Annotated in this window: 84 protein-coding genes, 3 tRNA genes and 1 pseudogene (1 of these 88 running past the window's edge); 58 read left to right on the top strand and 30 right to left on the bottom strand. The window is 32.8% G+C overall.

Annotated elements, in window-relative coordinates; all coding sequences use genetic code 11:
• Nucleotides 1-277: 277 nt before the first annotated feature.
• From cysK to dnaA, 10 genes are all read right to left on the bottom strand, one after another.
• Nucleotides 278-1,207: a cysteine synthase A gene (gene cysK / locus BN4220_RS03835; RefSeq protein ID WP_066713857.1), complete on the bottom strand. Its 930-nt coding sequence runs from the start codon at nt 1,205-1,207 to the stop codon at nt 278-280.
• Nucleotides 1,208-1,714: 507 nt separating this feature from the next.
• Nucleotides 1,715-2,152, bottom strand: a complete 438-nt coding sequence (locus BN4220_RS03830) for an RrF2 family transcriptional regulator (RefSeq protein WP_066713854.1) — start codon at nt 2,150-2,152, stop codon at nt 1,715-1,717.
• Nucleotides 2,153-2,228: 76 nt separating this feature from the next.
• Nucleotides 2,229-2,780, bottom strand: coding sequence for a Fe-S-containing hydro-lyase (locus BN4220_RS03825; RefSeq protein ID WP_066713850.1), 552 nt, complete (start codon nt 2,778-2,780; stop codon nt 2,229-2,231).
• Nucleotides 2,781-2,840: 60 nt separating this feature from the next.
• Complete coding sequence (locus BN4220_RS03820; protein WP_066713847.1) at nt 2,841-3,683, bottom strand: fumarate hydratase; 843 nt, start codon at nt 3,681-3,683, stop codon at nt 2,841-2,843.
• 118 nt (nt 3,684-3,801) lie between these two features.
• Nucleotides 3,802-6,447 carry a DNA gyrase subunit A gene (gene gyrA / locus BN4220_RS03815; RefSeq protein WP_066713843.1) on the bottom strand — a complete coding sequence of 882 codons (2,646 nt, stop codon included), beginning with the start codon at nt 6,445-6,447 and terminating at the stop codon, nt 3,802-3,804.
• 147 nt (nt 6,448-6,594) lie between these two features.
• Nucleotides 6,595-8,505 (bottom strand): DNA topoisomerase (ATP-hydrolyzing) subunit B, encoded by a 1,911-nt coding sequence (gene gyrB / locus BN4220_RS03810; RefSeq protein WP_066713839.1) that lies wholly within the window; start codon nt 8,503-8,505, stop codon nt 6,595-6,597.
• 2 nt (nt 8,506-8,507) lie between these two features.
• Nucleotides 8,508-9,620 carry a DNA replication/repair protein RecF gene (recF, locus tag BN4220_RS03805; RefSeq protein WP_066713835.1) on the bottom strand — a complete coding sequence of 371 codons (1,113 nt, stop codon included), beginning with the start codon at nt 9,618-9,620 and terminating at the stop codon, nt 8,508-8,510.
• A 162-nt stretch (nt 9,621-9,782) separates the two neighbouring features.
• Nucleotides 9,783-9,995, bottom strand: a complete 213-nt coding sequence (locus BN4220_RS03800; RefSeq protein ID WP_066713833.1) for an RNA-binding S4 domain-containing protein — start codon at nt 9,993-9,995, stop codon at nt 9,783-9,785.
• 16 nt (nt 9,996-10,011) lie between these two features.
• Complete coding sequence (dnaN, locus tag BN4220_RS03795) at nt 10,012-11,124, bottom strand: DNA polymerase III subunit beta (RefSeq protein WP_066713830.1); 1,113 nt, start codon at nt 11,122-11,124, stop codon at nt 10,012-10,014.
• Between the two features lie 313 nt (nt 11,125-11,437).
• Nucleotides 11,438-12,793 (bottom strand): chromosomal replication initiator protein DnaA, encoded by a 1,356-nt coding sequence (gene dnaA / locus BN4220_RS03790; RefSeq protein ID WP_066713826.1) that lies wholly within the window; start codon nt 12,791-12,793, stop codon nt 11,438-11,440.
• Between the two features lie 628 nt (nt 12,794-13,421).
• Between dnaA and rpmH the strand changes: the two genes are divergently transcribed.
• The 19 genes and pseudogenes from rpmH to BN4220_RS03700 all read left to right on the top strand — a co-directional run bounded on the left by rpmH (nt 13,422) and on the right by BN4220_RS03700 (nt 29,898).
• Nucleotides 13,422-13,556 (top strand): 50S ribosomal protein L34, encoded by a 135-nt coding sequence (rpmH, locus tag BN4220_RS03785; protein WP_066713821.1) that lies wholly within the window; start codon nt 13,422-13,424, stop codon nt 13,554-13,556.
• A 171-nt stretch (nt 13,557-13,727) separates the two neighbouring features.
• The gene (gene rnpA, locus BN4220_RS03780; protein WP_066713818.1) at nt 13,728-14,078 is read left to right on the top strand and encodes a ribonuclease P protein component; all 351 of its coding nucleotides are present in this window, start codon (nt 13,728-13,730) and stop codon (nt 14,076-14,078) included.
• Entirely contained in the window at nt 14,075-14,287 is a 213-nt protein-coding gene (gene yidD / locus BN4220_RS03775) for a membrane protein insertion efficiency factor YidD (RefSeq protein ID WP_066713814.1), read from the top strand. Before rnpA ends, yidD begins: the two co-directional genes overlap by 4 nt.
• Before the next feature lie 54 nt (nt 14,288-14,341).
• Complete coding sequence (locus BN4220_RS03770) at nt 14,342-15,589, top strand: YidC/Oxa1 family membrane protein insertase (RefSeq protein ID WP_066713811.1); 1,248 nt, start codon at nt 14,342-14,344, stop codon at nt 15,587-15,589.
• A 2-nt stretch (nt 15,590-15,591) separates the two neighbouring features.
• Nucleotides 15,592-16,485 carry an RNA-binding cell elongation regulator Jag/EloR gene (jag, locus tag BN4220_RS03765; RefSeq protein ID WP_066713809.1) on the top strand — a complete coding sequence of 298 codons (894 nt, stop codon included), beginning with the start codon at nt 15,592-15,594 and terminating at the stop codon, nt 16,483-16,485.
• A 285-nt stretch (nt 16,486-16,770) separates the two neighbouring features.
• Nucleotides 16,771-18,147, top strand: coding sequence for a tRNA uridine-5-carboxymethylaminomethyl(34) synthesis GTPase MnmE (gene mnmE, locus BN4220_RS03760; RefSeq protein WP_066714031.1), 1,377 nt, complete (start codon nt 16,771-16,773; stop codon nt 18,145-18,147).
• A 33-nt stretch (nt 18,148-18,180) separates the two neighbouring features.
• Complete coding sequence (gene mnmG, locus BN4220_RS03755) at nt 18,181-20,061, top strand: tRNA uridine-5-carboxymethylaminomethyl(34) synthesis enzyme MnmG (RefSeq protein ID WP_066713806.1); 1,881 nt, start codon at nt 18,181-18,183, stop codon at nt 20,059-20,061.
• Nucleotides 20,062-20,129: 68 nt separating this feature from the next.
• Nucleotides 20,130-20,858 (top strand): 16S rRNA (guanine(527)-N(7))-methyltransferase RsmG, encoded by a 729-nt coding sequence (rsmG, locus tag BN4220_RS03750; protein WP_066713803.1) that lies wholly within the window; start codon nt 20,130-20,132, stop codon nt 20,856-20,858.
• A 208-nt stretch (nt 20,859-21,066) separates the two neighbouring features.
• Nucleotides 21,067-21,555 (top strand): GNAT family N-acetyltransferase, encoded by a 489-nt coding sequence (locus BN4220_RS03745; protein ID WP_066713801.1) that lies wholly within the window; start codon nt 21,067-21,069, stop codon nt 21,553-21,555.
• 86 nt (nt 21,556-21,641) lie between these two features.
• Complete coding sequence (locus BN4220_RS03740; RefSeq protein WP_066713798.1) at nt 21,642-22,769, top strand: sensor histidine kinase; 1,128 nt, start codon at nt 21,642-21,644, stop codon at nt 22,767-22,769.
• Entirely contained in the window at nt 22,766-23,410 is a 645-nt protein-coding gene (locus tag BN4220_RS03735) for a response regulator (RefSeq protein WP_066713795.1), read from the top strand. The genes BN4220_RS03740 and BN4220_RS03735 overlap by 4 nt, the downstream gene beginning before the upstream one ends.
• Before the next feature lie 726 nt (nt 23,411-24,136).
• A pseudogene (locus tag BN4220_RS03730) lies at nt 24,137-24,901 on the top strand (AAA family ATPase); the annotation flags it as partial.
• 208 nt (nt 24,902-25,109) lie between these two features.
• On the top strand, nt 25,110-26,000 hold the full coding sequence (locus BN4220_RS03725) for a ParB/RepB/Spo0J family partition protein (RefSeq protein ID WP_066713790.1): 891 nt from the start codon (nt 25,110-25,112) through the stop codon (nt 25,998-26,000).
• 34 nt (nt 26,001-26,034) lie between these two features.
• Nucleotides 26,035-26,547 (top strand): DUF4446 family protein, encoded by a 513-nt coding sequence (locus BN4220_RS03720; RefSeq protein WP_066713787.1) that lies wholly within the window; start codon nt 26,035-26,037, stop codon nt 26,545-26,547.
• 266 nt (nt 26,548-26,813) lie between these two features.
• Nucleotides 26,814-27,872, top strand: coding sequence for an HD-GYP domain-containing protein (locus BN4220_RS03715; RefSeq protein ID WP_066713784.1), 1,059 nt, complete (start codon nt 26,814-26,816; stop codon nt 27,870-27,872).
• Nucleotides 27,873-28,038: 166 nt separating this feature from the next.
• Nucleotides 28,039-28,914: a DUF3881 family protein gene (locus BN4220_RS03710; protein ID WP_066713781.1), complete on the top strand. Its 876-nt coding sequence runs from the start codon at nt 28,039-28,041 to the stop codon at nt 28,912-28,914.
• Nucleotides 28,915-29,045: 131 nt separating this feature from the next.
• A tRNA-Arg gene (locus BN4220_RS03705) sits at nt 29,046-29,119 on the top strand.
• 424 nt (nt 29,120-29,543) lie between these two features.
• A complete protein-coding gene (locus BN4220_RS20210) occupies nt 29,544-29,702 on the top strand; it encodes a hypothetical protein (protein WP_197467884.1) in 159 nt (52 codons plus the stop codon).
• Nucleotides 29,671-29,898, top strand: a complete 228-nt coding sequence (locus BN4220_RS03700; protein WP_148401682.1) for a hypothetical protein — start codon at nt 29,671-29,673, stop codon at nt 29,896-29,898. The genes BN4220_RS20210 and BN4220_RS03700 overlap by 32 nt, the downstream gene beginning before the upstream one ends.
• Before the next feature lie 352 nt (nt 29,899-30,250).
• Here BN4220_RS03700 and BN4220_RS03695 read toward each other — a convergent pair whose 3' ends face one another.
• Nucleotides 30,251-31,792 carry a D-alanyl-D-alanine carboxypeptidase family protein gene (locus BN4220_RS03695; RefSeq protein ID WP_066713775.1) on the bottom strand — a complete coding sequence of 514 codons (1,542 nt, stop codon included), beginning with the start codon at nt 31,790-31,792 and terminating at the stop codon, nt 30,251-30,253.
• Nucleotides 31,793-32,087: 295 nt separating this feature from the next.
• Complete coding sequence (gene araD, locus BN4220_RS03690; RefSeq protein ID WP_066713772.1) at nt 32,088-32,786, bottom strand: L-ribulose-5-phosphate 4-epimerase; 699 nt, start codon at nt 32,784-32,786, stop codon at nt 32,088-32,090.
• 439 nt (nt 32,787-33,225) lie between these two features.
• Between araD and BN4220_RS03685 the strand changes: the two genes are divergently transcribed.
• From BN4220_RS03685 to BN4220_RS03670, 4 genes are all read left to right on the top strand, one after another.
• Nucleotides 33,226-34,230 carry an ABC transporter substrate-binding protein gene (locus BN4220_RS03685; protein WP_066713769.1) on the top strand — a complete coding sequence of 335 codons (1,005 nt, stop codon included), beginning with the start codon at nt 33,226-33,228 and terminating at the stop codon, nt 34,228-34,230.
• Nucleotides 34,231-34,330: 100 nt separating this feature from the next.
• The gene (locus tag BN4220_RS03680; RefSeq protein WP_066713767.1) at nt 34,331-35,263 is read left to right on the top strand and encodes an ABC transporter permease; all 933 of its coding nucleotides are present in this window, start codon (nt 34,331-34,333) and stop codon (nt 35,261-35,263) included.
• Between the two features lie 93 nt (nt 35,264-35,356).
• On the top strand, nt 35,357-36,151 hold the full coding sequence (locus tag BN4220_RS03675) for an ABC transporter ATP-binding protein (RefSeq protein WP_066713764.1): 795 nt from the start codon (nt 35,357-35,359) through the stop codon (nt 36,149-36,151).
• Nucleotides 36,152-36,427: 276 nt separating this feature from the next.
• Nucleotides 36,428-37,174: a phosphotransferase gene (locus BN4220_RS03670; RefSeq protein WP_066713762.1), complete on the top strand. Its 747-nt coding sequence runs from the start codon at nt 36,428-36,430 to the stop codon at nt 37,172-37,174.
• Nucleotides 37,175-37,361: 187 nt separating this feature from the next.
• Here BN4220_RS03670 and adhE read toward each other — a convergent pair whose 3' ends face one another.
• Together adhE and BN4220_RS03660 are read right to left on the bottom strand one after the other, a co-directional pair.
• Complete coding sequence (adhE, locus tag BN4220_RS03665; RefSeq protein ID WP_066713757.1) at nt 37,362-39,980, bottom strand: bifunctional acetaldehyde-CoA/alcohol dehydrogenase; 2,619 nt, start codon at nt 39,978-39,980, stop codon at nt 37,362-37,364.
• 347 nt (nt 39,981-40,327) lie between these two features.
• Complete coding sequence (locus BN4220_RS03660) at nt 40,328-40,951, bottom strand: SOS response-associated peptidase (RefSeq protein WP_066713754.1); 624 nt, start codon at nt 40,949-40,951, stop codon at nt 40,328-40,330.
• 431 nt (nt 40,952-41,382) lie between these two features.
• Here BN4220_RS03660 and BN4220_RS03655 point away from each other — a divergent pair, with 431 nt between their 5' ends.
• Complete coding sequence (locus tag BN4220_RS03655; RefSeq protein ID WP_066713752.1) at nt 41,383-41,649, top strand: hypothetical protein; 267 nt, start codon at nt 41,383-41,385, stop codon at nt 41,647-41,649.
• Between the two features lie 3 nt (nt 41,650-41,652).
• Nucleotides 41,653-42,909, top strand: a complete 1,257-nt coding sequence (locus tag BN4220_RS03650; protein WP_066713750.1) for a Y-family DNA polymerase — start codon at nt 41,653-41,655, stop codon at nt 42,907-42,909.
• Between the two features lie 136 nt (nt 42,910-43,045).
• On the opposite strand, the gene yqeC is transcribed toward BN4220_RS03650, so the two are convergent.
• On the bottom strand, nt 43,046-43,774 hold the full coding sequence (gene yqeC / locus BN4220_RS03645) for a selenium cofactor biosynthesis protein YqeC (protein WP_066713747.1): 729 nt from the start codon (nt 43,772-43,774) through the stop codon (nt 43,046-43,048).
• Between the two features lie 17 nt (nt 43,775-43,791).
• Nucleotides 43,792-44,028 carry a DUF3343 domain-containing protein gene (locus BN4220_RS03640; RefSeq protein WP_066713745.1) on the bottom strand — a complete coding sequence of 79 codons (237 nt, stop codon included), beginning with the start codon at nt 44,026-44,028 and terminating at the stop codon, nt 43,792-43,794.
• Nucleotides 44,029-44,329: 301 nt separating this feature from the next.
• Here BN4220_RS03640 and BN4220_RS03635 point away from each other — a divergent pair, with 301 nt between their 5' ends.
• Nucleotides 44,330-45,520, top strand: coding sequence for an IS256 family transposase (locus BN4220_RS03635; RefSeq protein WP_066713149.1), 1,191 nt, complete (start codon nt 44,330-44,332; stop codon nt 45,518-45,520).
• 308 nt (nt 45,521-45,828) lie between these two features.
• Here BN4220_RS03635 and BN4220_RS03630 read toward each other — a convergent pair whose 3' ends face one another.
• The 4 genes from BN4220_RS03630 to selD all read right to left on the bottom strand — a co-directional run bounded on the left by BN4220_RS03630 (nt 45,829) and on the right by selD (nt 49,873).
• Nucleotides 45,829-46,968, bottom strand: a complete 1,140-nt coding sequence (locus tag BN4220_RS03630; protein WP_066713740.1) for an aminotransferase class V-fold PLP-dependent enzyme — start codon at nt 46,966-46,968, stop codon at nt 45,829-45,831.
• 52 nt (nt 46,969-47,020) lie between these two features.
• Entirely contained in the window at nt 47,021-47,827 is an 807-nt protein-coding gene (yqeB, locus tag BN4220_RS03625) for a selenium-dependent molybdenum cofactor biosynthesis protein YqeB (protein WP_066713737.1), read from the bottom strand.
• A gap of 154 nt (nt 47,828-47,981) precedes the next feature.
• Entirely contained in the window at nt 47,982-48,599 is a 618-nt protein-coding gene (yedF, locus tag BN4220_RS03620) for a sulfurtransferase-like selenium metabolism protein YedF (RefSeq protein ID WP_066713734.1), read from the bottom strand.
• 251 nt (nt 48,600-48,850) lie between these two features.
• On the bottom strand, nt 48,851-49,873 hold the full coding sequence (gene selD, locus BN4220_RS03615) for a selenide, water dikinase SelD (protein ID WP_066713725.1): 1,023 nt from the start codon (nt 49,871-49,873) through the stop codon (nt 48,851-48,853).
• Between the two features lie 349 nt (nt 49,874-50,222).
• Between selD and BN4220_RS03610 the strand changes: the two genes are divergently transcribed.
• The 10 genes from BN4220_RS03610 to BN4220_RS03565 all read left to right on the top strand — a co-directional run bounded on the left by BN4220_RS03610 (nt 50,223) and on the right by BN4220_RS03565 (nt 60,056).
• Complete coding sequence (locus BN4220_RS03610; protein ID WP_066713722.1) at nt 50,223-50,534, top strand: hypothetical protein; 312 nt, start codon at nt 50,223-50,225, stop codon at nt 50,532-50,534.
• A 4-nt stretch (nt 50,535-50,538) separates the two neighbouring features.
• Entirely contained in the window at nt 50,539-51,573 is a 1,035-nt protein-coding gene (locus BN4220_RS03605; protein ID WP_066713719.1) for a V0D/AC39 family V-type ATPase subunit, read from the top strand.
• Nucleotides 51,574-51,594: 21 nt separating this feature from the next.
• Nucleotides 51,595-53,490 (top strand): V-type ATP synthase subunit I, encoded by a 1,896-nt coding sequence (locus BN4220_RS03600; protein ID WP_066713716.1) that lies wholly within the window; start codon nt 51,595-51,597, stop codon nt 53,488-53,490.
• Between the two features lie 50 nt (nt 53,491-53,540).
• Nucleotides 53,541-53,981 (top strand): ATP synthase subunit C, encoded by a 441-nt coding sequence (locus tag BN4220_RS03595; protein ID WP_066713713.1) that lies wholly within the window; start codon nt 53,541-53,543, stop codon nt 53,979-53,981.
• Between the two features lie 26 nt (nt 53,982-54,007).
• Nucleotides 54,008-54,316: a V-type ATP synthase subunit F gene (locus BN4220_RS03590; RefSeq protein ID WP_066713709.1), complete on the top strand. Its 309-nt coding sequence runs from the start codon at nt 54,008-54,010 to the stop codon at nt 54,314-54,316.
• A 15-nt stretch (nt 54,317-54,331) separates the two neighbouring features.
• Complete coding sequence (locus tag BN4220_RS03585; protein ID WP_066713706.1) at nt 54,332-54,901, top strand: V-type ATP synthase subunit E; 570 nt, start codon at nt 54,332-54,334, stop codon at nt 54,899-54,901.
• Nucleotides 54,902-54,935: 34 nt separating this feature from the next.
• Nucleotides 54,936-56,702, top strand: a complete 1,767-nt coding sequence (locus BN4220_RS03580; protein ID WP_066713698.1) for a V-type ATP synthase subunit A — start codon at nt 54,936-54,938, stop codon at nt 56,700-56,702.
• An 11-nt stretch (nt 56,703-56,713) separates the two neighbouring features.
• Nucleotides 56,714-58,129: a V-type ATP synthase subunit B gene (locus BN4220_RS03575; RefSeq protein ID WP_066713695.1), complete on the top strand. Its 1,416-nt coding sequence runs from the start codon at nt 56,714-56,716 to the stop codon at nt 58,127-58,129.
• Nucleotides 58,130-58,140: 11 nt separating this feature from the next.
• A complete protein-coding gene (locus BN4220_RS03570; RefSeq protein WP_066713692.1) occupies nt 58,141-58,776 on the top strand; it encodes a V-type ATP synthase subunit D in 636 nt (211 codons plus the stop codon).
• A 389-nt stretch (nt 58,777-59,165) separates the two neighbouring features.
• On the top strand, nt 59,166-60,056 hold the full coding sequence (locus tag BN4220_RS03565) for a selenium metabolism-associated LysR family transcriptional regulator (protein ID WP_066713689.1): 891 nt from the start codon (nt 59,166-59,168) through the stop codon (nt 60,054-60,056).
• A 212-nt stretch (nt 60,057-60,268) separates the two neighbouring features.
• Here BN4220_RS03565 and BN4220_RS03560 read toward each other — a convergent pair.
• Nucleotides 60,269-60,341 (bottom strand) — tRNA-Lys (locus BN4220_RS03560).
• Nucleotides 60,342-60,482: 141 nt separating this feature from the next.
• Nucleotides 60,483-61,559 (bottom strand): LacI family DNA-binding transcriptional regulator, encoded by a 1,077-nt coding sequence (locus BN4220_RS03555; protein ID WP_066713685.1) that lies wholly within the window; start codon nt 61,557-61,559, stop codon nt 60,483-60,485.
• 345 nt (nt 61,560-61,904) lie between these two features.
• On the opposite strand from BN4220_RS03555, the gene BN4220_RS03550 reads away from it, so the two are divergent.
• The 5 genes from BN4220_RS03550 (at nt 61,905) to BN4220_RS03530 (ending at nt 68,524) form a co-directional block, all read left to right on the top strand.
• The gene (locus BN4220_RS03550) at nt 61,905-63,425 is read left to right on the top strand and encodes a sugar ABC transporter ATP-binding protein (RefSeq protein WP_066713683.1); all 1,521 of its coding nucleotides are present in this window, start codon (nt 61,905-61,907) and stop codon (nt 63,423-63,425) included.
• Nucleotides 63,426-63,438: 13 nt separating this feature from the next.
• Nucleotides 63,439-64,542, top strand: coding sequence for an ABC transporter permease (locus tag BN4220_RS03545; protein WP_242867732.1), 1,104 nt, complete (start codon nt 63,439-63,441; stop codon nt 64,540-64,542).
• Between the two features lie 45 nt (nt 64,543-64,587).
• Nucleotides 64,588-65,616 carry an ABC transporter substrate-binding protein gene (locus BN4220_RS03540; RefSeq protein ID WP_066713680.1) on the top strand — a complete coding sequence of 343 codons (1,029 nt, stop codon included), beginning with the start codon at nt 64,588-64,590 and terminating at the stop codon, nt 65,614-65,616.
• Between the two features lie 213 nt (nt 65,617-65,829).
• Nucleotides 65,830-66,903, top strand: coding sequence for a mannonate dehydratase (gene uxuA / locus BN4220_RS03535; RefSeq protein WP_066713677.1), 1,074 nt, complete (start codon nt 65,830-65,832; stop codon nt 66,901-66,903).
• A 10-nt stretch (nt 66,904-66,913) separates the two neighbouring features.
• Nucleotides 66,914-68,524 (top strand): mannitol dehydrogenase family protein, encoded by a 1,611-nt coding sequence (locus BN4220_RS03530; RefSeq protein WP_066713674.1) that lies wholly within the window; start codon nt 66,914-66,916, stop codon nt 68,522-68,524.
• A gap of 349 nt (nt 68,525-68,873) precedes the next feature.
• Here BN4220_RS03530 and BN4220_RS03525 read toward each other — a convergent pair.
• Nucleotides 68,874-68,946: transfer RNA gene (locus tag BN4220_RS03525), tRNA-Lys, on the bottom strand.
• Nucleotides 68,947-69,181: 235 nt separating this feature from the next.
• Between BN4220_RS03525 and BN4220_RS03520 the strand changes: the two genes are divergently transcribed.
• Nucleotides 69,182-70,522, top strand: a complete 1,341-nt coding sequence (locus BN4220_RS03520; protein ID WP_066713672.1) for an AI-2E family transporter — start codon at nt 69,182-69,184, stop codon at nt 70,520-70,522.
• A 227-nt stretch (nt 70,523-70,749) separates the two neighbouring features.
• Here the strand turns inward: BN4220_RS03520 and trxA are convergent, their stop codons facing one another.
• The 4 genes from trxA to BN4220_RS03505 all read right to left on the bottom strand — a co-directional run bounded on the left by trxA (nt 70,750) and on the right by BN4220_RS03505 (nt 72,614).
• Nucleotides 70,750-71,109, bottom strand: a complete 360-nt coding sequence (trxA, locus tag BN4220_RS03515) for a thioredoxin (RefSeq protein WP_278280710.1) — start codon at nt 71,107-71,109, stop codon at nt 70,750-70,752.
• A 7-nt stretch (nt 71,110-71,116) separates the two neighbouring features.
• Nucleotides 71,117-71,251 carry a hypothetical protein gene (locus BN4220_RS20610; RefSeq protein ID WP_278280709.1) on the bottom strand — a complete coding sequence of 45 codons (135 nt, stop codon included), beginning with the start codon at nt 71,249-71,251 and terminating at the stop codon, nt 71,117-71,119.
• A gap of 86 nt (nt 71,252-71,337) precedes the next feature.
• Complete coding sequence (gene trmB, locus BN4220_RS03510; protein ID WP_066713667.1) at nt 71,338-71,973, bottom strand: tRNA (guanosine(46)-N7)-methyltransferase TrmB; 636 nt, start codon at nt 71,971-71,973, stop codon at nt 71,338-71,340.
• 32 nt (nt 71,974-72,005) lie between these two features.
• Nucleotides 72,006-72,614 carry a transglutaminase-like domain-containing protein gene (locus BN4220_RS03505; RefSeq protein ID WP_066713665.1) on the bottom strand — a complete coding sequence of 203 codons (609 nt, stop codon included), beginning with the start codon at nt 72,612-72,614 and terminating at the stop codon, nt 72,006-72,008.
• Between the two features lie 273 nt (nt 72,615-72,887).
• Between BN4220_RS03505 and BN4220_RS03500 the strand changes: the two genes are divergently transcribed.
• The 7 genes from BN4220_RS03500 to rsmI all read left to right on the top strand — a co-directional run bounded on the left by BN4220_RS03500 (nt 72,888) and on the right by rsmI (nt 79,451).
• A complete protein-coding gene (locus BN4220_RS03500; RefSeq protein ID WP_066713663.1) occupies nt 72,888-74,303 on the top strand; it encodes an aminotransferase class I/II-fold pyridoxal phosphate-dependent enzyme in 1,416 nt (471 codons plus the stop codon).
• Between the two features lie 39 nt (nt 74,304-74,342).
• Nucleotides 74,343-74,948, top strand: coding sequence for a guanylate kinase (locus BN4220_RS03495; protein ID WP_066713662.1), 606 nt, complete (start codon nt 74,343-74,345; stop codon nt 74,946-74,948).
• 216 nt (nt 74,949-75,164) lie between these two features.
• Nucleotides 75,165-75,605, top strand: a complete 441-nt coding sequence (locus tag BN4220_RS03490; RefSeq protein WP_066713660.1) for a YaaR family protein — start codon at nt 75,165-75,167, stop codon at nt 75,603-75,605.
• A 29-nt stretch (nt 75,606-75,634) separates the two neighbouring features.
• Complete coding sequence (holB, locus tag BN4220_RS03485; protein ID WP_066713657.1) at nt 75,635-76,621, top strand: DNA polymerase III subunit delta'; 987 nt, start codon at nt 75,635-75,637, stop codon at nt 76,619-76,621.
• A gap of 32 nt (nt 76,622-76,653) precedes the next feature.
• Entirely contained in the window at nt 76,654-77,556 is a 903-nt protein-coding gene (locus BN4220_RS03480) for a PSP1 domain-containing protein (RefSeq protein WP_066713654.1), read from the top strand.
• A 107-nt stretch (nt 77,557-77,663) separates the two neighbouring features.
• Complete coding sequence (locus BN4220_RS03475; protein ID WP_066713651.1) at nt 77,664-78,404, top strand: tRNA1(Val) (adenine(37)-N6)-methyltransferase; 741 nt, start codon at nt 77,664-77,666, stop codon at nt 78,402-78,404.
• Between the two features lie 201 nt (nt 78,405-78,605).
• Nucleotides 78,606-79,451, top strand: coding sequence for a 16S rRNA (cytidine(1402)-2'-O)-methyltransferase (gene rsmI, locus BN4220_RS03470; protein ID WP_066713648.1), 846 nt, complete (start codon nt 78,606-78,608; stop codon nt 79,449-79,451).
• Nucleotides 79,452-79,690: 239 nt separating this feature from the next.
• Here rsmI and BN4220_RS03465 read toward each other — a convergent pair whose 3' ends face one another.
• Nucleotides 79,691-79,948 (bottom strand): AbrB/MazE/SpoVT family DNA-binding domain-containing protein, encoded by a 258-nt coding sequence (locus BN4220_RS03465; RefSeq protein ID WP_066713646.1) that lies wholly within the window; start codon nt 79,946-79,948, stop codon nt 79,691-79,693.
• A 336-nt stretch (nt 79,949-80,284) separates the two neighbouring features.
• On the opposite strand from BN4220_RS03465, the gene BN4220_RS03460 reads away from it, so the two are divergent.
• From BN4220_RS03460 to ygiD, 3 genes are all read left to right on the top strand, one after another.
• Nucleotides 80,285-80,866, top strand: a complete 582-nt coding sequence (locus BN4220_RS03460) for a nucleoside recognition domain-containing protein (protein WP_066713644.1) — start codon at nt 80,285-80,287, stop codon at nt 80,864-80,866.
• A gap of 123 nt (nt 80,867-80,989) precedes the next feature.
• Nucleotides 80,990-81,517 (top strand): spore maturation protein, encoded by a 528-nt coding sequence (locus BN4220_RS03455; protein WP_066713642.1) that lies wholly within the window; start codon nt 80,990-80,992, stop codon nt 81,515-81,517.
• Between the two features lie 237 nt (nt 81,518-81,754).
• Nucleotides 81,755-82,525 carry a 4,5-DOPA-extradiol-dioxygenase gene (gene ygiD / locus BN4220_RS03450; protein WP_066713640.1) on the top strand — a complete coding sequence of 257 codons (771 nt, stop codon included), beginning with the start codon at nt 81,755-81,757 and terminating at the stop codon, nt 82,523-82,525.
• Between the two features lie 128 nt (nt 82,526-82,653).
• Here ygiD and BN4220_RS03445 read toward each other — a convergent pair whose 3' ends face one another.
• Nucleotides 82,654-83,484, bottom strand: coding sequence for an AraC family transcriptional regulator (locus BN4220_RS03445; RefSeq protein ID WP_066713638.1), 831 nt, complete (start codon nt 83,482-83,484; stop codon nt 82,654-82,656).
• Nucleotides 83,485-83,750: 266 nt separating this feature from the next.
• Between BN4220_RS03445 and BN4220_RS03440 the strand changes: the two genes are divergently transcribed.
• A complete protein-coding gene (locus tag BN4220_RS03440; RefSeq protein ID WP_066712939.1) occupies nt 83,751-85,079 on the top strand; it encodes an IS1380 family transposase in 1,329 nt (442 codons plus the stop codon).
• Between the two features lie 386 nt (nt 85,080-85,465).
• Nucleotides 85,466-88,288: an LPXTG cell wall anchor domain-containing protein gene (locus tag BN4220_RS03435; protein ID WP_066713636.1), complete on the top strand. Its 2,823-nt coding sequence runs from the start codon at nt 85,466-85,468 to the stop codon at nt 88,286-88,288.
• A 147-nt stretch (nt 88,289-88,435) separates the two neighbouring features.
• On the opposite strand, the gene BN4220_RS03430 is transcribed toward BN4220_RS03435, so the two are convergent.
• The gene (locus BN4220_RS03430) at nt 88,436-89,503 is read right to left on the bottom strand and encodes a DUF6709 family protein (RefSeq protein WP_066713633.1); all 1,068 of its coding nucleotides are present in this window, start codon (nt 89,501-89,503) and stop codon (nt 88,436-88,438) included.
• 247 nt (nt 89,504-89,750) lie between these two features.
• On the opposite strand from BN4220_RS03430, the gene pfkB reads away from it, so the two are divergent.
• The 4 genes from pfkB to rsmA all read left to right on the top strand — a co-directional run.
• The gene (pfkB, locus tag BN4220_RS03425; protein ID WP_066713625.1) at nt 89,751-90,659 is read left to right on the top strand and encodes a 1-phosphofructokinase; all 909 of its coding nucleotides are present in this window, start codon (nt 89,751-89,753) and stop codon (nt 90,657-90,659) included.
• Nucleotides 90,660-90,696: 37 nt separating this feature from the next.
• Nucleotides 90,697-92,325: a phosphoenolpyruvate--protein phosphotransferase gene (gene ptsP / locus BN4220_RS03420; protein ID WP_066713623.1), complete on the top strand. Its 1,629-nt coding sequence runs from the start codon at nt 90,697-90,699 to the stop codon at nt 92,323-92,325.
• A 140-nt stretch (nt 92,326-92,465) separates the two neighbouring features.
• On the top strand, nt 92,466-93,251 hold the full coding sequence (locus tag BN4220_RS03415; RefSeq protein WP_066713619.1) for a TatD family hydrolase: 786 nt from the start codon (nt 92,466-92,468) through the stop codon (nt 93,249-93,251).
• A gap of 58 nt (nt 93,252-93,309) precedes the next feature.
• Nucleotides 93,310-93,974 carry the 5' portion of a 16S rRNA (adenine(1518)-N(6)/adenine(1519)-N(6))-dimethyltransferase RsmA gene (rsmA, locus tag BN4220_RS03410; RefSeq protein ID WP_066713617.1) on the top strand. The gene runs 208 nt beyond the window's last position, so the window shows 665 of its 873 coding nt (coding positions 1-665); it begins with the start codon at nt 93,310-93,312; the stop codon falls past the right edge of the window.

Genomic DNA, 93,974 nt, shown 5'->3' with positions numbered 1-93,974 from the left:
TCGCTTGACGTAACTTGTCAGCGCATTAACTAGTATAGCAAAGAGAAAAATGTTTGTCAACTGTTTTTTTAAACTTTTTGACAAAAATATCTCTTTTTATTTAATTGCTTTAAAAATTGCAAAAATAAAGGGTATTTCATTATATAAGTATATCCATTTATCCAATGAAAGCTTAGGTACTGATATTAAAATCACAAAATAATAAGGATTATTGCAAAACACATGCAATAATCCTTATTATAACCATACTTGTTAAAATAATGTATGATATATTTAATTATTCTGAAAATAATGGAGTAGATAAATATCTCTCACCTGTATCTGGTAATAATACTACAATGTTCTTACCTTCATTTTCTGGTCTCTTTGCGACTTCTGTTGCTGCCCACAATGCTGCACCTGAGGAAATTCCCACAAGTAGTCCCTCTGTTCTTGCAATTAATTTACCAGTAGCGAATGCATCTTCATTCTCTACAGTAATTACTTCATCATATATTTTTGTATTTAATGTATTTGGAATAAATCCAGCTCCGATACCTTGAATCTTATGAGGACCAGGAGTTCCTTTTGATAATACTGGAGAACCAGTAGGCTCTACAGCAATGATCTTAATATCTGGATTTTTTGACTTTAAGTATTCACCTACACCTGAGATTGTTCCACCTGTACCAATTCCTGATACAAAAATATCTACTTTACCATCTGTATCTTCCCATATTTCAGGTCCAGTTGTGTCTTTGTGTACTTGTGGATTGGCTGGATTATCAAATTGACTTGGAATATAAGAGTTTGGTATTTCGCTTGCTAACTCTTTCGCTTTTTCAATTGCACCTTTCATACCCTTTACACCTTCGGTAAGAACAAGTTCAGCTCCATATGCCTTTAATAGATTTCTTCTTTCAATACTCATAGTTTCTGGCATTGTTAAAATGATTCTATATCCTCTAGCTGCTGCCACAGAAGAAAGTCCAATACCTGTATTTCCACTGGTTGGTTCAATAATTACAGAACCTTCTTTTAAAAGTCCCTTGCTTTCTGCATCATCTACCATTGCTTTAGCAATTCTGTCTTTAACACTACCTGCTGGGTTAAAATATTCAAGTTTTGCTATTAATTTAGCTTTTACATCTTGGTTTGCTTCATAATTACTTAATTCAAGTAAAGGTGTCTTTCCGATCAAATCTGTTAAACTTTTTGCTATACTCATTTTCTTACCTCCAGAATAATATGATATATTTTGAACTATAATTAGTTTCTATAATAATTAGCCTTTAAACTTATAGTCTTTAAACAATTGAATTTTTAAAATCTATACTTAATGCTAGTTTCATTCAATCATTATACCGTGTTTAAGGAATAAATCCCACAAATTCTTGTTTATTTATAGTTAATACGTATTTTAGATATTATATTCATCATTGTGTATTATAATATCATTTCCTTTGTTATTTTTTAATTATATACAATTAATAAAATGGTTTTAATTTTTTATTATGTAATTGAGTTGCTAAAGAAATATACTTTTCTTTTGTTTTAGAAAATTATCCTCCTTTTAACTTCATTCATATCAACTTAGTATGAATTAAATTATATTTCATTAAGTTTTCTTTGTCAATACTATTTTGAATAATTTTTCCATTTTTTAATTTTATTTCTTAACAAAGTAAAAAAAATAGTTACTGCATTTTATTTATGCAATAACTATTTTTTCACTTTAGATAACATAATCATTTTCAGCAAGCATCTTTTGTCGTTCTACCAAATCCTCAAGTGTTATATTATCTACTACCTCATTAACTGCATCATTTATTCTAGTATAAACAAATGCTGTTGCACAACAACCATAACGACTGCAGTCACTAATTTCCTCTTCTACACAAGAAACAGGTGCTAGACTTCCTTCAATTAATCTAAGAATCATACCAACTGTATATTCCTTAGGATCCTTTGCAAGACGATAGCCACCTTGTGCACCACGAGAACTTTTAACAAATCCAGCTCTGCTAAGTTGAGTTATAATTTGTTCTAGATACTTATCGGAAATTTCTTGCCTTGCAGCAATACTCTTTATTGTAATAAACTCGCCTGTATTATTAATTGCTAAATCAAGCATAAGGCGAAGTGCATAACGCCCTTTTGTTGAAATTTTCATAAATTCCCCGCCTTTCAAACTATATAGTACTATAATTATCACAATTAGAAAAGAAAGTCAATATAATCCTATCAGATTAATATGATTTGTAATTTTCTATTGCAGTATCATATAAATTATTGCCTTTACTATCAATTACAACAATTGCGGGAAAGTCCTCTACTTGTAATTCTCTAATAGCTTCTGTACCAAGATCATCATAAGCAATTACTTTAGACTTGAGAATGCATTTTGATAGTAATGCTCCTGCACCACCAACTGCTGCAAAATATACTGAATTATTTTTAACCATTGAAGAAATAACTTCTTTACTTCTTCTTCCTTTTCCAATCATCCCTTTCAGGCCCATATCAAGTAATGTTGGAGTATACTTATCCATTCTACTACTTGTAGTTGGACCTGCTGACCCAATGACTTGATTTTCTCTAGCAGGAGTTGGGCCTAAATAATAAATAATCGCATTATTTATATCAAATGGAATTTCTTTATTTTCTAATACAGCCTCATACATTCTTTTATGAGCAGCATCTCTAGCAGAATAAATCGTACCAGTAATATAAACATAATCTCCAGATTCAAGATTTCTTACTTTTTCATCGGTTAATGGTGTTGTAATGTATTTTTCCACAAGAATTATCCTTTCTGTTATCCTTTATCCACAAATTTAGAAATCAATCAACAAATATTGTTAAATGATTCTTGTGATATGTCTGTTTACATGACAACATATATTTATTCCAACAGGTAGCCCAGCGATATGGGTTGGATAGGTTTCAATATTTACGCCCAAGGCAGTAATTCTTCCACCCAATCCTCCAGGACCAATTCCTAATTTATTAATCTCCTCTAAAAGTTCCTGTTCTAATTGCCTAATATGAGGTAGTTCCGATGGTACATTTAAATCTCTTGTTAATGCCTTCTTTGCAAGAATTGCGCATTTTTCAAAGCTTCCACCGATCCCTACACCAACAACAATTGGAGGACAAGCATTTGGTCCTGCAAGTCCGACCGTCTCTAATACCGCTTTTTTAACTCCTAACAAACCATCGGAAGGCTTTAACATGATTACTCTACTCATATTCTCACTACCAAAGCCTTTAGGAGCTACAGTAATTTCAATGGAATCGCCTTTTACAATTTCGTAATGAATAATGCCAGGTGTGTTGTCTTTTGTATTTTCACGTAATAAAGGATCTGAAACAACTGATTTTCTTAAATACCCTTCTTGATATCCTCTTCTAATTCCTTCATTGATTGCATCTTCTAAAAGCAGCCCCTGGATATGTACATCTTGGCCCAGCTTTACAAATACAATTGCCATACCCGTATCTTGACAGATTGGAATCCGATCTTCTTTTGCAATAACTAAATTTTTTTCTAATTGCTCTAATATTTGTTTACCAAGGGAAGATTCTTCTTGTTGCTTTGCATTTAAAATTTGTTTTTCAACATCTTCTGCCAAAACAAGATTTGCTTTAATACACATATCCTTGATATTTTCAATAATCTCATCGGTATGAATTACTCGCATCTAATATTCCCTCTACTTTCTTTTTTAGAAATTGAATAAATTTATCCTAAAATAAATCGATACCAGATATAAAATTTGAAATTAACAAAAACTATATCTGGTATCATTTTAAATTCTATTACTCTTCTGAGTCTTCTTTATCTTCCATTGCACGATCAATTAATTTAGATAAATCATCTGATTGTACATTTTTATCTTCTTGTACTTCTAATTCTTCTTGAGATTCTTCCTCAGAATCATCTTCAATTATTTCAGGAATATTCTCTTCTTCTAATTCCTGTTCTAATTTTTTAATAATAGCATCTTCAGAAGACTCATTAATACTATCTTTTACCTTTGCAAAACTAGCAACACGTATATCATTTTCGGTATCCATATCAATTAATTTTACACCTGAAGTAATTCTTCCAAGTTTGCTAATTCCATCCACTGCTAAACGAATAACAATACCTTCGTTTGTAATCATAATGATTTCATCGCCATCATCAACAGCTTTTGCACCAATTACATTACCGGTTCTCTCAGTGATTTTATAGCATTTTACACCTTTTCCACCACGTCTTTGAGTTGTAAATTCATCTAGATCTGTAAGTTTACCAAGGCCATTTTCAGAAACGGTTAGAAGATAATCTCCTTGTGTATGAACTTGCATTGCAACAACTTCATCGCCATCACTTAATGTCATACCGATTACACCCATTGAAGTTCTTCCCGTAGATCGAACATCTTTTTCATGGAATCTAATACACATACCATGCATTGTAACAAGTATAATATCTTTTTGACTATTCGTAGTTTTTACCTCAATGAGTTCATCGTCTTCTCTTAGATTAATTGCCTGAAGTCCTGTTTTACGAATATTCTGATATTCTTTTATTTTTGTTTTCTTTACAATACCAGACTTTGTTGCCATAAATAAATAACGATTATCTTTGTACTCTTTTAATGCAATAATAGCAGTTATTCTTTCTTCTGGCATCAATTGAAGCAAGTTAACGATTGCCGTACCTCTTGCTGTTCTTGAGGATTCTGGTATTTCGTATGCTTTCAAACGATATGCACGTCCTTTATTTGTAAAGAACATGATATAGTGATGGGTTGTTGTCATAAACAAGTCTTCGATATAATCTTCATCTATGGTTTGCATTCCCTTAATACCTTTTCCACCACGATGCTGACTCTTGAAGTTATCAATTGTCATTCTCTTGATATAACCAAGTCTTGTCATTGCAATTACTGTATTTTCATCAGGAATTAGATCTTCCATGGAAATATCATATTCATCAAAACCAATTGCTGTTCTTCTATCATCACCATACTTATCACGAATTACAGTGATTTCTTGTTTGATGACACCAAGCAATAATTTTTCATCAGAAAGTATTGCATTGAATTCTGCAATTTTTTTCTGCAATTCTGCAAATTCACCCTCTAATTTTTCTCTTTCTAAACCTGTTAATGCACGCAATCTCATATCAATAATTGCTTGTGCTTGTACATCATCAAGTTTAAATCTCTCAATTAAGCCTTCTTTTGCAATGGCTCCATTTTTTGAAGAACGAATAATATGAATTACTTCGTCAATATTATCAAGTGCTATTAAAAGACCTTGTAATATATGAGCTCTTTCCTGTGCCTTGTTTAAGTCATAAATTGTTCTTCTTGTAACAACCTCTTCTTGATGTTTTAGATAATATCCTAACATTTCAGGAAGTGACAATACTTTTGGTTGCTTATCTACTAAGGCAAGCATAATTACGCCAAAGGTATCTTGAAGTTGCGTATGTTTATATAATTGATTCAATATTACATTTGCATTTACATCACGTCTTAGCTCAATACAAATTCTCATACCTTGACGATCAGACTCATCTCTTAACTCTGTAATGCCATCAATTTTTTTATCTCTTACTAAGTCCGCAATTTTTTCTATAAGCCTAGCTTTATTTACCATGTATGGTAATTCAGTTACGACAATTCGGTTCTTACCATTTTGCATTGGCTCAATATCTGTAACTGCACGGACTCTTATTTTACCTCTACCAGTACGGTATGCTTCATCAATTCCTCTTGTACCTAGGATGATACCACCAGTTGGGAAGTCCGGTCCTTTAACTATTTCAAGTAATTCTTCAATGCTTGTTTCTTGACCTAAAACTTTATTATCAATAATTTTTATTACGGCATTAATAATCTCTCTCATGTTATGAGGAGGTATATTGGTTGCCATACCAACTGCAATTCCGGAAGTACCATTCACTAATAGATTTGGGAATCTTGAAGGTAATACTACTGGTTCTTTTTCAGTTTCATCAAAGTTTGGAGAGAAATCAACTGTATCTTTATTGATGTCAGATAGCATCTCCATGGATATTTTACTAAGTCTTGCTTCGGTATAACGCATAGCAGCAGCGCCATCACCATCCACAGAACCAAAATTTCCATGTCCATCCACTAATGGATATCTGGTAGACCATTCCTGTGCAAGATTAACTAAAGCGCCATAAATAGAGCTATCACCATGAGGGTGAAATTTACCCATTGCATCACCGACGATACGTGCGCATTTACGGTGAGGTTTATCTGGTCCATTATTAAGCTCTATCATTGCATATAAGATTCTTCTCTGTACCGGTTTTAATCCATCTCTTACATCAGGGAGTGCTCTGGCTGCAATAACTGACATGGCATAATCGATATAGGATGTTTCCATTGTCTTTTTAAGGTCGACATCATGCACCTTGTCAAAGATATTCTCGTCCATTTTATTTCCTCCGTTGTTTTATCGTTTTAAGTAAAACTAAAATATTTTATATTTTTCTAAACATCTGAGTTCTTTATATTTTTATTTTACCTTTTTCTAAAATGTTTTAGTTTTACCCAAGCGAAACATTTCGTTATAAGGTTATCACTAGATGTCTAGGTTCTTAACATATTTTGCATTTGCTTCAATAAATTCACGTCTAGGTTCAACGTTATCACCCATTAGTGTTGTAAATGTCATGTCAACTTCAGACGAAGTTTCTTCATCAATCGTTACTCTTAAAAGAACTCTATGTTCTGGATCCATAGTTGTATCCCATAACTGTTCTGCATCCATCTCTCCAAGACCTTTGTAACGTTGGATTTTATTATTTTGATCTCTTCCAACTTCTTCTAAAATCTTGTTAAGTTCTTCATCACTGTATGCATACCAAGTTTGCTTGTTCTTCTCTAACTTGTAAAGTGGTGGCTGTGCAAGGTATACATAGCCTTGACGAATCAATTCAGGCATGAATCTGTATAAAAATGTTAAAAGCAAAGTACTAATATGAGCACCATCAACATCGGCATCCGTCATAATAATAATTTTATGATAACGCAATTTAGAAATATCAAAGTCATCTGAAATTCCTGTTCCAAATGCAGTAATCATTGCTTTTATTTCATTGTTGACTAAAATTTTATCAAGTCTTGATTTCTCAACATTTAAAATTTTTCCACGTAAAGGTAGAATTGCCTGAGTTGCTCTTGATCTAGCAGTTTTTGCAGATCCACCCGCAGAATCCCCCTCAACGATATAGATTTCACAATTTTTTGGGTCTTTATCTGAACAATCCGCCAATTTTCCTGGTAAACTCATTCCTTCAAGGGCAGTTTTTCTTCTAGTAAGATCCCTAGCTTTTCTCGCTGCATCTCTAGCACGTTGTGCTAAAATGGATTTTTCTAAAATTGTTTTCGCAACTGCTGGATTTTGTTCAAGAAAATAGGTTAATTGCTCACTAACGATTCCATCAACTGCACCTCTAGCCTCACTATTTCCCAATTTTTGCTTGGTCTGTCCTTCAAACTGAGGCTCAGGTAATTTAATACTAATGATTGCAGTAAGTCCTTCTCTAATATCTTCACCAGAAAGATTTGGCTCATTATCTTTTAACAATTTCATTTTTCTTGCATAATCATTAAAAGTTTTTGTAAGTGCATTTTTAAAACCTGTATAATGAGTACCACCTTCAGGTGTTGTAATATTATTTACAAAACTATAGCAATTTTCGCTATAAGAGTCATTGTGTTGCATAGCTACTTCAACATAAACTTTATCCTTTGTACCTTCACAGTAAATAATATCTTGATAAAGTTTTTCTTTGTGCTTGTTTAAGTACTCAACATATTCCTTAATACCACCTTCGTAGTGGAAATCTTTTACAACCTCTTCTTCTTCTCGCTTATCTCTAAGAATAATTTTTAAGCCCTTTGTAAGAAAAGCCATTTCTCTTAAACGTTGCTTTAAAATATCATACTCGTAAATTGTTTCTTCAAAAATTGTGCTATCAGGTAAAAAAGTTACCGTAGTTCCAGTTCTATCAGAAGTACCAATAACCTCCAGTGGAGTTATAACTTTTCCCTTTTCATATCTTTGTTTGTACATTTTTCCATCAACTTCAACAACTACCTCAAGCCATTCGGATAATGCATTAACAACAGATGCACCTACACCATGCAAACCTCCAGAAACCTTGTAACCTCCACCGCCAAATTTTCCGCCTGCATGCAAAATTGTAAAAACAACTTCAACCGTAGAAATACCTTTCTTTTTATTGATTTCTACTGGAATACCACGACCATTATCAATTACGGTAATGGAATTATCTGGATTGATAGATATGTCGATTGTATCGCAATATCCTGCCAACGCTTCATCTACTGCATTGTCAACAATTTCATAAACCAAGTGGTGCAATCCCCTACTTGATGTGCTACCAATGTACATACCAGGTCTTTTTCTAACTGCTTCCAATCCTTCCAGTATCTGTATTTGATCAGCTCCGTAATCTTTGCTCATATCTATCCTCCTGCTTTCTTACCGCAAATATCTATTTGCTCCTTCACTGTACCATTTGTTACTTGAAATACTTTTTCTGTTTGAATTCTGCTGTTTACAAATTCCTCCATTCCAGTACAAGTAACTATAGTTTGTATATTATCTATACTGCTAAGCAATTCTGTTTGTCTGTTTCTATCAAGCTCAGATAACACATCATCCAACAGTAAAATAGGATTATCGTTAATGGTATTTTTTACCATTTCTATTTCTGCAAGTTTTAAGGACAATGCTGAAGTCCTTTGCTGTCCTTGTGAACCGAACTTTCTAATATCCACATCATTTATTTTAAAACTCAAGTCATCTCTATGTGGTCCATAGTTTGTAACTTTAAGTGCAATATCTCGTTGAAGAGATGTCTGAAGTTTATTACTAAAGTCATCAAAAGATACATTTGGTTCATAAGATACAGTTAGTGTTTCTTTTCCAGAACTTAACTTTTTATGTATCTCAACGACTATTTCATTTAACTTTTTTATAAATAATTCTCGTGTTTCAATTAATTTCTTTCCAAAAGTAATTAATTGTTCATCCCACACATAGATTGTATCCAATAAATTTTGTTTAAAAACAAGCTGCTTTAACAAATTATTCCTTTGGTTTAAAACCTTGTTGTAATTTATCAAATTATGCAAGTAAATTTTATCCAGTTGGCACAACTCCATATCAATAAACCTTCTTCTCTCACTTGGGCCACTCTTTATTATTGATAAATCCTCTGGAGAAAAGGATACCACATTGACAATTCCAAACAAATCCGCAGATTTTTTTATTGGTAAACCGTCAATTGCTACCCCTTTTGGTTTATTTTTTTTCAAATGCATGTCAATACGATGATCAATACCATCTCTTGATAAGATCATTCTTATATGGGATTCGTCTTTGTCAAGTTTAATAATCTCTCTATCTTTGCTACCTTTATGTGATTTTGTCGTCGAAGCTAAATAAATTGCCTCTAAAATATTTGTTTTTCCTTGCGCATTATCACCATAAAAAATATTAGTATTTTCAGATAATTCGATAGATAAATCATTATAGTTTCTAAAATTATTCAATTCAAGAGATTTAACAAACATCCCTACACCAACTATTCTAATTTATTTTAAATTTATAGGTCAAAACTTTGCACAAATTAAAAATTTGTACAACAAAAAGAAGTATACAAATCTGGATAATTTTTAAATTTGTACCTTAGTTATCCACAATCTTTAGTTTTGATTAATACAATACCACAAAAATTAGGAATTGACAATTTCAATTTTGTCATTGTTATATTCTACTATATCACCGGCATGTAATTTTTTGCCTCTTTGATATTCAACTTGGCCATTCACTTTTACTAATCCATCGAGTATAACTTCTTTACTTTCTACACCTGAATCCACAAAACCTGCAGCTTTTAAAGCTTGTCCAAGTTTAATAAATTCTTCTCGTAATACAATTCTTTCCATCGAACCATCCTTTTGCCTAATGAGCGGCAGCGTTAAAATTTACTGGTAAAATTAAATAAATATAGGTCTCATCCTTGTCCTTAATGTAACATGGTGCTTTTGGATTTATTAAATAAATTGTTATTTCCTCATCATCAATAACTCTTAAAGCATCGATTAAAAATTTTGGATTAAAACCAATTAAAATATCTTTTCCTTCTTTGGTGATATCAATTTCTTCATCCATGGATCCAATCGTAGAATTGATTTTTAATTCCATGGTTCCATCATTGATACCAACAATGATAGGTTTTTTCTCTGTTTCTTTTATCAAAAGTGTTGCACGATCGATACAACTTAAAAATTCTTTTTTATTAATTGTTACTTTTGTTTCATAATCTGCTGAAAGCATCTGGTTAATTTTGAAATATTCACCTTCGATTAAGCGAGATAATACCAATGTATCATCAAATTCAAATAAAATGTGCTTTTCAGTAAAGTAAATAGATACCTCATCTGATATCTCACCTGATAAAATTTTACTTACTTCGATTAAAGTTTTTCCTGGAACAATAACCTTAGTTGGTTCAAATGCTTCTTTTAACTCAATTTTACGAATTGATATTCTATGACCATCCAAGGAAACGACTTTCATTTCATTTTCATTAATTTCAAAAAGTTCACCAGTCATAATCTTATTACTTTCATTATCCGAAATAGAAAAGACTGTCTGACGTATCACTTCTTTCAATGAAAATTGAGAAATTGTTAAAGCAGATCTTTTTTCAATCTTAGGTAAAACAGGAAATTCATCTGCTGATTTTCCAGATATCGTAAACTTAGATTTTTCACATGTTATTGTAGCCATATAATTACTATCTGTATCAATAGTTACTTCGTTATCAGGGAGCTTTCTAATTATCTCAGAAAAAACCTTAGCGTTTATTGCTATTGTTCCTGAACTTAAAATTTCACCTTTAACAATTGTTTCAATACCAAGTTCCATATCATTACCAATTAGTTTAATAGTTGATTCACTTACATTAATCACCATACATTCTAAGATTGGCATTGTTGATTTGGCAGGAATTGCCTTTAAAACAATATTAACACTATTCAACAAATCGGACTTTTGACATTTGATTTTCATATTGTGTATAACTCCCTTCGAGAAATTTGCATATATAAATAATAAATATTTATGTTAGTAATAGTAATAGGGGTTGTGAATTTGTGCATAAGTGTCTCAAACCTATATACACAATTGGTTTATAGAATTTATAAGTATGTGAATAGTTATCAAGATGTTAAAGTATACATTTTATGGTAAATGGGGTGAAAATAAGTTATCAAAAGCCTATTAACATACAAACCACAAAGTGTACACTTTTCATTGTTGATAAAACTACATGAGTTTCTTCTATATATAATATATAGGCAAACGAAAATAAACCACAATAAAACTATTGCGGGTTTATCTTCTTAATTAGTACATCCATCGTATTTTGAAATGTAACATCCTTTTTTAAATCCTTTTCTATTTTATTACAACCATGTAATACAGTAGAATGATCTCGTTTTCCCATCATTTTTCCGATATCCGTAAATGATAGTGATGTTAGCTTACGGCATAAGTACATAGATACTTGTCTAGGGTAAGCAATATTACGGCTTCTATTATCGGAGTAGATTTCCTGAGGGGTTGTCCCAAAGTGTTCGGCAACAACATCAACGATTAAATCAAGGGTTACAGTCTTTTTGTTATCTGGAGATATTAAGTCTTTTAAGGCTTCTTCCGCTAAAATAACATCTACCTCTTTTTTCTTTAGACGAGATAATGCAACTATTTTAGTTAAAGCGCCCTCTAATTCACGTATATTGGATTTTATATTAGAAGCAATGTATTTCATAACTTCGTCATCGATAGTTAAGCCATCCAACTCTTCTTTTTTCTTTAAAATAGCCATTCTTGTCTCATAATCTGGAGATTGAATATCAACGGTTAATCCCCATTCGAAACGTGATCTTAATCGCTCTTCTAATGTTAGAATATCTTTTGGTGGTTTATCTGATGAAATAATGATCTGTTTTTTAGATTCGTGCAAAGTATTAAAGGTATGGAAGAATTCTTCTTGAGTTCTTTCCTTACCTATAATAAATTGAATATCATCTATTAGTAAAACGTCAATATTTCTATATTTCTCACGAAACTCGGTTGGTGTGGAATCCGCATTACGGATGGATTCGATTAATTCATTCGTAAATTTCTCACTTGTAACATATAAAACCTTTGAATTAGGATTTTGATCTAAAATATAATGTGCAATGGAGTGCATTAAGTGAGTTTTTCCAAGTCCAACGCCTCCATAAATAAACAGCGGATTGTAAATTTCAGCTGGTGATTCCGCTACTGCTAACGAAGCTGCATGAGCTAAGTTGTTATTCGCACCAACAACGAAAGTGTCAAATGTATATCTTGGATTTAAATAAGAAAGACTTTCATTTTTCACTTTTGTAGTTGATGATGTGGATTTTTCCTCACTTTTTGTTTGACTGAGTAAGATAAAATCAATTTCAAAATCTTTATTAACAACTTCAGCAATTGCTGTTTTTAAAAATAAGGAGTATTTGTTTTTAATAAAATCCAAACTATTCGCTCCGATTTTGGAATCATCCACAGATAACTTAATTACATTATCTTTAACATCATAAACCTGTAAAGGTAGTAACCACGTTTTGAATGAAACTTCAGTTACATTATATTCAATTTTAAGATATTCTAGTATTTCACTCCATTTTTCTTGAATTAAGCCCTTCATAAAAAAACCGTGCCTTTCTAAATATGTGTATGAATATTTCATATGGAATTCATATTGATAAAACTTTTGAAAGCTTTGCTTTAATGTTATCCAATAAAAATATTACTACGGGGTAATTGAATGTGGAAGAAAAATTGCGCAAAGTGAATATCTTAACTACCACTATAAAAATCCATACACATATAATATATAACATAACTGTTAATATTTCAATGACTAATATCATTTCATGAACATAACTTTTGCATTTTTGGCGAAGTTATACACATTTTCAACTAGAATATACACATCATGTTAATAATAATGTTAATATTATCAACGTAGACAAATTGCTTTAAAAGGCGTATAATTTTATCAACAGTATTAATAATTAACACAAATGAACAAAGTTATCCACAATTCATCCACTTTTTGTGGATAAGTGGGGATTATTTACCCACATATGTGCATAAACTAAGAAAAAATGTGAAATATATGAGGATAAGTAAAAAGTTATTCTTATAAAAATTAAAAAAGTAAATAATTACTTGACGAGAGTTTGCTTTCCTACTATAATAGTAATGCTATTTAAAATAGAGGAAATAGGCTTACCATATATATTGGTTACAATCAAAGGAGGTGTAGTTCAATGAAAATGACATATCAACCTAAAAAAAGATCTAGAGCAAAAGTTCATGGTTTCAGATCTAGAATGAGTACTGCTAACGGAAGAAAAGTATTAGCAGCTAGAAGAGCAAAAGGTAGACATAAATTATCAGCATAGGTCGCATTCAATGTGACCTTTTCTTGAAGAATGGACAGTATAAAGTTTTATTTAAGTACAAGATACTTTTTCCTATTATATATAAGTAATAATTGGATCGAAATAAAACAACTGTCTAATATTCTTCTATAACAATAAGTTTGATAATTTATATAATTAGGAGTTTTATCATTGATAAAATCATTAAAAAACAGTAATGAGTATGGCGTTGTTTACAGAAAAGGTAAGTCTTACGCGAATAAGTATTTGATAATGTATGTTATGAAAAACGATTTAATGGAAAATCGTTATGGAATTTCTGTAAGTAAAAAGGTAGGGAATAGTGTAGTTAGACACCGTATTACTAGGCTTATTAGAGAAAGTTATCGTTTGAATGATTCTATGTTTAATAGTGGTTTAGACATAGTTGTAATTGCAAGAGCTAGTGCTAAGGGAAAAGGATATGAAGAAATAAATAGTGCCGTATTACACTTAGCAAAATTGCATCGAATTATAGTAGAAAAGATGATAATATCAGAATGAAACGGTTATTAATTAGTTTAGTTAAATTTTATCGAAAGTATTTGTCTCCTTTAAAGAGAACACCTACTTGTAATTTTACGCCAACTTGCTCTCAATATGCGCTTGAGGCTTTGGAAAAGTATGGCGCTATTAAAGGAACATATCTAGCCATAAGAAGAATATTAAAGTGTCATCCATTTCATAAGGGAGGATTTGATCCCGTTCCATAGGATGGCTTTTTTATAGTACCTACAATTCTAGGTGGCATTAAGGAGGAAAATCAGTTGGATTTACTGTTTTTAACACAGCAGACAGGATTTTTAGGTCCATTTGCATGGGTAATGGGGAAAATTTTAAATGCAATCTATGAATTTCTATCATTATTTCAGGTAGAAAATATTGCATTGTGTATTATTTTATTTACTTTTGTTACAAAGATGTTAATGTTGCCTCTTACAATCAAACAACAAAAGGGAGCAAAGTTATCAGCGAAAATGAATCCTGAATTAACAAAAATTCAGGCAAAATATAAAGGGAAAAAAGACCAAGAGTCCATGAGAAGACAGCAATTAGAAATGCAAGAGGTTTATGAGAAGTACGGGACAAGCCCTATGGCTGGTTGCTTACCACTTTTAATTTCTCTTCCAATTTTATTTGCGTTATATCGTGTAATCTATAAGATACCAGCATATGTTAATGATGTTTATAGCATGTACGAAGGAGTTGCTTTAGCAGTTCAAAGTTTACCATCTTATGAAACTGTTTTTAAAGGCTTTATAGAGGCACATCCAGTAGCTAATGTTATTGCTAATAGTGATTTTACTACAAAACAATTAATCGATATATTTGGTAATTTTAATACAGGAAACTGGAACGCATTCATGAACTTTGACGGGTTTAAAACGATTGTTAGTTCCGTTCAAGGAAATATTGATGATATTATTCATGTGAATAAATTCCTTGGTAATTTAAACATTTTAGATGCACCAGGATATACATTTCCAGGTATCTTAATACCTATTTTGTCCGCGTTATCTCAATGGTTAGTTACTAAATTAAGTACTGCAAGTACACCTACAAATAAGGGAAATGATATAGACAATCCAGCAGCTCAGAGTTTAAAAACAATGAATACGGTGATGCCAATTGTATCAGGTATTTTTTGTACTTTCCTACCAATTGGTGTAGGTATTTACTGGGTAGCAGGTAGCGTATTCCAAATAGGTCAACAATTTTTCATCAATAAATATATGGATAATATGGATCTTGATGAAATGATTGAAAAGAATGTTGCAAAGTCTGCAAAGAAAAAAGAAAAGATGGGAATTGCTACAGGAAATACAATGGCAGGAGTAGCTAAGACATCTACGAAAACTTTAGATATTAAATCTACGAATACTTCCTCAACGAATAGTACGATAAGTAAAGAAGCTTCCAAATATAAAAAGAGTGAGGTATCCTACAGTTCTAGCAGTATTGCCGCTAATGCTAATATCCTTAAGAAAAGGAATAGTGATAAGGGGGACAAATAATAATGGAAGATTGGAAAGAGTTTACTGGTAAAACAGTAGATGATGCATTAACAGAAGCCATAATTCAATTAGGAACTTCGATTGATAATGTGGAATATGAAGTTGTTGAAAAAGAATCAAAAGGCTTACTTGGAATGTTTAGTAGACCAGCGAAAATACGTATTAAGATTAAGTACAGTGTTGAGTTAGCTGCTAAAACATTCTTAGATAAAGTTTTTAAAGCAATGAATATTGACGCTAGAGCAGAAGTAACTTATGAGAAGGAAGAGGATAATGTTACGATTAATGTTGTTGGAAATGATATGGGTGTTCTAATTGGTAAAAGAGGACAAACATTAGATTCCCTTCAATATTTAACCAGTCTTGTTATTAATAAAAATAGTGAGGGATACTTAAAGGTCAAATTAGATACAGAGAATTATAGAGAAAGAAGAAAAGAGACCTTAGAGAATTTAGCGAAGAACATAGCTATGAAGGTTAAGAAAACTCATAAGACTGTATCATTAGAGCCAATGAATCCTTATGAAAGAAGAATTATTCATTCTGCATTACAGAATGATAAATATGTGGAAACACATAGCGAAGGGGAAGAACCTTACAGAAAGGTAGTTATTACACTTAAAAAGGGAGTTTTTAACCCAAAAACGAATAACTCCAGAGCTTATAACTCAAAAGAGTATAGTTCAAATAAACCTAACAACTCAAGTAAATTAGGTAATAACTATAATAAAAAATACAACAAAAATGAGTTTCATAAAAAGTACGGTGGCAATAGTAAAGATTATAGTGATGACTATAAAAAAGACTATGCTGCATATTTAGAATCAAAAGCTGCAGCGAAAGCGAATGCAGAAGCAGTTACTTTCGTCGATAAAGATACTAAAGCTGAGGATTAACTAAATAGAGGGAAGGGCTGTTATGTGAGTCAGGAAGGACTTATGCAACAGCCCTATCTTAAATTAAAGGTAACGATTCAGGACTACGTCCTTCTTAGTCACAAGATGCACACAAATCACAAAATGCATGTGATTTTGCGCAAGCTATTCTCGGGATTTTCCATAGAATACGTGCAAAACACCTCGCGGGAAACTACCTACTGAATAGTTACAATTAAAAATACAATGTTAATAGGTTTTATATAACTTTAAACAGGTCATCAATTTGAAAGGCAAGGTTTTATGATGAAATCGGATACTATTGCTGCGATTGCAACTGGAATGAGTAATGCTGGAATTAGCATAGTTCGTATTAGTGGTGATCAAGCATTTACAATTATAGATAAGATTTATAAATCAAAAGGTGGAAATAAAAAACTATCTTCTATGGACACACATACAGTACACTATGGATATATCGTTGATAACGAAGATATTATTGATGAAGTCATGGTAGTTCTTATGAAAGCTCCAAAAAGTTATACAAAAGAAGATTGTATTGAAATAGATTGTCATGGTGGAATTACAGTAACGAAACGAGTACTTGAAACTGTAATAAAATATGGTGCAAGACCAGCAGAACCTGGAGAGTTTACAAAACGAGCATTTTTAAATGGACGTATTGATTTATCTCAAGCGGAAGCAGTTATAGATATTATACATGCTAAAAATACTATGGCTTTGGAAAACTCAATCAACCAATTAAAAGGAAATGTTTTAAATCGTATAAAAGTAATTAGAGATAATATATTACATGATGTTGCTTTTATAGAGGCAGCCCTTGATGATCCTGAACATATGAGTTTGGATGGTTTTAGTGAGACATTAGAGGAGCATGTAAGAAGCAATTGTAAAGAGATTGAGCAATTATTAAAGTCAGCGGATAATGGTAGATTAATAAAAGAAGGAATTAAAACAGTAATCTTAGGAAAACCAAATGCGGGTAAATCCTCATTAATGAATTTATTAGTTGGTGAGGAAAAAGCAATTGTTACTGATATTGCTGGAACAACAAGGGATGTTTTAGAAGAAACGATATCACTGGATGGAATTTGTTTAAATGTATTTGATACGGCTGGAATACGAGATACAAAAGATGTTGTTGAAAAAATCGGTGTTGAAAAAGCAATGAACATAGGTAAGAATGCCGATTTAATCATCTATGTGGTAGATGCATCCATTGAATTAGATGAGAATGATGAAGAAATTATAGATTTTATTAAAGATAGGAAAGCAATTGTTCTGTTGAATAAAAGTGACTTATCTTCTAAGGTATCAGAATCAGAAATTGAACAAAAAACGGGAAAGAAAGTAATCCGTGTTTCTGCAAAAGAAGAGACTGGCTTTGATCTTATGAAAAATGAAATTCAAGAGATGTTTTTTAATGGAAAACTACAGTTTAATGATGAGGTTTATATAACCAATGTTAGACAAAAAGCAGCATTACAAGATGCTCTTGATAGCTTAAATCAAGTATTACAAAGTATAGAAGCAAATATGCCAGAAGACTTTTATTCTATTGACCTTATGAACAGCTATGAGGTACTAGGAAGTATCATTGGTGAGTCAGTAGATGAGGATTTAATTAATACAATATTCAAAGAATTTTGTATGGGGAAATAATGAATTGCAGTTATTAGAAAAGAGGATTAGAGGATGGCTTATATATATGATAGCTATGATGTTGCAGTAGTTGGAGCTGGTCATGCTGGATGTGAGGCAGCTTTAGCATGCGCAAGACTTGGATTAAAGACAATTATGTTTACGGTAAGCATGGATAGTATTGCATTAATGCCATGTAATCCGAATATAGGAGGTACTTCAAAAGGCCATCTAGTGCGAGAAATTGACGCATTAGGTGGAGAAATGGGGAAGAATATTGATAAGACATATATTCAATCTAAAATGTTGAATCAATCGAAAGGTCCTGCAGTACACTCACTTAGAGCCCAGGCAGATAAGCAAGATTACAGTACAGCAATGCGTAAAGTAGTTGAAAATACTGAAAACCTAACACTAAAACAAGCAGAAATAACTGAGATATTAACAGAGAATAATAAGGTTACAGGTGTTAAGATGTACTCTGGTGGTATTCACCCTTGTAAAGCAGTAATTCTTTGTACCGGTGTTTATCTAAACGCAAGATGTATTTATGGTGAAGTTAGCAATTATACTGGACCAAACGGTTTACCATCAGCAAACCACTTAACACAATCTCTTATTGATTTGGGAATTGAAATGTATCGCTTTAAGACAGGTACCCCTGCAAGAATTGATAAAAGAAGTATTGATTTTTCAAAAATGGAAGAGCAATTTGGTGATGAGAAAGTAGTTCCATTTTCATTTACAAATCGTCCAGAAGATATTATGAAAGATCAAGTTTCTTGCTGGTTAACTTATACCAATGAAGAAACACATAAAATCATAATGGAGAATATTGATCGTTCACCACTATATTCAGGAAGTATTAAGGGAACAGGACCTAGATACTGCCCTTCAATTGAAGATAAAGTAGTAAAATTTGCAGATAAAAATAGGCATCAGGTATTTATTGAACCAGAAGGAAATTATACAAATGAGATGTATATTTCAGGTATGTCTAGTAGTTTACCTGAAGATGTTCAAATTAGAATGTATCGTTCAGTTCCAGGCCTTGAGAATGCGAATATTGTTAGAAATGCATATGCAATTGAATACGATTGCATCAATCCAATGCAATTAAAACCAAGCTTAGAGTTTAAAAATATTGAGGGCTTATTTAGTGGCGGTCAGTTTAATGGAAGTTCTGGTTATGAAGAGGCAGCAGCTCAAGGTTTAATTGCTGGTATTAATGCAGCAATGAAGCTTCTTGATAGAGAACCAGTAATTTTAGATCGTTCCCAGGCTTATATTGGAGTATTAATTGATGATCTTGTAACAAAGGAAACACATGAACCATATCGTATGATGACTTCAAGAGCAGAATACCGCTTAATATTAAGACAGGATAATGCTGATTTAAGATTAACTAAGATTGGTTATGAAGTTGGTCTGATTGATGAAGAGAGATATCAAAAGTATTTGATGAAGCAAGAAATGATCAATAAAGAAATGGAACGTTTAGAAAATACACCAATCGGAGCAGCAAAAGAGGTTCAAGAGATTCTAGAAAGCCTTGGAACAACAACATTAAAGACAGGTACTACATTAGCAGAGCTTGTAAGAAGACCTGAGCTTACGTATGAGATGATAGCTCCACTTGATAAGGAAAGAGTTGAAATTCCGGATGATGTCATCGAACAGGTGAATATAAATATTAAGTATGATGGATATATAAAGAGACAGATGCATCAGGTAGATCAATTTAGAAAACTTGAAGGTAAGAGAATTCCAGAAGATTTAAATTATCAAGATGTTCCTTCTCTACGAATTGAAGCAAGACAAAAATTATCACAAATTCGTCCTTTATCCGTTGGACAGGCATCAAGAATTTCTGGAGTATCACCTGCTGATATTTCTGTATTACTTGTGTATTTAGAACAGTTAAGAAGAAAATAAATTAGTTTCTTAGTAAAGTATTAGATATAATAAATTTTAACGAGAAGCTATTTAAGAAAGAGGAATATATGAGAAATAACGAAATATTTCTTAAGGGATTAGAAGAATTGAATATTCATTTATCTGAATATCAGTTAGAACAGTTTGAGAAGTATTATGAACTATTAATTGAATGGAACTCCTTCATGAATTTAACAGCAATTACAGATTATGAAGAGGTTTTAGTAAAACATTTTTTAGATAGTTTAGTAATATCTAAGGTTTGGAATCCTGAAGATAAAAAGAGAGTTTTAGATATGGGAACTGGAGCTGGATTCCCTGGAATCCCTCTAAAGATTGCTTACCCAAATTTAGAAATTGTATTGATGGATTCTTTAAATAAAAGAATTAAATTTTTAAATGAAGTTATTACTACACTTGATTTAAAAGATATAAAAGCAATTCATGGAAGAGCAGAAGAGTTAGGAAGAAATAAAGAGTATCGAGAAACATTTGATCTCTGTGTTTCAAGAGCAGTGGCAAGATTAGTATCCTTAAGCGAGTTCTGTATACCATTTGTAAAGAAATCTGGTTATTTTATACCGTATAAATCGGGTAAAATTAAAGAAGAATTGGAAGAAGCTAAGAATGCGATTCAATTATTAGGTGGAAAGTTAGTTTTAGAAGAAAGCTTTCTATTACCAAATACTGATGTAGAGCGTACGTTAGTAGTGATTAATAAGGTAAAAGAGACCCCTTCTCAATATCCAAGAGGTGGAGGGAAGCCTTTAAAAGCTCCATTAATTAAAACGATATAGAAAAAAATAGACTATTGAAATAAAACATTTTACTGGTTCACTTATTTCTCATGTTTTCAAAAGTTTGTTATATGAAGAAATACGATTGGCAGCAGGGTAAAATTATTTCAATAGTCTTATTTTATGCAAAAGTGCTTTGACAATATTAAACTTATATGTGAAAATATAACTATATAACAAAATCAATATAAATTATAAGGGGAATTATATGTACATTAAGGGAAAAATGAAAACAAATCAAGATGATTTAACGGATGTGTATTATATCCGTCAAAAAGTTTTTCAAGAAGAACAAAAGATTCCGGAATTGCTTGAAAGGGATGAGTATGATAATCAAGCATATTTTGCAGTGGTCTATAAAGTGGAAGAATCTTTGGATTTAAAGGAAACGATGAAAGCAATTGCAACAGGAAGATTGATTTGTGATAAGGAGAATAATTTTAAAATTGGAAGGATTGCAGTATTGCCAGAAGAAAGAGAAAAGCAATACGGAGAAATGATAGTGAAGATGTTAATTAATAAGGCATTCACACTTGGAGCAAACGAGGTGTATGTCGGTGCTCAGACTCATGCAATCGGATTTTATGAGAAGATGGGTTTTATAAGTTGTGGAACAGAATATATCGATTTAGGAAAAAAACACTTAAAGATGTTAATTAGTTCAAATAGTGTAGTGGAAAATTGCAAAAATGCATAAATATGTAATAATATTGTATTTTGTATAAATTCTTTGAAGTTTATGTCGATATATATTATTATTAATTAATATTGGAGATTTACTTAATGGAAGTTAAAATTAACAACACTAAGAATATAAATGATAATCTGGAAGTTGCAAAAAAATTCATTTTTGGGAAGAAAAGATTATTAGAAGAACAATTCTTAGAGCATAAAGAAGAACTTGATAAGATAAATCAGGAATTAATAGAAATAAGTAAATTATTGGAAAAAGAAAAAGAAAATAAAGATGTAAACCTTTCGTTATTCTCACCTTATTCTCGTGAAGCAATGAATCAGACAGAGTGTAAATTGCTTGAAAAAATCAGAGATTATAATGATAGAATAGCAAAGCTTAATATATTAATTGAAGAAGAGAGGGGGGAATTAGAAAATTATAAAGTACTTGAAGAAGTCATTGATGAAAGAAAAGATGGTTTACAAGAGTTAAATATATCTACACCCAATGAGCATGAGACTAGCAATGATACAAAAATTGAGAATACATGTTCAGCAGGAAAAATTGGTAATATTGTCATTGATGCTCAAGAGCTAGAGCGAAATCGAATCGCTAGAGATCTACATGATTATACAGTTCAAAACTTAACTGCATTAGTTCATAAAGCAGAATTATGTACGAAATTAATTGATATTGATCCGATACGTATAAAGCTTGAATTAGTTTCAATGATAGAAGTATTACGAACCACGATTAATGAAATGCGAGCTATTATATATGATTTACGTCCAATGTCTTTAAATGACCTTGGATTAGTACCAACGATTGAGGCATTATTAGAAGATATAAAAAGCAAAACTTCTGTGCAAACATTTTTAGTTGCAAATAAAGAAGTATGTGGCATACCTTCAATAATAAATTTGACGTTATATCGTATTATTCAAGAGGCTTGTAATAATGTAGTGAAACACGCAAATGCCGCTACAATTAAAATTAATCTAACATATTTTGTGGATAAACTACAATTAGAAATTAACGATGATGGTAATGGATTTGATATAAACTCTGTCATGAATGATAAAAACTGTAATAGTAGAAATTTTGGTTTGTCCATTATGAAAGAAAGAGTTAAACTATTAAATGGTGAGATCTGTATAGATTCAAAGATACATCAAGGAACAAAGATTAAAATTGTAGTACCATACTGTAATAATGAGGAGGAGCATACCAAATGAGTGTAATTAAGATTATAATTGCAGATGATCATTTAATGGTAAGGGAAGGTTTAAAACAATTACTTGAACTTCAGGGAGATATAGAGGTTATAGGACAAGCAGATGATGGAATTCAGTGTCTAGATATGATCAATAAGTTAAAACCAGACGTTGTATTACTTGATATTAATATGCCAAATATGAATGGAATACAAACATTACAGGTTTTAAGACAAAATCAAAATAAAATTAAAGTCCTAATATTAACGATTCATAACGAAATTGAATACTTATTAAAAGCGGTTGAAATCGGAGTGGATGGATACGTACTAAAGGATTCAGATTCATCTGTATTAAAGAAAGCTATTATGGCTGTATATGAAGGGGAGACATATATAGAACCATCGTTAACACCGTTAATGAAAGATCGCCTTGAAAAAATAAATAAACAAAATGATGATGAAATCCTTACAAGAAGAGAAGTTGAGGTTTTAAAGTTATTAGCAGAAGGTTTATTTAATAAAGAAATTGCATACAAGTTATCTATAAGTGAGAAAACGGTTAAAAATCATGTATCAAATATTTTTAAGAAAATTGGAGTATTTGATCGAACACAGGCAGCAGTTTATGCAATTAAGAATAATTTTGTAGACTTATTTTAATAGGAAGGGAATGTTTCACGTGAAACATTCCCTATTATTTTTAATGGAAATATTATATGGGTTAAAATGTAGAATGTTATATAGGTTTAATTTGAAATGCTAAATAGTTTGTAATGTAGAAAACATATAATCATCAGTGTAGAATGGCATATAGTTTTTAATGTTGAATACTAAATAGTTTAAATGTAGAAGTTATATGATTTTCAATATAGAATGTTATATTATTTTAAATAAAGTTCAAAGTTAAATAAGGGAGATTTTATTAGATGATAATAGTGATTATTGATAAGACAAGCTAATTCATATAATAGTTACATTTAATTTCAAGTAAAAAACTACAGATTTCTATTAAATAATAAATTGAAAGAAAGCTTCTATATAAGTAATGAATTGCGTGTTGCTGTAAGAATATATTTATAATAAAGTAAATATTCGTCATAAAGATTAATTAGAACTCAGGTATGCGAAAGATTACACTTACTTAATAGATAAATCTAAAGAAATATTGAATTAAAGTTGTAATAGGTAAAATTTATTAGTATAATACTCATCTTGTCAACTAAATTCCTAAAAATAATATATAGTAGCTATAGATATCTAATTGATATCATGATATAATTATTTTAAAACAGAAAAGTCTAAAATAGACATGTAGTATATAAATTACTATATTCTTTAAAAGACATGATAGTACTATTATGGTATGAAACATGCATAGGAGTAAGTATGGGAAGAACAATAGCAGTAGCAAATCAAAAAGGCGGAGTGGGAAAAACAACAACAGCAATTAACTTGTCTGCTTGCCTAGCAGAGAAGGGTATGAAAGTGCTTACGATTGATATTGACCCACAAGGAAACACAACTAGTGGATTAGGTTTAAATAAGAGTGAACTAGAGGATACAGTGTATCAATTAGTTTTGGGCGAATGCTCTATTAGAGATTGTATGGTTAAAAGTGTCGTTGAAAATTTGTACGTACTTCCATCCAATGTTAATTTAGCAGGAGCAGAAATAGAATTAATTGGTGTTGAAGACAGAGAATTTATACTGAAAAAAAGTGTTGAGCAAATTAAAGAGGAGTTTGACTTTATAATAATAGATTGCCCGCCATCATTAAATACATTAACAGTAAATGCAATGACAACTGCTGATTCTGTTCTAGTACCTATTCAATGTGAATTTTATGCATTAGAAGGGTTGTCTCAGCTAATACATACTATAAATCTTGTAAAACAACGTCTAAATCCTTCATTAGAAATAGAGGGTGTTGTTTTTACAATGTTTGATGCTAGAACAAATTTATCATTAGAAGTGGTTGAAAATGTTAGAGGTAATTTGGATCAAAAAATATACAATTCGATAATTCCAAGAAATGTACGACTAGCGGAATCTCCAAGTCATGGTTTACCGATTAATATGTATGACTCAAAATCTGCCGGCGCAGAAGCATATAGGGATTTAGCAGATGAGGTTATTAACTTAAATAAAAAAGGCACTAAGAAAGTTAGTAAAGAGAAGAAAGATACTAAAAGTGAAAGTACTAAAAAGCTTAACACAAAAAAAGAAACCATTAAAGAAAAGGCTGCAAAGATGAGTCTATTTAAACGAAAAAATAAATAATGAAAACTACGTTACGTTTAGATTTGCAACCTGAGAGAGAATAGAAGTATTCATTCTCAGAATAACTGGAGGACTAATTATGGCTATAAAGAAAGGTCTTGGAAAAGGATTGGATTCTTTAATTACCGATAAATTTGATAATCAAAGAGAAACAGTAAATAAGAGTAGTGAAGAAAATGTTTCACGTGAAACATTAATTAATATAAATAAGATAGAGCCAAACAAGTCTCAACCAAGAAAAGCATTTGAAGAGGATGCGTTGCAAGAATTAGCAGACTCTATCAAACAACATGGAATTATACAACCTTTAATTGTTCAGAAAAAAGGGAAATTGTATGAAATTATTGCTGGAGAACGAAGATGGAGAGCAGCTAGATTAGCTGGTCTTAAAGAAGTTCCAGTTTTGGTTAAGGATTACTCAGATCAAGAAGTGTTTGAAATCGCTTTAATAGAAAATATTCAAAGAGAAGACTTAAATGCAATTGAAGAAGCTCTTGCTTACCAAAGATTAATTGAAGAGTATAAACTAAAGCAGGATGAAGTTGCAGAGAGAGTTGCTAAAAGTAGAGTAGCAGTAACAAATTCTATGAGACTATTAAAGTTGGACAAGCGTGTTCAGCAAATGCTGATTGATGATATGATTTCTGGAGGACATGCAAGGGCTTTACTATCAATTAAAGATAATGATGAACAATATAATATTGCTAACTTAGTCTTTGATCAAAAATTAAGTGTAAGAGAAACAGAGAAATTAGTAAAAAAAATAACAGATCCTAAACCGGAGAAAGTAGTTGCAGCTACTACGGAGGATAGTTTTGTTTATCGTGAATTAGAAGAAAAAATGAAATTAATCTTTGGAAGTAAAGTAGAAATCAATCGCAAAAGTAATAACAAGGGTAAAATTGAAATTGAATATTATTCAAATGAAGATCTTGAGCGAATTATAGATCTTATAAATACCATAGGTTAATAAAAAAGAGCGAGGAAAGGTCAGGATAAACGCCATGGAGTTGTTTAACAGTTTGGGCTTGGATGGAAGTTATTTTATCGTTGGATTATTATTTGCACAGCTTCTGCTATTTATTTTCTTAATAATAATATTAGTAAAACATATTAAGTTAAAGAAAAAGCTAAATGCATTTCTGAAAGGATCTGATGGTTCAACTTTAGAAAGTACAATTCTAAACCGTTTTAGTGAAATAGATAAATTAAAATCAGAAACGAAGGAAATTAATACTTCAATAGACAAGATTAAAGAAAATTTTTTAAGTACGTTTCAAAGAGTTTCAATTGTTAAATATGATGCATTTAAGGAGATGGGAGGAAAATTAAGTTTTTCTCTATGTCTTTTGGATGATAACTTAGATGGATTTATAATTACTTCTATGCATAGTAGTAGAGAAGGTTGTTATACCTATGTTAAAGAAATTATAAAGGGAGAATCTTTTGTTATATTATCAGAAGAAGAAAAGCAAGTGCTAAATGAAGCAAAAAATAAGAAAAACTATATGGTTTAAAAATATAAATATTCGTATTTGTGGGGATTAAGGGTACCAAATATAATAAAACTTTTATTGTATCTATATTTTAGTTCTAGTTTACAATTGTAAGTATGGAATATAGAGTACAGTAATTAGTGATATTGTTTTGAGTACCCTTAAATATAATATGGAATTTGTATAAATAAAATATTGAGGGGTCAATTCATAGCTTTTTAAAGCATTATAAGAAAATATGGGGCATTTTATAAATACTAGTTTAAATTTATAGAAAGGCGAAGACGATGAAGAGAGTAGGAATTGATCAAATTGTGGGAATTGAGAAAATAGTAAAGGATATTTGTTTAAGTAATGGTACAATCCTACTACCAGCTGGGGCAGTAATAAAAAAAGAGTACATAAGATATCTTCAAAATTTAAATATCCATGATGTTTATATTGAAGATCCAGTGGATGTTCAGATGGACAATGTGATTGAAGAAATCATTCAAGAAGAATGCAAAGAAATCGTCAAAACTACAATTGAAAAATATTCATATTGTGGAAATGTTGAATTACAAGACATAACAGAAGCAGCTGACAATATATTAAATGAAATGATTCGAAAACCAGAAGTAATGTATAATATCTCTCAGGTTAGAGAAAAAAGTGAAAGTACATATGCCCATAGTATTAATGTTGCCGCACTTTCTGTTTTTATTGGTTTACGTATGAAACTAAAGGAAGAACGTATAAAAGATATAGCAATTGGCGCACTTCTTCACGATTTAGGGATACTATATCTTCCGTTTGATTATAGAAATATAAATTATAATTCATGCGATGAATCTTTAAAGAAAGAAATAAAGAAGCATGTTATTACCGGATATTCATCTGTTGATAAGGAAAAATGGTTATCAAGTATATCAAAAGAGATTATTCTTTCACATCATGAACGTGAAGATGGAACCGGGTACCCAATGCGCCTAACAAAAGAAAAAATTCCATTTGAAACAAAGCTTGTATCATTATGCGATGAATTTGACAGTTTGGTTTATGGCTATTTTACAAATAAACTAAAAGTGCATGATGCAATTGATTATATAATAAGTCAAGCTGGGGTAAAATTTGATCATAAGATAGTGAGAAAATTTGTTGAATCTGTAGCGGCGTATCCAGTAGGAACCTATGTTATTACAAATGAAAATGAAATAGGGGTTGTACTTAGACAAAATAAGAAATTACCTACAAGGCCTGTCATTCGTATGATTGAGGATGCAAATGGTGAATATTATACTACGATAGTAGAAAAGGATTTAACAAAAGAATTGACGCTATTTATACGAGATACATTAAATGAGTAAACATTCTATGTAGCAATTATAGAATAAATATATTTTAAACTCTTCATCACAGTTGAGCGTATAGTTAACTCTTTTTCTTGTATTGATTATATACATAAAATGTGTTATAAATAATAGATGATAATTATATTTTTAGAAATAAGACAGAAAGTAATCAGGTGATTAGATGCATAGTTTTTTAAAAGCCATTGGCTTTAGTCAATTGAAGAGTAGAAAAGAAGTAGAAGCCTTAGTTCAAATGGTTATTAATCAGGCATCCGAACGTCACATGATACGTTTAGGTAATTCTTCTTCCGTTGCTGAATTATCAATGGAATTCGGCGAGGGATTAGGTATTACAGTTCGAGGTGAATATGATGAGAATGAAGTGTTTCACATGGAACATTATTTTCCCTATTTTTCAGGACGCAATGTAAGTACCAGAGAAGAAGTATATATAAGTAAAAGGGTTGATACCGATGCATACACTGGTATGTGCGATGACTATCGTTTAGGTGTTTCTCTCATATTTTATTTGCAAAATTCAATTGATTATTTGAATTTTAAACAAAAAAAAGGACCTTTAGTGCATTCCGTTACATTGTCTGCATTAGCTCTTGATGGTAAAATATTATTACCAGTTGAAAAGGATGAAAAGCAGATCAAAATCTCAAATGCAGATATACATCATAGAAATCAATTAATTGCGGAAGCAAAAAAGGGAAATCAGGAAGCGATTGATAGTTTAACGGTAGACGATATCGACCTTTATGCTATGGTATCAAAACGAATCAAGTATGAAGATATTTATTCTATTGTTGATACATCTTTTATACCTTACGGATCTGAGTCGGATAATTATACGATTCTAGGAACGATTCTAGATCATAACTTAGTTACAAACACAAAATCAGGTGAAGAAGTTTATATCCTACAGGTTGATTGCAATCATTTAGTTTTTGAGGTTTGTATTAATAAAAAAGATTTACTCGGGGAACCTCTTGTAGGTAGAAGATTCCGAGGAATTGTATGGATGCAAGGTAATGTGGATTTTTTTGCATAAGCAAACTAAGGCATAACTTGACTTTATTTTAATTTGTTTATATAATAATAAGCGTATCGTATGGATACGCTTTATTATTTATATGACAATTCTATAGGTGATAAGTTTGATTTAGAAAACTTTTCATAGATGTCCTCATAGCTCAGCTGGATAGAGCGATCGCCTCCTAAGCGATAGGCCGGACGTTCAAATCGTCTTGGGGACGTTGGAAGCATTGAAAATTTTGATTTTCAATGCTTCTTTTTTACTTTTTAAATAAGACTCTAGAAAATATGATGTTGCCTTAGAGATTTAGTATAAGGTAAAAAAATTGTATGTAATGCTTAGGGATTGCAGTAGTTAACCATTTCATATAAAGCACCAAATTTAGAAAAATTGTGTAAGTATGTCATTTATGATATAATGAAAGCGGAATGAGGTATCTGTAAATTCGTTGCATATGCCGATTGAAGTAACAAGATCATGAAGGGGATTGATTCATGATATAATGAAATCGTTATGAGGTGGTTGCAAATTCACCGTCAGAAGCGATTGGAACAACAATATCATATACGAATTAGTTCGGTCTATATTAAATTATAATTCATGTAAATAGTGATGATGGGCAAAATCATAGAAAAGGGGCAGGCATGAAAGAGAAAAGAAATTCTAAAATAATTCCAACATTATGTTTCATTGCTTCTATTTATTTCGCAGCCTTTGTTTTAATTGAATTTCATGCGGATTATCTGGCTGTGGGGGGGGGCAGGAATCGTAATGTTGATTGCTGCCTACTTCTTAATGAATAAGATTGAATCAGATATTTATAATAAACATCTGCTGGAAAAAGAAGAAGATGATTTACGATTGCAAGAAGTCCTAAAAAAAATAGATGAAACAAGTAATAGAATAGAGACTGTACAAAAAGCAATATATGTTGTTACTAAAAAAGGTACGGAGAATATAGAACATAGATTGGATGACATTAAAAGCACTGAAATTTGAGACATTGGTAATAGATAGGTTCTAATTAAAAGAATGGAATGAATAGGATATTCAGTTAATTAAATAATTGTATAAAAAACGAGGCAACTTAGAAGTTGACCTCGTTTTCTACTAATAGTCCTATTAATATTACATATAGCAAAGCCATATTCAACTTAGTAAATATAGCGAGCTGACGTTTCGTTTAATAAACAATAAAATATAAAATAGTAGACTTTTTATTGTATTTACTACGTAAGATAAAAGTACTCCTTTTATCATTGTAGTATCACGTAAGGTGGAAGTAACTATCTTATCATTGCATTTAGAAAGTAAAAGGATAGTAAATTATTGATCCTTACTAAATAATGGTCTAAAAATCTAAGTGGTCGTCTCTGGTTAAATGTCTTAATGAGTCCATGCGTTTTTTACGATTTGCAAGATATGTTCGTCTACGTTTTCTATGAGGAAACTCAACAAAGAGAATATACCAACCAATAACAAGGACAATTCCACCTGCAACAATACCTAAGAGAATAGGCTTTGTTTTAGATGATTTAGTCTTTGCAGTTTCATTTTTATTGTTGGAAGTATTAATTACTTCTTTTGAATCACTAGTCGTATTTTCATTGGTTTCTCTAGCAGCAATAACCACTTCTGGAGATACTAAGTAACTAGGCCATTTTTCTTCGATTATTTCTTTGGTGATTGGATAATCGCTATTATAATATAGTATATCAGCAAAACCAACGTATTTACCTGCATAGGTATAAGAGATTTTTCCAATTACATTGTCACCATGGGATAATTCATCAATTGGAGTTAATGTAATTGATTTTTCAGCATCTTTTATATTTGCTGTATTTGGTAAGACGATATTACTGTCATCACCGATACGTATTAAATCTTCGTCATCTTTCTTAAAAAAAGGTAATGATGAAAATAGGTCTGGAAAGCTAGTATCGCTTGAAATCTCAGTTTGTTCAATATTATAAAGGGAATAGTTATCAAAGGCAAAATCTAATATTTTAGCGGTATCTTCATAAGCATGAAGAGAAGTGTCTACGTGAAGAACAACAGCAATTAAAGTTAAACCATTGCGCTCAGCATACGTTACTAAAGTAGTTTTAGCTTCTGTTGTACCTCCTGTTTTTCCACCTATAGTACCATCATAATTTAGAGTCTTTCTGATAAAACGATGGTGATTGGCAAGAGGTCTAGCAACGTTTTTATTTGTTGCCGGTATTGTATGAGTTCTTGATGATGTTATTTTACGAAAGTCGGCATTTTTAATAGCTGCTTGTGCAATTAAGGCCATATCATAAGCACAAGTATAATGATTGTCATCATGAAGGCCATGAGGATTCACAAAGTTAGTATTTTTACATCCAAGTTCTTTTGCTCGATCATTCATCATTTTTGCAAAATCAGTAATTGGTCCATTCGCAACATGTTCACCAACGGCATAAGAAACTTCATTTGCGGATTCTAACATAACGGCATAAAGGGCATCTTCTAAAGAGAGTTGCTCTCCTTCAACTAGTCCAATACGTGAGCTGTTAAAATCAACATCCCACTCTGCTTCATGTGACATGGTCACAGTTTCGTTTAATTTATTATTCTCAAGTGCAAGTAAGGTTGTCATGATTTTTGTAATACTTGCGGGATAATGAGCGTCGTAAATATCCTTTTCATATAAAATTAAACCAGTACTTGCCTCCATTACAATCGCGGCATCTGCATATACCGATGGACCTTTTGGCCAGGTAAAATCGGAAGAGTTTGTACTTGCTTTATCTTGATTCTCGTTTGTCTGTACTGTACTAGCACTGACAGGAACTGAATTATATATAAAAACTGTTGTAAGTAAACAGCAAAATACTCTAAAGAATTTATTTCGTTTAAAAAATTTCATTATTTGTCCTCCAAGACATAAAGCTAAAAAATTAATATTTTATAGCGTTTGTTTGCAAAAAATTAACATATAAGATAATATTTGTGGATTAATTTATAGAATCTTATATGCTATGTGAATAAAAGGTCATAATTTATATTCTTACCAAATATATTATAGATTATTTTGGTATTTGGGGCAAGATGTAAATGCCTAGAAAACCTTAATTATTTATTTCGATAATATAATAAAATATTAAAAAATCACCTACAAGATTAAATTTTTATAATCTCTTGTAGATGATTTTAAAAACAAGCTATTTTTGACCGTAATAAGCATTTTTACCATGTTTTCTTAGGAAATGTTTATCGAGTAATTCTGGTTGCATGTTAGAAAGAGAATTATTTCTTAATATTAAAGAGTGATAAGCCATAAAAGCTACTTCTTCTAGTACAACTGCATTGTGAACTGCATTTTTAGCATCCGTACCCCAAGCAAATGGGCCATGGCTATAGACAAGAGCAGCAGGAATTTGGTCCGGGTTAAGATTCTCGTTTAAAAAGTGTTCAATGATTACAGTACCAGTTTCTTTTTCATATGAATTAGAAATTTCTTCAGTTGTCATTTTACGTGTGCAGGGAATTTCACCATAGAAATAATCGGCATGTGTTGTACCTAAAGGAGGTATACCCATACCAGCTTGAGCAAAGGTCGTAGCCCATCGTGAGTGTGTATGTACAATTCCGCCGATGTTTGGAAATGCTTTGTATAATTCGATATGTGTTGGAGTGTCTGAAGATGGATTTAGATTTCCCTCTACTAGATTTCCATTAAGGTCAACAACAACCATATCTTCCGGAGTCATTATTTCATAATCTACACCAGATGGCTTGATAACAATAAGTCCTAAATCTCTATGGATTGCAGAAACATTTCCCCAAGTAAAGGTTACTAATCCGTGTTTTGGAAGAAGCATGTTGGCTTCATAAACAGTTTGCTTTAATTGTTCTAACATAACAAATTCCTTTCTTATAGAAGAGTTTAGTGGTGCTTGTAGGAGGTTTTTGTTTATATATCATATTAAAAATATATGATTACCTCCTGATGTGCTTTAAATGGAATAAATACAAAACATAAATTATATCATTGAATAGTTCTATAAGTAATAAATATTAAGTTAATTTTATCATATTTCGCTTTAAATGTTAAGGTAAGTTTTGTTTATTTCAGTAAGAAATAGACTATTTCAAATATTAATGATATATAAGTAAATTATCGTATAAATTTTTCCATAAAATGATTTGTATATTCTTCCAAAATATTCAAGATTTAGTTGACGAAATGATAATTTTATCGTATAATCACTTTGTCAGATAAAAGCGTTAAAGCAATATAGCAACAAAGTAATGTAAGAATATGTGCACGGCAATTATTGAGGTAAAAGGGGCAGGAATATGAAGAAAATGAAGAAAGTTCTCGTACTTAGTTTAAGTCTCGCTTTAACTATGGGTATGTTTACAGGTTGTGGTACAAAGGATGACGCCAAAACCAGTTTTGGAAAAGATGGTGTAATCAATATTGGTGTATCCCAATTAGTTACACATGATGCACTAGATGCTTCATACAAAGGATTTGTTGATGGATTAAGTGAAGCTGGATACGTAGATGGCGATAATATTAAAATTGATTACCAAAATGCAAGTGGAGATCAATCCAATTGTACTACAATCGCACAAAAGCTAGTAACTGATAATAATGATCTTATTTTAGCAATTGCGACTAATGCAGCACAGGCGTGTGCCAATGCAACTACCGAAATACCAATCTTAATAACTGCTGTTACAGATCCAGCGGCTACAGGGTTAGTAGAAACCAATGAAGCACCTGGAGGGAATGTATCAGGAACGTCTGATTTAACGCCAGTAGAAGAGCAGATGAAGCTATTAAAAAGAATTTTACCAGAAGCTAAGAAAGTTGCAATTTTATATTGTTCAAGTGAAGTAAACTCTCAAATCCAAGCAGATATGGCTGAAGAAGAAGCAAAAAATCTTGGATTAGAGGTTGTACATGCAACAGTATCTGCTTCAAGTGAAATTCAACAAGTTGTAGAATCATTAATTAATAAAGTGGATGCTATTTATGCACCAACGGATAATATGATTGCTAGTGGTATGGCTACAGTTGCAATGATAGCAAATGAAAACAATTTGCCAGTCATTGTTGGTGAGGAAGGTATGTTATCCGAAGGTGGCTTAGCTACTTATGGTATTAATTATTATGAACTTGGTAAGCAAACTGCTGCTCAAGCAGTGAAGCTATTTAAAGGGGAAGCTAAGATTGATAGCATGCCAATTGAGTACATAAATTCAGAAAAGGTTACACTTAAAATTAACGAAGATGTTGCAAATCAATTAGGTATTGTCATTCCAGATGAAGTATTAGCGGAAGCAAATCAATAAATTATTACAAAATCTAAATTCATTTAATAGGCTTGCTTTTTAGGAATTATCTCTTAAAAGGCAAGCCAAAATGTCTTTATTTTAAACTTTGGAGGAAAAAATGAGTTTACTGTTAGCATATTTAGGAGCAATTGGGCAGGGATTGATATGGGGTATTATGGCCCTCGGAATATATATCACATTTCGTATTTTAGATTTTGCAGATATGACCTGTGATGGAAGTTTTACCTTAGGTGGATGTATTAGTATAGTTCTTACGGTAGAACTTGGTATGAATCCATTTTTAAGCCTGATATTTGCTGTTGCAGGAGGTGTGGCAGCAGGTGCAATTACTGGTATATTACATACAAAATTAAAGATTCCGGCAATATTATCGGGAATACTCACAATGATTTCGTTATATTCTATTAACTTACGAGTGATGAGTGGCAAAGCGAATTTATCACTTGCTAGAGAAGAAAGTATCTTTATGAAAATTAAAAATATTATTCCTGAATTCGTAAAAGGGAATATGAGAGAGAATTTCTTTAATTCTATTGTCTTAATAGGAAGTGGGTTATTAATTTCAATCTTATTAATTCTATTATTATATTGGTTTTTTGGGACTGAAATTGGTTCGGCCCTTCGAGCTACGGGAAATAATGAAGATATGATTAGAGCGCTTGGCCAAAATACTGATCGTATTAAAATCCTCGGCCTTGTACTTGGTAATGCGCTTGTTGCACTTTCTGGAGCCTTGCTTGCACAAAGTGATAAAACAGCAGACGTTGGAAAAGGGCAAGGAGCAATTGTTATAGGTTTGGCATCCATTGTCATTGGGGAAGTCATAATAGGAAAAAAACTATCATTCCTTTTTAAACTAGCAGGAGTTATCTTAGGATCGGTTATTTATCGAATTATTATAGCATCTGTTCTTCAGCTAGGTTTAAATACAAATGACTTAAAGCTATTAACAGCTGTTATGGTTGCAATTGCACTATCAATTCCTAGACTCAAAGCTACAAATTTTCGTAAAAGTGCCAGAAGGATTTAGTTTAATAGTTTGCTCTAATAACATAAAAAGATTCATTAAACAAAAGACTTTAAGGCATTAGAATAGGAATGATTAATGCAGAAAGAGGTAAGGATGCTTAAAATTGAAAATTTATATAAAACATTTAATACAGGGACTATTAATGAAAAACAAGTACTCAAAGGTGTTAACTTGCATTTACACCCTGGTGATTTTGTAACTGTAATTGGTGGAAATGGTGCAGGTAAATCTACGATTTTAAATATGATTGCAGGTGTGTATCTTAGCGATAAAGGAAGTATTATTTTAGATGGAGAAGATATTACAATGCAGCCAGAGCATGTGCGTGCTAAGTTACTTGGCAGAGTATTTCAAGATCCAATGAAGGGAACTGCAGCAAATATGGAGATCCAAGAAAATCTTGCTCTTGCATATCGTAGAGGGAAAAAAAGAGGACTTCGTTGGGGAATTACTCAAAAAGAAAAAGAACAGTACGTAGAAGATCTAAAAACGCTAGACTTAGGTTTGGAAACTCGAATGAGTTCTAAGGTTGGGTTGCTTTCAGGGGGACAAAGGCAGGCATTAACACTTTTAATGGCTACCTTACAAAAGCCAAAACTGTTATTGTTGGATGAACATACGGCTGCGTTAGATCCTAAGACTGCAAAGAAAGTTTTAGACTTAACGGAACACATCGTAACAAATAATCAATTAACAGCATTGATGGTAACTCATAATATGAAGGATGCTATAAATATAGGTAATCGATTAATCATGATGCATGATGGAAATATCATATACGATGTAAAAGGGGAAGAAAAGAAAAACTTAAAAGTAGCTGACCTTATGCAAAAGTTTGAAAAGGCAAGTGGAAGCGAGTTTGCAAACGATCGAATGATGTTAGGTTAGGTATAGGGGTGTTATAAAGTAGAATTGAAATTTTTCTATTTTATAGCATCCTTATTTACTTATAAGATCAGTAAGGAAAGGCATAATTATAGATTTTAAGAATACTATAAATGAGAAAAATCTTTATCTTAATGCTATACATAATTGGTAAAAAGTAGTATAATTTTATTATAAAAGTAAGATAATTTTTAAATAATGACTAAATTATCTTATTATCAAATGGCTGTTTTAATTGTATATCAAACTAGTATGTGCTAGATGAGAGGAGCGGATCGTATGAACTTAGGAGTCTTAATTTCAAAAGGTAAGAATGCAAGCGTTTATCGAGACGGTAATGATGCAATTAAGTTATTTAACAAAGAAGTTGCGAAGACAGATGTATTAAACGAAGCATTAAACACAACACGAGTGGAAGAAACGGGATTGGCAATACCTAGTATTCGTGAGGTTGGCGTTGTAGAAGGTCAATGGGCAATCACTATGAATTATATTGAAGGTAAAACTTTGGCCCAAATAATGAAGGAAGATCCAAGCAATTTAAAGAAGTATATGGAACATATGGTTGATTTACAACTAGAAATTCACTCAAAAAGAGCACCTTTACTTAACAAGTTAAAGGATAAGTTAGTACGCCAGATTAATAGCCTTGATATGATTGATAACATTAAGAAATATGATTTATTAACACGTTTAGATGGTATGCCTAAGCATGTTAAAGTTTGCCATGGTGATTTTAATCCTCACAATATTATAGTTTCAAATGATAAGATGTATGTACTTGACTGGGTGCATGCAACCCAGGGAAATGCAAGTGCAGATGCAGCAAGAACATATTTATTGTTTGCACTTGAAGATCAAGCTACAGCAGATCTTTATATGGATACATTTTGTAAGAAGAGCAATACGGAAAAACGTTATGTACAGACATGGCTTCCAATTGTTGCTGCGGCTCAATTAACCAAGAATAAAGAAGAAGAAAAAGAGTTATTAATGAAGTGGCTAGATGTTTTTGAATATGAATAAAGAGGTATTCGTATAAAAGTTTTAATAGAAATAAAAAAGGCACTATAATACATATTCGGGATGCAAATATTATTGATTGTATCCCAAATATTTATCATAAAACCAGAAAAGAACCTGTTTTACAGATTTCATAATGAAACTATAAAACAGGTTCCTTTTTATATTTACGAGAAGGTATTAGGGAAAATTATTTACCGTAGTATACTTTTAAATATATTTCTTTAATTTCTTTCATTAAAGGATATCTTGGGTTAGCACCAGTACATTGATCATCAAATGCCTGTTCAACCATTTCATCAAGTGTTTCTAAGAATTGTTTTTCATCAACACCATAATCCTTAATTGTCTTTTTAATTCCTACACGTTCTTTCAATTCATCAATAGCAATTAGTAAGTTATTGAATTTTTCTTCATCATTCTTACCTTGAATGCCTAAGAAACTAGCACACTCAGCGTATCTTTCAAGTGCATGTGGATACTGATATTGAGAGAAAGTACCCATCTTTGTAGGAACGTTAGTTGCATTAAATTTCATTACTTCATTAATTAAAAGGGCATTAGCAACACCATGTGGTAAGTGGTGGAACGCACCTAATTTATGAGCCATTGAGTGGCAGATACCTAAGAATGCGTTAGCAAATGCCATACCAGCAAGTGTAGAAGCATCGGCCATCTTCTCTCTTGCAATAGGGTCTTCAGCACCTAATTCATAAGCTCTTGGAAGATATGCAAAGATATTCTTCATCGCTTTTAAGGCAAGGCCATCCGTATAATCTGTTGCCATAATAGAAGCATAAGCCTCAAGAGCATGTGTAAGAGCATCGATACCAGAAGCAGAGGTTAAGCCCTTAGGTTGATTTAACATTAAATCAGCATCTACAATTGCCATCTTAGGAAGTAATTCATAGTCTGCAAGAGGATATTTAACGCCTGTTCTCTCATCTGTGATAACTGCGAAAGGTGTTACTTCAGAACCAGTACCAGAGGAGGTTGGGATGGCTATAAAGTAAGCTTTTTCACCCATTTTAGGGAAGCTATATACACGCTTTCTAATATCCATAAAACGCATTGCTAAGTCTAGGAAATCTACTTCTGGATGTTCATACATTACCCACATAATTTTACCTGCATCCATAGCAGAACCACCACCAAGAGCAATAATGCAATCTGGCTGGAATAATCTCATAGCTTCTGCGCCTTCAGTAGCACATGCTAGAGATGGGTCTGGAGCAACATTATAAAATGTAGTATGAGTGATTCCCATCTCATCTAATTTATCTGTAACACATTTTGTGTAACCGTTTTTATATAAGAATTCATCTGTTACAATAAATACTTTTTTCTTACCCATTACGTTCTTTAATTCATCAAGAGCGACTGGAAGGCAGCCCTTCTTAAAGTAAACCTTTTCTGGTGCTCTAAACCAAAGCATATTTTCTCTCCTCTCAGCAACTGTCTTAATGTTGATTAAGTGTTTTACACCAACATTTTCGGAAACAGAGTTACCACCCCATGAGCCACAACCAAGTGTTAAGGAAGGAGCTAATTTAAAGTTATATAAATCGCCGATTCCACCATGAGAAGAAGGAGTGTTTACAAGGATTCTACATGTTTTCATTGCATTAGAGAATTTATCAATCTTTTCTTTGCCTGTACCAACATTGATATAGATTGAAGATGTATGACCATAACCACCATCTGCTACTAATTTCTCAGCTTTTGTAACTGCATCATCAAAGGATTTTGATTTATACATTGCAAGAACTGGAGATAATTTTTCATGAGCAAGTTCTTCTTCTAATTCAACAGATTCAGCTTCACCGATTAATATCTTAGTAGTTTCAGGAACTGTAAATCCAGCTAAGTTTGCAATTGTGTGCGCGCTTTGGCCTACAATTTTTGCATTAAGTGCACCGTTGATAAGGATTGTTTTACGTAACTTATCGGTTTCTTCTTTATTACAAATGTGGCAACCGCGATCTTTAAATTCTTTCTTTGTTACCTCATAAATTTTATCACTAACAATAACTGCTTGCTCAGAAGCACAAATCATACCATTATCAAATGTTTTAGAATGAATAATAGAGTTAACGGCTAAGCGAACATCACAAGATTCATCCATAATAACTGGTGTATTACCTGCACCAACGCCAAGTGCTGGTTTACCGGAGGAATAAGCTGCTTTTACCATACCAGGACCGCCGGTCGCTAGAATAATATCAGCGCTCTTCATAACTTCATTGGTTAATTCAAGAGATGGAACATCAATCCAAGCAATAATTCCTTTTGGTGCGCCTGCAGCTACAGCAGCATCTAAAACAACCTTTGCAGCAGCGATTGTGGAATTCTTTGCACGTGGATGAGGACTGATGATGATTGCATTTCTTGTTTTTAAGCTGATTAATGTCTTAAAAATAGCAGTAGAAGTTGGATTTGTTGTTGGAATTACAGCAGCAATAACACCAATTGGTTCTGCTATTTTCTTAATACCAAAACTAGAATCCTCTTCAATAACGCCACAAGTTTTTGTATCCTTATATGCGTTATAGATGTATTCTGCCGCATAGTGGTTTTTGATAACTTTATCTTCTACAATACCCATACCTGTTTCTTCAACAGCCATTTTTGCTAACGGAATTCTTTGTTTGTTTGCTGCCATTGCAGCTGCAAAAAATATTTTATCAACTTGCTCTTGCGTATAAGTAGCAAACTCTCTTTGTGCCTCTCTTAATTCTGCCAACTTTGTGATTAAAGTATCAATGCTATCTACAAGAGTTGTTTCATTTACCATTTCTTTCCTAGCCATTATATTATCCTCCTATAAATTTGGTCTCCATTACATATCGGTTACAATAGAAATTTGTCTGATTGTGCGGTTGCAATAGAAAAAGCAACAATTTCAGTTACTTGTAAGTAAATCAATTATTAATAAAGATGTTAAAAAATTAACAAACTTGATTACGCAATATCAATCATATTTGAACAAGGCCATTGTATAACAGTGTTAAAAAATTGTCAATGTTTATATCTCACAAATAAAATGTTAATAAAAACCGATTTATGGTAAAAATAAATAGAAGTAATAATAAAAATTAAAACAAAAAAGTAATGACAAAAGATAGCTTGAATAATCACTTAACTTTTACAAAATAGTTATTTAAAATCAAAGCTAAGTTGTTCATAAGATTCTTTTTGTTTTGAGGATACTTTCTCTTTCCAAAGAAGTCTTGGCGTGTGATTTATTATATTAAGTGCATCATTATAGTTTAAAATAAAAGCTTCTACCTCTGTTTGGCTTAATATAATAGGCATACGATGGTGAATTTCTTTCATAGAGTCATTTGCAGCAGTAGTTAAGATAACAAATCGTTCACCTTCATTAAACACTTGATAAAGGCCCCCCATGTAAAGAATCCTTTCCTCTGGATTTTTAAAATAGTACTTTTGCTTATCTCCATTGCGATTCCATTCAAAAAATCCACTGGAGGGTATTGCAACTCGCTTCGTTAGTAAAGGTTCTGAAAATAGTCGTTTTTCACTTGCAGATTCGCTTCTTGCATTAATAATGACTTCTTTACCTTTAAAACCAGGAAATCCCCAAGTCATTGCTTTTGGAACTAAAGAGTCTTTTTCGTTGGTGAGAATAGCTACAGTATTTGTAGGATAGATCTCGCCAGTTTTTAAGTTTTTTTCGTTTTGAAAACGTTCATCCAAACGTCTAACGATACGAAGAATCTCCTCATTATCTTCTTCCTCAATATAAAATCTACCGCACATATATATCTCCTTCTACCTTTTTGGGCTCATTTTTTTGCACATATCACTACTGAAATTATAGCACAATTTGGCTGAAAATTATTCTACTTTTCTTAATGCTACTTTTTTTATCTCTCCTTTAACTTATTTTTTTGGTCAAAGTTCGATATTTTATCTTTATAAAACTTAAAATATTACTGGTAAATTCTATAACTATAAGTAAGAAATTTGTGATTTTTTATTCTTGATAAACTTAAATTTTATCTTGATTTAATAAAAAGATTAATAAATGTTAAACTTAATTAAAGTAAAATTGGATAATAAATTTAATAGAAAAAAATGTAATACAAACCAGTAAATTAGCTTAATTAATAATAATCTTATATTTACAAAGAACATATGTTCTGATATAATAGACGTACATATGTTCGATTGAAAAGAGGTGTAATAGCATGCAGACGAATGTACCAGTGGATATGATATTTGTTTGTAATACGTTAGGAGAAGTAAAACCAATGCGATTCCGGTTAGAAAATGAGCTGCATGAAAGAGTAACTGTAGATATTAATGAAATACTATATAGAAAAGAGGCAAAGCCTTCAGGAGTCCGTATTTTAATATTCGTATGTCGTGTTTTTTTATATGAGGAGGAACATTTGATAGAACTACATTATAATATTGAATCACTTAAATGGACACTATATCGTATGGTAAGTTAGGCTATGAGTGAGTCCTTAATATTTCATATTGATGTTAATTCTGCTTTTTTAAGTTGGGAAGCGGCCTACCGTTTGCATATACTTGGTGAGAAGGTAGACTTAAGAGAGATACCTGCAGTTGTGGGAGGAGATAAGGAACAAAGGCATGGTATTGTTCTTGCGAAATCCATTTCAGCCAAGAAATACAATATTCATACTGGTGAGGCTTTGGTTAGTGCATTGAGAAAGTGTCCTGATTTAGTTGTAGTTCCACCAAATTATGAAATGTATGTAGGTGCTTCTAAGGCTTTTATTTCAATTTTATCTGAAATCTCACCTAAAGTTGAACAATACTCCATTGATGAGGCTTTTATTGATATGTCTGGCACGAATCTATTATATGGATCTCCAATTATTCTTGCCAATAATTTAAGAGAGCGCATCAAGCAAGAGTTAAATTTCACGGTGAATATTGGTGTTTCCTCCAATAAGTTATTAGCTAAGATGGCGGGAGATTTAAAAAAGCCAGACTTGGTGCATACAATGTACCCAGACGAGATTGAGAAAAAGATGTGGCCTTTACCAGTGGCTGATTTATTTTATATCGGAAGGGCAACTGAGAGAAAGCTATATTCCTTAGGAATACGAACGATTGGTGAGCTTGCAAAAACCGATGTTTCAATTTTGCGAGATCATCTTGGGAAACATGGAGAAGTCTTGTATCAATATTCTCATGGAGTTGATAGTTCACCATTTTTATCACAACCAATTGCCAATAAAGGATACGGAAATTCTGTAACAACTCCTTGCGATGTTGTTTCAAGGGAACATGCCAAGATGGTTATCTTATCTTTATGCGAGACAGTTGGAATGCGTTTAAGGAAGGATGGAGTAAAGGGAAGTTGTATCTCAGTTTCTATGAAAGACTATACATTTTTTTATAAGTCACATCAAGGTAATTTATATTCTCCAACCAACACAACACTAGAGATTTATCATTTTGCATGCAAATTGTTTGATGAACTTTGGGATGGTGTTACACCTCTTAGACAATTGGGTGTTCATGTAGGGAAAATTACAGGGGAAGCCTATAGGCAGTATAATATATTTGATAAGACACGCTATGAAAAATTAGAAAAACTTGATAGTGCAATTGATGAAATCCGCACTAGATTTGGTGAAGATTCGATTATGAGAGCAAGTTTTATTAATTCACCTGGGTATCATATGGCTGGTGGGATATCGAAGGATAAACGAGGTGGAATAACTAAGCCTATATAAGTGTAATTTGACGCCAAGTTATATTAGATTAAAAGGACTAAAACATATTAACATTAGCTTAATGCAATTTGTTATAGTCCTTTATTTAATTTAAATTTATCAGAGCTTAACTAAATAAAAGTAAAAAAGATTAATTTTATAAATAGAAAGAGGAGATAATACATTTTTGAGACGTAAGATAGGAGGCAGTTTCCAGCGCCAACTCAAATAATGCTTGGTTATCTGCTTTATTTAATACCATTTCATAGCGGCAGGTCACGTTTTTTCTTTGCCCGTGTTCGCTTTCGAGAACTTTTGCAACATCACTAGGGAGTAGGATGTCTTCTTGCTTCTTTTCTAGTATACGTGCAAGAATTTCTGGTCGGTGGGATATTTCATTCATTGGCTTAGCTAAGCAGTCAAGCCCAGCAACGCCAACAACTAATGTTGTAAAAGTAGGAATCGCAGGTTCATGGATTGCAGGAGCCTTAATTGGTAAGTGTTTTGAACCATCGGCTTCTATAAGTAGAACGTCACATATACTTGGTAGCTGGTTTAAAAAAGATTCGCTTACGCTTTTTAACTTTTGATTGTCGCAAGGAAGACCTACAGTTACAACATAATTTTCATCTAATTCTTTTTTTATTTTATCTAAATCTTCAATAAGAACTACGTTATGCTCAGGAGCATAGATATGGGTAGTTGTAGTGATGATAGTTCTCTTTTTTAATGCTTTAAGTTCTTGTGATAATTTCTTAATAATACTACTTTTACCGCCACCCCCGACAAAAGATATGGTTTCATTACTTGTGAAACTAAGGGATAGAGCGTCGATAAAGGTAGATCTTTCTTGATAGGAATTTTTATAAAATTGATATATATGCATAAAAGCCTCTTTCTGGTTTATATGAGTAATTCATACATACCATCGATATTAATTTGCTGAGTCTGGATAATTTTATCTATAATAGGGCGGTTGGCAGGTTCTGTACACCATGAGAGCCCACATCCAGCAGAGATTTCTCTAGGGATTGGAATAAGTCTACCAGGGATTTGATTTTGTTTGCAATATGTTTCAAAACCCATAGCAGCAGTTGTAGACTTAAATGTGATTATTAATTTTAATTCTTTTGTTCTCATAAAAAACTCCTTATTGCTATAAGTTAATATTTTAGCTTAATTCTTATTAATGAATGAACTAATTGTACTAACTATATTAATATAATATAAAGATAAATACTATTTAAAAATATTATATTTTAAAATTTAATTTAGAATTAGAATCAAACATGAACATAAACTAAATTAAACTTAAAATTAATTATTGCGACTTAGTGATAGTGTAAAATATTTTGTGTAAATAAAAATAGAGAAGTTCCATCTGACATGGTAAAATGTTTAACGACGAAGAAAAACATAACCAAGAAAGAAGGACTTCCCTATGACTAATAATAACAAAAATCAAAAAGAAAATCTAGACTTAAACTCTTTTTTTGAAGAGTATATTCTTGGTCTATTAAAACAAACCATGGAAACCTTGATGAAGGAAGAACTCACTAACATTCTCCAGTACAGTAAATATAGCTACGAAGGACATGGTACTGGCAATTCACGCAACGGATACTATACCCGTAATTATGAAACCAAATACGGTCTGATTGAGAATCTTAAAATTCCTCGTGACCGTAATAATGAGTTTGAACAACAACTCATTCCACCATATGCAAGAAGAGATGATTGGCTAGAAACCATGATCATCCGCATGTATGCAAGTGGAGTATCTACACGTGAAATTGCTAACATCATTGAAAAACTTTATGGAAATTCTTATAGTGCGGCTACAGTAAGTAATATCACTGATGTTGCTCTTGAAGAAATTGAACAGTGGCATAAGCGTCCTCTAAAGAAGAGGTACAGTGTCATTTATATTGATGCTTTACATCTTAAATTAAGAAGAGATACAGTATCAAGTGACGCCGTTTACTTCATTTTAGGTGTCGATGAAGATGGATACCGTGAAGTATTAGACTTCTTTATCGGTGTAAATGAAAGCGCTTATGTTTGGGAGGATAATCTTCGCCAGATAAAAGAACGAGGCGTAGATGAAGTTCTCCTCTTCGTCATGGACGGTCTCTCTGGACTTGACGATGCTGTTCATAGAGTATATCCAAAAGCGGATATTCAACGATGTATTGTCCATAAAGTTCGTAATGCAATTCGTAGTGTTCGTAAGAAAGATATCAACGATTTTACAGCTGATTTAAAAGTTGTATACGAATCTCCAAACCTAGAGCAGTGTAGAGCAGCTTTAGACGAATTTGCTGTTAAATGGAGTAAATCTTATAAACGTGTAGTGGAATCCTGGTTAAATGACGAGGACTTATTCACATACTATAAATACCCTGTTTCTATGCGAAAATCCATCTATACAACGAATTGGATCGAGCGCTTTAATAAAGAAGTACGTCGTCTTGTAAAAACTAAGGATGCACTACCCACAGAAGACGCATGTAGTAAACTCGTTTATTATAAAGTGATTTCTTATAATGAATCATGGTCTACAAGAAAGCTTAGAGGCTTTGCTTGTTCATCAGATAAACTTCAGGATATGTTTACCGAAAGGTACGCATAAACTATTTACACAAAATTATTGACACTACCGACTTAGTGGCATTTTATATTAAAAAAATGCTATAAATGAAAAGTGATTGTATAAATATACACGATATCCAAAATTTTAAATTATAATATCATAAAACTTTTTATGAATATTTATTCGTAGTTGAATGCAAGTATCTAGAAATATCTATAAATCCCTAATATATCTCAAATCTATAAAGATGGATAACTTGAAATATCTATAAATCTCTTCCATATCTCTAATATATAAAGATAGATACCTAAAAATATATAAATTTATTTCTAGATATCTATCTCCATCTATTCTATATTGGATAATTCCTCTATTGCACGTATTGCAATGTTAATTTCATCTTCGGTATTAAGGTGAGAAAAGCTAAAACGAACGGCACCTTGCTCTACGGTATGAAGTGCTTTATGCATCAACGGAGCACAGTGGCCTCCAGATCTTGTACATATATTATAATCATAAGCTAATTTGTCAGATATAAATCCAGAATCAAGATCCCCAATATTTAAAGATACAATAGCTGCTCTTATTGGAGTTCCAAATTCTCCGTAAATTTTCACATTTTTAAGGTCTTTAATGGCATTGTAGAATTTCCACATCAAAGAAAGTTCTTTTTTTTGAATCGTATTAAGGCCTATTTTATTGATATATTCAATTCCAGCCACTAAACCAGCAATTCCATGAGTATTTATCGTGCCTGCTTCTAGGGATTCTGGTAACTGCGTTGGTTGTCCTTTTAAATAGGTAGAAACACCGCTTCCACCATATTTTAAGGGAGTTATATTTATTCCTTTTTTTAGTAAAAATCCACCGGTTCCTTGTGGGCCTAATAGGCCTTTGTGTCCAGTGAAACAAAGAATATCAACTCCTTGGTTCTTCATGGAAATAGGAAAAACACCTGCTGTTTGGGCGGTATCGAGAATGCATAATATACCATGCTTTTTGCATAGAGTAGTTATTCTTTCTAAATCAATTACATTACCTGTTAAGTTGGATGCATGATTACAAATAATTGCTTTTGTATTGGATTGAATGAGATTCTTAAGTGCATCGTAATGAGGAACCCCATATTCATTACATTCTAATATAGAAAGTTCTACGCCTTGTTGTTCCATAAAATAAAGGGGGCGGAGCACAGAATTATGTTCAAGTGCAGTGGTTATAACATGGTCTCCTTTTTTGAATAGCCCCTGAATTACGGTATTTAGGCTTTCTGTAATATTAGAAGTAAAGATGGTCTGCTCTGGTCCATCTCCATCAAAAAAATCTGATATTAAAGTTCTAGCATGAAACAATAACCGGGATGCATTCAGAGTAGATTCATGCACGCCCCGGTTACTATTTCCTAGTTCTTTTATTGCTTTATAAACAGCGTCTGCTACGCAGTCTGGTTTTAAAAGACTGGTAGCAGCATTATCAAAGTAAATCATAAACATTACCTCTTATTATTACTATGGTTATGAATAAGTAAATGAGAACAAATTATTTTTTGCTTAAATAGAATATAGCTTCTAATACACTGCCTGCAATGCATCTAGCCTTATCAGAAATGGTAAAACAGTTGTCCTTTTCTGAATATCTTGGATCAATGTCTGCAATTTTAAAGCCTTTCGTTACGGTGTATCCATCACGAATAAGTCCTCTAAGAACACCAGAAATGCTTGCAAGAACTGGAGTGTCTTCGATATGTGTAAGGACTTCTCCCTGTTCTACTAAATCACCAATGTGATGTATGTTTTTTATTGTTCCAGCAGCAGGAGAGTAAATAACTCGCTCTTTTGTAAAGCCACCGATATTTCCAGGCACCCCAGTATTCTCCATGGCAGAGCCTTCATATATTATTCGTCCAAGGTTATGCCCTCTCATAGTTTCAATTACAGCATCTACGTCTTTACCAGCGGTAAAGCCAGGTCCAAGACCAATTGTGATATTTGCCATGTCACGATTGGTTCCAACATTTCTTTTCGCTAATATTGCATCTACTAAAACTTTGGGTTTTACCTGTGCTACAATATCGGCTGCTTCATCGATCATAACGGGTATAACGTTTTCTTTAAAGCAAGTCATTGCTTCGTCTATAGTCTTAACATATTTTGCGCGAACTTGTTCAATTGTAATTTCACCGTCGTAAATAGCTTCTGAAAAAGAAACTTTTCTACGGATGGAAGATGGTTTCTTGGTTTCTAGTACTAAAACAGAAAATCCACAATTATGTAAACGATGGATAGTACCAGTTGCAATATCACCACCACCACGAACAATAATTATATTATTTTTAATGATATCCATTCGATCCTCCATGCTACCAATAGGTAGTTTTATTCTTAAGTGAATGCACAATGTGCTATTTAGTTGAATGTTTGTTTATAGATGAAATGCTTTTGTAAACATAGGAAATCCTTTTGTAAACATAGGAACTTCTTTTATAACCATAGGAACTCCTTTATGGAGTAATTACTGTGGTTGCGTTCATCATTTTTTCAACAATCTCGTACATATTGGTCACTCCACCAACTTGTAAAGAGTCTGATAATTGATAGTGATTTAAGCATGCACCACAACTAAGAATTTCAACTCCTGCAGTTGCTAAATCAATCAAATCATTTAAACTATCGGAGTCCTTCGTTGTTAAATGCACTCCTCCATTGTAAAAAAGAATTGTTTCAGGATAGGAATCTGCTTTTGTTAAGGCATAGATGTAATTTTTCATTAAAACAGTACCAAGTGCATCATCGCCTCTTCCAAGCACATTTGAATTTATAACAACAATAGTTCCTTTTTTAATAACTGCATCTTCTATTTCATTCTCTGTTTGTACTAGTTGAGCTGGGTCAGAGGTTGAAGATAGGGAGATATGAATCTTAAAGGTATGCTCTGGTGTTTCTTCGTAGGACATTTGAAAGTTGTTTTTTTCAACGTATTTTGTAATATTTTGAACCACCAGCATATTATCAACTAAAACTTCTATTACATCATTGCTATTGCTATTTTTAACTGCATTTTTTGTCATAATGACTGGTTCTGGGCATAATTTACCACGTGCATCTACGAGTGTTTTCATTTTTCCTCCATTCATCAAGTCTTTGCCAAGTATGTATCAGCATAAAACTTTGCATAAAAATAATTAATTACTTCTATATAAAATTAATATCAACTTACTATAAAATTACTATCTATATCAACCTACTATAACATTACTATTATATAAGCTTACTATAAAATTACTATCTATATAATTTTAAAGCGAATCGTAAGAAATTGCTATATCATAAATAATCCAACCAATTAATTTCCAACGTATTAGCTTTTTTATTAAATAACTTCTATTTCAATTTCTTTCTTTTCTGTAATTTCACCAACGATACCACAAGGCATGTCTAATTTTTGTAAAGCTTTAAGTGCAGACTGGGCATCTTCTTTTTTTACGCTAAATAATAATCCGCCTGAGGTTTGGGCATCAAATAAGACTTCTTCAATGCCAAAATTATTAATACTAAAATTCACATATGGACTTAAGAAATTACGATTTCGCTGACCTGCAGCAGAAATTAAAAAATCTTCTGCATATGAAATAGATTCTTCAATAATTGGTAAACTATTAGAATAAATTGTCGCAGAAAACGTTTTATTTAACATTTCATGCAAATGTCCAAGAAATCCAAAACCAGTAATATCGGTGCATGCATGGACTTCAAATTCTCTCATAATTTCAGCAGCATATTTATTTAATGTTGTCATTGAGTGGATTGCTTTATCCATTGCGCTTTTTGATGCTTCACCAACACGATTAGCAGTAGTAATTAATCCAACACCTAAGGGTTTAGTAAGGATAAGAGCATCCCCTATTTGCGGTGAATTATTTTTTAAAATTTTATCGGGATGAAGAATTCCAGTAACAGACAAACCATATTTCACACTATTATCTGCAATGGAATGTCCACCAGATAAAACACCATTTGCTTCTGCAACTTTGTCTGCACCACCAGTTAAAATTTGTCCAAGTATATTAAGATCAAGTGTTTCTGGATAACATACTATATTAAGGGCAGTTTTTACTTCACCACCCATGGCATAAATATCACTTAATGCATTGGCTGCCGCGATTTGCCCGAAAGTATAGGGATCTTCAACCATTGGAGGGAAAAAATCGAGTGTTTGAACGATTGCTAACTCATCTGTTAGTTTATAGATAGAGGCATCATCATTGCTATCATATCCAACAAGTAAATTCTCATCATAAGTTTTCGGTATTTTATCGAGAATCTTACTTAAAACAGCTGGTCCTAATTTGGCGGTGCAACCACCATTGTTACAAAATAAAATTTGCTTTTCCATAGATAACCTCTTTTCTTTGAAAAAATGGGTTGTTTCAAAATAGTAAATAAGCCTTAAATCAAGCAACTATTTCGCAACAACCCCCTATAAATTTGACTTTATCTTGGAAAAAGCATATCATATGGGCATATTCATGTCAAGAAGAGTGAAACAGGTTTTGGGTTTGGCTGTAAATCCCAGATATTCCAATAAATTATAAAATAAAGAAAGTTGCCCCAGAATTGTTTGTGCAGAACTTATAAATTTGAACAAATAAAGGTGTGAAACTTCGATAAATTTTATGCTAGCTTTTTTGAAAGAAAGGAGTATTATAGATACAGCTTACCTAAAGTAGATTGGAGGGTATCGTATGGAACAGGTTATGAATCTACTGTCTGAAGTAGAGGAGAAGGCAACCAAAATTCTAAATCTTGCAGAAGAGGAAAAGAAGCGGTTACGAATTCAATCAAAGCAAGATATGGAAGATTTGGACAACAAAATAAAGCAATCAACAAAAGAAAAGTTGGATGCTTTAAAAAGTGCAAATGAAAAAGAGTTAGAAGAAGGCAAACAAACATTGATGAAAGAATACGAGGAAAGTGTTAAGCAGATGAAAGAAAAGTTTGCTTCAAATCATGATGTGTTTGTGGATCAATTATTTCATCAAATCATAGGAGAGTGATCTTATGGCAGGAAAGTTATTATCCTATAGCGCAATAACTACGAAAGTAAAGGCTATGGAGAAAAGTCTCATCCATACTGATGACTATACTATGCTTTCTAATGTAAAAACAGCAAGTGATTTTGTTTTGTTTTTTAAAAACCATCGAGCGTATGAGCCGTATTTTTCAAATGTAAATGAAATGAATACGCATCGTGGATTAATAGAGAGTATATTAAGTAAAACAGTATATGAGAGTTATGCGAAAATTTTTCATTTTGCTAATAAGAATCAACGAAACGTCCTTAAGCTTAGCTTTTTCCGATATGAAGTCCATGCATTACAAGAATGCTTAAAGCATGTATTACATCCCGGAACAACGGTAGATGTAAGTGCTTTTGAGAAAGTATTTTCTAAAAATACAAGTTTAAATTTAGAGGGATTACAAAATGCCACAACAATTGATGAATTTACGAATTATTTGCGTGGTACTGAATATTATCCATTGTTTAGTCGATTGTCCAACACAAAAAATGTAACATTATATGACTATCAAATGGAGCTAAATATTTATTATTATAAAAAGATATGGAAGTTAAAAGGGCGATACTTAAAAGGTGAAGAATTAAAGGATTATACAGATACGATTGGTACTATTATTGACTTGCAGAATATTATGTCTGTGTATCGTTGTAAAAAGTACTATAACGTAGAAATTGCGGATATTTTATCAATTGTAATACCTATTTCATATCATTTGAAAAAGGAGCAGTTAACTGCTATGATCCAAGCAATTTCAATGGATGAATTTATTAGGATCTTGCAAGGAACGAAGTATCGTATTGATAATGATAATCCAACAAAAGAGGATGTGGAGCGTTCTTACTATGAGAGAGTTTATAGTGTGTATGAAAAGAATAGCTTAAAAAATCCTGTTAGTATGGCACCAATTCATTTCTATTTATATAAAAAGGAACGAGAAGTTGATCAATTAACAACGGTGCTAGAATGCGTACGGTATGGTGTAGAACCTGATGCCATAATGCAGTATTTGAAATAAATTGTTAGGAGGTGTGGTGCAGTGATTGAAAAAATGAAATTTATGCGAATTACTGGTCCAAAAGAAGACATTAATCGTGTCATTGATGTCTATTTAAAAAAATACCAACTGCATGTAGAAAATGCATTATCCGATCTAAATGGGTTGCATAATCTAACGCCATATGTTGACACCAATTCTTATAAGGAAACGGTATCAAAATCTGAGGAAATTATTAAGCAATTAAAAATAGATACGGCTTCCTCAGGAAAACAAATGACGTATAAAGAAGCTGAGGATTTTTTAACGAACATGCATCTTTTGCTTGGTGAGTTAAAGGAACAAAAGCAAGAACTTTTAGATCAAAAACAAGCAATCATTGAAAAAGAAAAGCAAATGGAACCTTTTAAGTCCTTAGAATTTGACTTAAAGAAGTTGTCCGAATTTAAATTTATCAAATATCAATTTGGTCGCATTGCCATTGATTATTATGAGAAGTTTGTAAAATATATTTACGAAGCATTAAACATAATTTTTTATGAATGTAAGTCAGATAAAAATTATGTTTGGGGTGTTTATTTCGTGCCTCAAATGCATGCAAATAAGGTAGATGCAATTCTTTCATCCTTACATTTTGAGGATGTTGACTTTGAAGAGCAATATGAAGGTACACCAAGTGATGTATGTGCTATGCTTGCAGGCCAAAAGAAAGAAATTGCAAAAAATCAAGCAAAGTTAAATGACGTAATGAAAGAAGTCCTTAAAAAGCATGCAGGTGACTTCATTGCTGCATATGATCGACTATCTAGTTATTGCAACAATAGCCAGATTCGTAAGTTAGCGGCTTGTACTAGAAAGGAAGAGGAAGTATATTATATTCTTTGTGGTTGGATGTCAGAAAAAGATACTAAGAACTTCCTAGCCGACATAGAAGGGGATGAAGAGGTTAATTGTCTTGTTGACGATAATATAAGTAGTACGACCTCGACCCCCCCCACGAAGCTTAAGAATCCTAAAATTTTTAAACCCTTTGAAACGTTCATAAAAATGTATGGGTTACCAGCCTATAAAGAAATTGATCCAACAATCTTTGTAGCGCTTACCTATTCTTTTATGTTTGGTATGATGTACGGTGACGTTGGTCAGGGACTTTGTCTAGTTGTTGGCGGATTTGTTCTTTATAAACTTAAGAAATTAAATCTTGCTGCAATTATATCTTGTGCAGGTATCTTTTCAACGATATTCGGCTTTTTATATGGTAGTATATTTGGCTATGAAGACGTATTAACGCCGCTTTGGACAAATCCAATGCATGATACAATGACTGTTTTAATTGCAGCAATTGGTTTTGGTGTAGCCCTTAATATGATTGCTATGATAATGAATATTATCAATGGTATTCGTCAAAAGAATATTGAAAAGTATTTATTTGATACAAACGGAGTAGCAGGATTGGTTTTCTATGCTTCAGTGATTGTAATTGTATTATTACTTGCTACTGGTCATACAGCACCAGGATTTATTGTAATGTTTTTTACAATTATATTACCACTCATCCTTATTTTCTTAAGAGAGCCATTATCAAGATGGATTGAGAAAAAAAGAGATTTAATACAAGGTAGTAAGGGAATGTTCTTCTTAGAAGCATTCTTTGAATTATTTGAAGTACTTTTAAGTTATGTTACAAATACAATATCTTTCGTCCGTGTTGGTGCATTTGCATTAAGCCATGCGGGTATGATGTCAGTAGTTTTAATGCTTGGTAAAGCAGAAACACTTCATCCAAATTTATTGATTATTGCACTTGGTAACATATTTGTAGCTGGCCTTGAAGGTTTAATCGTAGGTATTCAAGTATTACGTTTGGAATACTATGAAATGTTTAGCCGTTTTTATTCAGGTACAGGTAAAGAATTTAAATCATTAAAGAAAAAATAATTATAATTTAAATTATTAAATAAAAAATAATTATAAAGGAGTTTTTTGACATGGATGCAAAACTTATCTTATCATTAATTTTAGTTTCTAGTATTATTTTACCATTTGGATATTATTTTATTACAGAAAAGAAGAGAAAGAAAACATTTAAAGCAGTTATGGCATGTAACGTATTTGCTTTCTTTGGAACTTTAGTAGTTGGTACGATATTATTATTTAGTGGCTCTGTAACAGCATCTGCAGCAGAAGCAACAACAGCAGCAGCTTCTATTTTCTCTACTGGTGAAGGCTTAAAGTATATTGCAGCAGCTCTTTCAACAGGTATGTCAACAATCGGTGCTGGTATTGCCGTAGCTAGTGCAGCATCTGCAGCACTTGGAGCACTTAGTGAGGATTCAAGCATTATGGGTAAAGCACTTATCTTCGTTGCCTTAGCAGAAGGTGTTGCTCTTTACGGTATGCTTATTTCCTTCATGATTTTAAATGCTTAATAGATAATCTAAGGATGTGATTAAATATGCGAATGTTTTTAATTAGTGATAATGTAGATACTTGTGTTGGTATGCGTCTTGCAGGTATTGAAGGAGTAGTTATACATTCCCAAAAACATTTAAAAGAACAATTAGAAAAGGCAGTTTCCGATAAAACCATAGGCATTATTTTAATCACAGAAAAATTCGGACGAGAATTTCCTGAGATTATAAATGATGTTAAATTAAATCGCCGTCTTCCTTTAATCGTAGAGATTCCAGATCGACACGGTACAGGAAGAAGCGAGGATTTTATTACCTCATATGTGAATGAGGCCATTGGTTTGAAATTATAAGTGAGGTGAATGCGCGTGAATATTAAGGAAAAGGCAGAGCATTTTTACAATACAGCAGTGGATGCTGCTACTGCTTTAAACACTTCTATGGTGGAAGAATATACTCAGTTAATGAAGAAGAATTATGAGGAATATAAAAAAGAAGCAGAACAAAAAGCAGCATCTTATTTAAAGCAAGAATCAGAGAAGCTTCACCGTGAAAAAAATTCAGCGCTTGCTGTACAAATACTTAGTATAAGACACAAGCAAAGTGACCTTTCTCACGAACTAACGGAGCAATTATTTACAGATGTAAAGAATCGTCTCAATAGCTTTATGAAAACAGAGGAGTATGTACTCCTCCTTGAAAAACAAATAAAAGATGCAATTGCATTTTCAAAAGGATTACCGATGACGGTGTATATTAACCCAAGTGATGAGGATAAGAAAAAACGCTTAGAAGAATCAACGGGAATCGAGATTACAATTAGCGATCGAGACTTCTGGGGTGGTATTCGTGCAGTAATCCACGAAAAGGATATCTTAATTAATAATTCCTTTGAAAGTAAGTTTATTGATGCAAAAGAGCAATTTTCAATTATGTAATGTAGTTTTATATAAATAAACGGAGGTATCTCCAATGGATAGAATAGGAAAAATATATGGAATCAATGGACCAATTGTTTACTTAAAAGGAAATCTTGGTTTCAAGATGTCTGAAATGGTTTTGGTTGGAAAGCAAAGACTCGTTGGTGAAGTCATTGGTCTTACCAAAGAAACAACTACAATCCAAGTTTTTGAGGAAACAACAGGTCTATACCCAGGAGAAGAAGTTATTGCTACTGGTAGTGCAATTTCTGTAACACTAGCTCCAGGTATTATTAGTAATATTTTTGATGGTATTGAACGACCATTAAATGAAATAGCAAAGCAATCTGGAGCATTTATTTCAAGAGGTGTTAATGTATCTGCACTTGATGAAGAAAAGCTTTGGGATGTACATGTAACAGTAAAGGTTGGCGATCGTATTTATGGTGGTACAGTAATTGCAGAAGTTCCTGAAACAACTGCCGTACTACATAAATCCATGGTGCCACCAGATGTCACAGGCGAAGTAATACGTGTAGTAGAAGACGGTAAATATACGATTAAAGATACAATCGTAGTTATTAGGGATAAAGAAGGAAATGAAAAAGAATTATCACTTACTCAAAAGTGGCCAATTCGTGTTCCTAGACCAAGTTCAAAGAGATTCCCAGCATCAAAACCACTTTTAACTGGACAAAGAATCTTAGATTCTTTATTCCCAATTGCAAAAGGTGGTACAGCTGCGATTCCAGGCGGATTTGGAACAGGTAAAACAATGACTCAGCATCAGCTTGCAAAATGGTCAGATGCAGACATTATTGTTTACATTGGTTGTGGTGAACGTGGTAACGAAATGACAGAAGTATTAGAGGATTTCTCAAAGTTAGTTGACCCTAAATCAGGAAATCTACTTCTTGCAAGAACAACTTTGATTGCAAATACTTCAAATATGCCAGTTGCTGCTCGTGAAGCTAGTATTTATACAGGTATTACACTTGCAGAGTATTATCGTGATATGGGATATCATGTTGCGATTATGGCGGATTCTACTTCTCGTTGGGCAGAAGCGCTTCGTGAACTTTCTGGACGTTTGGAAGAAATGCCAGCAGAAGAAGGTTTCCCAGCTTATTTAGCATCTAGACTTTCATCCTTCTATGAAAGAGCTGGATATGTACAAAACTTAAATGGTTCCGAAGGTAGTGTATCGATCATAGGTGCAGTTTCACCTCAAGGTGGTGACTTCTCAGAACCAGTTACTCAAAATACAAAGCGTTTCGTACGTTGTTTTTACGCACTTGATAAATCACTTGCTTATGCAAGACATTTCCCAGCAATTCAGTGGTTAACAAGTTATAGTGAGTATTTAGGTGATTTACAACCTTGGTATAGTGAACATGTAGGTTCTGATTTTATGGAACTTAGAAATGAAATTTTAAGATTGTTAACAGAAGAAAGTAAGCTAAATGAAATTGTTAAATTAATTGGTAGCGATGTTCTTCCAGACGATCAAAAATTAACATTAGAGATTGCTAGGGTAATTCGTTTAGGATTTATTCAACAAAATGCTTACCATCCAACGGATACTTATGTTCCAATGGAAAAACAGATAAAAATGATGAGAACAATCCTTTATCTATACAAAAAGGCAAGGGATCTTATTAACATGAACATGCCTATGTCACTTATTCGTGAGAATCCGGTATTTGATCATATCATTTCTATCAAATATGATGTAGGTAATGATGAATTAGATAAATTTAATGACTATAAAGAAGAGATTGATAATTTCTATCAACACTTTATTGAAACCAATGCATAGGAGGAGAAGAGATGTCAGTTGAATATTTAGGACTTAGTGAAATTAATGGACCTCTTATTGTCCTTGAAGGGGTTTCAGATGCTTCCTATGAAGAAATTGTTGAAATCACAGTCGATGGAAATAAAAGAAAACTAGGTCGTATCGTTGAAGTTTATGAAAATAGAGCAGTAATCCAGGTATTTGAAGGAACAGAAGAAATGTCTCTTAAAAATACACATACAAAGTTAACTGGCCATCCAATGGAAATAGCTTTGTCAGAAGATATTCTTGGTCGTGTATTTAATGGTGTAGGTGAACCAATTGATGGACTTGGAAACATTGCCTCTGAAGAAAGACGTAATGTAAATGGTGAACCTTTAAATCCTTGTTCTAGAGAATACCCTAGAAACTATATTAAGACAGGTATTTCAGCAATTGACTGTCTAACTACTTTAATTCGTGGTCAAAAGCTACCTATCTTTTCAGGAAATGGTTTGCCACATGATGAGCTTGCAGCGCAGATTGTAAAGCAAGCTTCTCTAGGTGGAGATTCCGATGAGAATTTTGCAATTGTATTTGCAGCTATGGGTGTTAAATACGACGTTGCAGATTTCTTCCGTCGTACCTTTGAAGAGAGTGGTGCAAGTTCCCACGTTACAATGTTTTTAAATTTAGCAAACGATCCAGTAATTGAACGTTTGATTACACCAAAGGTAGCTTTAACAGCTGCAGAATATTTGGCATTTGAAAAAGGTATGCACGTACTTGTTATCTTAACTGATATTACTTCATTTGCAGAAGCAATGCGTGAAGTATCTTCCTCTAAGGGAGAGATTCCAAGTAGAAAAGGTTACCCAGGATACTTATATAGTGAGCTTGCTACATTATATGAGAGAGCAGGTATCGTAAAAGGCTCTACTGGTTCTGTAACACAGGTGCCTATTTTAACGATGCCAAACGATGATATTACTCACCCAATTCCAGACTTAACTGGATATATCACAGAGGGACAGATTGTATTAGAGAGATCTCTATATCAAAAGAGCATTTATCCTCCGATCAATGTTTTACCTTCTCTATCTCGTTTAATGAAGGATGGTATTGGTGAAGGTTATACAAGAGAAGATCATCAAGATTTAGCAAACCAGTTATTCTCATCTTACGCACATGTAGGTGACGCAAGAGCGCTTGCTAGTGTTATCGGTGAAGATGAATTATCACCACTAGATAAAAAGTATTTGAAATTCGGTGAAATGTTCGAGCAAAAATTTGTTGCTCAGGGCAGAGAAGAAAACCGTTCCATGGAAGAGACACTTAGTCTAGGTTGGGAGTTATTAACCATCCTTCCTAGAGAAGAGCTTGACCGTGTGGATACTAAGATTTTGGATAAATATTATAAACAAAACATTGATATTTCGTTAGGCAAGAAATCGAATAATGAAGGATAAGGGGTGATTGTATGGACCTGAATACCTTCCCTACGAAGGGCAATCTTATCTTAGCTAAGAATTCCTTGGTGTTTTCAAAACAAGGATATGAATTGATGGATAAGAAGCGTAATATTTTAATTCGTGAACTTATGGAACTAATTGATTCTGCGAAGGATATCCAGGCAGAATTAGACGAAACCTTCAGTGCAGCTTATCGTGCACTTCAAAAAGCGAATATTGAAATGGGTATCTATAATGTAGAAGAATTAAGTCATGCAATCCCAGAAGAAAATTCGATTCGTATAAAAACAAGATCCATTATGGGTACAGAGATTCCTTTAGTTGAATACGATGAAAAAAAGGATACGACTCCTTCTTATGGATTTTACGATACAAGACTATCGCTTGATGAAGCTTGTAAGCACTTTAATAAGGTTAAGGAACTTACCATTCGCTTATCGATGATTGAAAATGCCGCTTATCGCCTTGCAACTAATATTAAAAAGACGCAAAAGCGTGCGAATGCGCTTAAGAATATTACCATACCTTATTACTCAACTCTTACCGTAACCATTGCAAATGCATTGGAAGAAAAGGAAAGAGAAGAGTTTACAAGATTAAAAGTAATTAAGAGTACGAAAGAAAATAAAAAAAGTAGGAAATAAGTAAAAAAGAAGAGGATGTTTCAAATTGTTTTTGAAACATCCTCTTCTTTTTAATATCAACTACCCCTAATTGATATTTTACATTTTTACATATAAAGCATTTGGTTTGTTGTGCTTATGTAATTCAAGATAAGTACCATATCTTTTGTAGTATAATTAATATCATATCACAGAAAGGAATGATATAGTTATTGTATTATAGTTGATTTTTGTATTATATATTGATAATATCTATAAATAAGTAAGAAGTAGTAATCTATATTACGTAGAAATAAATATTATATATGGTGCGTTATTTAAGTTTGATAAGGCCAGTATTGCGTTATATTAAGCATTAGAGCTAGTCTGTTAACTTACTGGGGACTTTACATATGCAAGGAGATTAAATTATGGATTTTAGACAATTGGAAGCTTTTATAGCAGTTGTGGATTTGAAAAGTTTTTCAAAAGCTGCAGAGAAGTTGTATCTAACGCAGCCAACAGTTAGTGCACATATACGTACCTTGGAAAAAGAGCTAGGGACAACACTTATTGCACGAACAACGAAATTATTTCAAATGACTTATGAAGGAGAACGGTTTTATCGCTATGCTAAGCGCTTGGTGGAACTTAAGGATGCTGCTTTACAAGATATCAATATGGAATCAAAGAAGATTATTCGTCTAGGTGCATCAACAATTCCCTCCACATACCTTTTACCACAGCTTCTTCCTGCATTTCGTAAAAAACAACCCAATGTATATTTTGACGTGAGGCAAGGAGATTCTAGTTTTGTGGAGGAGCGAATACTGGATGGGACTCTTGACATTGGTTTGATAGGTACTATGCCTCGGTCAAGTGAATGCCACTTCGAAGTATTTTGCCAGGATGAATTAGTAATTGCAACACCTGCTACAAGCTATTATATTAGGTTAAAGACTCAAAAAGCTACGATACATGAATTACTAAAAGAGCCTATAATAATGCGAGAGAGAGGATCAGGAACTCAAAAAGAGGCGTATCGTTATTTGGATCAGATTAATGTTTCTACGGAATCTTTAAACGTAGTTACCTATATCAATGATCCTGAATCGATCAAAGGATTGATTGTGAATGGTATGGGAATTTCAATGATTTCAGGATTTGCAGTGAAGGATTTAGAGGAAAGAGGGCAAATATTAACCTTTCGTCCTGAACCTCCATCAACTCGCAATTTTTATATTATTTATAAGAAAAAAATTGTTTCGGATCATTATCTAAATGAATTTAAGTATTTTGTTAAGCATTTTTATAAAAATTAAGGCCCTTAAATTTATATGAAAAGATTAAGTTTTAAATTAAATAGACAAGCCATCAATTCTAAATGAGTTGATGGCTTGTTTTAGTAAACGAAACTTATTTGAAAAGTTAGTGATAACCCTTAAATGTTACGACCTTATATGTAAAAGCTTTGCTGTCATCAAAAATAAAAGCCCTCACCCAGCGATTTAACGCCAAACGAAGACCTTGTAAATGCGTCTTCAGGGGCTCGAACCCTGGACACCCTGATTAAGAGTCAGGTGCTCTACCAACTGAGCTAAAGACGCGAATATTATGTTGCTGACAAGAAAATATTATATTCGATTTCGTTGTAAAATGCAAGAACTTTTTTTGATTTTATTTAAAATTTTCATGCATTCTACAACTTTTATCAAAAGAAATGATGTAAAAGATATTGTATAGCTGATTTACTTCATAAGATAAGATTTTTTATTGTTTCTATAGTTTTCAACATTACTTTTAATAACAATTTGTGCATCTAAGTATATCTGTTGTTTTGGTGGAGTCCATCCTTCTAGTAAGTGTTTTACAAGAAGATGAGCGGTTTGATGCCCTTGTCGGAATGGGTATTGATGTAAAAGCACGTTACACCAATTTTCTTGGATTGCTTTGGCAGTCGTAGGGGTTACGTCATAGCCAGTTAATTTAATATCTTTACGGTCTAATTTTGTTAAGGCATTGATCGCTCCTACAGTGCTAGAGTAACCAGTACAGAAGATTCCTTGGATATTTGGAGTAGTAGATAAAAAATCAGTTAGGGATTTCTCGACATAGTCATAGCCGGGATTACAATCGGTACAGATATTTATGTGAATATCAGGTGAATATAATTGCATGTACTCTAGAAATCCGTTTAGACGTTCTAAAAAAGGTGACATTCTAGAAAGATTTCCAAGAACTAATACATTACCTGTTTCGTTCATAATTGAGCTTAGCATCTCTGCAGCCATCATTCCTGATTGAAATGAATTACTACCGAAATAAAATATTCGTGAACTCGTTGGTGCATCTGTATTAAATGTAATGGTTGGTTTTCCTTGGTCTATAAATTGATCGATATAGTTCGATATAATATTTCCACCTGCAGGATTTACAGCAAATCCGTCATAAAGTGAAATATCAATGGATGAAAAACATTCTTTGATATGGACTGGTGAAAAGGTTGGATAACGAAAGGTATCTACCCTAACGCCATAATCTTGTAATTCCTCCACTGCAAGTTCAATGCCAAGTGTAATATCTTTGTAAAAATCCTCTGGTTTCTCTGGGTAAATGATTCCAATACGAAGTTCTTTTTTTCTCCCCAATGCACTAGCAAATTTATTTGGACGATATCCCAATTCTTCTGCAATTTTTAAGATGTGTTGCCTACTTTTCTCGCTTACTCCTTCACGTTTGTTCAACACACGATCTACAGTACCAGCAGATAAACCAGATTTTTCAGATATCATCTTTATTGTTACTCGTTTATTATCTTTATCCATGTTTGTATCCCCCTCTATATTTCATATAATACCAACAACATTAGAATGAATAAAGTTCTATGTAGTTATAGAATATAACAGATATTTCCTAATTTGTATAGTGCTTGTGAAAATTTTCGTGCACGTTAACATAAAAATACGTAAAATTATTAAATTTGCAACATTTGATTTACGTTATTTTACTGAACGATTGTATAATATATATTATAGATTGACATAAAAAAATATTTTTTTGTATAATATGTTGACAAGACGGAAAAAATTGCATATAATCACCTTATCGTTAACGAACACGGTATTTAATCAAAATAACACGACTCAATAGAGAAATTAAGAGGTGAGAGGATGAGTGAAGAGCTTTTTCGGATGGAGGGAATTAGCAAATCATTTCCCGGTGTAAAAGCACTGGATAATGTGTCTTTTTCGGTAAATAAAGGTGAAGTTCACGGTTTGGTTGGTGAAAACGGAGCAGGAAAATCCACATTAATGAAAATTATGACCGGTGTTTACCAGGCAGATCAAGGTGAAATCTATATTGAAAATGAAAAAGTAACCATTGATTCGGTAGCAAAAGCACACGAACTTGGAATTAGTATTATATTTCAGGAATTAACACTTTGCCGTCATTTAACAGTTGCAGATAATATTTTTATTGGACGTCCTCCAGTAAAGAGAGGTTTTATCAGTGACAAACAAATGCATCGGGAAGCAAAAAAGATACTTGATAATCTTGGAATTAATATCAGTACATATGCAATGGTATCTAGTCTTAGTGTAGCGCAACAGCAAATGGTGGAAATAGCAAAAGCCATATCGTATAATTCAAGAATTTTAGTACTAGATGAGCCTACAGCAACATTGACAGACCGTGAGATTGATCAGTTGTTTGAAATTGTACGAAAGCTGCAAAAAAAAGGTGTTGGTATGGTTTACATATCTCATCGTATGGAGGAACTAAAACAGATTTGTGAACGAGCAACAGTTATTAGAGATGGCCAATATATTGGGACAAGAAGTTTAAGTGAGATTACGTTGGACGAGCTTGTTAATATGATCGTTGGCCGTTCTTTAGATGATAAGTATCCGAAATATCAACGTAAAATCGGAGATGTAGCGTTAGAAGTACGTAATTTACGGCAAGGAAATAAATTAAATGTGGATCATTTTAAAGTACATAAAGGTGAGATTCTAGGTATTTCAGGATTGGTTGGTGCAGGAAGAACAGAAATAATGAGATGCGTCTTTGGTGCAGATAAAGCAGATTCTATGGAATTGTATATGGAAGGTAAGCCAATTAAAGTTAATTCTGTAATCCAAGCAATTAATAATGGGCTTGCTTATGCCACTGAGGATCGTAAGTACGACGGCTTGGCACTTAGCTTAGACGTGGAATATAACACAAATATGGCTCATTTACATGAGCTATCTAGATTTGGCTTCATTAATGACAAAGAAGGGGCTAAAAATGCTGAAAAATATAGAAAGCTGATGAATACAAAAACACCGAATTTACGAAAACCATGCGGTCAGTTATCTGGTGGAAATCAGCAAAAAATTGTCCTTTCCAAGTGGCTTTGCAATGATATTAAAGTTTTGATTGTTGATGAACCAACACGTGGAATTGATGTAGGAGCTAAATTTGAGATATATCAGATTTTTAATCGATTAAGTGATGCTGGGGTTGCAATCATTATGATTTCTTCAGAACTTCCTGAAATATTGGGAATGAGTGATCGTGTTCTTGTTATTCATGAAGGAACCATTAACGGCGAACTGGATGCAAAAAAGACATCGCAGGAAGAGATACTTTACCTTGCTGCAGGTTATAACAAACTAGAGGGAAAACCTGCCCCTACAATTTCTTAAGGAGTGTTTGATTATGGCAGAGAATAAGATGATATTAGGCATTAAAAAAATAGGTGTAGTACCAGAAAAAATAAAAAGTAGCAAAGTTGGTCGTTTTTATGACAACTTTGGAGTATCAACGAAACGAGCAATTTCATCCTCCATAGTATTAATTATACTGTTTACAATATTTGCAGTTTTGCAGCCTGATAGATTCTTATCATCGGCAAATATGCAGAACTTATTACAGCAAATTGTTACATATACAATCATAGGATGCGGTCTGACATTCTGTCTTGTCTGTGGTGGTAATGACTTATCGGCTGGTGCATCCATGGCTCTCTCGGGGATCATTGTGGTGTTGATGTTGATTCAAGGATATCCTTTATGGCTTGGTATTTTAATTTGCTTAGTTATGGGTGTTCTTACAGGTGTAATGAATGGATTTTTCATTGAGATTCTCGGCGTTGTACCTTTTGTAGCTACTCTTGGTACCCAATGGGTTTACCGTGGTCTTGCAAATGCTATTGTAAATGGTGCTCCTGTATATACTACAAGCATTCCAAGCCAGAAAGTCCAAGATTTATTTTATAAGTTAGGTGGCGGTCGTTTTTCAAATGGTTTGTCTTACAGTGTAATTATCGCACTTGTTTATGCAGCAATTCTTGGGATAGTGCTTGCAAAAACACGCATTGGTCGTCAGATTTATGCATGTGGATCCAACTTAGAGGCAGCGAAACTTTCCGGTATTAATGCAGTGGGAACTCGTATGTTTGCATATTGTATCAGTGGTCTTTCTGCAGCAATTTGTGGTATTTTAGTAACTTCCCGTTTAAGTTCTGCTCAACCTACAGCAGGTACTGGTTATGAAATGGAAGCAATTGCGGCAGCAGTACTTGGTGGTATATCCATTACAGGTGGAGAAGGTGTTATTTTAAATACTGTAATCGGAGCTTTAATGATGGGTGTTATCCGTAATGGTTTGAATTTAAATAAAATTAACTCATTCTGGCAACAAGTAATCATTGGCTTAATTTTAGTTCTTGCAGTTGCAAGGCAGATGTACCGCCAACGTAAGAATAATGCGGCAGGTCCTTCAACATTTAAATCAATAGTTGGTCGTTTATTTAGAAAATAAACACTCACTATAAATAATTTGTAGCAAAAATTAAGGAGGTTAGTTATGAAAAAAATTATTAGCATGATGCTAGCACTTGTATTGGTTTTAAGTTTAACAGCTTGTTCAGGTTCGGACAAAAACACAGGAAACATGGGGTCAACAGGGGAAAATAATACAGGCTCTGAAAAAACAATTTATGTTATTGTTAAGGTACTTGGTAATCAGTATTGGTCAGTAGTTCAGGCAGGTGCTGAAAAAGCGGGTAAAGATCTTGGATGTAATGTTGTTATTGTTGGTACAGCAGCAGAATCTGATATCGAGGGACAGGTTCGTTACTTACAAGACGCAGTTTCTGCTAACGCAGATGCGATTGTAATTGCTCCACTTGATAGAACAGCATTAAAAAATCCTATTTCTGAGCAGTTTAAATCAGGTACTCCACTTGTTTTAATCGACTCAAGCGTTGATGGAGAAGATTACAGCACAGCACTTATGACAGATAATATTGAAGCAGGAAGAATGGCAGCGAAAGAAATGATCGCTAGACTAAAAGCCAAAGGGGTTCCTGAAGATAAAGAAGGTAGCATTGCTATCCAAGCAGGTTCTACAGGCTCTCAAGCAATCAATGACCGTTTACAAGGATTTAATGAATATTGGGACGAAAATGCACCTACAGCATGGAAAGTTTTAAAAGACGATATTAAAATTAACGATGGTGATATTAGTAAAGCAGTTGCTTTTTGCCAGGATTTCTTAACTACATATCCAGACTTACTTGGAGTTTTCGGACCTAACAATGGCTCAACAGTTGGTTTCGTAACAGGTATTATGGAGGCAAATCGTACTGATTTAACAATGGTTGGATTCGACTTTTCTAACGAAATTGAAACAATGATTCGTGGTGGTGAATATGATGTTGCTTCTGTTGTACAACGTCAATATCTAATGGGTTATGATGGTGTTAAAACAGCACTTGAATTAGCAAATGGCGGAACTGTAGATGAAAAGATTATTGATACTGGTGTTTTGATTGTTGATAATAAAAACGTAGATGATAAAGAGGTACAAGAAGTTATTAACCCTTCTAAATAGTTCAAAATACATAAACAAAGGATAAGAATTTTCTCAAAGAGTACCCCCTACGAAGATTTGCTTCTAGGGGGCATTCTATTTAAAGGTTCTGTTTATATTTGTAATTGCTGACAGTATTTAATGAAATGATTTCGTAATCGCAGTTCTAAAATAAATAAGTTTATAAAGATGATAATATATTATTTTAACAGTTATAAATAAGGAGGAATCGATATGAAGATGACACTACGTTGGTTCGGTAGCAAATTTGATACCGTAACATTAGAGCAAATACGCCAAATTCCTGGAGTAACAGGTGTAATAACTACTTTATATGACTCAGTACCAGGGGAGGTATGGGAATTAAAAGATATCCTAGCTTTAAAGGAAGAAGTTGAAGCAGCAGGCTTAAAATTAGAAGGCATTGAAAGTGTTAACGTTCATGATGCAATTAAGGTAGGATCTCCTGATAGGGATAAATACATTGAAAATTACATAACTACATTAGAGCATTTAGGCCAGGCAGATATTCACTTGGTATGCTATAACTTTATGCCAGTCTTTGATTGGACTCGTACTGAGTTAAAAAGAGTTCGTCCGGATGGTTCTACAGTGCTTGCCTATACACAGGAGGCAGTTGATAAATTGAACCCAGAAGAAATGTTTAATTCTATTTCAGGTGAAACAAATGGATCTATCATGCCAGGTTGGGAACCGGAAAGAATGGCCCATATTAAAGAATTATTTGAATTATATAAAGAAGTAGATGATGAAAAATTATTTGAAAATCTAAAGTATTTTCTTGAAAGAATTATGCCAGTTTGTGATAAGTACAATATTGATATGGCAATTCATCCAGATGATCCTGCATGGAGCGTATTTGGCTTACCTAGAATTATCATTAATAAAGATAATATCTTACGTTTAATGAAAATGGTGGATAATCCTCATAATGGTGTTACTTTCTGTGCTGGTTCTTATGGTACCAACTTAAAAAATGATTTACCGGATATGATTCGCTCTTTAAAGGGAAGAATTCATTTTGCCCATGTACGTAATTTAAAATTCCACTCACAGGATAATTTTGAAGAGGCAGCTCACTTATCTTCAGATGGCGATTTTGACATGTATGAAATCATGAAAGCATTGTATGATATGGATTTTGAAGGCCCAATACGACCTGATCACGGACGTATGATTTGGGGAGAGGTGGCTATGCCAGGTTATGGTTTATATGATAGAGCATTAGGTGCTACCTATCTGAATGGATTATGGGAAGCAATCGATAAGAGTCAGAAATGTAAGTAGGAGGCAACGAATGAAACTAAATAATGAGGGACTGAAAGATAGAATAGCTTGGGAGAGTGCTGGATATATCCTTCCTGATTTTGACCGTGAAATGGTGAAAGAAAGAACCAAAGAAACTCCAAGGTGGATTCACTTTGGAGCAGGCAATATCTTTCGTGCATACCAGGCAAATATTGTGCAGGAATTGTTAAACCAAAAGATTATGGATACGGGTCTAATTGCTGCAGAAGGTTATGGTTATGAGCTTATAGAGAAGATGTATCATCCACATGATGATCTTAGTATTTTAGTTACCTTAAAAGGGGACGGCAATATTAAAAAAACAGTAATAGGAAGTATCGTTGAATCCCTTTGTCTTGATAGTGAAAATGAAAAAGATTTTGAACGTATTAAGGAAATTTTTAAAAATTCATCCCTTCAAATGGCCAGTTTTACAATTACAGAAAAGGGTTATTCTTTAACAGATAATACTGGAGAGTTTGCAAAAAGTGTGACCTATGATTTTATCAATGGGCCAATAAAGCCAGTAAGTTATATCGGTAAAGTAGCTGCTCTTTTGTATGAGAGATATAAAAACAATCAAATGCCTATTGCCATGGTGAGTATGGATAACTGCTCTCATAATGGGACTATACTTTATAATGCGGTACATACATTTGCTTGTAAATGGAGTGAAAATGGAGTTGTAGACAAGGGATTTGTAGATTATATCAACGATTCCAAGAAAGTTTCTTTTCCATGGAGTATGATTGATAAAATTACTCCAAGGCCAGATGCAAAAGTCAAAGAAATACTAAGTAAAGATAATATTGAGGACTTAAAGGAAGTCGTGACCAATAACGGTACTTATGCTGCTCCTTTTGTTAATGCAGAGGAAAGTGAATACTTAGTGATTGAGGATTGGTTCCCGAATGGAAGACCAGCCCTGGAAAAGGGCGGTGTTTTGTTTGCAGATAGAGAAACTGTTGATAAAGTGGAAAAGATGAAGGTATGTACTTGCCTAAATCCTCTTCACACAGCACTAGCTGTATTTGGCTGCATTCTTGACTATCATTTAATATCAGGGGAGATAAAGAATCCTACGTTAAAGAGAATGGTTGAAATTATTGGCTATGAGGAAGGGCTTCCTGTAGTTGTAGATCCTGGTATTATGAACCCGAAAGATTTTATTGATGAAGTTCTAAATGTTAGAATACCAAATCCATTTATGCCTGACACGCCTCAAAGAATTGCTACAGACACTTCTCAAAAACTTTCCATACGCTTTGGTGAAACTATTAAGGCTTATCAGAAAAGAGAGGATTTAAATCTTAGCGATTTAAAAGTGATACCTCTTGTCTTTGCAGGTTGGCTTCGCTATTTAATGGGAATCAACGATAAAGGTGAAAGCTTTGATCCAAGTCCTGATCCTTTGCTTGATAAAGTACGACCTTATGTAACGAATATTAAATTAGGGGAGAAAACTACATTAAGTCAATTAAAGCCTTTGCTTACAGATTCTACAATCTTTGGTGTTGATTTAATGGAAGTTAAAATGGCTGACCTTGTGATCGAGTATTTTAATGAGATGATAGCAGGTGTAGGTGCAGTGGAGAATACCTTGAGGAAGTATATCAAATAAAAAGATCGAATAAAGAGATCGAATAAAAAGATCAAATAAAAAGTAAAAAGATGATTCATAACATGTTTAAGGATGATTTATAAAAATGTCGGTAAGGGTTTTATAACTCTTACTGACTTTTTTAAATAATGGGAATTAAAAGCACAAATGCTTTGTCCTACTATTTAAAAATTACTCTGCTAAGGATTAGCACTCGTTTAAAATAAAATATTTCTCTAAAATGACTGCCCTTATCAGTCGTAAATAACGGCGAGAATGTGTTTTATACACTCTCAGTTCTATAGTTTAATTCTAGACATAAAAAAAGCCCTCACCCAACAGCTTATATCTGTCAAACGAAGACTTCTAGTGCGTCTTCAGGGGCTCGAACCCTGGACACCCTGATTAAGAGTCAGGTGCTCTACCAACTGAGCTAAAGACGCATATTTCCTAAACGCAAGGATAATTATATAATATCATATTATAAAATGCAAGTCCTTTTTTATAAATTATAATATTTTTTGCAGATTTTATATATTTTAAAAACAATTTATTGATAATTTGGGCAATAATTAAAGTATTAAGTAAGAAAATGGAATACTTACACTTGTATCAAGCGTAAACTATCGATATAATAGGAACGGAACAAAGAATGAATGAAAGTAAGTGGGGAGTTTGATGGAGAAAAAAATTAAAATTAAAACAAAATTAAAAAAGATAAAAAGTAATGGCCCCAAAATAAAAAAGAATAAAGAGGAATTATATGGGCCGATTATTATTGAAGAAGTTGTAGAGCCTGCTAAAGTAGATAGAGAGAGCAGTAATGAGCAAGTTCATCTAAGTAACGATGAAAATACTACACCAAATTATAGTTTTGAGTTTAATCGAAAGTATTTTATGATATGTGTGTATACACTTGCGACTATTTCAATTGGTGCTTTTATAATATATTGTATTGTGAATTTACCAGTATTAAAGACTGCAATCGGTAATTTTTTTAAGATATTATCTCCTTTTATTGCGGCATTTTTTATAGCATTTATTATTAATCCATTGGCGAAGTATTTGGAACGTAAATTCTTTTTAAATGTTTGTAAGATAAAAAGTATAGGAGTAAGATTATCTCTTTCTATTTTAGTATCCTATATTGTAGTTCTTGGGCTACTAGTAGTTGGTTTAGTATTTGTAATTCCTCAGATTATTAACAGTATTACGGATTTGACTGCTAGAGTTCCCCAAGTTTATGAAGAGATTATTTCATTCCTTGATAATATTGAAGACTATGTATCGCCAGAATTTATAGCCTTTATTGAGGAGAAATTAAGTGAAGTAACACCTACATTAATTACCTTTGGAACGAATTTAGCTAAGAATTTATTTCCTATGATAATTGATGTCCCATTTTATATAGTAAAAGTTGCGATTAATATCTTTTTAGCAATTGCCATTTCAATTTATATGTTATATGACAAGAGAATGTTATCAAAACATGTTACAAGATTTATTTACGCAATTACGTCAAGAAAAAAAGCAGATGCTATTGTGAGTGTATCAAAAGACTGTAGTGCGATTTTTTCAAGTTATGTGGTTGGAAAATCAGTAGACTCATTAATCATTGGAATTATATGCTTTGTTGCGATGCTAGCACTAAAATTGCCTTATGCAGTTTTAATGAGTGTAATCGTTGGTGTTACTAACATGATCCCTTATTTTGGACCTTTTATTGGTGCTGTACCTGGTGTATTGCTATATCTTTGTTTTGACCCTGTAAAAGCGTTGATTTTTGCAATTATGATATTAATATTACAGCAGTTTGATGGCTGGATTCTTGGTCCTAAGATTTTAGGAGATTCTACTGGACTTACACCTTTATGGGTTATCTTCGGTATCACGGTTGGAGGCGCTTATTGGGGCGTTATTGGAATGTTTCTAGGGGTCCCAATCGTAGCGGTAATCGCTTACCTTTTTAATTTATTTATTACATCTCGATTAAAAAAGAAGAATTTGAATATTAAATAATATCCTTTATTTTAAGCAGGTATTTGCTTAAGGTATTAAGAGATAAGAAGGATATTTATAAGAGAAACTCAATAATGTTATTAAAAGAAGCTGCCACACTTTAGATAATTACTATCCTTTAAGTAGAGAATGATTAAATCATTGCCTAACTTAAGAGAAAGTAAATCAATATTGTGACAGCTTCTTTTTAAATGTTTAAGCTACTTACTGCATTAAATTACTCTGTATTAATTTAAATATCCAGCAAGTTGTTCTTTAGATACAACTCCAACAGTTGTCTGTTCTGGAGTTCCATTCTTAAATAAAATGATTGTTGGAATTGTCATAACTTTATACTTAGCAGCAAGTTCTGGACAATCATCTACATTTAATTTTCCTACTTTAACTTTTCCTTCATATTCTGTTGCAAGCTCTTCTACAACAGGTCCCATCATTTTACATGGACCACACCAGTCAGCATAAAAATCAACTAACACTGGAATATCACTTTGTAGTACTTCTTTTTCAAAATTTTCACTTGTAATTTTTAAGGACATAAAAAATACCTCCGTCTTTCTCTTTTTTGTATATTGTCTCCAATGAACTATGAAATTATTATTTCTTTTTTGGTTTTCCTTTTAGCATAGATCCAACTTCATCCCAAGATTTCTTAAGTTGCAGAGCCTTTTTGTTTAAATCTGTCTTATTACTTAAAGAATTTGCGATTTTTACTTGCAATGATTTTTTCATTTTACTTATTTCATCCTTCCAAATTAAGAAGAATCAATTGTTCGATTCGTTTTTAATATATAATATGTTAGAAGGATAAAAATGACTTATCGAAATGCAACTAGTCGATGGATAGGATTTCCCATGGATGAGAATTTTTCTTCATACTCTGTCATAACATTGCCTGTGGCATATTCACTGTGGTGTAAATCAAATGTAACATCTTTTAGAGTCCAACCAGCTTCTTCTACTTCACTAAGTGAAAAATCAAAGAGTAATCGGTTATCTGTTTTAAATGCCACATATCCATCTTTTTTTAATATGCAATTATAGCGACTAAAAAACTCTCTGGAAGTTAATCTGCGCTTTGCATGGCGATCCTTTGGCCAAGGATCAGAAAAGTTTAAATAGATTCGATCAATTTCATCTTTATCAAAAATATTGCAAATATTTTCGGCATCAAATCGAATAAAGAATAGGTTATTGCACTCTAATTCTTCTCGCTTTTCTATTGCACGTATTAATACGCTGGAGTATTTTTCAATACCAATATAATTGATATTAGGATTTTGCATTGCTAGGGTAGTAATAAATTGCCCTTTACCCATACCAATTTCTATATGAATCGGATTATTATTTCCAAATACAGTGTGCCATTGGCCTTTTAGTTGCTCTGGTTCATGAATAACATACTCATTTGCAGCAATCGCTTCTTTTGAACCGCTTACATTTCTAAGTCTCATGTAACTTCATACCTTTCGTTATTATAACGTTTTTATAAGTTCGTAGGAAGATGATGACGAATTAAATCTTCACAGTTTTTACTATGTTCAAGTGCATCCGTTGTATTTTTTAATGGACAAGCGAATACAGTTGGAAAATCAATTTCATCATATTCTTTTCTCACTGGAAATTCAAGATGTTCTTCCTCTAAGGAAAATCTTGCATTACTACCGTTTTTATTACCTCTTACATCGAGACGAACCCATCGGTCTTCTTCTTTTAAATACACTGCATTTAAACAGTGAATACAATAACCGCTATCAGGCATATCAAATACAGTTAATCTTTGATAACAAAATCCTGTAGGAATTCCTTCATGACGTAATAAAGCAGCAAATAGTAATGCCTTAGCATAACAGATTCCTTCCCCATACGTCAATACCTCAGAGGCTTTTTTGGTAATTCGCTCACTTCCAATGTCCCAAGAGTGATGAATTTCATCTTTTACGAATAAATAAGCAGCTTGAATTTTCTCATAATCATTCTTACATTCAGAAAATAATTCTTGCGCTTTTTTATCAATACATGGAGTCATAAAGTCTACGTATTTTGTTTCTAACAAGTACTCTGACAAATCATTTTCTTCTATTATTAGTTTCATTTGATGATACCTCCTATGTATAAATTTAGATGTATTATACATGAAAAAAATGCTGGATGCAATTACAAAAATTCCTAAATTGGTTAATTACTAGGTAAAACGATTAAAATATAAGGAATAGGTGAGAGACTCATTATTACATTGCAATCTAATAAAAATCATGATACGCTTTTAAACGTAGAAAACATATAAAAGACCAAGGTTTAAAAAACTTGTAATTTATTGGTTGCTACGATATAATAAATCTATTTATAACCAAAGAGGAGTATTGATATGGATTTATATGACCAGTTATTAAATTATAAGGATGAAGGTTATTATCCAATGCATATGCCTGGGCATAAAAGAAATAAAGATTTTATTATGGAAAATCCATATGCAATTGATATAACTGAAATTGAGGATTTTGACAATCTTCATGAAGCAGAAGGGATATTACTTCATTCCATGGAAAAGGCAGCTAGGATTTTTCAATCGAAGCAGAGTTTTTTCTTAATTAATGGAAGCACTTCAGGGATTTTGGCTGGAATATCGGCTTGTACCAAGAGAGGCGATCGCATTTTAATGGCTAGAAATTCACATAAAGCTGTCTATAATGCGGTTTATTTACGAGAGCTTAGGCCAGTTTATCTGTATCCAAGGGTAGAAGAACCTTATGGAATTGCAGGTAGCATACAGGTAGAAGAAGTAGAGGGGATGTTAAAGCAGTACCCAGACATTAAATTAGTTGTTATTACTTCACCTAGTTATGAAGGTGTAATTTCAGATATAAAAGAGATTGCAACGATTGCTCATAAATATGGCGTACCACTACTTGTTGATGAGGCACATGGGGCACATTTAAGTTTCCATGATTCGTTTCCGCAAAGTTCGGTGGCCGCTGGAGCAGATCTTGTAATTCAGAGTATTCATAAAACTTTGCCAGCGTTTACTCAAACAGCAATTCTCCATCGAAATAGTGATTTGGTAAAGGAAGAGGAATTAAAACGATATTTAGGTATTTATCAAACGTCCTCTCCATCCTATGTGTTAATGGCAGGAATCAGTAATTGCATCAAATTTCTAGAAGAAAAAGGGAAACTTGCATTTGAGGAGTATGTAAAGGAGTTAGAATCATTTTATAATCAAACTTCGAATTTACAAAGTATTCGTGTATGGAAACCTAAGAAAACTGCTTATTGCTATGATAAGGACCCATCAAAGCTTATTATTTTATCAAATTGCAAAGAGCTTACGGGAATGAAACTGTATGAAATTCTCTTGCACAAATATAAAATTCAAGTGGAGATGACTTCAAAGGACTATGTTTTATGCATGACAAGTGTATGCGATACGAAAGAAGGATTTATACGCTTATTAAATGCGTTACGTAAGATAGATGATGAATATAAGACTTACGCTACTTTAAAAAACCAAGAACCTAAGTATGTGGAGTTTCTTAAAGCAAAGGTTGAGTATACTCATTATGAAAGCTCTGCGCTTGAGAGTAAGCAAGTGCTGCTTTTGGAAAGTGTGAATAAAATCGCAGCGGAATATGTGTATTTATACCCACCTGGAATACCAATTTTAGTACCAGGAGAAGTGATTACACAAGATGTTTTAAACTGTCTTATAGAATATAAGAATATTGGGTTAGCATTACGTGGGATGAAGGATCTTACAGGAACCACGATTCAAATCATAGCGTAATGAAAGAGTAACTTGAAATGAGGAAAAGGAGCTCACAACATGGGAAAAATATTTCTTGTTATGGGAAAGAGTGCTACAGGAAAAGATACGATTTTTCGGAAGTTGTTAGAGATAGAGGATTTAAAGCTAAAAACGGTGGTTACTTATACAACACGTCCCATTCGAACAGCTGAGGTAGACGGTAGAGAGTACTTTTTTGTGGACAATGCAAAAAGAGAAGAACTGCTAGCAAAAGGAAAGGTTATTGAGCAGCGTTCTTATGATACAGTACATGGAATTTGGTATTATTTTACCGTAAATGATGGTCAAATTGATTTAGATAATTCTAATTATATTATGATACAAACCCTTGAAGGGTATGAACAAATTCGAGATTACTATGGAAAAGATAGCGTTGTTCCGATTTATGTAGAAGTAGAAGATGGTGAGCGTCTTATGAGAGCTTTAGAACGCGAACGGGAACAAAGTGATCCTAAATATGCAGAACTTTGCCGTAGATATTTAGCAGATACCATGGATTTCTCAGAGGAGAATATCAAAGCATTGGGGATTAATAAACGTTATCAAAACTTAGACATAAGGGAATGTATTAGCCAAATTAGTAGTGATATTTTAGCAATAATACAAGATACAGATAAGAAATAATTATCAGGTTTAAATATATGTATAGGACATTTTAGAGTGAAATAAAAAGCTATAAATGTTTGATTATATATGGTATAATAAAGGCTAAATGAGCCATCTTAACGAAACTTTTTGATGGTCATTGAAGCAATGAGACCATGAAGTTTTTTTCATGGGATAATGAAGGAGGAGACAGGTGTTTGCAAGCAAGCTTGTAGTCACCGATGGGAGGGGTTTATGGAGATTAAGGTAAATCAATTGCAAACAATTCAATCAACGGAGCTTAAGGCACCCGTAAAGGAAACCGATGGCTCGTTTAAGTTTACTTTAATCAGTAGCATTGAAGAGCAAGAACTTCAGGCAAGACTTAGTTTTTTAATGGATGAGATCTCAGCACAAGGAAAAAAGATATCAAAGCATATGGATGTGCTAGATATGAGACATTATCGTGAACTAATTCGTGAATTTATGAATGAGGTAGTAAATCGATCCCATAAATTTAGTAGGCAGAATTTCCTTGATAAGCGTGGTAGGCATAGAGTCTACGGAATGATAAAGTTAATTGATAAAACACTTGATGAATTAGCCTTAGAACTTATGAAAGAGGAAAAAGACGCGATTAGTATTTTAAGTAAAATTGATGAAATACGTGGATTGCTACTTGATATTTTTGCTTAAGATATACCAGTTGGCGAAGGAGGGATTTTATGCTTACATTTTCAGATGTGGTTGGTCATGAGAACATAATCGATTATTTTCAAAATGCGTTTCGTATGCAAAAATTTTCACATGCGTACATTTTAAATGGGGAAGACGGAACAGGAAAAAATTTACTTGCTTCTATTTTCGCAACAACCCTGCAATGTGAGGCCCATGATGTAAATCCATGCGGTGTGTGTAAATCTTGCTTACAGGCCATGAGTGATAATCATCCTGACATAAAGTACATTACACATGAAAAGGCAAGCATTAGTGTAGATGATATCCGAAGTCAGCTAAATAATGATGTTCAAATAAAACCTTACAGTAGTAAATATAAAGTCTATATTATTGATGAGGCTGAAAAATTAACAGAGCAAGCACAAAATGCCTTACTTAAAACAATTGAAGAACCTCCAGAATATGCCGTTATTTTATTACTAACGAATAATTCAAATTTATTTTTAGAAACTATTTTATCTCGTTGTGTGGTTCTAAATTTAAAAGTTATTCCAAAAGAGAGTATAAAAAAATACTTAATGGAGGAAGTTAAGGTTCCTGATTATCAAGCGGAGTTAAGTGCAACTTTTGCAAATGGAAATTTGGGAAAAGCAATAAAATTATCAAGCTCAGAAGAGTTTTCGCAGATGAAGGCAGATGTTGTTCGTTTAATGAAGTATATTGATGAATATGAACTTTCAGAGATTATGGGGGCCATTAAAAAAATTGCTGAGAACAAATCAGTTATAAACGATTATTTGGATTTAATTCTATTATGGTATCGAGATGTATTAATGTTTAAAGCTACAATGGATGCAAATCTAGTTTTTTATAAAGACGAAGTACAAGATATAAAAAAGCAAGGAAGTAACAAGAGTTTTGAAGCCTTGGATCACATTATAAAGGCATTAGATGATACGAAGAAAAGACTATTGGCAAATGTTAATTTTGAAATTGCGATGGAACTATTATTGTTAGCAATGAAGGAGTCTTGATATAGATATTACAAATAGAGAGGATAAGAATCATGATCAATGTTATCGGGGTACGCTTTCGAAGAGCGGGAAAAGTATATTTTTTTGATCCAGCGGGATATGATATAAAGCAGGGTGACAACGTAATTGTTGAAACTGCACGTGGCGTGGAATATGGTATGGTTGTACTTGGACCAAGAGATGTAGAGGATGAAAAAGTCATACAACCATTAAAGAGTGTTATGAGAACTGCAACACCAGAAGATGATGAAACAGAGAAAAAGAATAAAGAAAAAGAAAAAGATGCATTTCGCATTTGTTTAGAAAAAATAGCAAAGCACGGACTTGAGATGAAACTAATTGATTGTGAGTACACATTTGATAACAACAAAGTGCTTTTTTATTTTACGGCTGATGGAAGAATTGACTTTCGTGAGTTAGTAAAGGATTTGGCAGCAGTTTTTAAGACTAGAATCGAGCTTAGACAAATCGGTGTAAGAGATGAAACTAAGATTGTTGGTGGAATCGGTATTTGTGGTCGTCCATTATGCTGTCATACCCATCTATCTGAGTTTGCCCCAGTGTCAATTAAAATGGCGAAAGAGCAGAACTTATCCCTTAATCCAACAAAGATTTCAGGTGTATGCGGTCGATTGATGTGTTGTCTAAAGAATGAAGAAGAAGCATACGAAGACTTAAATGCTAAATTACCAAACGTAGGAGACCGTGTTACAACATCGGATAATCTTCAAGGTGAAGTTTCAAGCGTAAGTGTCTTAAAGCAGCTTGTAAAGGTAATTGTAGAGCTTGAAAACGATGAAAAAGAAATACGAGAATATAAAGTTGACGATTTAAAATTTAAACCGAAAAAGAAAAAAGAGAAGATTCTAATGGATGATGAACTTCGTGCATTAGAGTTATTAGAGAAAAAAGAAGGTAATCATTTAGATGACTAGTTTATAAAGAAATTATATGTAGATTGCCAAGTAATTATTAACTACAAGGTAATCTACTTGGTAATTTTCCTAGTAGATTAGTTATGGTGTGATTATAAGGAGGATGCATGTGGGAGGAGTTATTACTACCCGATGAACGTTTAGATGATTTGCATCGTAATAATTATAAAATTATTCAGAATCCAAATAAGTTCTGTTTTGGTATGGATGCGGTGTTGTTAACTGGTTTTGCAAAAATTAAAGAAACTGACACGGTGCTAGATCTCGGGACAGGCACTGGAATTATTCCAATTTTATTAGAAGGTAGGAATAAAGGAAGGCATCTTACAGGTCTAGAAATCCAAGAAGAAAGTGCAGATATGGCAAGACGTAGCGTAAAAGGGAATTCTTTAGAAGAAAAGATTGACATAGTAACTGGAGATATCAAAGAAGCCTCTAAGATTTTTGGTGCAGCTTCTTTTGATGTAGTAACAAGCAATCCGCCCTATATGAACCACGACCATGGACTTGTAAATCCAAATCAGCCCAAAGCAATTGCAAGGCATGAACTTCTTTGCTCTTTGGAAGATGTAATTCGAGAATCATCCAAAGTTTTAAAGCAAAACGGTCGCTTATTTATGGTGCACCGACCATTTCGATTGGCAGAAATTATTGAAGTAATGAAACGATATAAATTAGAGCCTAAGAGATTAAGGTTTGTTCATCCTTATTTGCATAAAGAGCCCAATATGGTGCTTATAGAAGGTTTAAAAGGCGGAAATCCTATGGTTACAGTTGAAGCTCCGCTGATTGTGTATAAAGAGGAACATGTTTATACCGATGAGATTTATAAAATTTATGGATATTAATTAAAGGGGTTATTGCAAATACAGTTTATATAAGTTAACTAGTTTGCAACGGCCTCTTTCTTTCATATCTGATTGTATCAGATATGAATGTGTATATAACAGTTATGAATCTGTTTGTAACAGAAATAAATCTGATTTTTCTAACAGAAATAAATCTGTTTTGTTGTAACTGACTGAAAGTGGAAAGGAAAGGGTAATAGTATGGCAGGAACCCTATATTTATGTGCAACCCCAATCGGTAATTTAGAAGATATTACGTTTCGGGTACTTAGAATATTAAAAGAAGTGGATTTAATCGCTGCGGAGGACACTAGAAATAGTATAAAGCTATTAAATCATTTTGAAATTACAACACCAATGACAAGTTATCATGAATACAACAAATATGATAAAGGCAAGTACTTAGTTAATAAATTACTAGAGGGTGAGAATATTGCATTAATTACAGATGCTGGGACACCTGGAATCTCAGATCCAGGGGAGGAACTTGTTAAAATGGCATATGAAGCTGGAATTACAGTAACTTCACTCCCTGGAGCAAGTGCATGTGTTACGGCACTTTCATTATCTGGATTACCAACTAGAAGGTTTGCATTTGAAGCATTTTTACCAACGGATAAAAAGGAGAGACAAGACATCTTAAATGAGCTTGTAAATGAGACAAGAACCATTATCCTATATGAAGCACCACATAGGCTTGTTAAGACGCTTAAAATGCTATTTGAGGCCCTTGGAGACCGTAATATAACTATTCTACGTGAGCTTACCAAGAAACATGAAACCGTATTTACATCTACATTTGAAAAGGCGATTGCCTATTATGAGGAAAATGATGCGAAAGGTGAATGCGTAATTGTTATTGAGGGCAAGAGCCGAGAAGAATTAATTAAAGAAAGTCAGGAAAAGTGGCTTTCATGGACCCTTAGTGAACATATGGATCACTATATGAATCAAGGGATGAATAAAAAAGAAGCAATGAAGGCTGTTGCAGATGATCGAGGTGTACCAAAGCGAGACATTTATGCAATGCTGTTAAATGAAGAGTAAATAATAAGTAAATAAAGTTAAATATAGATTAAAGCATATAAAAATGACAGGGTTTATAAAATGGCATTTTAAAGTATGTTTCGTCTGAAATATTTGGATATTTTATACAGAAAAAACTAAAAGAATGATGCTAAATCGTTTTATCAAAAAACGCAAGCATCATCCTCTTAGTTTTCTAAAGACTAGTACCTATGGATTATTAAATTTAAACTATTCCACAAGGTAAATAGTTTTTTAAATTAGTCGATAAGACCAGCAAGTTTAGCAAGTTCTGTAATAGAACTCTTAGATACCTTTTTACCGCAGTAATCGAATAATTCATCTTTTTCTCCGTTAAAGATATCAGTTGGTTCATATTTTTGTAAAATAATTCTTCCTTCATCTACAAAAATTTCTAATGGATCTCTTTCACTTACTCCAAGAGTTCTTCTTAATTCAATTGGAAGTGTAATACGTCCTAATTCGTCTAATTTTCTAACAATACCTGTGCTTTTCATTTTTATTTCTCCTTTCAAAACTGTCAAAAACGCTAGTAAAATGTAAAAATATGTTAATTATTGGGGTCACTTATTATAAAATATCATAGGAGGTAAAAATAGTCAACTGAAAAAATTAAGACATTTTAGCATTTTTTTGACTTTTATAATTTTTCTAATTAATATCATATAATAACATAATCATACATGAAAAGAGAAATTTCGCTAATTTTCAGTGCTTTGTTGAAATTTTATGTTAAAAATATAGTTAAATTTAAAATACTACTACATCAAAAACACGAATATATTAATTAGAATTAACATAAAATTAAAAAAAATGAAGCGAAAAAAAATAAAATGATTAACTATTTATGGGGATTTATGATAGTTTTTGGAATTATCTATGGAACTTTAACGGGAAAAATTGCAGATGTTAGTACCTCCACGTTAAATTCAGCAAAGGAAGCTGTTACATTGTGTATTACAATGCTAGGAATCATGTCTTTATGGATGGGACTTATGGAAATTGCCAAAGAGATAGGGATTATAGAAAAGCTTACAAAAGCATTGCGACCAGTGCTTCGGATTTTATTTCCTGATATTCCAAAAAATCATATTGTAAATGAATACATAGCTTCCAATATGATTGCAAATATTTTGGGCCTTGGCTGGGCAGCTACTCCAGTAGGGTTAAAAGCAATGAAAGAGTTTGCTAAATTAAATGAAATGCGTGATAAAGCGAGTCCAGACATGTGCACCTTTTTAATTATTAATATTTCTTCATTGCAACTTATTCCAGTTAATATTATTGCTTATCGTACTCAGTATGGATCAATAAACCCAGCAGAAATACTTGGTGCAGGTTTAGTAGCAACACTGTTTTCTACATTTGTTGGGGCATTGTTTTCCATCATAGCTAGAAAATTGGCTAAGAATTAGAATGGGAAGGTAGTGGGTTCTAATGGAAAGTAGTAGCTTCTAATAGAAGACTGTTGACTTAAATAGAAAGCAGTAAACTCTGAAAGAAAGCACTAGATTCAAATAGAAAGGCTGGGGATTGCTTTGAATTTTCTTATTTACATATCGGATTATATTATTCCTTTTTTGTTTTTATATATTATAGGTTTAGGCCTACTTATGAAAAAGAATGTTTATGATATATTCATCAAAGGCGCTAGAGAGGGTTTTAAGGTAGTTTTAGACATATTGCCTACGTTAATAGGCCTAATGGTAGGAATCGGCATTATGAGGGCTTCTGGAGCGCTAGAAGCACTTTCAAATGTAATAGCTCCTATTACATCAATTCTTAAGTTCCCAGGAGAACTTGTTCCTTTGGTGGTCGTAAAAATGTTTTCTTCCTCTGCGGCAACGTCTTTACTGCTGGATATTTTTAAAGAATTTGGACCGGACTCTTATTTGGGAAGACTATCCTCAATAATAATGAGTTGTACGGAAACCATATTTTATACCATGGCCGTGTATTTTATGACAGCAGGGGTTAAGAAGACGAGGTATACTCTAGCAGGAGCTTTAGTAGCCACGTTAACAGGCGTTGTTATGAGCGTGATTTTAGTTGGGTGGATTATGTAATTGTATCAAAGCTTCATGTGATTAACTTTGGCGATGCATGTCATGCGATTGATGAGGATGTATTAACATTGGTATCATTATTATGAGTATGGTCTAAAGGGGATAGGTTGACTTATAGGATTACTAATGATATAACGAGTATAAATAAGTACTGATTTACATTTTGATATTTATATACTTATTTTTATGATAAAAGTGATACGACACTTAAAAGCTTTATTTACGAAAGGAGTTTTTATGTCAGGAAACAAAATGCCAATGCTATTCATCGGTCACGGATCACCAATGAATGCTATTGAAGATAATAAATATACAAAAAATTGGGAAGAGGTTGGTAGGCGTTTACCAAAGGCAAAAGCCATCTTAGTAGTTTCTGCCCATTGGTATACTAAGGGGACTAAAATTTGCGAAGATGAAAATCCTAAAATGGTTTATGATATGTATGGATTTCCAAAAGAGTTATATGAAGTAGTTTATAAAGCCCAAGGCGCACCTGAAGTTGCAAAAGAGACGAAGGAGCTAATTGGCTCTAAGGTGCTTGCCGATGATACTTGGGGATTGGATCATGGAGCCTGGTCAGTTTTAGTTAAGATGTTTCCAAAGGCAGACGTTCCAGTCTTTCAGTTAAGTGTAGATGGAACAGCCCCAAGCAGTGAGCACTATAGATTAGGAACTTGCATCTCTAAATTAAGAGAGGAAGGTGTTCTTATACTGGCTAGTGGAAACGTGGTACATAACTTAAGAGCAGTGGATTGGGAGAATAGTGGAGGAACGAAATGGGCGAATGATTTTGATGACTATATTAAAGAATCAATACTAGCTGGAAAGTATGAAGATGTCGTGAACTATCATACACATAAAGACGCAAAGTATGCTGTTCCGACTCCAGACCATTTTTATCCTTTGCTTTATATATTAGGAGCTGCAGATAAAACAGATAAAGTAACTGTATTTAATGATTCTTGTACCTTAGGAAGTTTATCGATGACTAGTTATATATTTGAATAGTTTAAAAGGAGTTATACACAAGTAACATATAATTTGTGTATAACTCCTTTTATTTTGCAGTTTCACACTGATAACAATGTTACTACTTTTTCTAAACAGTAGCGAATTGTTGGTTATGATGTTTAGGATTAAAATGGATGATTATTTTTTCGATAGGCTAATGGAGAAACACCATTTATATGACGAAAGGCATCACCAAAATAATTGCTGTCAGTAAACCCACAAGCAAAGGCTATTTCAGTGATAGACATATTACTTTCTAGTAAAAGTTGCTCTGCGCGCCGTATACGAATTCTAGTTAAATATTCTTTAAAGCCTATACCAGTTGTTTGTTTAAATTTTTTTGAAAAATAAGTTCGATTTAAATGCAACATATTAGCCATTTCCGTTAAGGTAATTGGTTTATCATAATTATGAAATATATAATCAGCAGCACGTTGTATGGATTCATTCTCTAAATCCATTGTTTTATAAATATGGGTAGTTCTACTTTGATACCTAATTAAAAATAATATAAACTCCACGAGATAGGTATTTAGAAAAGCATCAGAAAAGTTGTCAGGTTGCTCTAATTCAAGGATCATTTTATCCAAGAGATCTTCTAAATACTTTTTTTGTTTTGATGTAAAAGAGAGGACCTTTTTTCCAAGTAACTCGTTAAAAATATTTTCACCATACCGATCGGTGATTTCTTTAATATGCTCATCTTTAAAATCAAGTACAATACGTTCATGTTCACAAGTGGATAAATAAGTGGTTTTATGTATCGTTCCAGTAGATATAATTGCCATATCTCCTGCTCTTAATCTGTAAATTGAATGTTGCATAAAAAGGCTGCATTCTCCTGATTTTATATAAAATATTTCGTTATACTGGTGGCAATGAGAACTACTCATGCTATAGGAAGCAGCTAATTTTCTTTTTTTTACCCATATGATATCATCATTTGTTTTATCCATAAGCACCTCATCTGACAATTAACAATCGTCTAATAATGGTTTTTTATATGTTTAGAGACTTACAATTTATTTATAATTAACCTAGTAATTATATTAATCCTGAATTATTCATGCTGACCTTGTTAGCATGATACAATACCTTTTTAATACTGAGTTTCATACATTTATTACTTTCACCTAAAAAGTGAAATCTAGATATAGAAAAAAGGCCTCTTCTTTGTTAAAATTTAAGTGCGACCCAAAATCAAACAAAGGAGAAACCTTATATGTCTAGTTTACAGGATTTACACTTAGAATGCAATAACCGTATTAAAATAAATTTTAATGGAGGAGAACTTTCCTCCGATTCTGGATTACTTTTACTCTATGAATATATAAATAAACTAAAGATCCCCTCTATCATTGCTGAGAATTTTAGTACTGATACAAAACAGCGTATTCATTCTGATTCATCCATACTCATGCAACGTATCTTTCAAAACATCGCTGGGTACTTTCAAGATGATGATGCGGATGAATTGGCTTTTGATCCTATATTTACTCAAATTCTTTCGAAAGAAAGATTGGCATCTCAACCTACAATAAGCCGTTTTATGAATCGTCTTGATGACATCTGTATTGTGCAGATGGATGTTCTTCATCAACTATTACGTGAGAAGATTTATTCTTATGAACAACCACAACAGATCATTCTTGATGTCGACTCTACTTCATTTACTACGTATGGTTCGCAAGAAGGTAGTAGCTATAATACTCATTATCAAAACGTTGGATATCATCCATTATTAGTATTTGATGGGTTAACTAAGGATTTATTAAAGGCTGAGTTAAGACCAGGAAATACTTACACTTCAAAGGACGCACATAATTTTTTGTATCCTCTCCTATTGGAATATATGGATAATTATCCAGATACTCAACTATTCTTAAGAGGTGATAGTGGTTTCGCAGACGTTATGCTTTATGAAAAGTTAGAGACCAATGGTGTGAGTTTTGCTATTCGTATGAAGGAATCAGCACGCTTACGTAAGATGGTTGAAGGTGATGTTTATGATTTTATGGAATCATTAAACAATAATCTTGTTGATTACGCTTGCACTTATACTGAATTCATGTATGCTGCTGATAGCTGGGCATATCCTCGTAGAATTGTTTGCAAGATTGAAAAACCATATGGAGTAATGGTAGCTAATTATACATTCATCGTTACAAATATGGAGATTCCTGCCCAGGATATTTTACGTTTTTATTGTAATCGAGGGACTATGGAAAACATGATTAAAGAAGCAAAACTAGGCTTTCATATGAATGCTATGCCAAATCATGATTTCATAACTAATCAAAATCGACTCCAAATCAATATGTTAACATATAACATATTCAATTGGTTTCGTCGAATGGTTTTACCAAAGAAGATGAGACATCTTCAAGTTGATACAATTCGTTTAAAACTTATAAAAATAGCAGCAAGGCTAACGAAGAAATCACGCTATCTAATCTTTAAGTTATGCAGTAGTTGCCCTTATAAAAATGAATTTAATGAGGTTTTATCAAAAATACATTCACTAAGACCACTACAAAGGTTATTAGAGTAGATAGTGAGTTGCACATTGGCAGTTAAAAAAAGAGAGTAATAATACCTTAGTTAAATTCCTTTCTTTTTGACTGTTAAAAAAAGTAAAATCATAAAATCAAAGTAAAAAACAACGGGCTGATATAAAGATCAGTAAATTAACTTTGTTATTTACTTACATGAATAATTCAGGTTAATGATTCATTTTTAAATATAAACCAATCAATTTCATAATGAATCTAAAATAATTATATCATCCTAAAATTATAAAGACAAATTAATCTGTATTATAAAGTAAAATAGCTAATTTTTATGTAGTAATTACTGTTAAATTTATCTATCATTGTAATAGATACTAATTTTGCCGGCAAATTAGTTCAGCGATATGTAAAGAGAGGATTGAGAGAGATGAAAAGACTAAAGAAAATCGTTCTATTTATGTTTGCATGTCTAATTATGATGGGGGTAGGAGGTATCACTACAGAGGCAGAAGAAAAGTATGTTTCATTAGATACAAACAACCCTATTGAGTTTAATGGTAGTTCCATTGTTTATAAAGGAAAAACAATTGAATTATCGGAAAAGGCATTTTACATTGATGGTTCATTGGATGAAGCAACTGCTGCAAAATATCCATATGTATTTACTAGTATCAATGAGGCAGCAAAGCATTTGGTAGATGGTACTGAAGAATCGCCAATGATGCTATATATTGCGCCTTATGTATATTGGGTTGATGACCCAGATGATGAAGAAATTCGTAAACCAGACACTTTATCTGTACCTTATGGTTTAATTATAGATTGTGAATGGTTAACATTCTATGGATTAACTGATAATCCTGAAAATGTAGTAATCGCAGCAAATCGTGGTCAAACTCAAGGTGCTGATGGGAACTTTACTAACTTATATATTGATGGCAATGGTTTAAGAATGGAAAATTTAACGGTAGGAAACTACTGTAACGTTGATTTAGAGTTTCCTCTAAAGCCAGAATTAAATCGTGCAAAGCGTTCCGATGCAATTACACAAGGACAATTGGTGCATAGTAATGGGGATAAAATTGTTGCTATGAATTGCAATTTTATCAGTAGATTGAATGCAAATCCAATTATTTCAGATAAGAGAGTATTATTATATCGTTGCCATGTAGAAAGTACGGATGACGCATTAAATGGGACAACCGTACATTTAGAGTGTGATTTTGATTTCTATGGAAACCGTCCATTTTACTCAACACAAGGAACTGGCGCTGTATTTTTAAATTGTGTATTTAATTCTAAAATCTTTGGTATAGAGGCAGAACCAAATCAATACCTTACAAAAGAGGGTGGAGCTGTAGCTATTGTTGATAGTGAATTTAAGAGTAACTATCCAATATCCATTGGAATTGGTTGGACTAAGTATCCAAAGAGTAGCTTACGTTGTTACCAATCGAATGTTTTACATAATGGAAAACCTATAACACTAAGTAGTTCAGATAATCCTTGGACTACGGTTGATATGACAAATAAAGATGTACTTGGCGCTTATAAAGTAGAGTACAAGGGTGAAACCGTATATAATACCTATAACTTATTACGTGGAAATGATGATTGGGATCCAATGGGAGTAAAAGATAAGATTCTAGCAGCAGGAAAAGAAGATAACATCGATTATGCATCTATTCCAACATTTATGTCCATCGAGACAACAAATACAGCAATAGAATCTGGAAATACAGAAGCGGTATTAACTCTTTCTGTAAAACGTTTTGGAAACATTGAAACAAAACTATCTAACATCACTTGGTCTATTGATAAAGACAGCGAAGATTTAGTCGAATTAACGGTTAATAAAGACGGTTCTTGCACTGTAAAAGGAATCAACGATTATGATGAATCTAAAAAAGTTATTATATATGCTAAATCAGAAACAGGATTAGAAGCAGCATGTGAAATTGAAGTAGCACCTTCTGTGCTTGCATCTCCTAAATTTACAAAAAAACCAGTGATGGGGACACCAAAGGATGGAATCGTTACGGTATCCTATCAACTTGATTTAGGAAAGCGTGAAGATCAATCTCTAATTACATGGTATCGTTGTACTGATAAGTCTGGATCTAATCCAGTGGAAGTTGCAGTAACAAACTTAAATGAGCCTGAATACAATTATGAGTTAACATTTGGTGATGTTGGTTATTATTTAATGGCTACTATTGAGCCAAAGCATGTTAGAAGTCAAGCTGGAAAAGCGGTTTCTGTGATAACATCAGATAAAATAAAGATATCGGATGTAAAACAGTATTCCATTAGTACAGATTTTCAAAACTTCCCAGTTGAATATAATAAAACCATAGCACCAGGTTTTTGGACAGTAGACTCTGTGAAACCAGTGGATACCAGTGAGTATGAATGGGAACCAGACACTACGACCTCATGGACTTATGGTAGTGCCATTGATGGAGCGAAAGGTACTGGACTTTATCAAACTACCCAAGGTGCAAGATTACTATATACACCAGTGAATGGAAGTTATGGTGATATGACAGTTACTTTAAACCTTGACCCAAGTAAAACACAAGGACAAGGATTTGGTAGTGCAAAAGCGCAGTATTTAGATGTATATATTAAGTTTGATACAAAAACTTTAACAGGTTATGCTCTTCGAATCGAAAGAACAAGTAAGAGTTCAAGAGCAGTTGACTTTTTCCTTGTAAAATATGAAAACGGCGTGACTACTAGAATAAGTGATCCAATCACTGCTTCTTGTTATTTAACAGATTGTAACATTACATTACAGGTAAAGGGTGATCAACTTACTGCACATGTAGAAACATCTTCACCTCAATTACCAGAGCATATCGCAGACGGTTTACCTCATGTTGTTGACTTAGCTGCAACCATTGAAACAAATAATTTTGGTGGAAGTGGTGTACTCCATACGGGAACAACAGGATCAAGCGGCGTTGGTAACATTACTATGCTTCATAAGATGTCAATTGCATGGGATGGAATAGAAGAAATTCTATCATTAAATAGTGAAGATAGTAAAAATGAAAATATAAATGAGGCTATCAATGGAAATACAGACAATAATGCAAATACAGATAAGAACACAGAAGAAAAACTTGAAGAGTTACCTAAAACAGGTGGAATTAGTTCCATGACTGTTTACTTCATTGGTATTATATTTGTAGCGATTGGTACATCAGTTTTTGTATTGGAGAAGAAAAAGAAGATAAACAACTAAAGAATTAATTTAATTTGTATGATATTAAAAAGGTGTCACAGAGGTAAGGTAGTATCATCTGTGACACCTTCTTTTTTTATTAACAAATAAGTTCATAATAAAATTATTTATTTTAAATAAAGCATGAATTCTTTGTTGTTTGGTATTTTAGAATTCATCTTCAGTTGCAGCAATTGCAGCGTTATACTTAATTTCTAAGAACTCATCGAATTCTGCATTAAATAGAGATTCTAAATCTTTGTCATAGCCAATTACCATATGTGATTGGGTGGTAGAATAATGATCTAAGATTTGCATTGCAATTTTCTTTGATACGTGAACATCAACGGAGCTTTTATCTTTTGTAAATATCCTTACAAGGCTTTCTGCATGCCTACCTCTGGTATAGTAATAATAAGCCCAAACCAAATCTTTGTTTGTAAGTATATGGGCCTGAACACCGGAAATAAAAATGGTCCAACGCTTTCCAACCCATATGTCTTTTCCAAACTTGGTTGCTGATGAGAAATCATCTTCGATTGTATGAGATGATACGGCTGGATGATCATTTAGGAATTGATTAAGCTTTTTCTTGTATTTATCCGAGAAAAGGCTAAATATAGCATAAATTATGTATAATACTGCGATTATACTGGCAGCAGTAAAGAGGTAAAACATAATAGTTTCAGTACCACCAATGGTACCATCAATAATGGTATAAGGAATTGCATATTGCTTATATTCCGGAATTTCACTAAATATATAATCTAAATTTTCATTGTAAAATTCAAGGTCTTCCTCTTCCAATTTAGTTAGTGTACCAGTTACCTTAATTCCATCTGGCTGGATATCTGTGTATTGGAAAAAATAGTCTAAAGATTCGTCTATTAACTGGTCCATTTTAGATTCATTTTTAGCATCCAATTGAATCCCTAAGAAGCTACCGTTTTCCTCATCAAATACGAAATATCCAATGTCAAGTAATTTAGATTTTTTAGTAGTCGTATTTGTTTCTTCAATTCGAACATATTCGCTTAAAATGCACCGAGCATTGTAAGTAACATATTTTCCTTCATATTCGGAATAATCCATGTCAGGAGTTAGCGTAATTGGACCTTTTACCACCTGAAATATGGCAAAATCTGTTCCCACCATGCAAACTACTATAACTACCAGAGCAATAATAATCCTAGTAATTGTTCTTTTTTGTACGCGTTTCTTCAATAATTCGTACATTTCATACCTCCACTTTCACCCTTTTAATTTTGTAAACTATAACAAAAAATGATAAATTATTACAGTAGGAATATATTAACATATAATAATGACTGTGAATATGAGAAATATATGAGTTTGCTTGAGACTTTTTTACTAACTTTTAAAACGGAAGCCAATATTATTATTTAACAAGATAGAAAAAATGGTGTATTATAGTAATAAATATACGTAAATTCAGCCTAGATGATTTATGGAGGTATATCAAATGGTATATACATTAACGTTTAATCCATCCATTGACTATATTGTCGCTGTTCCAAATTATAGATCAGGGATTGTCAATAGAACTTCAAAAGAGGAAATATACCCAGGGGGAAAAGGAATTAATGTTTCAATTGTATTAAAAAACCTTGGAGTGGAAAATAAATCCCTTGGATTTATTGCAGGTTTTACAGGATATGAGATTGAAAAGCAGCTACATAGCTTAGGATGTAATACCAATTTTGTTACTCTAAAAAATGGGATGTCAAGAATTAACGTAAAGATAAAAGCAGAACAAGAAAGCGAGATTAATGGACAAGGACCTATTATTTTAGACGAAGAATTAGAAAAGTTATATGCTAAGCTTCATGAACTTAAGGATGGGGATAGTTTAGTTTTAGCTGGAAGTATACCAAACACATTGCCAGTTAATATTTATGAAAAAGTGTTATGTATGCTAGAGGATAGAAAGATTTCCGTCATTGTGGATGCAACGGGAGATTTACTTAAAAATATACTAAAATATAAACCATTCTTAGTGAAGCCCAATCAGCATGAGCTTGGTGATTTATTTGGTACTAAAATAAGCTCCAGGGATGAATGTGTTTTCTACGCAAAACAATTACAGGAATTAGGAGCTAGAAATGTTTTAGTTTCCATGGCAGAAGAAGGTGCTGTATTACTCACGGAGGAAGAAAAAATATACTATTTAAAAGCACCAAAGGGAATAGTGGTAAATTCCGTTGGTGCGGGAGACTCCATGGTGGCTGGATTTTTAGCAGGATATATTAAAACCAATGATTTTATGAAAGCCTTTCAGTTGGGAATAGCGGCAGGTAGTGCGTCTGCATTCACAAACTGGTTACCAAGTGAGGGTGAAATATTAGGACTATTACCAAAGGTAGAAAAATAGTAAGTTTTTTGCATAGAAAATAGACAAGGAGGTTCAGATGATTACTTTATATGGAACTAGTGTATTTCAAGGAATTAGTATTGGAAAAATCTTATTTTATGAGCGAAGCAAATATAATGTGGATAAGAAGACAGTCCATAATGTAGACGCTGAAATTAAACGATTTGAGCTAGCAAAAGAGTCAGCCTTATTAGAACTTCAAGAACTCAATGAAATGGCCTTATCTAAGGCAAATGAAATAAATGCGGCTATTTTTGAAGGGCATCAGTTAATCTTGCAAGATGAAGGCTATTATAATTTTGTCATTGACCTTATATTAAATCAAGGGGCAAATGCAGAGTTTGCAGTGAAGCAAACATCAGAGAAATATTCGCAGATGTTCCTATCCATGAAAGATGAGTATATGCAGGCACGTGCATTTGATATTATAGATGTTTCTGAACGATTGTTAAGGCTTTTAAATGGGGATAAGCAAGAGGAGTTTGTTCTCAATGAACCAGTCATCCTTGCAGCAGATGATTTAATTCCCAGTGAAACAATACGTCTTGATAAAAATAAGGTACTTGGTTTTGCTATTATGTATGGGTCGGAAAATTCACATACTGCCATAATAGCAAAGGCACTAAATATTCCAGCGATTATTGGTATTGGAAAAGAGTTAACTAAGGAGTACAATAATAGGCTAGCAATTATTGATGGAATTAGCGGGACACTATATATTGATCCTGATGCAAATACTTTAGAAGAAATGAAGAAAAAGCAAAAAGAATTACTTCTGGAAGAAGACTTGCTTACTAAGTTAGTAGGCAAGGATAATGTGACTATAGATGGAAAAAGAGTAGATATCTATGGAAACATCAGTAATTTATCTGATGTAGATGAAGTCTTAAAGAATGATGGTGGTGGAATAGGACTGTTTCGAAGTGAGTTTCTTTATTTAGAAAGAGACACGTATCCAAGCGAAGAGGAACAATTTCTTGTATATAAAGAGATCGCAAAAGCAATGAATGGTAAAAAGGTTATTATTCGAACCTTAGATATCGGAGCTGACAAAAAGATAGACTATTTTGGATTAGAGAAGGAAGAAAATCCTGCCATGGGATTTAGGGGAATTCGCATTTGTTTAACTAGAACGGAGATTTTCAAAACACAGCTTCGTGCAATCCTAAGAGCATCTATGTATGGTACAATATCAATTATGCTTCCTATGATAATTTCAGTTTCTGAAGTACGAAAAGCAAAAGATATTTTAGAGGAAGTTAAAATGGAGTTAATAAAGGAGCATATATCCTTTAAAAACGATATTGAGATTGGTATTATGATTGAGACACCAGCAGCGGTAATGATTAGCGACGAGTTAGCAAAAGAGGTGGATTTCTTTAGTGTGGGGACAAATGATTTAACACAATATACACTTGCTATTGATCGTCAAAATACTATGCTAGATACATTCTTTGATGCTCATCATCCAGCAATATTAAAAATGCTTCATATGGTGGTTAAGAATGCACATGAGAATGGTATTTGGGCTGGGATTTGTGGAGAGTTAGCTTCTGATCTAACCATAACAAGAGAATTATTACAAATGGGATACGATGAATTATCAGTCTCACCATCGATGATTTTACGACTTCGAAAGAAGGTTAGAGAGCTTAAATTATCTTAAGAACGGGATTTTAATGCTTAATGAGCAGTTAACATGGACAAAATTATAAATAAGCCTTATAATAAAGAGCAATTGCGTTTTGAGCAGTAAAAGTTTATACAAAGCAGTTTGACCGCTATAAAGCGGATTGAGAGGTTAATATGATATTTGATACACATGCGCATTATGATGATGAAGCATTTAATGAAGATAGAAATGAATTGTTAGAGCAGCTTAAGGACAACGGGGTAGAGACCGTAGTTAATATTGGGGCGAGTATTGAGTCATCCAAAAGTACCATAGAGTTAACGAAGCAATATGAGCACGTTTATGGAGCAATTGGCGTTCACCCAAGTGATACCAGCGAACTTACTGAAGAATCTTTTCAGTGGCTAAAAGATCAGACAAGTCTACCTAAGATCGTTGCAATTGGTGAAATAGGGCTTGATTATTACTGGGATACGCCAGAGAGAGAGCTTCAAAAATATTGGTTTAAAAAACAACTTTACTTAGCAATTGATTTAGAAATGCCAGTAGTAATTCATAGTAGAGATGCAGCGGAAGATACACTTACAATAATGAAAGAGGCAAAACAATATGCCCTAGAGCATAATAAGAAATTTACAGGAGTAATTCATTGTTTTTCTTATGGAATAGAAATAGCTAGAGAATATGTCAAAATGGGATTTTATCTAGGTATTGGTGGAGTAGTTACATTTAAGAATGGAAAGAAATTAAAAGAAGTTGTGAAAGAAATTCCTATGGAATCACTTGTTCTTGAAACAGATTGTCCTTATCTTTCCCCTGAACCAAATCGTGGTAAGAGGAATTCTTCCTTAAATCTAAGTTATGTTGTAGAAAAAATTGCTGAGATTAAAGATATAACAAAGGAAGAAGTAATAAATATAACAAATCAAAATGCAAAGAAGTTATATGGTATGGAATAAAGCGTGTGATTATTTTACTCACATTAAAATAGAGAATAATATTGAAATGAGGTAGTGCATGGCAACATTAGGTGATCCTAAGAATACGATAGAGATTTTAAACAAGTACCATTTTATGTTTCAAAAAAAATTCGGTCAGAACTTTTTAATTGATACTCACGTACTTGAGAAAATAATAAAAGCAGCAAATATTACGAAAGATGATATGGTGCTTGAAATCGGACCTGGTATTGGTACTATGACGCAGTACTTGTGTGAGAATGCGAGAGAAGTTATTGCGGTTGAAATTGATAAGAACTTAATACCTATTTTAAGAGAAGATACGTTATCAATGTATGATAACGTGACGATAATTAATGAGGATATTTTAAAAGTAGATATCAATGCATTAGTGAAGGAAAAGAATGGTGGTAAACCAATCAAGGTAGTTGCAAATCTGCCATATTACATTACAACTCCAATCATTATGGGGCTCTTTGAAGCTCATGTTCCAATTGAAAATATTACGGTCATGGTACAAAAAGAAGTAGCAGATCGTATGCAATCAGGACCAGGAAGTAAAGATTATGGAGCATTGTCTTTGGCTGTACAATATTATGCAGACCCATATATCGTAGCGAATGTACCACCAAATTGCTTTATGCCACGACCTAATGTAGGATCTGCGGTGATACGCTTAACCTTACATCAAGATGCTCCAATTAAGGTAAAAGATGAACACCT

Source organism: Clostridium sp. Marseille-P299 (assembly GCF_900078195.1).
Lineage (GTDB): Bacteria > Bacillota > Clostridia > Lachnospirales > Lachnospiraceae > Lachnoclostridium.
Note: the sequence above shows the minus strand (reverse complement) of the source record. Positions and strands in the feature narration are given on the sequence as shown.

Bases quoted from the DNA above. Each gene is read 5' to 3' on its own strand.
- cysK (WP_066713857.1), bottom strand. From the start codon at position 1,207: ATGAGTATAGCAAAAAGTTTAACAGATTTGATCGGAAAGACACCTTTA.
- BN4220_RS03830 (WP_066713854.1), bottom strand. From the start codon at position 2,152: ATGAAAATTTCAACAAAAGGGCGTTATGCACTTCGCCTTATGCTTGAT.
- BN4220_RS03820 (WP_066713847.1), bottom strand. From the start codon at position 3,683: ATGCGAGTAATTCATACCGATGAGATTATTGAAAATATCAAGGATATG.
- gyrA (WP_066713843.1), bottom strand. From the start codon at position 6,447: ATGGACGAGAATATCTTTGACAAGGTGCATGATGTCGACCTTAAAAAG.
- gyrB (WP_066713839.1), bottom strand. From the start codon at position 8,505: ATGAGCAAAGATTACGGAGCTGATCAAATACAGATACTGGAAGGATTG.
- recF (WP_066713835.1), bottom strand. From the start codon at position 9,620: ATGTTTGTTAAATCTCTTGAATTGAATAATTTTAGAAACTATAATGAT.
- BN4220_RS03800 (WP_066713833.1), bottom strand. From the start codon at position 9,995: ATGGAAAGAATTGTATTACGAGAAGAATTTATTAAACTTGGACAAGCT.
- dnaN (WP_066713830.1), bottom strand. From the start codon at position 11,124: ATGAAAATCAAATGTCAAAAGTCCGATTTGTTGAATAGTGTTAATATT.
- dnaA (WP_066713826.1), bottom strand. From the start codon at position 12,793: ATGAAGGGCTTAATTCAAGAAAAATGGAGTGAAATACTAGAATATCTT.
- rpmH (WP_066713821.1), top strand. From the start codon at position 13,422: ATGAAAATGACATATCAACCTAAAAAAAGATCTAGAGCAAAAGTTCAT.
- yidD (WP_066713814.1), top strand. From the start codon at position 14,075: ATGAAACGGTTATTAATTAGTTTAGTTAAATTTTATCGAAAGTATTTG.
- jag (WP_066713809.1), top strand. From the start codon at position 15,592: ATGGAAGATTGGAAAGAGTTTACTGGTAAAACAGTAGATGATGCATTA.
- mnmE (WP_066714031.1), top strand. From the start codon at position 16,771: ATGAAATCGGATACTATTGCTGCGATTGCAACTGGAATGAGTAATGCT.
- mnmG (WP_066713806.1), top strand. From the start codon at position 18,181: ATGGCTTATATATATGATAGCTATGATGTTGCAGTAGTTGGAGCTGGT.
- rsmG (WP_066713803.1), top strand. From the start codon at position 20,130: ATGAGAAATAACGAAATATTTCTTAAGGGATTAGAAGAATTGAATATT.
- BN4220_RS03745 (WP_066713801.1), top strand. From the start codon at position 21,067: ATGTACATTAAGGGAAAAATGAAAACAAATCAAGATGATTTAACGGAT.
- BN4220_RS03740 (WP_066713798.1), top strand. From the start codon at position 21,642: ATGGAAGTTAAAATTAACAACACTAAGAATATAAATGATAATCTGGAA.
- BN4220_RS03735 (WP_066713795.1), top strand. From the start codon at position 22,766: ATGAGTGTAATTAAGATTATAATTGCAGATGATCATTTAATGGTAAGG.
- BN4220_RS03725 (WP_066713790.1), top strand. From the start codon at position 25,110: ATGGCTATAAAGAAAGGTCTTGGAAAAGGATTGGATTCTTTAATTACC.
- BN4220_RS03720 (WP_066713787.1), top strand. From the start codon at position 26,035: ATGGAGTTGTTTAACAGTTTGGGCTTGGATGGAAGTTATTTTATCGTT.
- BN4220_RS03715 (WP_066713784.1), top strand. From the start codon at position 26,814: ATGAAGAGAGTAGGAATTGATCAAATTGTGGGAATTGAGAAAATAGTA.
- BN4220_RS03710 (WP_066713781.1), top strand. From the start codon at position 28,039: ATGCATAGTTTTTTAAAAGCCATTGGCTTTAGTCAATTGAAGAGTAGA.
- BN4220_RS20210 (WP_197467884.1), top strand. From the start codon at position 29,544: ATGAAAGAGAAAAGAAATTCTAAAATAATTCCAACATTATGTTTCATT.
- BN4220_RS03700 (WP_148401682.1), top strand. From the start codon at position 29,671: ATGTTGATTGCTGCCTACTTCTTAATGAATAAGATTGAATCAGATATT.
- BN4220_RS03695 (WP_066713775.1), bottom strand. From the start codon at position 31,792: ATGAAATTTTTTAAACGAAATAAATTCTTTAGAGTATTTTGCTGTTTA.
- araD (WP_066713772.1), bottom strand. From the start codon at position 32,786: ATGTTAGAACAATTAAAGCAAACTGTTTATGAAGCCAACATGCTTCTT.
- BN4220_RS03685 (WP_066713769.1), top strand. From the start codon at position 33,226: ATGAAGAAAATGAAGAAAGTTCTCGTACTTAGTTTAAGTCTCGCTTTA.
- BN4220_RS03680 (WP_066713767.1), top strand. From the start codon at position 34,331: ATGAGTTTACTGTTAGCATATTTAGGAGCAATTGGGCAGGGATTGATA.
- BN4220_RS03675 (WP_066713764.1), top strand. From the start codon at position 35,357: ATGCTTAAAATTGAAAATTTATATAAAACATTTAATACAGGGACTATT.
- BN4220_RS03670 (WP_066713762.1), top strand. From the start codon at position 36,428: ATGAACTTAGGAGTCTTAATTTCAAAAGGTAAGAATGCAAGCGTTTAT.
- adhE (WP_066713757.1), bottom strand. From the start codon at position 39,980: ATGGCTAGGAAAGAAATGGTAAATGAAACAACTCTTGTAGATAGCATT.
- BN4220_RS03660 (WP_066713754.1), bottom strand. From the start codon at position 40,951: ATGTGCGGTAGATTTTATATTGAGGAAGAAGATAATGAGGAGATTCTT.
- BN4220_RS03655 (WP_066713752.1), top strand. From the start codon at position 41,383: ATGCAGACGAATGTACCAGTGGATATGATATTTGTTTGTAATACGTTA.
- BN4220_RS03650 (WP_066713750.1), top strand. From the start codon at position 41,653: ATGAGTGAGTCCTTAATATTTCATATTGATGTTAATTCTGCTTTTTTA.
- yqeC (WP_066713747.1), bottom strand. From the start codon at position 43,774: ATGCATATATATCAATTTTATAAAAATTCCTATCAAGAAAGATCTACC.
- BN4220_RS03640 (WP_066713745.1), bottom strand. From the start codon at position 44,028: ATGAGAACAAAAGAATTAAAATTAATAATCACATTTAAGTCTACAACT.
- BN4220_RS03635 (WP_066713149.1), top strand. From the start codon at position 44,330: ATGACTAATAATAACAAAAATCAAAAAGAAAATCTAGACTTAAACTCT.
- BN4220_RS03630 (WP_066713740.1), bottom strand. From the start codon at position 46,968: ATGATTTACTTTGATAATGCTGCTACCAGTCTTTTAAAACCAGACTGC.
- yqeB (WP_066713737.1), bottom strand. From the start codon at position 47,827: ATGGATATCATTAAAAATAATATAATTATTGTTCGTGGTGGTGGTGAT.
- yedF (WP_066713734.1), bottom strand. From the start codon at position 48,599: ATGAAAACACTCGTAGATGCACGTGGTAAATTATGCCCAGAACCAGTC.
- selD (WP_066713725.1), bottom strand. From the start codon at position 49,873: ATGGAAAAGCAAATTTTATTTTGTAACAATGGTGGTTGCACCGCCAAA.
- BN4220_RS03610 (WP_066713722.1), top strand. From the start codon at position 50,223: ATGGAACAGGTTATGAATCTACTGTCTGAAGTAGAGGAGAAGGCAACC.
- BN4220_RS03605 (WP_066713719.1), top strand. From the start codon at position 50,539: ATGGCAGGAAAGTTATTATCCTATAGCGCAATAACTACGAAAGTAAAG.
- BN4220_RS03595 (WP_066713713.1), top strand. From the start codon at position 53,541: ATGGATGCAAAACTTATCTTATCATTAATTTTAGTTTCTAGTATTATT.
- BN4220_RS03590 (WP_066713709.1), top strand. From the start codon at position 54,008: ATGCGAATGTTTTTAATTAGTGATAATGTAGATACTTGTGTTGGTATG.
- BN4220_RS03580 (WP_066713698.1), top strand. From the start codon at position 54,936: ATGGATAGAATAGGAAAAATATATGGAATCAATGGACCAATTGTTTAC.
- BN4220_RS03575 (WP_066713695.1), top strand. From the start codon at position 56,714: ATGTCAGTTGAATATTTAGGACTTAGTGAAATTAATGGACCTCTTATT.
- BN4220_RS03570 (WP_066713692.1), top strand. From the start codon at position 58,141: ATGGACCTGAATACCTTCCCTACGAAGGGCAATCTTATCTTAGCTAAG.
- BN4220_RS03565 (WP_066713689.1), top strand. From the start codon at position 59,166: ATGGATTTTAGACAATTGGAAGCTTTTATAGCAGTTGTGGATTTGAAA.
- BN4220_RS03555 (WP_066713685.1), bottom strand. From the start codon at position 61,559: ATGGATAAAGATAATAAACGAGTAACAATAAAGATGATATCTGAAAAA.
- BN4220_RS03550 (WP_066713683.1), top strand. From the start codon at position 61,905: ATGAGTGAAGAGCTTTTTCGGATGGAGGGAATTAGCAAATCATTTCCC.
- BN4220_RS03545 (WP_242867732.1), top strand. From the start codon at position 63,439: ATGGCAGAGAATAAGATGATATTAGGCATTAAAAAAATAGGTGTAGTA.
- BN4220_RS03540 (WP_066713680.1), top strand. From the start codon at position 64,588: ATGAAAAAAATTATTAGCATGATGCTAGCACTTGTATTGGTTTTAAGT.
- uxuA (WP_066713677.1), top strand. From the start codon at position 65,830: ATGAAGATGACACTACGTTGGTTCGGTAGCAAATTTGATACCGTAACA.
- BN4220_RS03530 (WP_066713674.1), top strand. From the start codon at position 66,914: ATGAAACTAAATAATGAGGGACTGAAAGATAGAATAGCTTGGGAGAGT.
- BN4220_RS03520 (WP_066713672.1), top strand. From the start codon at position 69,182: ATGGAGAAAAAAATTAAAATTAAAACAAAATTAAAAAAGATAAAAAGT.
- BN4220_RS20610 (WP_278280709.1), bottom strand. From the start codon at position 71,251: ATGAAAAAATCATTGCAAGTAAAAATCGCAAATTCTTTAAGTAATAAG.
- trmB (WP_066713667.1), bottom strand. From the start codon at position 71,973: ATGAGACTTAGAAATGTAAGCGGTTCAAAAGAAGCGATTGCTGCAAAT.
- BN4220_RS03505 (WP_066713665.1), bottom strand. From the start codon at position 72,614: ATGAAACTAATAATAGAAGAAAATGATTTGTCAGAGTACTTGTTAGAA.
- BN4220_RS03500 (WP_066713663.1), top strand. From the start codon at position 72,888: ATGGATTTATATGACCAGTTATTAAATTATAAGGATGAAGGTTATTAT.
- BN4220_RS03495 (WP_066713662.1), top strand. From the start codon at position 74,343: ATGGGAAAAATATTTCTTGTTATGGGAAAGAGTGCTACAGGAAAAGAT.
- BN4220_RS03490 (WP_066713660.1), top strand. From the start codon at position 75,165: ATGGAGATTAAGGTAAATCAATTGCAAACAATTCAATCAACGGAGCTT.
- holB (WP_066713657.1), top strand. From the start codon at position 75,635: ATGCTTACATTTTCAGATGTGGTTGGTCATGAGAACATAATCGATTAT.
- BN4220_RS03480 (WP_066713654.1), top strand. From the start codon at position 76,654: ATGATCAATGTTATCGGGGTACGCTTTCGAAGAGCGGGAAAAGTATAT.
- BN4220_RS03475 (WP_066713651.1), top strand. From the start codon at position 77,664: ATGTGGGAGGAGTTATTACTACCCGATGAACGTTTAGATGATTTGCAT.
- rsmI (WP_066713648.1), top strand. From the start codon at position 78,606: ATGGCAGGAACCCTATATTTATGTGCAACCCCAATCGGTAATTTAGAA.
- BN4220_RS03465 (WP_066713646.1), bottom strand. From the start codon at position 79,948: ATGAAAAGCACAGGTATTGTTAGAAAATTAGACGAATTAGGACGTATT.
- BN4220_RS03460 (WP_066713644.1), top strand. From the start codon at position 80,285: ATGATTAACTATTTATGGGGATTTATGATAGTTTTTGGAATTATCTAT.
- ygiD (WP_066713640.1), top strand. From the start codon at position 81,755: ATGTCAGGAAACAAAATGCCAATGCTATTCATCGGTCACGGATCACCA.
- BN4220_RS03445 (WP_066713638.1), bottom strand. From the start codon at position 83,484: ATGGATAAAACAAATGATGATATCATATGGGTAAAAAAAAGAAAATTA.
- BN4220_RS03440 (WP_066712939.1), top strand. From the start codon at position 83,751: ATGTCTAGTTTACAGGATTTACACTTAGAATGCAATAACCGTATTAAA.
- BN4220_RS03435 (WP_066713636.1), top strand. From the start codon at position 85,466: ATGAAAAGACTAAAGAAAATCGTTCTATTTATGTTTGCATGTCTAATT.
- BN4220_RS03430 (WP_066713633.1), bottom strand. From the start codon at position 89,503: ATGTACGAATTATTGAAGAAACGCGTACAAAAAAGAACAATTACTAGG.
- pfkB (WP_066713625.1), top strand. From the start codon at position 89,751: ATGGTATATACATTAACGTTTAATCCATCCATTGACTATATTGTCGCT.
- ptsP (WP_066713623.1), top strand. From the start codon at position 90,697: ATGATTACTTTATATGGAACTAGTGTATTTCAAGGAATTAGTATTGGA.
- BN4220_RS03415 (WP_066713619.1), top strand. From the start codon at position 92,466: ATGATATTTGATACACATGCGCATTATGATGATGAAGCATTTAATGAA.